Source organism: Saccharibacillus alkalitolerans, from assembly GCF_011090185.1.
Classification (GTDB): Bacteria; Bacillota; Bacilli; order Paenibacillales; family Paenibacillaceae; genus Saccharibacillus; species Saccharibacillus alkalitolerans.
The window spans coordinates 171,254-257,993 of sequence record NZ_JAAFGS010000006.1 but is presented as its reverse complement, the minus strand read 5'-3'; the positions used below and the strand labels follow the sequence as shown (position 1 = coordinate 257,993).

General features: G+C 57.5%; 74 protein-coding genes and 2 pseudogenes (1 of these 76 only partly in view). 31 read left to right on the top strand and 45 right to left on the bottom strand.

Annotated features, from left to right (window positions below; genetic code table 11):
- Positions 1-275: 275 nt before the first annotated feature.
- The 6 genes from GYN08_RS17600 to GYN08_RS17575 form a co-directional block, all read right to left on the bottom strand.
- Entirely contained in the window at positions 276-1,796 is a 1,521-nt protein-coding gene (locus GYN08_RS17600; RefSeq protein WP_166276899.1) for a response regulator transcription factor, read from the bottom strand.
- Positions 1,771-3,630, bottom strand: coding sequence for a cache domain-containing sensor histidine kinase (locus GYN08_RS17595; protein ID WP_166276897.1), 1,860 nt, complete (start codon positions 3,628-3,630; stop codon positions 1,771-1,773). Before GYN08_RS17595 ends, GYN08_RS17600 begins: the two co-directional genes overlap by 26 nt.
- 223 nt (positions 3,631-3,853) lie before the next feature.
- Positions 3,854-4,132 (bottom strand): hypothetical protein, encoded by a 279-nt coding sequence (locus GYN08_RS17590; RefSeq protein WP_166276894.1) that lies wholly within the window; start codon positions 4,130-4,132, stop codon positions 3,854-3,856.
- A gap of 47 nt (positions 4,133-4,179) precedes the next feature.
- Entirely contained in the window at positions 4,180-5,460 is a 1,281-nt protein-coding gene (locus GYN08_RS17585; protein ID WP_166276891.1) for an ArsB/NhaD family transporter, read from the bottom strand.
- A gap of 185 nt (positions 5,461-5,645) precedes the next feature.
- Positions 5,646-6,404, bottom strand: coding sequence for an exodeoxyribonuclease III (locus tag GYN08_RS17580; protein WP_166276888.1), 759 nt, complete (start codon positions 6,402-6,404; stop codon positions 5,646-5,648).
- Entirely contained in the window at positions 6,401-7,954 is a 1,554-nt protein-coding gene (locus GYN08_RS17575) for a hypothetical protein (protein ID WP_166276885.1), read from the bottom strand. Before GYN08_RS17575 ends, GYN08_RS17580 begins: the two co-directional genes overlap by 4 nt.
- Positions 7,955-8,319: 365 nt before the next feature.
- Between GYN08_RS17575 and GYN08_RS17570 the strand changes: the two genes are divergently transcribed.
- The 3 genes from GYN08_RS17570 (at position 8,320) to GYN08_RS17560 (ending at position 13,146) form a co-directional block, all read left to right on the top strand.
- Positions 8,320-9,126, top strand: a complete 807-nt coding sequence (locus GYN08_RS17570) for a coiled-coil domain-containing protein (protein WP_166276882.1) — start codon at positions 8,320-8,322, stop codon at positions 9,124-9,126.
- Positions 9,127-9,359: 233 nt separating this feature from the next.
- Positions 9,360-11,132, top strand: coding sequence for a solute:sodium symporter family transporter (locus GYN08_RS17565; protein WP_166276879.1), 1,773 nt, complete (start codon positions 9,360-9,362; stop codon positions 11,130-11,132).
- A 316-nt stretch (positions 11,133-11,448) separates the two neighbouring features.
- On the top strand, positions 11,449-13,146 hold the full coding sequence (locus GYN08_RS17560) for a methyl-accepting chemotaxis protein (RefSeq protein WP_166276876.1): 1,698 nt from the start codon (positions 11,449-11,451) through the stop codon (positions 13,144-13,146).
- A gap of 90 nt (positions 13,147-13,236) precedes the next feature.
- Here GYN08_RS17560 and GYN08_RS17555 read toward each other — a convergent pair whose 3' ends face one another.
- The 3 genes from GYN08_RS17555 to GYN08_RS17545 all read right to left on the bottom strand — a co-directional run bounded on the left by GYN08_RS17555 (position 13,237) and on the right by GYN08_RS17545 (position 16,198).
- Positions 13,237-14,931 (bottom strand): anti-sigma factor family protein, encoded by a 1,695-nt coding sequence (locus GYN08_RS17555; protein ID WP_166276873.1) that lies wholly within the window; start codon positions 14,929-14,931, stop codon positions 13,237-13,239.
- The gene (locus GYN08_RS17550) at positions 14,918-15,481 is read right to left on the bottom strand and encodes an RNA polymerase sigma factor (protein WP_166276870.1); all 564 of its coding nucleotides are present in this window, start codon (positions 15,479-15,481) and stop codon (positions 14,918-14,920) included. Before GYN08_RS17550 ends, GYN08_RS17555 begins: the two co-directional genes overlap by 14 nt.
- 276 nt (positions 15,482-15,757) lie before the next feature.
- Positions 15,758-16,198 (bottom strand): PRD domain-containing protein, encoded by a 441-nt coding sequence (locus GYN08_RS17545; protein ID WP_166276867.1) that lies wholly within the window; start codon positions 16,196-16,198, stop codon positions 15,758-15,760.
- 142 nt (positions 16,199-16,340) lie between these two features.
- On the opposite strand from GYN08_RS17545, the gene GYN08_RS17540 reads away from it, so the two are divergent.
- Positions 16,341-17,309, top strand: coding sequence for a LacI family DNA-binding transcriptional regulator (locus tag GYN08_RS17540; RefSeq protein WP_166276864.1), 969 nt, complete (start codon positions 16,341-16,343; stop codon positions 17,307-17,309).
- 124 nt (positions 17,310-17,433) lie between these two features.
- Here GYN08_RS17540 and GYN08_RS17535 read toward each other — a convergent pair whose 3' ends face one another.
- The 3 genes from GYN08_RS17535 to GYN08_RS17525 are packed head-to-tail and all read right to left on the bottom strand — an operon-like array spanning position 17,434 to position 20,610.
- A complete protein-coding gene (locus GYN08_RS17535; protein ID WP_166276861.1) occupies positions 17,434-17,763 on the bottom strand; it encodes a DUF3024 domain-containing protein in 330 nt (109 codons plus the stop codon).
- A 46-nt stretch (positions 17,764-17,809) separates the two neighbouring features.
- Complete coding sequence (locus GYN08_RS17530) at positions 17,810-19,480, bottom strand: nucleoside recognition domain-containing protein (RefSeq protein ID WP_166276858.1); 1,671 nt, start codon at positions 19,478-19,480, stop codon at positions 17,810-17,812.
- The gene (locus tag GYN08_RS17525; protein ID WP_166276855.1) at positions 19,474-20,610 is read right to left on the bottom strand and encodes an NAD(P)/FAD-dependent oxidoreductase; all 1,137 of its coding nucleotides are present in this window, start codon (positions 20,608-20,610) and stop codon (positions 19,474-19,476) included. The genes GYN08_RS17530 and GYN08_RS17525 overlap by 7 nt, the downstream gene beginning before the upstream one ends.
- 215 nt (positions 20,611-20,825) lie before the next feature.
- Between GYN08_RS17525 and GYN08_RS17520 the strand changes: the two genes are divergently transcribed.
- Together GYN08_RS17520 and GYN08_RS17515 are read left to right on the top strand one after the other, a co-directional pair.
- Entirely contained in the window at positions 20,826-22,292 is a 1,467-nt protein-coding gene (locus GYN08_RS17520; RefSeq protein ID WP_166276853.1) for an N-acetylmuramoyl-L-alanine amidase family protein, read from the top strand.
- Between the two features lie 381 nt (positions 22,293-22,673).
- Positions 22,674-24,149, top strand: a complete 1,476-nt coding sequence (locus tag GYN08_RS17515) for an N-acetylmuramoyl-L-alanine amidase family protein (protein WP_166276850.1) — start codon at positions 22,674-22,676, stop codon at positions 24,147-24,149.
- 17 nt (positions 24,150-24,166) lie between these two features.
- Here the strand turns inward: GYN08_RS17515 and cntE are convergent, their stop codons facing one another.
- Genes cntE through cntA form a run of 6 tightly spaced genes read right to left on the bottom strand, consistent with a single transcriptional unit; the run spans position 24,167 to position 30,393 of the window.
- Complete coding sequence (gene cntE, locus GYN08_RS17510; RefSeq protein WP_166276847.1) at positions 24,167-25,369, bottom strand: staphylopine family metallophore export MFS transporter CntE; 1,203 nt, start codon at positions 25,367-25,369, stop codon at positions 24,167-24,169.
- An 18-nt stretch (positions 25,370-25,387) separates the two neighbouring features.
- Positions 25,388-26,137 (bottom strand): ABC transporter ATP-binding protein, encoded by a 750-nt coding sequence (locus tag GYN08_RS17505; protein ID WP_166276844.1) that lies wholly within the window; start codon positions 26,135-26,137, stop codon positions 25,388-25,390.
- Entirely contained in the window at positions 26,124-26,948 is an 825-nt protein-coding gene (cntD, locus tag GYN08_RS17500) for a staphylopine uptake ABC transporter ATP-binding protein CntD (RefSeq protein WP_166276842.1), read from the bottom strand. The genes GYN08_RS17505 and cntD overlap by 14 nt, the downstream gene beginning before the upstream one ends.
- Complete coding sequence (gene cntC, locus GYN08_RS17495) at positions 26,929-27,816, bottom strand: staphylopine uptake ABC transporter permease subunit CntC (protein WP_166276840.1); 888 nt, start codon at positions 27,814-27,816, stop codon at positions 26,929-26,931. The genes cntD and cntC overlap by 20 nt, the downstream gene beginning before the upstream one ends.
- A complete protein-coding gene (opp1B, locus tag GYN08_RS17490; RefSeq protein ID WP_166276837.1) occupies positions 27,813-28,748 on the bottom strand; it encodes a nickel/cobalt ABC transporter permease in 936 nt (311 codons plus the stop codon). The genes cntC and opp1B overlap by 4 nt, the downstream gene beginning before the upstream one ends.
- Positions 28,749-28,776: 28 nt before the next feature.
- Complete coding sequence (cntA, locus tag GYN08_RS17485; RefSeq protein WP_166276834.1) at positions 28,777-30,393, bottom strand: staphylopine-dependent metal ABC transporter substrate-binding lipoprotein; 1,617 nt, start codon at positions 30,391-30,393, stop codon at positions 28,777-28,779.
- Between the two features lie 362 nt (positions 30,394-30,755).
- On the opposite strand from cntA, the gene GYN08_RS17480 reads away from it, so the two are divergent.
- The 3 genes from GYN08_RS17480 (at position 30,756) to GYN08_RS17470 (ending at position 33,092) form a co-directional block, all read left to right on the top strand.
- Positions 30,756-31,388 (top strand): bifunctional transcriptional activator/DNA repair enzyme AdaA, encoded by a 633-nt coding sequence (locus GYN08_RS17480; RefSeq protein WP_166276831.1) that lies wholly within the window; start codon positions 30,756-30,758, stop codon positions 31,386-31,388.
- On the top strand, positions 31,385-32,434 hold the full coding sequence (locus tag GYN08_RS17475) for a DNA-3-methyladenine glycosylase 2 (protein WP_166276828.1): 1,050 nt from the start codon (positions 31,385-31,387) through the stop codon (positions 32,432-32,434). Before GYN08_RS17480 ends, GYN08_RS17475 begins: the two co-directional genes overlap by 4 nt.
- A gap of 67 nt (positions 32,435-32,501) precedes the next feature.
- Positions 32,502-33,092: a methylated-DNA--[protein]-cysteine S-methyltransferase gene (locus GYN08_RS17470; RefSeq protein ID WP_166276825.1), complete on the top strand. Its 591-nt coding sequence runs from the start codon at positions 32,502-32,504 to the stop codon at positions 33,090-33,092.
- Positions 33,093-33,166: 74 nt separating this feature from the next.
- Here GYN08_RS17470 and GYN08_RS17465 read toward each other — a convergent pair whose 3' ends face one another.
- Positions 33,167-34,333, bottom strand: coding sequence for a serine hydrolase domain-containing protein (locus GYN08_RS17465; RefSeq protein ID WP_235946359.1), 1,167 nt, complete (start codon positions 34,331-34,333; stop codon positions 33,167-33,169).
- A 215-nt stretch (positions 34,334-34,548) separates the two neighbouring features.
- Between GYN08_RS17465 and GYN08_RS17460 the strand changes: the two genes are divergently transcribed.
- Genes GYN08_RS17460 through GYN08_RS17445 form a run of 4 tightly spaced genes read left to right on the top strand, consistent with a single transcriptional unit; the run spans position 34,549 to position 37,560 of the window.
- Positions 34,549-35,673: a helix-turn-helix domain-containing protein gene (locus tag GYN08_RS17460; protein WP_206023806.1), complete on the top strand. Its 1,125-nt coding sequence runs from the start codon at positions 34,549-34,551 to the stop codon at positions 35,671-35,673.
- Positions 35,670-35,885, top strand: coding sequence for a PLDc N-terminal domain-containing protein (locus GYN08_RS17455; RefSeq protein ID WP_166276822.1), 216 nt, complete (start codon positions 35,670-35,672; stop codon positions 35,883-35,885). Before GYN08_RS17460 ends, GYN08_RS17455 begins: the two co-directional genes overlap by 4 nt.
- On the top strand, positions 35,885-36,793 hold the full coding sequence (locus tag GYN08_RS17450; protein ID WP_166276819.1) for an ABC transporter ATP-binding protein: 909 nt from the start codon (positions 35,885-35,887) through the stop codon (positions 36,791-36,793). Before GYN08_RS17455 ends, GYN08_RS17450 begins: the two co-directional genes overlap by 1 nt.
- Positions 36,790-37,560 (top strand): ABC transporter permease subunit, encoded by a 771-nt coding sequence (locus GYN08_RS17445; protein ID WP_166276816.1) that lies wholly within the window; start codon positions 36,790-36,792, stop codon positions 37,558-37,560. The genes GYN08_RS17450 and GYN08_RS17445 overlap by 4 nt, the downstream gene beginning before the upstream one ends.
- Positions 37,561-37,616: 56 nt before the next feature.
- Here GYN08_RS17445 and GYN08_RS17440 read toward each other — a convergent pair whose 3' ends face one another.
- Both GYN08_RS17440 and GYN08_RS17435 read right to left on the bottom strand, forming a co-directional pair.
- The gene (locus GYN08_RS17440; protein WP_166276813.1) at positions 37,617-38,885 is read right to left on the bottom strand and encodes a M20/M25/M40 family metallo-hydrolase; all 1,269 of its coding nucleotides are present in this window, start codon (positions 38,883-38,885) and stop codon (positions 37,617-37,619) included.
- 192 nt (positions 38,886-39,077) lie between these two features.
- Positions 39,078-39,527: a hypothetical protein gene (locus GYN08_RS17435; RefSeq protein WP_166276810.1), complete on the bottom strand. Its 450-nt coding sequence runs from the start codon at positions 39,525-39,527 to the stop codon at positions 39,078-39,080.
- Between the two features lie 160 nt (positions 39,528-39,687).
- On the opposite strand from GYN08_RS17435, the gene GYN08_RS17430 reads away from it, so the two are divergent.
- Together GYN08_RS17430 and GYN08_RS17425 are read left to right on the top strand one after the other, a co-directional pair.
- Entirely contained in the window at positions 39,688-40,425 is a 738-nt protein-coding gene (locus tag GYN08_RS17430; protein ID WP_166276807.1) for a cyclase family protein, read from the top strand.
- A gap of 6 nt (positions 40,426-40,431) precedes the next feature.
- A pseudogene (locus GYN08_RS17425) lies at positions 40,432-40,668 on the top strand (LysR substrate-binding domain-containing protein); the annotation flags it as partial.
- 131 nt (positions 40,669-40,799) lie between these two features.
- Here the strand turns inward: GYN08_RS17425 and GYN08_RS17420 are convergent.
- Positions 40,800-42,338, bottom strand: coding sequence for an alpha/beta hydrolase family protein (locus GYN08_RS17420; protein ID WP_235946363.1), 1,539 nt, complete (start codon positions 42,336-42,338; stop codon positions 40,800-40,802).
- A 190-nt stretch (positions 42,339-42,528) separates the two neighbouring features.
- Here GYN08_RS17420 and GYN08_RS17415 point away from each other — a divergent pair, with 190 nt between their 5' ends.
- Together GYN08_RS17415 and GYN08_RS17410 are read left to right on the top strand one after the other, a co-directional pair.
- Positions 42,529-43,536 carry an ATP-binding protein gene (locus GYN08_RS17415; RefSeq protein WP_166276802.1) on the top strand — a complete coding sequence of 336 codons (1,008 nt, stop codon included), beginning with the start codon at positions 42,529-42,531 and terminating at the stop codon, positions 43,534-43,536.
- 69 nt (positions 43,537-43,605) lie between these two features.
- Entirely contained in the window at positions 43,606-44,238 is a 633-nt protein-coding gene (locus GYN08_RS17410) for an RNA ligase family protein (protein ID WP_166276799.1), read from the top strand.
- A gap of 200 nt (positions 44,239-44,438) precedes the next feature.
- Here the strand turns inward: GYN08_RS17410 and GYN08_RS17405 are convergent, their stop codons facing one another.
- The 8 genes and pseudogenes from GYN08_RS17405 to GYN08_RS17375 form a co-directional block, all read right to left on the bottom strand.
- Complete coding sequence (locus GYN08_RS17405; protein WP_166276796.1) at positions 44,439-44,813, bottom strand: PilZ domain-containing protein; 375 nt, start codon at positions 44,811-44,813, stop codon at positions 44,439-44,441.
- 249 nt (positions 44,814-45,062) lie between these two features.
- Positions 45,063-47,054, bottom strand: coding sequence for an S-layer homology domain-containing protein (locus GYN08_RS17400; RefSeq protein ID WP_235946358.1), 1,992 nt, complete (start codon positions 47,052-47,054; stop codon positions 45,063-45,065).
- A 24-nt stretch (positions 47,055-47,078) separates the two neighbouring features.
- Positions 47,079-47,858 (bottom strand): annotated as a pseudogene (locus GYN08_RS24140) (cadherin-like beta sandwich domain-containing protein); the annotation flags it as partial.
- 1,076 nt (positions 47,859-48,934) lie between these two features.
- A complete protein-coding gene (locus GYN08_RS17395) occupies positions 48,935-50,107 on the bottom strand; it encodes a response regulator (RefSeq protein WP_166276790.1) in 1,173 nt (390 codons plus the stop codon).
- Entirely contained in the window at positions 50,104-51,918 is a 1,815-nt protein-coding gene (locus GYN08_RS17390; protein WP_166276787.1) for a cache domain-containing sensor histidine kinase, read from the bottom strand. The genes GYN08_RS17395 and GYN08_RS17390 overlap by 4 nt, the downstream gene beginning before the upstream one ends.
- Positions 51,919-51,927: 9 nt before the next feature.
- Complete coding sequence (locus GYN08_RS17385) at positions 51,928-52,809, bottom strand: carbohydrate ABC transporter permease (protein WP_206023804.1); 882 nt, start codon at positions 52,807-52,809, stop codon at positions 51,928-51,930.
- Positions 52,810-52,906: 97 nt separating this feature from the next.
- Positions 52,907-53,800 carry a carbohydrate ABC transporter permease gene (locus GYN08_RS17380; protein ID WP_166276784.1) on the bottom strand — a complete coding sequence of 298 codons (894 nt, stop codon included), beginning with the start codon at positions 53,798-53,800 and terminating at the stop codon, positions 52,907-52,909.
- Between the two features lie 80 nt (positions 53,801-53,880).
- Positions 53,881-55,224 carry an extracellular solute-binding protein gene (locus tag GYN08_RS17375; protein WP_166276937.1) on the bottom strand — a complete coding sequence of 448 codons (1,344 nt, stop codon included), beginning with the start codon at positions 55,222-55,224 and terminating at the stop codon, positions 53,881-53,883.
- A 357-nt stretch (positions 55,225-55,581) separates the two neighbouring features.
- Here GYN08_RS17375 and GYN08_RS17370 point away from each other — a divergent pair, with 357 nt between their 5' ends.
- The gene (locus tag GYN08_RS17370) at positions 55,582-56,916 is read left to right on the top strand and encodes an APC family permease (protein ID WP_206023803.1); all 1,335 of its coding nucleotides are present in this window, start codon (positions 55,582-55,584) and stop codon (positions 56,914-56,916) included.
- 244 nt (positions 56,917-57,160) lie between these two features.
- A complete protein-coding gene (locus GYN08_RS17365; RefSeq protein ID WP_166276778.1) occupies positions 57,161-57,790 on the top strand; it encodes a YfbR-like 5'-deoxynucleotidase in 630 nt (209 codons plus the stop codon).
- Between the two features lie 203 nt (positions 57,791-57,993).
- Here the strand turns inward: GYN08_RS17365 and GYN08_RS17360 are convergent, their stop codons facing one another.
- Positions 57,994-58,728, bottom strand: coding sequence for an MORN repeat-containing protein (locus tag GYN08_RS17360; protein ID WP_166276775.1), 735 nt, complete (start codon positions 58,726-58,728; stop codon positions 57,994-57,996).
- Positions 58,729-58,875: 147 nt separating this feature from the next.
- Positions 58,876-59,685, bottom strand: a complete 810-nt coding sequence (locus GYN08_RS17355; protein WP_166276772.1) for an alpha/beta fold hydrolase — start codon at positions 59,683-59,685, stop codon at positions 58,876-58,878.
- Between the two features lie 264 nt (positions 59,686-59,949).
- Between GYN08_RS17355 and GYN08_RS17350 the strand changes: the two genes are divergently transcribed.
- Positions 59,950-60,705 carry a TerC family protein gene (locus GYN08_RS17350; RefSeq protein ID WP_166276770.1) on the top strand — a complete coding sequence of 252 codons (756 nt, stop codon included), beginning with the start codon at positions 59,950-59,952 and terminating at the stop codon, positions 60,703-60,705.
- A gap of 182 nt (positions 60,706-60,887) precedes the next feature.
- Here the strand turns inward: GYN08_RS17350 and GYN08_RS17345 are convergent, their stop codons facing one another.
- The 5 genes from GYN08_RS17345 to GYN08_RS17325 form a co-directional block, all read right to left on the bottom strand.
- A complete protein-coding gene (locus GYN08_RS17345; protein ID WP_166276767.1) occupies positions 60,888-61,445 on the bottom strand; it encodes an NADPH-dependent FMN reductase in 558 nt (185 codons plus the stop codon).
- Positions 61,446-61,725: 280 nt separating this feature from the next.
- Positions 61,726-63,393, bottom strand: coding sequence for a methyl-accepting chemotaxis protein (locus tag GYN08_RS17340; RefSeq protein ID WP_166276764.1), 1,668 nt, complete (start codon positions 63,391-63,393; stop codon positions 61,726-61,728).
- A 22-nt stretch (positions 63,394-63,415) separates the two neighbouring features.
- Entirely contained in the window at positions 63,416-64,423 is a 1,008-nt protein-coding gene (locus GYN08_RS17335) for a BMP family lipoprotein (protein ID WP_166276761.1), read from the bottom strand.
- 328 nt (positions 64,424-64,751) lie between these two features.
- A complete protein-coding gene (locus GYN08_RS17330; RefSeq protein ID WP_166276198.1) occupies positions 64,752-65,009 on the bottom strand; it encodes a hypothetical protein in 258 nt (85 codons plus the stop codon).
- Between the two features lie 246 nt (positions 65,010-65,255).
- On the bottom strand, positions 65,256-65,948 hold the full coding sequence (locus GYN08_RS17325; protein ID WP_166276758.1) for a TetR/AcrR family transcriptional regulator: 693 nt from the start codon (positions 65,946-65,948) through the stop codon (positions 65,256-65,258).
- Positions 65,949-66,123: 175 nt separating this feature from the next.
- On the opposite strand from GYN08_RS17325, the gene GYN08_RS17320 reads away from it, so the two are divergent.
- Positions 66,124-67,476, top strand: a complete 1,353-nt coding sequence (locus GYN08_RS17320; RefSeq protein WP_166276755.1) for an MATE family efflux transporter — start codon at positions 66,124-66,126, stop codon at positions 67,474-67,476.
- Positions 67,477-67,588: 112 nt separating this feature from the next.
- On the opposite strand, the gene GYN08_RS17315 is transcribed toward GYN08_RS17320, so the two are convergent.
- Positions 67,589-68,323, bottom strand: a complete 735-nt coding sequence (locus GYN08_RS17315) for an MORN repeat-containing protein (protein WP_166276752.1) — start codon at positions 68,321-68,323, stop codon at positions 67,589-67,591.
- Positions 68,324-68,561: 238 nt separating this feature from the next.
- Between GYN08_RS17315 and GYN08_RS17310 the strand changes: the two genes are divergently transcribed.
- Positions 68,562-69,413 carry a carbonic anhydrase gene (locus tag GYN08_RS17310; RefSeq protein WP_166276749.1) on the top strand — a complete coding sequence of 284 codons (852 nt, stop codon included), beginning with the start codon at positions 68,562-68,564 and terminating at the stop codon, positions 69,411-69,413.
- Positions 69,414-69,594: 181 nt separating this feature from the next.
- Here GYN08_RS17310 and GYN08_RS17305 read toward each other — a convergent pair whose 3' ends face one another.
- Positions 69,595-70,563, bottom strand: coding sequence for a formylglycine-generating enzyme family protein (locus GYN08_RS17305; protein ID WP_166276747.1), 969 nt, complete (start codon positions 70,561-70,563; stop codon positions 69,595-69,597).
- Positions 70,564-70,730: 167 nt separating this feature from the next.
- On the opposite strand from GYN08_RS17305, the gene GYN08_RS17300 reads away from it, so the two are divergent.
- Together GYN08_RS17300 and GYN08_RS17295 are read left to right on the top strand one after the other, a co-directional pair.
- Positions 70,731-71,396 (top strand): hypothetical protein, encoded by a 666-nt coding sequence (locus tag GYN08_RS17300; protein WP_166276744.1) that lies wholly within the window; start codon positions 70,731-70,733, stop codon positions 71,394-71,396.
- Between the two features lie 207 nt (positions 71,397-71,603).
- Positions 71,604-72,377 carry an acetoin reductase gene (locus GYN08_RS17295; RefSeq protein WP_166276741.1) on the top strand — a complete coding sequence of 258 codons (774 nt, stop codon included), beginning with the start codon at positions 71,604-71,606 and terminating at the stop codon, positions 72,375-72,377.
- 109 nt (positions 72,378-72,486) lie between these two features.
- Here the strand turns inward: GYN08_RS17295 and GYN08_RS17290 are convergent, their stop codons facing one another.
- The gene (locus GYN08_RS17290; RefSeq protein ID WP_166276738.1) at positions 72,487-73,050 is read right to left on the bottom strand and encodes a DUF1697 domain-containing protein; all 564 of its coding nucleotides are present in this window, start codon (positions 73,048-73,050) and stop codon (positions 72,487-72,489) included.
- Between the two features lie 344 nt (positions 73,051-73,394).
- Here GYN08_RS17290 and GYN08_RS17285 point away from each other — a divergent pair, with 344 nt between their 5' ends.
- A complete protein-coding gene (locus tag GYN08_RS17285) occupies positions 73,395-77,756 on the top strand; it encodes a glycosyl hydrolase (protein ID WP_166276735.1) in 4,362 nt (1,453 codons plus the stop codon).
- Positions 77,757-77,870: 114 nt separating this feature from the next.
- Here the strand turns inward: GYN08_RS17285 and GYN08_RS17280 are convergent, their stop codons facing one another.
- A complete protein-coding gene (locus GYN08_RS17280; RefSeq protein ID WP_166276732.1) occupies positions 77,871-78,221 on the bottom strand; it encodes a winged helix-turn-helix transcriptional regulator in 351 nt (116 codons plus the stop codon).
- Between the two features lie 213 nt (positions 78,222-78,434).
- On the opposite strand from GYN08_RS17280, the gene GYN08_RS17275 reads away from it, so the two are divergent.
- Positions 78,435-78,971 (top strand): NAD(P)H-dependent oxidoreductase, encoded by a 537-nt coding sequence (locus GYN08_RS17275; protein ID WP_166276729.1) that lies wholly within the window; start codon positions 78,435-78,437, stop codon positions 78,969-78,971.
- Between the two features lie 16 nt (positions 78,972-78,987).
- Here GYN08_RS17275 and GYN08_RS17270 read toward each other — a convergent pair whose 3' ends face one another.
- A complete protein-coding gene (locus GYN08_RS17270; protein ID WP_166276726.1) occupies positions 78,988-79,425 on the bottom strand; it encodes a DUF488 domain-containing protein in 438 nt (145 codons plus the stop codon).
- Positions 79,426-79,696: 271 nt separating this feature from the next.
- Between GYN08_RS17270 and GYN08_RS17265 the strand changes: the two genes are divergently transcribed.
- The 5 genes from GYN08_RS17265 to GYN08_RS17240 all read left to right on the top strand — a co-directional run bounded on the left by GYN08_RS17265 (position 79,697) and on the right by GYN08_RS17240 (position 85,099).
- Entirely contained in the window at positions 79,697-80,704 is a 1,008-nt protein-coding gene (locus tag GYN08_RS17265) for an ABC transporter substrate-binding protein (RefSeq protein ID WP_166276934.1), read from the top strand.
- Positions 80,701-82,755 carry an iron ABC transporter permease gene (locus GYN08_RS17260; RefSeq protein WP_166276723.1) on the top strand — a complete coding sequence of 685 codons (2,055 nt, stop codon included), beginning with the start codon at positions 80,701-80,703 and terminating at the stop codon, positions 82,753-82,755. The genes GYN08_RS17265 and GYN08_RS17260 overlap by 4 nt, the downstream gene beginning before the upstream one ends.
- Before the next feature lie 441 nt (positions 82,756-83,196).
- On the top strand, positions 83,197-83,850 hold the full coding sequence (locus GYN08_RS17250; RefSeq protein ID WP_166276717.1) for a hypothetical protein: 654 nt from the start codon (positions 83,197-83,199) through the stop codon (positions 83,848-83,850).
- A 145-nt stretch (positions 83,851-83,995) separates the two neighbouring features.
- On the top strand, positions 83,996-84,394 hold the full coding sequence (locus tag GYN08_RS17245) for a hypothetical protein (protein ID WP_166276714.1): 399 nt from the start codon (positions 83,996-83,998) through the stop codon (positions 84,392-84,394).
- A gap of 153 nt (positions 84,395-84,547) precedes the next feature.
- Positions 84,548-85,099, top strand: coding sequence for a hypothetical protein (locus GYN08_RS17240; RefSeq protein ID WP_166276711.1), 552 nt, complete (start codon positions 84,548-84,550; stop codon positions 85,097-85,099).
- A 125-nt stretch (positions 85,100-85,224) separates the two neighbouring features.
- Here GYN08_RS17240 and GYN08_RS17235 read toward each other — a convergent pair whose 3' ends face one another.
- The 3 genes in view from GYN08_RS17235 to GYN08_RS17225 are tightly spaced (at most 22 nt apart) and all read right to left on the bottom strand, a layout consistent with a single transcriptional unit that may run on beyond the window.
- Positions 85,225-85,659: an OsmC family protein gene (locus GYN08_RS17235; RefSeq protein ID WP_166276708.1), complete on the bottom strand. Its 435-nt coding sequence runs from the start codon at positions 85,657-85,659 to the stop codon at positions 85,225-85,227.
- Between the two features lie 22 nt (positions 85,660-85,681).
- Entirely contained in the window at positions 85,682-86,428 is a 747-nt protein-coding gene (locus GYN08_RS17230) for an amino acid ABC transporter ATP-binding protein (protein WP_166276705.1), read from the bottom strand.
- A 16-nt stretch (positions 86,429-86,444) separates the two neighbouring features.
- Positions 86,445-86,740, bottom strand: the final stretch of a protein-coding gene (locus tag GYN08_RS17225; protein ID WP_166276702.1) for an amino acid ABC transporter permease. Its footprint extends 349 nt past the window's final position; the window shows 296 of its 645 coding nt (coding positions 350-645); its start codon lies beyond the right edge, outside the window; it ends in the stop codon at positions 86,445-86,447.

Below are 86,740 nucleotides of genomic sequence, written 5' to 3'. Positions count from 1 at the left end.
TTATACCCTTTTTTCTCCCAAAAACAAGCTGATCTCCTCTCTAAGCGCCGCCTGGTTCCGTTAGATTTTCCGGGTTCCCGCAAACGGCTTCTAAGCGTCGTGTGAATCCGTTAAAATTCTGCTCGTTCGCCAAAACCCCGCTGAGCGCGCCAAAAGTCGGCTCCCCTTCCGCAAAGACCGAGCGTGCCGAATTCACGTTCCGGCACGGCGCACGGCAGAAATCGTTTTTTTTCGGACCGGGCAGTTCCGCGACATTTGCTGCGGCTCGCCGAAGTTCATTGAAGCGCCTTGTACTCCGTCGGCGAAATGCCCACGTACTTTTTGAACTGCTTGTAGAAATAGCCCGTCTCCCAGTAACCGACGCTGCGCGAAATGTCCTGCACTTTCTGGGTGGTCGTGCGCAGCTTCTCTTTTGCCCGTTCGATTCGGTATTTGTTCAAATAGTCGGTAAACGTCTCGCCCATTTCTTTATGGAACAGCTGTCCCAGGTACACGGGATGGATGTGATACTGCGAACCGAGCATTTTGAGCGACAGTTCTTCGCCGTAATGAGCGGCTATGTAACCGAGCACCTGCTGCACGACAGGGCTGCGGGTATCCCGGTTGAGCAGCCCTACCGTCTCTTCGGCCGCCCTCCGCACCGCTTCGATCAGTTCTTCCATATGCGAGGCCGTCCTTACGCGCTCCAGCACCTGCAGCAGCGGTTCGCCGTCGTCCTCGCGCTTGACCTCGCGCAGCACGGCCCGGAAGTCGGCGCAGACCCCGAGCGCGATATTTTGCAGTTCCTCCGGCGCCATGCCTTCCGTCCTGCTGAGCGCCGCGAAATCTTCGCCGATCCGCCGGGTCAGTTCCTCGCCGTCTCGGGCCAGGACCAACCGGGCATATTCGCGTCCCAGGGTCGCGCGCGCCTGTCCGGCCGCTTCCGGAGCGGAGGAAGTCCCCGCGGACGGCACATATTCGAATATCCGGCGCTCCGGATCGACGAGAGCGTACTCCAGCGCTTTCTCGGCTTCCGTTCTGCTGCACGGACCGTGCTGCGGCAGAGGTCCCGCACTTCCGATGCCGATGCGCAGCGCTTCTCCGCCGATTCGCCGCTCCAGCTTGGCGGCGACATCCAGCATCCGTTCGCGGCCTTCCCCTTCCGCGAGCGGAACGATGACCGCCGCATCCCCGTCCATCTCGCGGAAGACGACGCAGTCCGGCTCGCCTTGCAGCGCTTCCTCCGCGCGCAGGGCAAGCGTCTCGTCGCCGTCCGCCCGCAGAATCAGCACCGCCAGCTTCGGGCAGCGGAAGGAGATTCCCATCAGGCTGAGCCGCTCGTCAAACTCAGCCTGCGAGATCCGTCCCGTCAGCCAGCGGTGCAGCACGTTGTCCCGGATGATTCTTGCGCCGAAAGCCCCGAAGCGCTCTTCGCGCTCCGCGCGCCGCAGCTTTTCCGTCACGTTCGCCAGCGTTGCCTCCAACTCTTCGACATTGATCGGCTTAAGCAGGTAATTTTCGATGCCGAGCTTCATGCCTTCCTTGAGATAGTCGAATTCGTTGAATCCGCTCAAAACGATGACTTTCAGCTCCGGCCTCAGTTCCCGGACGCGGCGAATCAGCTCCAATCCCGTCATCTCCGGCATGGAGATGTCCGTAATGAGCAGATCCGCGGCCGTTTCGCGCAGCGCGTCGAACGCTTCCCGGCCGTCGAGCGCGCTGCCCGCCACCTCGAGCCCGAGCGAAGCCCAGTCGATAATGTCGTACAGCCCTTCGATAATGAACGGTTCGTCATCCACCAGAAACACTTTGTACATGCCGCTCCCCCTCTTCCGAGTTCCGATAACGTATTTCCACCAGCGTTCCCTGTCCGGCCCCTCCGCTGTGCACCTCGATTCCGTAGTCCGCTCCGTACAGCAGCCGAAGACGCTCGTGCACGCTGCGCAGGCCGAAGCCTCCTTCGGCTTCCCCGTTTTCGTCCGTGCGGTGAAGAGCGCATCTTACCTCGCGCAGCTTGTCGGCCGCGATCCCCCGGCCGTTATCCCTTACGCGGACCGCGATATCGCCCTGCTCTCCGTCCGCGAAAATCACGATCCGGTTGTTGTCGTCGCGGCTGCGGATGCCGTGCACGATATAGTTTTCCACGATCGGCTGCACGGAAAGCCTCGGCACCTCCGCCTTGAGCAGTTCCGGGTCGGCCTGGATATCGTAAGCCAGCCGATCCTTGTAGCGGATGCGGAACAGCTCCAGGTACAGCCGGCACGCCTCCAGCTCGTCCCCCAGCGTGTGCCGCTCTTTTTGCTGCACGAAGCTCTTGAACAGCATGGACAAACTGTAGATCATCTCCCCTACGTCGCGCGCGCCCTGCGACACGGCGCGCATCCGGATGACTTCGAGCGTATTGTACAGAAAATGCGGATTGATCCTCGCCTGAAGCGCGGCAAGCTCCGTATGCTTCTGCTTGATATCCGCTTTATACACCCGGTCGATGTACTGATTGAGTTCGTCGAGCATGTCGTCGAAGCTGCTGGCGATCTGTCCGAGTTCGTCTTCTTTCGGGTCGCCGATCCGGGTTGCGAGGTCGCCCCGTTTGACCCGCTGGGTCAGACGGATAATGCGGTTGGTGCGCTTCACGAACCTGAAAATGAACAGCGAAGGCACTAAAATCGCGAACACGATGCACACGGATCCGATCGTCCAAATCGTGTTCTGCAGGCCGCGGTAAGACTCCGCGGCTTCCGCTTGAGTCAGAATGCCCGCGACGGAATAGCCGCCGGAAGTCGAAGCGAGCTTGTTGAAGTACAATCCGCCCTCCGGAGACGGTCCGGAAGAATTGACGTCGTAGACCGACTCCAGACGCTCCGCATACGGAAATTTTCCTCCGTAGTAACGGCCCGACGTATCGAACAGCACCCGCCCGCCCGAAGACAGGACGAAGATGCCTCCGTTGAATTCTTGTTCGTAAGCGGTCAGCGCATTCCATAATCGGCTCGAATCGAACCAGACGGTCAGCTGCCCGAGATTTTTAAGGCTCTGCTTGTCGTTGACCGGCACCGTGACCGAGTACATCGCTTCTCCGGTACTGCCAAGCGCCCGGCTCACCCAGGCGTTGGGAACCGAGACGCTGGCGTTTTCGAGCGCCATCGCGTCGGGCACGTAGGACTGCGAGGCATTGACCGGCACCGTGCGAAACTCTCCGTCACGGCCGAAAGCGTACAGCATCTGCTGCTCGCTGCTGTACAGGACGAGCTTCCGGATATCCGGCCGAGTCTCGAGCACGTTTTCCATATGGGTCCTGGCATTGGCCGAATCGATCCCCGTCTGCGCGTAGCGGTCCAGCCGGTAGCGAACATAGTCCGGATAAGGATTCATCAGGAAATAGGACAGATCGAGCGAAAGGGCATCGTCCCGGTAAATGTCAGGCATGATCGAATCCGCTTCTCCGACTCGCAGTCCGATATAACGGTCGATGGCCGACATTGCGGCTTTTTGGTTATCCAGTTCCCGGCGCACCGCCGATTGGGACATGGATACGAACATGAAATAAGAGAAAGCGATGACCGTCACGATCGTAATGAAAGAGAAAAGGAGAATGGTTTTGGCAAACAGATTGTTTTTGACGCTTTTTCGATAGATGCCCCGAATGTCCATGTTCCGAATCTCCTCCCTCGCTGTCTGTTTTCGATATTTTCGCACTCCCTTTGCCACCTGTCCATCCGCGCCGAACATGATTTTCACCCGAACGTTCGGCTTGATCTTTTTAACCTTACCGAATGAAAACCCTTTCAATAAGAGGCGAAATTAAAGATGCCCCGTTCAAACTAAAGAAAACGGCGGCTCCGCCCGAAACCGGGCGGTCCGCCGCCGCTGCCTTTTACGCCCATTCCACCGCGGTCAGCAGACGGTTCGCCATCAGCGTCAGGATGAATTCGTCGTAGTGATCCTGCCTTACGATCACCCGATAGGTCCGGTCCGGATACGTATAAAAAATGACGTCCGTATAATCACGGTCATTCTCGAAATGGCGTCTTACGTTTTTTGCGTTTTGCGCGTAAGGATGCTGTTCCGACAAATGAATCTTGAACTCGATATCCTCTTCGTTGCGCGTCTCTTCGATCGTGATCAGCCGTTCGTCGTACCGGTATTTCAACATGTCCTTTGCCGCCTCTCCTCTATTTTCGCGTTCTTTCGGCGAATCGGTTACATCAAATAACGCAGGTACACGTACACGCTCGAAATGGCAATCGTCAAAAACATGATCGGAAAACCGTATTTCAGAAATTTGACGAAAGAGATCGGAGCCCCTTCCTTGCCGGCCAGCCCGGCCACGATCAGATTGGCGCTCGCCCCGATCAGCGTGCCGTTGCCGCCCAGGCAGGCGCCCAGCGCCAGGCTCCACCACAGCGGTTCCAAATTCGCGATCCCCATGTCGCCCATGTCCCGAATCAGCGGAATCATCGTGGCGACGAACGGAATATTATCGAGAAAAGCGGAAGCCAGCGCGCTCAGCCACAGAATGAGCATGGAAGCCGCCGTCAGATTGCCGCCCGTCAGATCGACCGCGCGTTCCGCCAGCCGGGAGATCGTTCCCGTCTCTACGAGGCCCGCCACGAGCACGAACAATCCCGCAAAGAAAAAGATGGTCGGCCATTCGACGCGCGTCAGCGCTTTTTCCATCGTGCGCTCGCCCGTCAGCAGCAGAAGCAGGAACGCTCCCGTCAACGCTACCGACGCCGATTCCCAGCCGAGCCCTTGATGCAGGAAGAAGCCCAGCACGGTCAGTCCGAGCACCGCGAGACACTTTTTCAGCATCCTCCGATCTTCCAGCAGCTCCTTCTCGTCCAGCTCCATGATGCCCTGCTTCAGCTCCGGCGTCGTCCGCAGCTGCTTGCGGAACAGCAGGACGAAGATCGGAATCAGCGCCGCGAGAATGATGACGATAACCGGCGCGAGGTTCGCGATAAACGACATAAACGTCAGCTCCGGCACGGCGCTGCCGATCATGATGTTCGGCGGGTCGCCGATCAGCGTCGCCGTACCTCCGATATTCGAACCGATCACCTGCGTCAGCAGATACGGAAATACGGGAACCCGCAGCTGCCGCGTAATGCTGAACGTGACCGGCACGATCAGCAGCACCGTCGTGACGTTATCGAGAAACGCCGAGCATACGGCCGTGATCAGGAAGAGCGCGATCAGGATGGCGACCGGGCTGCCTTTCGCTTTTTTCGCCGCCCAGATCGCCATATAGTTGAACAACCCCGTCTCCGCCGTAACGCCGACCACGATCATCATGCCGATCAATAGCCCCAGCGTGTTGAAGTCGATATGGTGCAGCGCCGTCTCCTGATCCACGATCCCCAGCAGAATCAGCAGCAGTCCTCCCGTCATCGCGATAATGGTCCGGTGAATCTTTTCGGTGATGATCAGGGCGTACACCACAAGGAAAATCACAATTGCCCAAATTGCCTGCTGTTCCATGCCACTCCTTCTTTCTCTGTACTTCCGGCCTCTCCCCGCCTGTCCGGAGCAAAGCGTTCGGACGAAAAAAAGACCTGTCTTCCGACAGGTCTTCGGGTGATGCGCCTTTGGAATCTTTATCCGAATTATAGGCCTGCATTCCCCGGATGTAAAGAGCTCGGCAGGTCTATCGGCTGCAGTATCGGTTAGAGCTCTTCCGTCTCCAGCACGACCGGGCAGTGATCGCTCCCCATAATCAGGCAGTCGATCCGGGCATCCCTCAGCTTCGGCGCCAAACGTTCGGAAGCCAGGAAGTAGTCGATGCGCCAGCCGATGTTGCGGGCTCTGACGTTCGCCATGTAGGACCACCAGCTGTAGACGTCCGTCTTGTCCGGATGGAAGTAACGGAACGTATCGACGAAACCGGCGTTCAGCAGCTCCGTCATCTTGCCCCGTTCCTCATCGGTAAAGCCGGAATTCCCCATGTTCGAGCGAGCGTTTTTGAGATCGATTTCTTGATGCGCCACGTTGAGATCGCCGCAGACGATCACCGGCTTTTCGGCGTCCAGCTTCTTCAGGTACTCGCGGAAGCGGTCTTCCCATTCCAGGCGGTACGGCAGCCGGGCAAGGTCGCGTTTGGCATTCGGCGTATAGACGTTGACCAGGTAAAAACTTTCGAATTCGAGCGTCAAAATCCGGCCTTCGTCCTCGCTGTCGGTTTCCATGCCGTAGCGGACGGACTCCGGACGGATCTTCGTGAACACGGCCGTGCCGGAGTAGCCTTTTTTCAGCGCGTAATTCCAGTACTGATAATATTCTCGGGTCGGTTCGATCGTGATCTGGCCTTCCTGCAGCTTCGTCTCCTGCACGCAGAAGACGTCCGCGTCCTGCTCTTCGAAATACTCGTTGAATCCTTTTTTGACCGCGGCCCGCAGGCCGTTGACGTTCCATGAGATCAATTTCATTGCGGGGCTTTCCTTTCTTTGCGCCGTTCCCGGCTTCGTCTGCTCAAATAACCGGCGGTTCGCATCACGATGAAGACCGGATACAAACCGATCGCCAGCAGGACCGCACTATAAAATAAAATATGTCGTATTTCATCCGCTTCGGCATAGTCCGGCATGCCCAACAGCGTTCCGACGAACTGAACGCCGAAAAGAAAGACGGCTCCGTTCAGCGGGGCCCAGAGCTTCGTGCTTTTCCGCCAATACGCGCCGGTAACCGGAAGCAGCAGGAACGCCGCCAGCAGGAAAGGCGTCGTGATGTCGTAGACGCCGTTCTCGGAATCGAGGGCCGCATTCGGCAGCAGCAGCCAACCCATCAAGAAATTCGCGGCCAGCAGAAGCAGGAACACGATCGAAGATAAGGTGTCGAAACGCCCCGATCCCGGCTGCTCCTCCTTTTCAGACGTACGTACTTCCAGGCCGTTCGCATCGACGGAATCCGGCGAAACGAAGCGCCGCTCCTGCGCGGTGGACAATCTCTCGAACGCAAAAACGCCGATCAAAAAGACGCCCAACGTCAAATCCAGCAGAAGCATATTCATATAGTAATCTCCCTCTACGCTCCGATAAAGTCCGGCACCGGCCAATCCGATCATGTGTACCGCAATAAGCTTCAGTACGTCGAGCGGGACTTTAAGGCCGGCCCTTCCGAGCGATCCGCGCCAATAGCGGCCGGCGACGGCGAACCAGGTCAGGTTGAACAGGGCCAATGCGCCGCTGGCCGAATCGAAATCGTCCGCCCAAAGAAATCCGTTCGTTCCGGGAATCGGCTCCCACAGCGGAATCCACAGCAGGGCGATGAGGAAGTTGACCAAGAAGCCGCCGATGCGAACGGGACGGTAAAAGCGCTTGTCGTTTCGCCGCTCCGCGGCCCGCTCGCGGGCTTCCGCCGAAAGCGACTTCCAGGGCAGAGGGAATTCCTCCCGCCGCACCTTGCGGTGACGCTCGATCGGAATGCCCGGGTCGTAAAGCGACTTGGGCAGCGACGCGTATTCTTCCCGAAAATCTTCCGCTTTCATGCGAATCAGGTTGAGTTCGGTCCGATACAGAGGGATTCCTTCCCTTCGAAGTTGGAACAGAACGTCTTCGAAACCTTCGCGATCCGTCCGAAACGGCAAACTTTTCAAGTACCGGTCCGTTCCTTCCTCGTCTTCGTACTGCAGGATCAGAACCGTATCGGTCCAGTAGATGTAACCGATCCGTTTATGTCTCGACTGCGTCCATGCTTCTCCCGCGATCAGCGCTTCCTTCGCCCTGCCGCCGGGAATCGGGATTTCCGATAGCTGCCGCGCCGCAACGCCGTTCAAATCTTTGGCGGGCCGCCAATCGGGACGCTGCATATCGCGGTAAGCCCGAACGAACAAAAACGCCCATTTATACATCATCCTGGCCAAAGCGGCAAAAGCGATGCCCAGCGCCAGAGTCAAATAAGCCGCGACCCAGACGCCGCGGAATCCGAAATATACGGAAAATCCGAATCCGGCCGCCGAAGCCGCCGCCAGAATAAGCATAAAGATGAAAGAGCCGACTTGGACGGAAGGTTTTTCACCGGGCGTATTCGATTCGGTAAGTTGAGCAGATCGGTTTTCCCCCGTATGCTGTTCGATAAAAATCTCCTCCTTGCTTGCCGTAAATGCCGTGTATCATTGTAACCTTTTCCGCCATGCGAGGAAACCCCGCAGCACGTTTTCTGCGAACAGATGTTTCTTTTATCGTTGACGAACGTTTTTCCCGCATGCTATAGTAGAGCCAATCGCAAACGAACGGCGCAGGGAAGCACCCTGCGGATCGGGCTTAACCGCCTTTTCCGCAGGGTGCTTTTTGTCGTTTTGTTTCTCTGCGTCCATTCAGCCAAATCGACAAAGGAGTTGAACGCATGTCCGCAAGTTCCAAAGTTCCCGCCGAATCCCGCCGTCCCGTCCGTTTTTTCGCCCTGCTGCTGAGTCTGATTCTCGCCGTTTCGCTCGCTCTGCCCCAGGGAAGCACGCATGCCGCCGGCGACGCCTGGGCTTCGGCGCTTTCCGGCATCGAAAGCCTGTATGACGGCTACACCGCGCTGGAAACGGCGAACAAGATCGAAAAGCTGGACATTCAATCGCTGCGCAAAGACAGCGCGGAGCGGCTCAAGGCCGTGAACGCCGCGGTCAAGGGCATCGACAAGAGCAAAATCGACCGGCTCGCCGCCGAAGCGGCAGCGCTGAAGACCAAACACGCCGCCCTGATCGCGCAGTACGGCGACCTCGGCAGGCAGGCCGCCGAAGCCCGCAAACGCAAGGACAAAAAAAACGCCGACCTGCTCGATTTGAAGCGCAACAAGCTCAAGCCGTCCGTCGACGCGGCCAAGCTGGAGATCAAAAGCGCCAAAGAAGCATTGGACGGAGCCAAGAAGCAGGCTGCCGCCAAAGCGAAGACCGTCAAGGACGCGCTCGCGCCCGTCGCGGCGCTCAAAAAGCAGGTGACGGCCGAGAACAAGACGATCGCCGCCTTCAACAAGACGCGCGCCGCTTCCTATAAGCGCTATCGCGCTTCCGTCAAGGCGGGCAACGCCATTACGGCCGCCGCCGAAATTACGCTGATGTACGCGCAGCTCGGCAAAATCCATGCTTCACAACAGAAGATTTACGGCTGGGAAAAACAGATTTCGGCGGCGATCAAGTCGGCGGCGGCCAAACTGCCGGCCTGAACGGGCGACAAGCACGCCGCCCGCACTCGCTTTGCGCCGGGCGCCTTAATCCGGTAATCCCAAGCTTTATCCTCGGTCCCCTCTTTTTCGAATTCCCGTCCGCCTGCGCGAGACTGCCCGCAAAAATTCGCCGTTCATGTTTCACCGTTCTTTCCTTCGGCTATTAATAGGGGGTATGTCGCCTGCTGCCGGAATTCTTTTCCGGGAATAAATTCGATGTTGAGGTGGTCCGTTTGGAAGTATCGAATATCTGGTTCACTTTGCTCTCCTGCTTATTTTTCATGGGACTCGTCGCTTATGTCTCTTACCGCATGACGAAGGGCGAAGTCAACAGCAGCGAGGGATATTTCCTGGCGGGAAAAGGCTTGAGCGGAACGTTTATCGCAGGTTCCCTCCTGCTGACCAACCTGTCCGCGGAGCAGCTGATCGGCCTGAACGGCCAGGGCTATAGGGCCAATCTGTCGAATATGGCCTGGGAAGTCACCGCCGGCATAGCGGTCATCGTGCTCGCCTTGTATCTGCTGCCCAAGTATCTCGGCGCGGGCATCTCCACGATTCCCGAATTCCTCAGCAAGCGGTACGACGAAGGCGTCCGCAGGCTGACGGTGCTGTTGTTCATGTTCGGCTATATTCTCGTGACGATCCCGTCCACGCTGTATTCGGGCGCGCTCGCGGTTATGCAGCTGTTCGACATTCCTTCGCTGTTCGGCATTACATACGGGCAATCGCTCTGGCTGATCGTCTGGGTCATCGGCATTATCGGCGCGATTTACGCGATCTTCGGCGGTCTGCGCGCCGTCGCCGTTTCCGATACGCTCAACGGAATCGGTCTGCTGATCATCGGCATTCTCGTCCCCGTCCTCGGCTTTATCGCTCTGGGCAACGGCAGCATGCTGCAGGGAATGAAAACGATTGCGACGCAGGCGCCCGAGAAGCTTAACGCGATCGGCTCCAGCACCGATTCCGTTCCGTTCGCCGCCATCTTTACGGGCATTCTGTTCGCGAACCTATTCTACTGGTCCTCGAACCAGTACGTCATTCAGCGGACGCTCGGCGCCAAAAATTTGGCGGAAGGACAAAAGGGAGCGCTGCTGTCCGGTTATTTCAAGCTGCTGATTCCTTTTTTCATGATGATTCCCGGCATTATCGCTTTTCATCTATACGGCGGAAATCTGGCGAGCGTCGACCTGGCTTATCCGACGCTGGTCGCCAACGAACTGCCCGTTTATTTAAGCGGGTTTTTCCTGGCCGTCCTGCTTGGAGCCGTATTCAGCTCGTTCAACTCCCTGCTGAACAGCGCCGCGACCATGTTTACGCTGGACATTTACAAGCCGCTGTTCGCGCCGGGCGCGGACGACCGGAAGCTGATTCGGATCAGCAAGGTGTTCGGCACGATCGTGGCGGTCATATCCATGGCGATCTCTCCGCTGCTCGTCAACGCGCCGGATGGATTATGGGACCTGATCCGCAAATTTACGGGTTTCTTCAATATTCCGATCATCGTGATTCTGCTGATGGGTATTTGGACGAAGAAAATACCGGCTCTGGCGGCCAAGGTCGTCATCGTCTTCCATGTCATCGCCTACTATATGCTCGTTTGGGGAACGGATCAGCTGCTGGGTATCGATCTCGGCCTGAATTTCGTCTACGTGTACGGAATCATGTTCTTCGTCGAAGCGGGCATCATGCTGCTGATCGGACGCATGAGCAAATCCGGACAGCTTTATCGCATCCCTTATCGTCCGGGCGGCGATATGACTCCATGGAAATACGCCGTCACGTCTTCCATCCTGCTGGTCTCGGCGATCGTCTGGGTTTACGTTTTATTTTCGCCGATCGGCCTGGCTTACGCGGACGGCATCGTCTCGCCGTGGTTCCTTCCGGCAACGGTCGTCTTGATCGTTCTGGCCGCGCTCATCTCGCTTCAGTCGATTCGCCGATGGAACGGACGCTATGCCGATTATCTGAAGCGGCTGCCGGATGACGCGAAGACCGAAGCTTTGTAGCGGAAGTCGAAACCTTTTAATGGAAAAACGTTCTCCGATCCGGCATACGGATCTTTCCGCAAAAGATACAAAAAGACGGGCTTTCGTCGTTCGCGGCGGAAGCCCGTTTCGGCGCGCGCCAGCTTACAATTTGTTTTTCCTTCTATTTATTTGAAACTTACTATTTAAAATTCGTCATTTTTCGACGATAATAAAATGTCAAATAACATCCGGGAGGAAAACAGCATTGAAAACGCACATACGCAGCTTTTTCGGATTAAGAACAAAACTTTATCTAATCATCCTGGTACCGCTCTTGGTTATCGGGATACTTGTCATGTTAACGATCCGCTCCGCTATTCAGCAGACCGCGCTTAACACGATGCAAAAAGACACGCAGCGGCTGGCCGAGAATACCGCCGCCGTTCTCGGCGAACAATCGGAGGCGATCGAGAACGTTTATAGCGGCGGAGAAAGCACCGAAGCTTATCGCTCGCTCCGCAGCCAGTTGAACAACCTGCGCCTGCAGTCGGGCGTACTCTACGTGTACATGCTCAACAAGACGGATTCCGGCTGGATTTATACGGTGGACGGCGCTCCCTGGGACGATGAAGAATACAGCCAGTTGGGGACGGAAGCCGAATTCGACGCCGATGCCGAAAGCGAGCTGCTGCGGGGCGAGACCGTGAATACGCCTGTGGCTTACAGCGAGGAATGGGGCTCTCTGTTCTCTTCTTTCACCCCGATTCGCGACGCCGAAGGCGCAGCGATCGGCTATTTGGGAATCGACGTCTCCGCCGCGACGCTCGAGCAGGTTACGTCCGCGACCCTTTCCGATACCTATCGGATCGTCATTCCGTTTTTTGCCGCCGTTCTGCTTCTTTCCATGCTTGTTATGCTGCTGGTCATCAACCGGCTGCTGAAACAGGTCGCCGGGATCAAGGCGGGCTTGGAGCAGGCTGCCGAGGGAAATCTGGACGTCTCCGTCCGGCGGATCACCGGAGATCAGCTCGGCGATATCGCCAAACTGACGGAGCACATGACCGCGCGAATGGCCGGCATGATCGAAGAAATCAAGGTTGGAGCGGAAACGCTCGTTCGTTCGTCCGGACGCGTCGAAGAAACGGCGAACACCAATCGCCAGCAGGCCGAAGAAATGGCGCGGGCAATCCATGAGATTGCGGCAGGTTCGATGCAGCAGGCCGAGCAAACGGAACAAGCTTCCCGACTGACGGACGAACTCGGCGGCATGATGGACGAAGTCGGGTCCTATGTGCGGCAGTTCGCCGGCATGTCGGAGCAGCTCGGAACGCTGCAGGCCCAAGTCAGCCGCGAACACGGGACGCTGCTCGAGAAAAGCCGCGGCAACGCGCACCGGGTCGACGATCTGACCTCCATGTCACGCGAACTTAACGAAAAAACGAAGCTGGCCGCCTCGATCAGCGGGCGCCTGAACGCGATCGTCAAGCAGACGCAGATTCTGTCCCTGAACGCCGCTATCGAAGCTTCGCGGGCCGGAGAAGCGGGCAAAGGATTTGCGGTCGTCGCAGGAGAGATGGGCGGACTCGCCCAGCAGTCCAAAGATTCCATTCAGGAAATCGAAAGCATCCTTACCTCCTTCGTCGTGCAGGTCGATCGCATGAACGAACATTTCGAAGCCAATCGGACGGACGTACGCCAACAGGAGCTTCAGATCTCCGAATGTCTCGAAGCCTTCGAAGCGGTTCGCGGCATCTCGATGCAGATCGAAGAACTGGCCGGCCGCCTCGACCGCCGCACCGCCGACATGCAGGACGCTCGCCGGGAGGTGGAGCAGCACATGAACGATATCGCCTCGGCTACCGAGCAGACGTCGGCCATGACCGAGGAAGTATCGGCGAGCGCCGAAGAGCAGCAGCGCTCCGCCGGCGAACTGAGCGGAATTTCCGGCCGCCTCTCGGAACTGGCCGACCGTATGCAGTCCGCGGTCGGACAATTCCGCACGAAGTCTTCCGACGGAAATCGGGCAAGAAAAGACGAAATCGCCGCCGAATAATCGGCAATCGCCAAAAAGCGTCAGGAAGGGCATAAGCCCTCCTGACGCTTTTTCATGCTTTTTGATTGAATGCCGACAAGCACCGTAAAACTATTGCCCATCCTTCTCCGGCACCGAAAGCGCATGATGCGGCAGCTCGAACGACCAGCCGAGATCACCGTAAAGCTTCGGCACCATCGTGCGGCGCAGCGTTAGCTGTTCCGGCAGTTTCTTCATATCCAAAATTTCGAAGCGGGTCTCGCTGTCAGCGGCCGGCTCGGGATAATAAATTTGGCCGTTTTCGTCGACCGCTTCCCATATTCCTTCGCGGGCATTGACGTATTCGGAACGATAATCCAAATACACGGCGTTCATTCCGTCCCGCTCTCCGACTTCCGCTCCCGTCAGCTCGAAGCGGTCGCCCTCGTCCTCCATCACGGCGGGGTTTTCCGCAAGATCGGACGGAGCGAACGTGATTTCTCCCCGGCCTTCCATTTCGGCGCGGTAGCCCTCCAAAATGAACCGGTAGGGTTCCCGTCCATCCTCGGACATTCCTTTCCCTTCAATCAGCGGATAGACGATCTCCCACTCTCCTTCTCCGGAAGACTCGTCATAACGGTTCGAGATTATATCCGGTTTGGAATATCCGCCGGCGCTGCCGAATCGGCCGACGGCGCTGCCTTCTTGATCTTCGATCCGGAATTGAAATTCCATCTGGCCGCCCAGCGCTCCCGGAGTTCGCTCCCTGACTTCGCCGGAAGAGGACGTATGCAGATCGATCCGGATCGCCTCCGGCGTCCGAATCAAACGCCGCACTTCGATACTCAATCCGTCCGGCGACTTGTAGGTCTCGCCGATGTCCGAAGATACGGCATATTTCTTGGCTTTACTTAGATCCAGCGCATAATCGAACGTAAGCGGATCGGTCTGGACGGCCTCTTCCCGTTCCTGCTCCGGATCGATCCGAAAAATCTCCTTGATTTCCCCCCGCAGATTGATCCGGTCGGGAGCCGGCTGATTCAACAGATATACATAAGCTTCCATTCCGTTGACCGGAGACTGATCCGTGAGGGCGTGGACCGCAGCCTCTTTGCCTTCGGAGTCGGTAAGCGCGAACGGAATTTCATACGGGAACGCTCGGCTGACGGGCTGTCCGTCGGCATCGGTCGTGCGGGTCAATATCACGATTCGCGAAGCGTCCGTAAGCACCGCCTTGACTTCAAAGCTGTAGCCGCTCTTCTTGTCGTTCAGCGAAATATCCGGATAGGCGACCAGACCGAACGCATCCAGCAGCGCCGCCTTGTGCGTCCAGCTCCATTCGTAGTCAGGATCGTTCAGCAGTTTCCCGATCCGTTCCCGGTCCGCGTCGTCGGCCTCGGCCTTCGGTCCCGCCGTCACGGAAGTCGGATTGTCCGTCTCTCCCGGCAGTCCGACGTTTCCCTGCAGCAGCGCGTATCCGCCCCCGCCTGCCAGCAGCAGAAGCGCGGATGCGGCGGCAAGCCGCGTTTTTTTCCATTGACCGGCCCTTCTCCCCTGCCGCGCCCCGGGTGCGGCTTTCGAACCGGAACGCTCGATCTCCACACTCTCCAGCGCCTTCATTACCCCGGCCGTAAAGTTGTCGTCCGGACTTTCCGCATAGAACGCGTTCTCCAGCATCCGCTGCTCGGCTCGAATCCGTTCCAGTTCCTTTTTGCAGACGGAGCATTCTTTCAGGTGCGCTTCCATGCCGGCTTTGGACGAACCTGCCGACGGAGCATTCTCTGTCATGGCATAGCGCTCAAGCTCGCTTCGGCTAAAGCATCTCATAACGCACGCCCCCTTCCGCCTGCACTTTTTTGTAAAGACTTTTTTTGGCCCGGTAAATGCGATTTTTGACCTGGTTTTCGCTCAGGCCCGTAATGTCGGCAATCTCGTCGTAGCTAAGTTCGTTCGTATATCGAAGCAGCAGCACGATCCTGTACTTCTCGGGCAGCCGTTCGAGCAGCCGATGCACTTCCCTGCGCATCTCGAGGTTCAGAACCTGTTTCTCGGGCGTATCGTCGCTTCGCGGCTCCGGCACCTGTTCGTCTTCTATGTAGAGCGGCCTTCGCCTTCGGGTAAAATCGCGCATGGCGTTTACCGCGATGCTGTAGATCCAGGCGGAAAATCGCTCGCCTTCGCGTAAACTTTCCAGCTTGCGGTACGCCCGGATAAACGTCTCCTGCGCCAGATCCTGGGCATCCTGATGATTGGCGCCCATCCCTCTGAGCAGCCCGTATACCTTTCCTTTATAACGATCCACAATTTCCGCATATCGCTGTTTGTCGCCTGCGGCGATTCGCCTCAGCAGTTCAGCTTCCGTCAGCAGTTCGCTCATCGGGCTTCCCCCTCTATATATGTATCGCTGTATGTTCGGATGCTCAGGCGGGCCTCCATTCTGCGGGTTTCGCCCGCTCCGCCTTAACTCGTATTGTCCCGCCCCGAAACAATATGTAGATAGACGAGACCCCGCGGAAAAGGTCTCGCTCTCCGCCGAATAAATTTTAACATCCGAAAAACTTTCTATCCGAACAAAAAAAGAGCGCTCTCGCGGAGCGTTCCCGATAAGCGGTTTATCTGTCGCGGCTCTTTCTCTGCCAGCGGCGTATCGTCATCAAGCCCGAGACTTTGCCGTGCCTGATATCACCTTGTGCACATGAAGCATTAAATCGAGGAGTTCGTCCTCGGGCAGCGTCGTCCCGCAGCGGCGCTCCAAATCGCTTCGGATTTCGTCGGCGCACTTGTAGCACTCCGGCATGTGCGTCCGGATCAATTCCCCCAGCGTACCGTCCGTCGCGGTCTCTCTTTCCTCCGCCTTGGCGGCCCGCCGCACCGAAGTGCGCAGGTGTTCCGCGAATCTTCGATAGGTCAGTTCCGACACGTCGCCGCTCTTGATCCCGAATCGGCGCTCGATGGCTCCGAAGGCGTTTTCGAGCACGCCGAACAGCAGCTCCCCTTCTTTGCTTTGTGCCGTCCTGCTTCGGTAACCGGCTTCTCCTGCCTGTTCTTCCTCCGCGACCACCATATGATCGTTAATGATTTGCGTGATTCTCATCGCTGTCGCCTCCATTAATCGGCCTTCCCGTCTTCCGGTGGTTTCAGCATAATTTATGACATCGATTGCAGGTCAACCGCTTTTTTAGCATTCGGTCCAATGTATCGTTTTTTGTTATACTTTGGGCAGAGGAGGCGGCCAATTGACGAACATCAAAGAAATAGCCAGACGCGCCGGCGTGTCGCCGTCTACGGCTTCGCGAGCCTTAAGCGGAAAAGGATACGTCAGCGAGGAAAAAAAACGGAAAGTGCTCGCCGCGGCCGAAGAGTTCGACTATGCTCCCAATCTGAACGCGCTCTCGCTGAAAACGGGCACGACGCGCCGGCTCGGGCTGGTCGCTCCCGAATTTGCGGAATCCGTCAGCTTGTTTACGGGAGGGTTCGTCCGAGCGGCGGAGGAAGCGGGTTATACGGTCACGCTGTTCATAACCGGCTACGACAAGTCGAAAGAGCTGGAAGCGCTCGAGGCGCTGCGCCGCAAGCAGGTCGACGCGCTTGTGTTCGTGCTGTTTCAGAGCGAACTGCCGCTGATCGCCCCGTACGTGAAATACGGCCCTATCGTATCCTGGCAGCGGCTCGTGCACGAGCGGATCCCGTCCGTTTTCATGGATCAGTACGACGGCTATATGCTCGCTCTCGAGCACCTGTATGCTAAAGGTTACCGAAGGATCTGCAATGTCTACGGCGCCTCGACGAGACTGAACACGCAGAGCCGGATCGAAGCCTTCGCCGACTTTTGCCGCAAATACGGCCTCGATCCCGGCGTCTGCCCCTCTTTTCAAAACATGGGCGACACGGAGGACGGAGAACGATTGGTGCATTGGTGGCTGGAAAACGGGCGGATTCCCGATGCGTTCGCCACGACCAACGACCGGGTCGCCGCGGGGATGGTATCCGAAGCGCGGAGACTCGGTTTGCGGATTCCGGAAGACTTCGCCGTCTGCGGCTTCGATAACCTCGATTTTGCCCATATGCTCGACTTGACGACCATTCATTATCCGGTGGACGAGCAGGCGGGCAATGCGTTCGCGATAATCCGCAGCCAGATCGAAGAAACGGACCTGCCGCTCAAGCCCTTAAAATTTCATCTGGTGGAACGTGCGACGACGTGAACCGGGACTGCTGCGTGCCCGCCATCACCACTACCATGACGACATCCGCAATCTGGACGAAGCGTGGTTCCGCGAACGTTTCGCCAAATGCATAATCGAATAGCGGGCTTTCGCCCGCTATTCGTCATTTCCAGAAAAGGCCCTGCGGATCAAGCTCGAATTGTTCGAGCTGATCCTCGAAGTCGGGGCGCGGTTCGATCGCTTCGGCTATCGTCCACTGCCCGTCTTCCTTTTTCGCGTAGAGGCTCCAAGCCCCCTGCTCCAGCCTGAACTGCGCCAGATCGATCCCCGTCCAACCGGATCGGGGCGGCTCGGGTCTTTCCTCGGTCAGCGTGATCCGGTCTTCTTCCATCCGATAGACGAGCCGAACCGCCGTGCGCATGCTCGGCGGAATTTTCTCCTCGATATATCCCCTCAGCAGGGCTTCCAGTCTTTTCGACGTCAGGGCATCCATGTGTCCGATTCCGCCTTTCTTCTATAGTAAAGAGTAAAGGAAAATATCAGCTTAAAGAAAACAGCAGCGCGAGCACAGCGGTTGTCACGATCGAAGTCGCCACCTGCTTGCCCGCGAGAGAACTTGCGAATTTCCAGCCCAGCTCCCGCCGCACGGTCCACAGCGTAACCAGACAGGCGGTCAGCGTAGAAGCCAGATAGACGAGCATGAAGATTTGCCCCGTGCTCATCGTCCGCAGCAGACTGCCTTCTCCCTGATTCGGCATAAGCAGTCCGTCTTTGCGCAGAATCGAAAAGAGCACGCCGCCTGCCGCTTCCGCCGGCAGGTTCAGCAGTTCGAGCAGCGGAGCCGCTGCGCCGGACAGCAGATTCATCAGACCGCTCCACTGCAGCAGGGCCGCCGCCGCGCAAATTCCGAGAAAGATCGGCATGGCCTGGAACAGGAACTGCTTGACGACTCCGCGAATCCGCCAATTCACGGCGCGCAGACCCGGCATCTGCAAAAAAGTTTTCGGCGAATATCCCGCCTGCGGAAGGTATGCCGCCCCCCGGTTCCATAATCGAGTATGCACGGCGCCGACGATAGCCAGCAGCGCGATGTACGGAATGAACAGCCAAGGGTGCCCCGCGGAACCGAAGATCGACAGCGAAGCGCCGATCTGATAGCTGCAGGCGGAGCCGAACGCAATCAGCGATACGCACGATTTGCGCGAGCAAGCGCCGCAGGCTCGGCTCTGAAATACGGCCACCACGTTGCAGCCGAAGCCCGACAGAACGGGAAGCAGGTCCCTTCCGTTCAACCCGATTCGGCGCATCCAGGGATCGAGCGCATCGGTAATCCGGTCCTTGAGCCCGCTCTCTTCCGTCAGCGCGAGACTGATTCCGAGCAGCAGCACGACGGGGAACGCCCACAGGAAAGAGTATAAACCGAGCGTCAGCACGCCGTAGTCCCCTGCAAAGATCGCTTCCGGCAGCGGAGGAAGCCCGGCGAACCACGACTTGACCGGGTCGATCGCGTACCGGTCGGCAAGCGGCTGAAGTCCGTTCGACAGCAGATAAGCCAGCAGCACGGGTACCGCAAACAGCAGAATGGATGCCGCAAGCGCAAGCGGCCTCCCGCCGAAACGATGCTCGAACCACGTTCGAGAAGGCTCGGCGAGACGGTTCGCGACGATCGGCGGCGCGAGCTGTCCCTGAGTCCGACGCAGCGGCCGGGCTTCGCCGAGAGAACGAAGCAGTCTTTTCCGCCGGGCCGGCTCGATGCCGCGCGCATCGACAGAATGCACCGGAATCCCGAGCGAGCGGCCATAATGGCGTTCCAGTTCGGACAGCCCCTCCGGCGCTTTGTCGGCAAAGGTAAGAATCAGCATCGCACGCCGCCCTTCGAGCGGCACCGCCTCGAGCAGCAGCGGCAGTTCAAGCGCCGAATGCGAACCGCGTACGACAAGCACGACCGTGTCGGCCGAGCCCAGCTCGGACAAAGCGTCCCGCGTCGTCCTGCTGTCGTCCCCGCCCTTGATTCCCGGAAGATCTACCAGCTCGCGCTCTTCTTCGAGGAAAGCCCTGCGGGCCGTAACGGTCGATCCGCGGAAGTTCGCTTCTTCTCCGGTATCCCGGCCGGTAAGCCCGCGAAAAAGCGCCGACTTGCCCGACGATTCGAATCCGATCAGTACGACGGAACGCCGACTCTCTTCTTCGATCCGCATCCGGTTCAGCACGTGCAGTCCTCCCCGCAGCAGGACAGATCGGTCAGCAGCATGCCTGCGCGGCGGTATTCATCCAGAGGAGAGGTATCGAGTCCGAGGCGCTTGGCGATCTCTCCGGCAACGACGCCGAAGCGCTGCCGGAATTTATAAATAAAGCAGAAGATCAGATTGCCGTGAACGACGCCGGGTCCGGCCAGAAACAAACCGGGAAAGGCGGTCGACTCGTCATATTCGTTCAAGAGCACCCCTCCGTCCGCTTTGTATCCGAACAAATCTCTGATCATCCGCAGGCTGCCGGAGAAACCGGATGCCAGAATCGGCGGCTGCTTCGTATGTACGAAAGCTTCCTCGCCGTTTGCGTTTTCGGCGTAGATCAAATATCCGCCGCCGTCTTTCGGTTCGATCCAATGGACTTCGTATCCGGCGAGCAGCTTGATTTTGCCGTCTTCGATCTCTCTCAACCGGTCTTTGGTAAACGGTGAGAGCGTCAAGCTCGGGTCGCTGCTTCCTTTCTCCGTCCAGCGCCCGCCGCGGTCGATGATCGTTACTTTCCTGCCCTGCCGAGCCAGATGGATCGCCGCGTCCGCCCCGCTTTCGTATCCTCCCACCACGACGAATTCCTCGCCCGGCAGCTCTTTCCATTCCCGGACCAGACCGCTGTGCACCGCATATTCGGCGCCCGGAAATCCGTCTGTTCTCGGATACTGAAACTCGCCCGCCGCCCAGATCACATGACGGCTGCGCAGCGTCCCTTTGTCCGTCGCAAGCTCGAAACCTCCCTCCTCCAGCGGGCGAACGTCCCTGACGTCGGTCCCGGTACGTACCGGAAGCTTCCGATACGCGGCCAAAGCTTCCAGGTAATCCGCGTATTCCGAACCGGAAGGATGTTCCGTACCGAGCGTAAAAGCAGGAGAAGTCCGCAGCGATACCGAATTTAGATCCAACAAGCCGTAAGCATTCCCGGTAAACGACGGGGTGATCATGCGCGTCTCGCCGGGCCAGAGGCGAAAAGAAGCACCTATCTCATGCCGCTCCAGTATGCAAAAACGGCCGACATTCAAATCCTGCAGCACACATGCTATTCCGATGCCCGCGGCGCCTGCGCCGACGACCAGGCAACCATATTCTTCCGTATCCTTCATTTTAATTCCCCTTAATAGTAATTATTACGATTTAATCAGAGCATACGGCGTTATAGGGATTCTGTCAAATGGACGCCACTTGAATTTTTCGGCGCAATGTTCTATTTTTGTGTAAGGTAATGATTTTTGCGCCAACGAAACTTTTGTCCCATTCGATGCGTCCAATTGTTCAGAGAGCCTAATCGTACCATCATGCATAAAAAGGAGAAGTGAGAATGAATTTCAAGAAAAACGCCTGGAAAAAGACGGCCGTCGCGCTTGCCGCCGTCATGCTGCTGGCCCTTCTCGTCCTCCCGAACGGCGTCCGTCAAGCTTCCGCGGCCCCGGCCGCAGAAGCCAGCATCATGCTGGACGGCCGGGCGATCGACGGAGCCGAGCCGCTTGTCCTCAAAGGGACCACGATGGTGCCGATCCGCGTCGTATCGGAGCAGCTCGGCTACTCGGTCGATTGGAATCAGTCCGCCGGACGCATTACGATCGGCGGCGACCCCGTCCCTCTCGTTCTGACCATCGGCAGTCAAACGGCGGACGCGTTTTCCGGCGCCGTCAAAATGGAGCAGGCGCCGTTCGTCCGTTCGAACACTACATACGTGCCGCTCCGTTTCGTCGGTTCCCAGATGGGGCTCGGCGTCAAATGGGAGCAGTCTTCCCGGACCGTCTATCTCCAGTCGCCGGCCGCAGAGCCTCCGGCTCCGGCGGCCCCTGCCATTCCTGCGGCTCCTGCCGTTCCGTCCGTTCCTTCGACGTCCGGCGGCACGCCCGCGCCGTCCGCGAACAACGTGTCGATCGACGGCATCAGCTTCAGCGACAATCGGCTGACGATCTCCGCGGGCGGCGCCGTCACGCCAAGCAGCTCGGTATTGACCGCTCCCGACCGGATCGTCGTCGACCTGCCGAACACGGCGTTCGGGCCGGCTCTTCAGGCCGGCGGCAATTTGAAACTCGGCCAGGTCGCCAAGCTGCCCGTCGAGACTTCTTCCGCCGTCAAGCAGGTCCGCTATTCGCTCTTCAGCGAAAGCCCGTCGACCGTGCGCGTCGTGATCGACCTCAACCGCAGCGTCGGCTACAATTTGTATACGGAAGGCAATCTGGTCCTCGTCGATCTGAACGATGACGGAGCCGCTCCTCCGATCGGAACGAACGGCAAAAAGATCGTCGTAATCGACCCGGGGCACGGCGATCACGATCCGGGCGGCGTCGGCAACGGCGTGCAGGAAAAAGACGTCGTACTGAACGTCGGGCTGAAAGTGGCCGCCCTGCTCAAGCAGGAGCCGGGCATCGACTTGATCATGACCCGAAGCGACGATACGTTCGTTACGCTGGACGGACGCGCGAAGATCGCGAATGATGCCAATGCCGATGTTTATCTGTCTATCCACTCCAATATCGCGTCTTCGAACAGCGCTTCCGGAACCGAAACGTTTTATGCCGACGCCGCTCGCAGCAAGTCGCTGTCGGATACGATTCAGAAGCATGTGCAGGCCGCGACCGGTTTCAAAGACCGGGGCTCCAAGCAGGCCAATTATCTGGTCATCCGCAAGACGACCATGCCGGCCGCCCTGGTCGAGCTCGGCTTCCTCAGCAACAAGCAGGAAGCCGCGGTGATGGTGCAGGACGATTTCCAGCAGAAGGTCGCGGAAGCGATCGTGGCGGGAATCAAAGAATATTTGGGACTGAACTGACCTTTGCGGCAAATCGGAACGGACGCCCCCCGGCGTCCGTCAGGTCGCCTAGAAAGCCCTATTCGCTGTAGAAGCTCAAGGACTGCGGGAGAAATTCATTCCGGTCGCGTGTTGAAATCGGGAAAAAGAATCGAATTCCAGTGGAATTTTCCCGATTTCAAAGGCGAACGCTGGCGCTCCTTCATTGAATTTCTCCCTCCGCCTTCTCTCTTCACTCGGAATTAGACTTTCAAGGCACGTTAACGGACGCCCCCCGGCGTCCGTTTTTTTTATGCTTCTTGTTCGTTTCAGGGCGCGCCGGGAACCTTTTGCGGGTTCCGGGCATCCTCCTTATAAGCACGCCGAACGCCGAAGCCGTTCGGAAAGCAAAGGAGAAGCGAAATGAAACTCACTCAACAAGTATGGAAAAAAGCGGCTGCGGCTTTCGCCGCGGCCGCGCTGCTGCTCGCTCCGGTACTTCCCGGGCCGGCCGCGCATGCCGCGGGTCCGGAAGCGGGGACCCGCATCGTACTGGACGACCGAACGCTCGAAGGCGCCGAACCGGTCGTCGTCGCGGGAACGACGATGGTGCCCATTCGGGTCGTGTCCGAGCAGCTGGGCTACGCGGTCAATTGGAACAAGTCGGCGGAAAAAGTCACGATCGGCAGCTCGCCTTCCCCGCTCGTGCTGACGCTCGGAAGCGTCAGCGCCGATTCCGGCAGCGGGCCTGTCGCCCTGCAGCAGGCTCCGTTCGTTCGCGCGAACACGACATACGTGCCGCTTCGGTTCGTCGGTTCGCAGATGGGGCTCGGCGTCAAATGGCAGCAGGCGACCGGAACCGTTTATCTTCAAACGCCGGCCGAGAATCCCCGGGACTCCGCCGAACCGGCGATGCCGTCCAATCCGGCTCCTGCGCCGGCTGCGCCTTCGGTTCCCGCTCCGGCTCCGGCGTCGAACGCTGCCGAGACATCGGCCTCGATCGACGCCATCAGTTTCAGCGACAGCCGGCTGACAATCGCAGCCGATTCGCCCGTCGTTCCGCAGGGCACGCTGCTGCGAAATCCCGACCGGATCGTCGTCGACCTGCCCGGCAGCGCGTTCGGACCTGCGCTGCTCCGGAACGGGAATCTGAACCTCGGCCAGATCGCCGCGCTGCCGGTCGAAGGTTCTTCGCTGGTCAAGCAGGTCCGCTATTCTCTGTTCAGCCAGAGCCCTTCCACGGTGCGGGTCGTGCTCGACCTGAATCGAAGCGCGGGCTACAACCTGTACACCCAGGGCAATCTGGTCATCGTCGATCTGAACGACGGCGGAACCGCTCCCCCGGCGGGCGCGAACGGCAAAAAGATCGTCGTGATCGATCCCGGCCACGGCGACCAGGACCCCGGCGGAATCGGCATTACCGGCGTCAAAGAAAAGAACATGGTGCTCCCGCTGAGCCTGAAAGTCGCCGCCCTGCTCAAGCAGGAGCCGGACATCGACCTGATCATGACCCGCAGCGACGATACGTTCGTTACCCGCTCGGGACGGGCCAAAATGGCCAATGACGCCGGAGCCGACCTGTTTCTGTCCATTCACGGCAACAAAGCTTCGTCGAGCAGCGCCGTCGGAACCGAGACCTATTATGCCGACGCCGCCCGCAGCAAATCGCTGGCGGACGTCATTCAAAAACACGTGCAGGCGGCTACGGGCTTTCGGGACCGCGGTTCCAAGCAGGCCAACTTTATCGTGATCCGCCAGACGACCATGCCTGCCGCCCTCGTGGAAATCGGCTTTTTGAGCAACAAGGAAGAAGAAACGCTCATGATGCGCGAAGACTTTCAACAGAAGGTCGCGGAAGCGATCGTAGCGGGAATCAAGGAGTATCTGAAGCTGGATTGACGACGAAAAAGGACCCCCTATGCAGGGAGTCCTTTTTGGTTCGTTTTGCGTCCGTAAGCACCCAGAATCGCGGAGCCCGCCAGGACGGCGCAGGCGGCATACATTCCGGAATACGAAAACAGGTCGGCCAGCGGTCCCATCAACACGCCGCCGAGCGACGTGCCGAGATCCGCCGACGCGATAAACAATCCGATGAGGACGTTGCGGTTCGCCTTGGGCAGCACGGACGACAGGTACGCCATAAGCGTCGGATACAGCAGCGCCTGCGACGTGCCGATCAGAACCGCTCCGGCGTACAAAAACCAAACCCCTCCCGCAAGCGCGGCGCTGACGCCGGCGGCCCCGAAGGTCAGCAGCAGCAGCGTAACGACCATAAACCGCGTATGCCACCGGCCGTCCGACGGCATTCTTTTTCTCCACGCAAAACGCATCCCGACCAACGCCGCCGCCTGAAGCATCAAGTAGATACCGGCATGGCCGCTGCGAACTTCACGCGCGTACAAGGGCATGAACGTCGTGACGGCCCCGAAGACGACCGAAGCCGTCAGCATGAGAAGGCTGCATTTGAGCAGGTGCGGATTGCGGAGCAGCTGTCCGAACGAACGGATTCCGCCCGCTTCCGCCGGCATCTTCTCTTCGCCCTGCCGCTTCGAAGCCGGCTGTTCGACTTCGCTTCCGCGAACGGTGTATCCGAAAACGGCAGTCAACACCGCGATGCCCGTCATCGTCAGCGCAAAACCGCTCGCACCGCCGTTTTGCCAGATGCCGAGCGCAAGAAGGGGACCCGCGATCCCGGGGATGTACGAAAACAGCGAATACATCGAAATGCCCTGCGACCGGTCTTCTTCCGGCAGCGCGTCGAGGATTCCGATCTGCAGCGCCATGGAGAAAAAGGCCGTGCAAATCCCCTGCATGATCCGCGCGACGACGAATACTTCCAGGCCGACCATGGCATAAAGGACCAGCGATATTCCGTTCACGAGCAGAATTGACCTTAGGATCCGAATCGAACCGTATTTTGGGATGAAATGTCCGGCCCACGGGCGGAAAAACATCGTCGTGAACATGTAAGCGCCCATGATGAGTCCGATCGCCGTACTGCTGGCCCCTTCTTCCGCTCCCTTGAGAGGAATGATGACGTTCAAGATGGAGTTTCCGCTGAAATACAGCAGAGCCAGCAGGTACAGGCGCAAAAAAGGCCAGGACATAGCTCCTTTCACAATAGACTTCCTCCTGTTTCAAAAAGTGATCAGCGCGTCCAGAAGCTTACGGGCGTATGCCGATTGGACGTCTTTCAGATGTTCGACGGCCATCGTCTCCTCGATGCGGCCTTCCCTGAAAATAATGATCCGATCGCATAAGTAGGCGGCGGCCTGAATATCGTGCGTAATAAAAATATAACTCATATTCAGGCTGCTTTTAAGCTCTTTCAACAAACGAAGCACTTGAATCTGCACCGATACGTCGAGCGAGCTAACCGCTTCGTCGAGCAGAATGCAGCGGGGACGAGTAGAGACGGCCCTAGCGATGCAGACCCGCTGGGCTTCGCCGCCTGACAGCTCGTGCGGATATTTGCTTCGGTACGAAGCATTCAGTCCGACTTGAAGCAGCAGGCGGTCGATGTCTTCCCTCCGCTTCTTTCCGCCACCGAATCCGCCCCCGGCCATCGGCTCCGCGATCGCTTCTTCCACCGTGAAAAAAGGATTGATGGACGACCCGTAATCCTGAAACACGGCGCTGAGGCTGCCCGCAGTCCGCTTCGGACTTCCGACCGGCTCGCCGCCGAACAGAACCTCGCCGCCATCCGGCTTTTCGAGGCCGAGGATCAGGCGGCCGAGCGTCGACTTTCCGCTGCCGCTCTCCCCGATGATTCCCAGGCATTCTCCCGAAGCGCATTCGAACGAAACGCCTTTGAGAACGGACTGCTTGCGCTCGGAAAACAAACCGCCCCTGCCGTAAGACTTCTCGACGTTTCTAACGCTGAGCATCCGAAACGCCTCCTTTCATAAGCGTCTTGAAGCCGGCGCCGAGTTCCGAACGCGTCGAGATCAAATACTGCGTATACGGATGCCGCGCCTGTTCGAATACGGACGAGACGCCGCCCCGCTCCACGATCTCCCCGTTTTTCATGACGAGCACGTCGTCGGCGATCCGGCGTACGACGCCGAGATCGTGGGACACAAAAATCATGGATCCTCCGAGCCGCTCGCGCAGCCCGATCAGCTGCTCGACGACTTCGAACTGGGACAGCGTATCCAGCGCGGTGGTCGGCTCGTCGGCAATGACAAGATCCGGTTCCAGCGCAAGCGCGAGCGCGATCATGACCCGCTGCAGCATGCCGCCCGACAGCTGATAAGGATAGCTGTTCATGACGTCTAACGGATTTTTGAGCCTTACGCTCTCCATCGCGCTGATCATCCGAGCCTCGATCTCGCCGCGACCCCAGCCGTAATGCCGCTTCAGCGTTTCGCGCAAATGCACGCCGACCGCGCAGGAAGGATCGAAAGCGCTCATGCCGTTTTGCAGGATCATGCAAATCTGCCGGCCTCTTTTGTTCCGCAGAGCTTTGAACGGCAGAGCATTCAGATCTTCGCCTTTGAAACGGATCGCGCCGGATTGGCGAAGAGAAGATTTGTTCAGCCGAACGATCGAACGGCAGGTGACGGACTTGCCGCTGCCGCTCTCCCCTACGATTGCCAGACACCTGCCCGCCCGCACATCGAAGGAACTTTCGTGGACAATGGACTTTCCGCTGCCGGCTTCCCACACCTTCAAATGTTCAACTTCCAATATATTCATAACGAGCCTGTTTCCCCTCCTTATTCCGGCGGCTTTCGGCGGACGCGCCGAGTTTGGGATCGAGAGCGACCTGCAGCGCGTCCGACAAGAAGTTGAACGCCGATACGACTGCCACGATCGCGATTCCCGGCGCCAGCATCAACTGAGGTTTCGAGAACATGACTTCCCGCGCTTCGTTCAGCATCATGCCCCATTCCGGGTTCGGAGCTTGAATGCCCAGCCCGAGAAAAGACAGGCCGGAAATTTGCAGAATCATCGAACAAACAGAACTGCTTGACACGACGGCGATATCGGCAAAAGCCGCCGGCACGATATGCGTGCGAATAATCCGGACGTGGCCGATTCCCGACGCGCGCGCGAATTTGATATAGTCTTTTTCCGCATACTGCATAACGGAAGTCCGAATGACCCGGGCAAACCAGGCCCATTTGGTAGCGATGAAGGCGATCAGAATATTTTCCAGTCCCGGGCCCAAAATCCCAACCACCGCAAGCGTCATCACATAACCGGGAAAAGACAGGAAGACATCGCAGATCCGCATAATGACCGCATCGATTTTTTCCCTGAAATATCCGGCTGCCAATCCCAACAGCGCCCCGACCCCGACCGAAGCCAGCAAAGCGACCAGCACCCACAGCACGCTGGGACGAATGCCGTAGATCAATCGGGACAGGATACAGCGGCCCAGATGATCGTTGCCGAGCCAATAGGCCGAGGACATGCCGGCGTAGCGCAGCCCCATGTTCACCTGCTGCGGATCGTGCGGCGCGACGAACGGCGCGAAAATTCCCGCCGTCAACACTGAGCCGATTACGATCAGCGACAGGACGGCCAGCTTGTCCCTTCCCAGATTAAGCAGTCTTTTCATGACATTCCCTTTCTCAGCCGGGGATTCATGGCCGCGTTGACGATGTCCGACAGCGTATTGAAAACGACAAAAGCTGAAGCCAGCAGCAGCACGTAAGCTTGAATGACCCGGAAATCCCGACCCAGAATCGAACGCACGCTCAGACGGCCCAGTCCTGGCCAGGCAAACACGTTTTCGATTACGACCGTGCTCCCCAGAACGATCGGAATCGCCATTCCGAAGATCGATACGGCCACCTGCAGCGAGTTGCGCAAAATATGCAGCGTAACTCGCTTTTCGCTCAATCCCGAAGCTCTGGCATACAGCACGTAATCTTCGTTCAACTGGCTGAGCATCGAGGTCCGGACGCTGCGGAAATACAGTCCCGCGTAGCTGACCGCAATGACCGACGCCGGCAAAATGTAATGCTTATAGGTGCCCATTCCGCTGGTCGGCAGCAGATTCAACCGAACGGAAAACATCCAGATCATCACGGAAGCCAGCAAATAGGAAGGAATCGCGGTCATCAGAAAAGCAGTTCCCCTGATCGACTTGTCGGGGGCTCTGCCTTCCGTTACCGCGCAGATCACGCCCAGCAGCACCGAGAAAAAAATAATCGCTGCCGAAGCGACAAGCGTCAGTTTCAGCGTATTCAAAAAAGCCGGCCCGAGCAGCGACCAGACCGGCTCTCCCGTAACGTAAGACTTTCCGAAATCCAGCCGCAGGCAGTCCAGCAGCCAATCCGCGTAACGGGTCAGAAAAGGTCGGTTCATCCCCAGCTCTTCCTTCGTCTGCGCAATCAGCGCATCCGTAATCTGCGGCACTTCCTGAGCCTGCAGCACGACCACGGCCGGGTCCATCGGAGACAAATTGATCAGCACGAAAGTCAAAAAGGAAATGGCCAGCAGCAAAGGCAGCGCCAGCAGGAGCCGCCTTGCCGTATAAAGCTTCATTCGGTTTCCTCCTCCCCCGGCGGCCGGCTTATTCGAAGCTCATCCGCTCGAACGGAAGTTCGAACTGGGTTTGTTTGAACGCCACGCCTTGAAGCCCCCGCGGAGCGATGACCGTAACCGAACCGTTCGTCAGCGGAATGAATACCGCTTCGTCATGAACGGTGCGCATAATGTCGGCATACAGCGATTTGCGCCGAGCTTCGTCCATCGACACCATGACTTCGTCGATCATGTCGTACAGTTTGTCCGCGTCCGCGATGCCGCTTGTCGTATGCTTGTATGCGGAATCGGAAGTAAACGCGGCGATGGTGCTCTGCGGATCGTATGCGAGTCCCCACGTCTGATTGAACAGGAGATCGTATTCGCCCGTCGCTCTCCGGTTGGCGATCGACGACGAATCTTCGCCGACCAGTTCCAGCTCGGCCCCGATTTCTTTCAACGAATGCTGAATGAACTCCGCCTGCGTTTTCTGCGAAGAAGAGCTGCTGTCGTAATACAGCTGCATCTTCAGCGGGCGCCCTTCCTTCATGCGGATCTGTCCGCCGCCGTCCGCTTTCCATCCCGCTTCTTCAAGCAGCCGCTTCGACTGCCCGGGATCGTAAGCCATCGGCGTCAGATCGGAAGCCGCGTAATTGACGTTGGCCGAAAACAGCGTCTCCGCCGGCGTCTCCGTTCCGCCCATGATATCGCGCGCGATCGTTTGTCGGTCGATCGCATGCCAGACTGCCCGGCGGACCGCCGTTTCTGCGGCCGGGCTGCCCGATTTGCCGCTGTTCGCCACGATCATCTTCGTATTCATCGGATCGCTGCGAACCAGCTGATATTTGCCGGAATCGACCAGTCCGTTCATCGCTTCGACATCCAGACTGTCCGCGCCTCGGTCGTCGGTAAAGATAAAGTCGACTTCGCCTTTTTGCAGCGCAAGCAGCGTCGTTTCTCCGGCAGGGAGCACGCGTGCCGTAATTTTCTTGATCGCCGGAGCTCCGTTCCAGTACTTTTCGTTCGCCGTGAACGTCGCCGATTCTTCGACTTTGTGTTCCGCCAATACATAAGGCCCCGTTCCGTGATAACCGTTTACGCCGTTCTTGGTCTCTCCGTCCACGAAATCTTTCGGCGAAAGAAACACATAAGGCCGGGTCATCGTCAGCTCCAGCAGCGCCGGATAATAAGGTTCGGACAGCACCAGCCGAAACGTGGAATCGTCGATCACCTTCGTTTCCTTGATTTTGGTGGACAGCTTGATCCACGCGTGCTTCTCCGCGTTGCTCTGCACGGCGTCGATATTCTTCTTGACCGCTTCCGCGTTGAACGGCTCGCCGTCATGAAACGTCACGCCTTTTCTCAAATGAAACGTATATACTTTCCCGTCTTCAGAGACATCCCAGGATTCCGCGAGCAGCGGTTTGATTCCTTCTTCCGTATTTTCCACCAACGATTCGTAGACAATGCCCTGCGCCGGCATGGAGCCGGTGTACAAATGTGGATTCATATCGTTGATATCTTTGGCCGAAGCGTAAACGAGTTCTGTCTTATTTGCGCGTGCCGCAGGCTCGGCGGATTTCGCGGACGGTTCGGAAGAAGTCCCGCATCCGCTGAGCAGGCCGACCGTAATCATTGCGCCGAACATTCCTTTTAAAAGATTCATGTTGAATTGACCTCCGTTTCGTACATTCACTTATTTGTGCAAGATTTTTCGCCGTAAGCTTTTTATGTAAGTTTTCCGGTAGCCCGGGATGCCGAACCGCCTGCCCCGCTCGGCGGAATCTTTTGTCCCTCCTTTTCAAGCTGAGGTAAATTTGTTCTTCGATTTTAATTAATAGTAATGATTACTATTATCAGCTATTGACGATAGCATGCCGTCCGCCTGACGTCAAGAAATTTAGAGCGATCGCATTCGCTCCAAGACCCTAAGCGCAATAATGAGGAGGCCCGGCCTGCGCCATACCTGTTACAATGAGAGCAGAATCGCCGAACCAAAATCCGAAAATGTTACAGGAGGGACATGGAATGAGCAGGAAGATCCAGCTTTCTTTTGAGGAAATGTGGGCACGGATCATGGCCTGCGACGCCCGATACGACGGATTGTTCTTCACGGCGGTGAAGACGACGCGCATTTATTGCCGGCCGTCCTGCCGTTCGCGCAAGCCGAAAAAGGTTAATGTCGAATTTTATGCGCTGCGGTCCGAAGCCGTAAAAGCCGGCTATCGGCCCTGCAAGAGATGCCAGCCGCAGGTCGAGCATTCGCCGTGGAACGAATTCGTTCTTCGGGCGCGGGAATTCATCGTCGCCAATCATCGAAAAAACCTGCTGCTGAAACATATCGCAGATCACGTGCAGCTCAGCGCCTATTATCTTGAACGTCTGTTCAAGCAGGAAACGGGCGAAACCCCTCGGCTGTATCTGGAAAAGGTGCGGGTGGACCGTGCCGCGTACCTGCTCCGGTGCAGCGAACGGGCGAACTTGGACATTTGTTACGAAGCCGGCTTTCATACCCCGTCCAATTTCTACAAAGCGTTCCGCCGCCATCACGGCTGCTCGCCCGGCGAGTACCGCAGTCAAGGCGCTCCGATCGTACGCGAAGCGCTTCGGCGGAGTCCCCCGTCCCGGAGCGTGCAGCCCGAAAGCGAGAAAGGCCGATGAAGCCGTTTCGTCAACACGCCGAACGACCTCTCCGTTCCGGTCCGCTTGAGCTGCTGCCCTTCGGCCCGTTCAGTTGGCCGGAATGCCTGGTTTATCTGGGACGTTCCGAGCTCGAGATCATGCACCGGGTCGAAGACGGACGCGTCTGCAAAGCGGCCGAGCTGAGCGGCATTCCCGTCCTGCTGGAACTGGACGGTTCTTCCCGGCCGGACAAGGGGAAGGCGGCCGGGCCGATCCGCATGCCGGACGCCGATGACGGCAATGCGGCGACCGCCCGCTCCTTCGCCGCGCTGCGCGTCTCCTTTCCTCGCGGCGGCGACACGCCGGAGCTGCGAGCGGCCGCCGCGGACTACGTTCGCGAATGGTTCGGTCTGGACGAAGACTTGGAGCCGTTCTATGCCATGGCCATGCGCGATCCGCTGCTCGGTCCTGTCGTTTCCGAACATGCCGGGCTGCGTCTGATCGGGATTCCCGATCTGTTCGAGTCGCTGGTCTGGGCGGTGATCGGACAGCAGATCAGCCTTCCGTTCGCTTATACGATGAAAAATCGGCTGGTCGAAACGTACGGACAGCGGCTCGACGAACAGGAAGTTTCGGACGCGGAAACGGCTCCTTTTTACCTGTTCCCCCGTCCCGCACGGATTGCGGCGCTGACGCCGGACGACCTGCGCCCCATGCAGTTCTCCGGCCGCAAAGCGGAATATATCATCGGCATCGCGCGGATGATGGAGGAAGGCCGTCTGTCCAAAGCCGCTCTGCTTCGCATGGACGAAATCGAAGCGCGAGAGGCGCTGCTCCGCATCCGCGGCGTCGGCGCCTGGACGGCGGATTACGTCGGCATGAAATGCCTGCGCCGCCCGTCGGCCTTCCCTTCGGCCGACGCCGGACTGCACCAGGCGCTCAAAATCGGCCTGGGTCTGAACCGCAAGCCGCTGCCGGACGAAATCGCCCGGGCGGCCGCAGACTGGAAAAGCTTCGAAGCGTATGCCGTCTTCTACTTATGGCAGTCGCTGCTGCCGGGCGTCCCGGGAGACGGCGGCGCATGATCGGAGGTTTTTTTCCGCCTCGGACGTTTGGCCCGTTCCTTTAAACTCATATACAGGAGGGTTTTCCATGACTATCGAATCCGCAGTTCTTCCTCCGGCTCCGCCGGCCGTTTCCGAACCGGCAGCCGGCCTGCATCGCCTGCTTTACTTCTCGCCGCTGGGCGAGCTGATCATCGAAGGTACGGACGAAGCCGTCCATTCGATCCTGTTCGCCGATACGGCGATGCCGGACGGCTGGCCGGAAGTCAATCCGTTCCCCGATGCGGCCGCGCCCGAAGCCCATGAGAGCGATCCTCCGGCAGACCGTATGCCGAAAGCGCTCGGGCTGTGCCGCCGGCAGCTCGCGGAATATTTCCGCGGACAGCGGCGGACGTTCGACTTCCCGTACGCTTTCGTCGGCACTCCGTTCCAGCGTTCCGTCTGGACGGAGCTGGCCGCCGTCCCGTATGCGGCGTCCCGCTCCTACAAAGATCTCGCCGCCGCGATCGGCAGCGAACGCGCCGTCCGCGCCGTAGGATCGGCCAACGGGCGCAACAAACTCAGCATTGTGCTGCCCTGCCACCGGATTATCGGCAGCGGCGGCAAGCTGACCGGCTACGCCGGCGGCCTCTGGCGCAAAGAATGGCTGCTGCGGCACGAAGCGCGCTTCGGCCTTTGAGTTTTCGATCCGCCGAATAAATGAAAGCCGCTCCCCGGAATTTCCCGAGGAACGGCTTTTTTTGATTCTCAGCTTCATTTTGCAGCTTCATTCGATTCGCCTCTGGGCAAATCACTCCGCTTTTTTCCCGATTCCGGCAGCAGCCTCTCCTCGATCCCGGACGCGATCGGCCAGGCCGCACCGTCGATGTTCGCCAGAACGTGCAGCCGCAGCCCGGATTCCGCATAGACCCGGGACACCATCGATACGCCGGGATCGAAGCCCATGATATGCCGGCAGTCGACTTTTCCCCCGTTCAGCCTGATCCATACTCCGTATCCGTACGCCGATTCTTCGTCTTCGAAGATCTGCGGCGTCAGCAGCTTTTCCGTCATCTCCGAAGACAACAGCCGGTATCCCAGCAGCGCGTTCCAGAACTTGTCCAGGTCCTCCGCCGTCGTAAACGCTCCTCCGTCGGGACCGCCGACGACGGGCAGCGAAAAGATATTCGTTCGCCAGCCGTCTTCTCCGTCGATGTAACCGAGCGCCGTGCGCTCCGGCAGCCGGTCCGTGCGGAAATAGCCGGAGTCCTGCATGTTCGCCGGAGCGAACACATGCTGCTCGACGTATTCGCGAAATTTCATGCCCGAGACTTTTTCAGCGATCAGACCCAGCAGGATGTAACCCGAATTGTTGTAGGAGAAGCGCTCCCCCGGCTTGAACTTCATCGGCTGACCGGCAAACAGCGGCAGAAAATGCTCCGCCTCCGTCATGCCGTACACCGGACGCTCCCGCCACAGCTCTTCGAAGTCGTCCATGACCTCTTCGTCGAAATAATCCGGCACGCCGGAACTGTGGGTGAGCAGATGATGCACCGTGATATTCGGATCGAAATGCGGAAATTCCGCGATCGAGCAGTCCGACAGCTTCGTCCCGAAGCTCAGCTTGCCCTGCTCGATCAGTTGGCAGATCGCCACCGCGGTGAAAATCTTGCAGCCCGAGGCGATACCGAAGCGGGTGTCCGCCGTATTGTCCAGACGCTCGCTGCGATTGGCGAAACCGAACGCGGCTTCGCTCGCTTGATCGCCGCCCGCAGTGACGCGAACAACGCCGGAAAACGGAACTCTTCCCTCTTTGCCGTCGTAGGCCGCAGCGGCCTGCGCGATGGCTTCCACTGCCGTCTCGACCCCCGCCGTCGGCGCAGCCGCAGCCTTCAATCCGTATATAGTGTTTGTTTCATTGCCCGAATTCATATCGTTCATTCCCTCTCTTTCCTCGAAGCGCATTCCGTCCTGTCCGTCCGCCCAACCTATAAAGTCCATTTTACCGAAAACCGGGCCAGGAAAATGAACCGTTCTTGCGGCTCTCGACGTCTCCGCGCAAAAGTTTCCCGGCGGTTGATTTATGCCCGCAAAGTATCGCGACAATCCATTGAGCCGGCACCGGGCGGCAGAGATAATAGACTCAGGAGGCGGTTATGATGAATACATTGAATTTTTCCACCAACGTGATCAGACTCAGACATCAGAAAAAAATTACCCAGGAGCAGTTGGCCGAATTTATCGGCGTGACGAAAGCGTCCGTATCCAAATGGGAAAACAAGCAGAGCATGCCCGATATTTTGATCCTTCCGGTGCTGGCGGCCTTTTTCGACGTGACGATCGACGAACTGCTGGGCTATGAGCCGCAGCTCAGCCGGGAACAGATCCAGAAAATTTACCGCGACCTGGCGGCCGACTTCGCGGAGCGTCCGTTCGAAGACGTCATGACGCATACGCAGGAACTGATCAAAAAATATTATTCCTGCTACCCGTTCCTGTTCCAGATGTGCGTGTTACGGCTCAACCATTTCATGCTGGCCGAAGACCAGGACCGCCAAGCGGAAATCCTGGCTTCGGTGTCCGATCTCTGCGGCCGCATCATCGCGGACTGCCGCGATATCGGCCTGAGCAACGATGCCGTCATCCTGAAAGCTTCCGCCGATATGCAGCTCGGCAAAACGCGGGAAGTCATCGAGACGCTGGAAGAAATGCTGAGTCCGCTGCGTCTGTCCAATCAAAGCGATTCGCTTCTGATTCAAGCCTACCGGATCGCCGGACAAACGGAAAAAGCGGACAGCTTCACGCAGATCGGCATGTTCACGAATCTGCTGTCGCTGATCGGAGGAGCGACCCAGCATCTCGCGATCCACGGCGGCGATCTGGCCGTGTGCGAAGAAACGATGAGCCGCGCGGACCAGGTGCTTGAAGCGTACCGGCTGGAAAGCCTGCATCCGAACGCGGCGGCGCTGCTTCATTTGCAGGGCGCGATCGCTTATGCCATGCATGGCAAAAAGAAAGAGGCGGTCGGCCGTTTAACCCGGTATGCGTCGTGCGCCGCCAGATTGTCGGACCGGGAACCGAAGCTGACGGGCGACCGTTATTTCAACGCCGTCGAGCCATGGTTCGATCAGCTTGATCTGGGCAGCAGCGCGCCGCGGGACAAGAAAGTCATTCTGGAAAGCGCCCTGCAGGCACTGTCCCATCCGGCTTTCGCCGTGCTGCAGGATGACGCGGGCTATCTCGGAATTCGCGCCTCTTTGGCGGAAAGGAGCCGGACATGAACCTGAATCCGCTCGATTTGAACGAAATCCTGCCTTTTCTGATCCCGCTGATTGCGGCGCAGCTGGTCCTGCTTGCGGTCACGCTCCGGCACATCCTGACGCGCAGCACGTATAAGCGAGGCAGCCGCGCTCTCTGGCTGGTCGTCGCGATCGTCGGGATGAACTTTATCGGCCCGATTCTGTATTTTCTGCTGGGAAGGGAGGACGCTTGATGAACATGCTGACCTTGTCCCATGTCTGCAAATCGTTCGGCGGACGGCCGGTCGTGGACGATCTCAGCTTCTCCGTGAAGCCGCACACGATCTTCGGATTTATCGGACAGAACGGGGCAGGCAAAACGACGACGATGAAGATGATTCTGGGGCTGCTGGCCGCGGATCGGGGAAACATCGAGGTGAACGGCGAACAGGTCGCTTTCGGACGGACTCGCACGAATCGGCATATCGGTTATTTATCCGACGTGCCGGAGTTTTACGGATTCATGACGCCTGGGGAATATCTTGAATTATGCGGGAAAATCGCGCGCATGGCGCCGTCGCAGGCTCGCAGCAAGTCGGCCGAGCTGCTGAAGCTTGTCGGCCTTGACGGAGCGGACACGCGCATTCAGGGGTTTTCGCGCGGAATGAAGCAGCGGCTCGGCATGGCGCAGGCGCTGCTGAACGATCCTCCGCTGCTGATTTGCGACGAACCGACTTCCTCTCTCGATCCTTTGGGACGAAAAGAAATTCTGGAATTGATGCTGCTCGCGAAAAACCGGACGACCGTCGTTTTTTCCACGCATATTTTGTCCGACGTGGAACGAATTTGCGACGAAGCGGCTTTCCTGCATCAAGGGCGGATCATCCGCGGCGGCACGCTCGAAGAAATCAGAGCCGCGCGCCGCGAAGACGGTCCGGAGCTGGAAGTCGAATTTTATTCGGCGGCGGACGCGGAACGCTTCAAAGCCCGATTCTCCGCAGCCCGCATGTTCTCTCTGTCCGGCGTCAGGCTTGAAGCGCAGGACGAAGAAGCCGTGCCGGGCATTCTGGAAATGCTGGCGCGGGAACGTTTGCCGGTCCGTCGGTTCGAAAGGCTTGAGCCGACTCTGGAAGACCTGTTTGCGGAGATGGTGCGAGGATGAGACAGCTGACGGCGTTTATGCGCAAAGAATGGCTGGAATCGGTCCGCACGGGCAAAGTCACGATCCTTCTTCTGCTGTTTATCGGGTTCGGAATTCTGAATCCTGCCATCGCCAAGTTAACGCCCCGACTGCTGACGCTGATGTCGGAGAGCTTGTCGGAAACCGGCTTGTCCGTTTCGGCGGTTAAGGTCGACGCGTTGACTTCCTGGGCGCAATTTTACAAAAACGCTCCGCTGGGACTGATCGTTTTCCTTCTGGTCTTCAGCGGAACCTTGACGAACGAATACCTCAAAGGAACGCTGATCAACCTGGTCACGAAAGGTCTGCGCAGATGGAAAATCATCGCTTCGAAAGGGATTGTGCTTGCGGCGTTCTGGACGGCCGGATATTGGCTCTGCTACGTCGTTACCTACGGGTACAACGCGTATTTTTGGGATAACGGCGCGGCGGCTCATCTTTTTTTCTCCGCGTTTTGCTTTTATGCGCTCGGAATCTGGCTGATCTCGTTGATCCTGGCGATGTCGGCGTTCTTCGGCTCCGGTTCGGGGGTCATGCTCGGCGTCGGCGGAAGCTTCCTGATCGTCTACCTGCTGGGCCTGCTGCCCCGAATCGCCGAATACCTGCCCGCCTATCTGCTGAATGCTTCGAATTTGACGACGGGAAACGGACAGCCCGCGGATTATGCGGCGGCGATCGCGGTCACGTCGGTCTGGATCGTTTTGAACGTTGTATTGGCCGTGCTGCGTTTTAACCGTAAACTTCTATGAAAAAGATAGACCGCGGCATCGACTCTGCCGCGGTCTTGTGCATGCCCGGAAAACGTTCAACCGCGTTTGGTCAGCAGCGGCTGCGTCGTTCCTGCCAAGCCGGTCAGCGACAGCACTGTCAGCAGAATCTTCTGCACGCCCAGATGGGCGCCGGTCGGATCGTAATATTCGTTCAGCGTATGCGCGCCTCCGAAATCCCCGCCTCCGCCCAGCGTCACGGCCGGAATTCCGAGGTGGATCGGAATATTGGAATCGGTGCTGCTCGCCCCTTCCAGAATCGGACGGAAGCCCATGGCGAGTCCCGCTCCGGCCGCCGCCTGAACGATCATGCTGCTGGCCTCCTGCGAGCCGGCCGGTCGATCGCCGACCCGTTCCATATGCACCTTGATCGCTCCGGCGCGGCGCCAGCGGTCGTTTTCTTCCTCGGCCGCCTGCCGGAACAGAGTCAGCGCTTCGGTCTCCAGCTTCTCAAGCTCCGCCTGCGAGATGGAGCGCATGTCGATCACCGCTTCCGCCGTCTCGGCGATCGTGTTCACCGACGTTCCGCCGCCGATCATCCCGACGTTGAACGTCGTTTTCGGATCGTGGGGCACCTGAAGATCCGCGAACTTGGCGACGGCGCGGCCCAGCGCGTGAATGGGACTCGGCGTGCCGAAGCTGCCGAAGCTGTGCCCGCCCGGTCCTTCGAACGTAATCTTGTAGCGCTTGCTGCCCGCGGCCAGATAGGTGATCCGGTCGGGCGTGCCCGGCTCGATGGAGATGAAGCCGTCGATATCGCTCCGTCCGGCGAACAGCGCTTTGACCCCGCGCAGATCGCCGAGACCTTCTTCGCCGACGGTCGCGCCGACGATCAGATCTCCTTCGGTCCATAGGTCCGCTTCGTTCAGCGCGCGCAGAATCGTCAGCACCGAAGCCAGGCCCCGGCCGTCGTCGGAAATGCCCGGCGCGTAGACCCGGCTGCCTTCGCGGCGGGCTTTGACGTTCGTGCCGCGCGGGAAAACGGTATCCAAATGCGCGCAAACGACAAGTTTCGGTCCTCCGCCCCGGCCCGGGCGTACGCCGAAAACGTTGCCGACTTCGTCGACGGAGATGTCTTCGACGCCCAGCTCGGCCAGCTTGCGTGCGAACGCCCGGCCTTTCTCTTCTTCCTCGAATGTCGGCGCTTCGATCTCCGTCAATTCGATTTGTTCCTCGGTCGTACGGTCGTTGTCGGCCTCGAGGAAATCGAATGCCCGGCGAACCGCGGCGTTCTCCGTCAATTTATCGAATACGCCTGCCACGGGTTCGGATACGATTACTTTATGTGCTCCGGCTGTTTCGGTCATGTTCAATTTCCTCCTCGGGGTAAGTTGGGACCGCTCGGGCAGAATCGGAGACTCGCCTTAACGCGTTAACGAACGGCTATCTTTCCTCCATCATATCAAGCGAGGGCGCGAAAAGGCAAAACGGCGGCCAAGAACGAATGAAGACAAGCTTAAGAAAAAGACGGCCGGGATTTTGTTCCCGCCGTCTTTGGTCTAACCGCGAAACTGCGCGCGCAGCCGCTCGAACCTGCGATTCTTTTCCTGGAAGTTGCCGAAGCCCAGCACGACGGCGAACGCGATCAGCAGCGCGGCCATGCCGGCGCGCATGCCGGGCGACAGCTCGCTCAGCGTCTGCTCGGGCGAACCGCCCAGCAGCATCAGAGCAAGCGCGACGATCACGGCCAGCAGGATCAGCGATTTGATCGCCTCGGCCAGCACGATGCCCCATTTCCCCGACTGCTTTTTCTTCTCCCATCTGCGGTAGAAACGCTCGTCGCTCCTCCCCTTTTCGGTCAGTTTGAAGCCGGCCGCGATCGCGACCAGAGCCACCGCGGCGTAATAGAAACCGGCGTTTCCGACCGCGATCTTGAGCGGCAGCACCAGCAGAATCGCCACCAGGCCAACGGCCGTGACGATCCGCGTCATTTTGTTGGATTCCATCATTCCTTCTTCCTTCCTCCGGAAAGTATTAATTTCCATATTAGCACACGAAAAGGAAAGGCGGAACCTGGATGCGGACACCGGATTTTCGGGCATTCGCTTGCTTCCCCGAAACGTTTGCCTTTATAATCGACAATCAAAAAGGAAAAAGAGGTGGGGACTCATGACCAACGAACTGCTGAACGCCCTCAAGCTGCTGAAACAAAAGCAATGGATCGACCTGACGCACACGTTCGGACCGGATTCTCCGCATTTCGCCGCATTCGCGCCCGCCGAATTCGAGACGCTGTTCACGCACGACGACGGATTTTTCGCTCAGCGCTTCAGCTTCCCCGGCCAATACGGCACGCACCTGGACGCTCCGATCCACTTCGTGCGCGATGCCCGCTATCTGGAGGAGTTGGAACTGAAAGAACTGGTCCTTCCTCTCGTCGTGATCGACAAGTCGAAGGAAGCGGCAGCCGATGCCGATTATTCGCTGTCCGCCGCCGAGATCGAAGCGTTCGAAGCGGAGCACGGCGAGATCGAAGCGGGCAGCTTCGTCGCGCTGCGCACCGATTGGAGCAAACGCTGGCCGAGTCAGGAACAGTTCGAAAACAAAGACGCGGACGGCCGCAACCATGCGCCGGGTTGGTCGATGGAAGCGCTGGAGCTGCTGTTCCGGAAGCGCCGGATCGCGGCCGTCGGCCACGAGACGTTCGACACCGACTCCGCCGCGGATTATACGAAAAACGGCGCGCTGCTCGGCGAATATTACGTGCTTGAACAGAACGCCTACCAGGTCGAGCTGCTGAAAAACCTCGATCTCCTGCCTCCGAAAGGCGCCGTCATTTTCAACATCGTGCCGAAAGCGGAAAAAGCGTCGGGGTTCCCGGTACGGTCGTTCGCGATTCTGCCTTGAACGGGCTTCAGCGGCCTCCACGAAGCGATCCGGGCTGTCGTCGCCGGTTACGGCGCCAACTTCGTCTCTTCGCTCGTCGTTCGGGAATACGTCGAGCGCGGAGCGCTGTGCCGCGTCCGCGTCGAAGACGCGAAGCTGCAGAACGTCGTCGCGGTGTGCACCCGGCGCGGCGAGCCTCCGTCCCCGGCGGCCGCGCGTTTTCTTGCTCTCATTCGCGAAGCGGGCGGCCGGGGAACGGCCTGAACCGTCCTTCGAACCCGGCCGAAATTCCGCTCCCTGTGCCGGCCGGACGGACTCCCTGGACGTCCGACGCGAAAATCTTCCCGAAACGGCGCGAAGGAAAGGGGGCCTGCCGCCCCCTTTCCTCCGCTTTTTCATTGCCCTTTGATCAGCGTATGATCATTCTCCGTGCCCGCTTCGAGAGCGGACAGGTCCACCCTTTCCCCTTTCAAGTATTTGCCGAAGAACGCCTCCGTATAGGTGCGGATCACGGCATGCGCGCCCCGCGGGTCCAGCCCGGATGCCGCCGACAGCAGCGGCGAATACAGCGGCGCGTCGGAGAAGCTCGTATGGTCCGTATGCGCGAGCGTCAACACGTAATTGCCTCCGTCGGCCGCATGGGCCTGACGCTCCAGCAGTTCGCCGACCGTCTCGTCGTATTCGGACCGGGAAGCGCCGATTTGCGCCAACGCTTCGTCGCTCATCGAATCCGGCCTGAACGTGCTGTCCGCGCTGATCAGCATGAACGGACGGCCGATGCCGTTCGGCGCGCGCAGCGAACCGTAAAACCCTCCGTCCATGTCGATCCCCGCCTTGAGCCGATCGTCGCTCAGCAGCGTCTGCACCGCGGCCGCGCCGCCCATCGAATAGCCGACGATGCCCATCCGCTCCGTATCGATCCGTCCCGCGAATCGCTCGGCCGCCTCGGAAATGCCCGAGCCCGCTTCCGCGCTTCCCGGACTGCCGCTCTGCGCGTCCGATCCGCCGGATTCCGGCCCGCCTCTCCCGCCGCCTCGGTCTGCGATCTCCTCCAGCCGATCCAGCACGAACTTCACATCAGGCACCCAGACGTCGTCGGCCAACCGGTCGAACGCGCCGTTGTCCAGCTCCTGGCCCGCGTCCGCGTAGAACGGCATCACCTCGCCGTCCGGGAAGACGGTCGTATTCGTGCCGCCGGCATGCTCGATACCGACCACGATATAGCCCTCCGAAGCGAGCTGCTCCGTCAGGAATGTGCTCTGCCCGCTCCATCCCCGATTGCCGTGCGAGTAGATCACGACCGGATATTCGCGCTTCGCCGCGGACAACGGCGCCGCCGCCCGCGAATGCGTGCGTACGAGCCGCATGCTGTCGAACAGCAGCGGAGGCACGCCTTCATTGCCCGCGAACGCCTCCGCGAAGACGCGCGGATCGCTCAGATAAGGCGCCGCCGCGCCCGCAGCGTCTTCGTCCGTCGGATACCAGAACTGCACGAGCAGCTCCCTGCGCTTCGCCGGGTTCTGCGCATGCACCTGCGGCCGCGTTTGATCCGTCCAGGCATACGTGACGGTGCCGACCCGGTAAGGGCCTTTCAGCGGTTCGAAAGCGAATACCGGCAGAACGACAGGCAGCAGAATCGCGGCGGTTCCGTAGAGCAGCGCGGCTGTCCCGGCGAGCAGCCGCCGGGACAAGCGCGGCTTTTTCACCTCCCGTTCCTCTCGCGCAAAAATTCTTCGCAGCATCACCGCAGCCGGCAGCAGCAGAATCGCATACAGCGGAATCAATTCCCACCTCGCGCCCTCCAGCCAGACCTGCGTCAGCAGAGCGGCGGCCGATCCGGCCAATCCGGCGGCCGCCCATCCCTTCGTCCGGGTCTTTCTCCGCAGCATAAGCACCAGCACCGCGAGATTCAAGGCCGCCAGCACAATCTCCATACTCCTCAATTCCGTTCCTCTTCTCCGTTTCTTTTTATAACACACGTGTATTATAAACATGAACTTTTAATTAATACAAGTGTATTTTAAAAAGCGACGAAGGTCCCTGCTTCCCTGTTCCCTGACGCTCGGACGGTAAATCGGGTATACTGTTTACGGGTCCCTCCCCCGGAAGGAGGTGAAATCCCTTATGAAACCCGTTCGAACCAACACTATCCATATGCTGATCGGTATCCCCGGCAGCGGCAAAAGCGTCTATGCGCAGAAGCTGGAACAAGAGACCCGCGGCGTTATCGTCTCTACCGACGCCATCCGGTTGAAGCTGTTCGGCGGCGAATCCCGGCAAAAAAACACCTACGTCATTTTCGACGAGGCGTTCAGGGAGATCGGCGCCGCGCTGGAAGCGGGCCGCGACGTGATCTTCGACGCGACCAACGTCGATCGCGACCGACGCGGCAAGTTCGTGAAGCGCTTTGCCGACTGCCGGATCGAAGCGCACGTCTTCGACACGCTGTACGAAACGGCGGTTCGGCGGATCTCTTCGCGCAAGCGCAAGCTGGACGGCAAAATCATGGCCAAATACGCGAAAAATTTGCAATTTCCGCTGCCCGGCGAAGGCTTCGAGGCCGTGCATCCCGTCCACATGCCCGACGAATCCGTGCTCTGCGGCCTCGCAGAACCGCCGCGCGCCGACGAGCTTCGTTCGGAGATCGAGCGGCTGCTTCGTCAGGAAGCCGGACACGACGAGCTGTTCGCCGTTCTGTCGGCCTTCCCCCTTTTCGCGCAGATGCTAGGCTACGATCAGGGCAATCCGTTCCACACCCGCACGCTGTCGCAGCATACGTACGCGGTGCTGGAATATGTGAACGCCTTTTACGAAGAAGACGACCGGCTGGCCATGCAGTGGACGGCGCTGCTGCACGACATCGGCAAGCCGTTCTGCAAAACGTGGAAAGAAGCGCGGGGCTACTATTCGTACTTCGGACACGAACACGTCTCCGCCTCGATCGGCTGCCATCTGCTGAAGGCGCTCGGCTACAGCGACGACTTCGCGCTGGACGTGGCGGGCCGGATCGAATGCCACATGGAGATTCTGCACGGCGGCGACGCGGGCGCGTCTAACATTTATCATCTGCTCGGCGGCGAGAAGCTGGCCAAGATGTACTTTTTCGCGGAAGCCGACACGTATGGAAAGTAGAAAAAAACGAACCGTTCATCGAGGAATTCACGCGGCAAGATTCATAGAAAGAACAAGCGAGGCGAACCCATGAAAATCAAATATCCGAAAACGATGCACCTGCCCTGGTCCAGAAGCTATACGGACGACGACAAGATTTTGCGGGACACGGCGCATTTTGTCGGCAAAGAAGTGGTCGTAACGGAGAAAATGGACGGGGAAAACACGACGATGTACCCGGAGTCCATCCATGCGCGGTCGCTCGACAGCAAAGACCATGTCTCCCGTCACTACGTCAAGACGCTGCATGGCGGCATCCGCTATCTTATTCCGGAAGGCTGGCGGCTGTGCGGGGAAAATCTGTATGCGAAGCATTCGATCAAATACGAGCAGCTTCCCGATTATTTTATGCTGTTCTCGGTCTGGGACGATCATAACGTCTGCCTGTCGTGGGACGACACGGAGCGTCTGGCACGCGAACTTCATATCCCGACCGTTCCGGTGCTGTATCGGGGCGTATGGGACGAAAAAACGATCAAAGCCTGCTACACCCGCATTTCGAACTGCGGCGGGGAACAGGAAGGCTATGTCGTCCGGCTGGCGGACTCTTTCGCCTACGACGACTTCAAGCGCAGCCTGGCCAAATTCGTGCGCAAAAACCATGTCCAGACGGACGAGCACTGGCTCAGCAAACCGGTCGAACCGAACGGATTGAAGCGCTGACGCAGGCGCGGATTCGCTGAATGCCGAATGATTCAAAAAAACGCGAATGACGAGTAAAGGAGGGTTTCCCATGTAATCCGCAGAGCAGTTCGCGGCAGACGGCCGCCATACGTACAGGTGTCTTAATGTTTGGTTTCGTTCGATTGTTTCCCGTCTTCATCCTCGCCATACCAAAAAAGCCGAAATCGCGAAGACCCGGCTTACATAACCCTTATCCGGTCGGCACCGGCCAATTCTCTCATTTCTCTCGACAGCACTTCCTTGTACTCCGGCGCGATATGAAGCTGCACGCCGTAATCGTAGCCGTCTTCCTCCCGACGGTTCCAGCGGAGCGTACCTTCCAGCCGAAGCATGTCCACGTTCAGTACGATGTTCAGTCCGATACGAATTTCGTTCTTGTCCACCGGTATGCCGAGCGGCATCGAAATCCGGCATCCCGAGCGGCTGACATCCCGAAGTTCCGCCCTGATCGGCTTCTCCGGAGCGGCTGCGCCGTTCAAACTGATAATCCACATTTCAAACGCGATCGGTTCCTTCAGCACGTAACGGAACGGATCTTTTCTGCGGTTCTGCATAGTCTTCCCCTTTCCCCTTGATCCAAGCCCAATCGGTTTCTTCATTTCTATCATCGACAAAATCGGGCGGAAACTTTACATTTCGCGAAGGAGAACGAAAACGCGGCCATGTTCTCCTCTCGGCTTCCGCTTTTGGCGCTTGCAGCTGCCCACTTGCGTTTCCGTGCCCGCGCGCGCAAAAAAGCCGCGGCCGATCATCCGCCGGCCGCGGCTTGCTGCTTTACGAATCGTTACAGCTGTTTTTCGTTCTTAATCGATCAGCGCTCCGTGCTGCAGCAGGCGCTGCGCGACAGCTGCCGACTCGGCGCGGGACAGCGTCGCTTCCGGATGCAGCCATCCGCCGCTGCCCTGTACCAGTCCGAGCGAAAGCACGCTCTCCGCGGAGTCTTTCGCCCAACCGGCTACATCTCCGCGGTCGCGGTATCCGCTCAGTTCGCTGCTTCCGTCCACGATCCGGATCGGCACGATCTGCGTGGCGCGGTTCAGAATCGCGAACGCTTCCTGACGGGTAATCGTGGCGTTCGGACGGAACGTGCCGTCCGGATAGCCCGTGATCAGGCCGTAACCGTTGGCTGTGGCCGCGGCTTCCGCGTACCACTCGCCGGACGCCACGTCGCTGAATCCGCCCGCTTGTCCGCTGCTCGGCAGCCCCAGCGCGCGTACCAAGATGGCGGCGAATTCGGCGCGCGTCACTGCGCCTTCCGGATTGAAGCGGTTCTCTCCCACTCCGTTTACGACCAGTCTGGACGCCATGTCGTTAACCGGCGCCTGCGACCATTTGCCCGCCACGTCCGGGAACTCCTTCGGATTCCAGATCAGCGCATAGCTGCTGTTCGTCAAGCTGTTGACCTGCGCATAGTCATTGCTTTGCACCTGCGTCACGGCTGTCGGCACATGGCGCACCGTGCCGTTCGGCTCGATCACGACGGCTGTCGTGACTCGGTTCGGGTCGATTCCGTTCGGAATCGGAAGCTCGCGCTCCACGTATTCCGTAAAGTCGTTGACTTCGGCCGTACGGCCGCCCGCCGAAGCGGTAATCGTGAAGTCGACCGGAGTCGATACGCCCGTGAAGCCTTGAGCCGCGGCGGCTTGCGTCAAGCGGTTCTGCACGTCGCTTCCGCTTTCTTCGATTACGATGTTGACGCTAAGATCGGCGGAACCCGCCTGAACGCCGAGCGTGCTCGCGGCCGTTCCCAGACGCAGCTGCGACGACGGAAGGGTGTAGTTGCCGAGCGTCGTCTCCACGCGAAGCGTGGCATTGTTCGAAGTCAGCAGGGCGGCCGCTTCGCCGGTCATCGTGGCGATGACGCGGTCTGCTTCCGTTCTGACCGGAATGACGACGCTCTGATTGCTGCCGCCCGTAAGCAGCGTCGCCAGACGCGCCGTGTCGATCGTCGCCGTGAACACCGTTTGTCCGCCGACCTGCGACGTTCCCCCGGTCGCGACGATCGTCGTCGGCTGACCGTTCACGATGACTTCCAGACCGTCAGCCGGCGTGGTTGGCGTTGTCGGTGTAGTCGGCGTTGGTGTGGTCGGCGCCGGCGTGCTTGGGACCGGCGTGGTTGGCGCCGGTGCCGGATTTACAGGACCCGGATTCGGATTTGGATTCGGATTTACCGGAGGATCCAGGCGGGTGACGGTGATCTTATAAGACTTTACGGCTTCTTCGCCGGCCGAGACCTGAATGTTGATTTCGTTAGGACCCACATTCAAAGGCACGGTTCGAGAATATTGTTCATCGGCACGCTGTCCTCCGATGGTAACAACCGCATTCGTGTCTACCGGAACCGCCGTAACATCAAGATTGTACACGGCATTCGATACGGTAGCCGTATATTCCTCTTGAGCAGGATCGAAAGGCTCATTCAACGCCCCAGGGTTAATCGTCAAGCTTTGGAGGAACGGATTCGGTTCTTCGCCTGCACGATAGACCGAAATTCTATACTCTTGACGATTGATTTCTGGGGAAACTTGGCTTCCAACGTTGTTGATCAATAACGGAGGCTGGCTTTCGTTTGTAACCACGATATTGATCTCGTTCATTCCTTCTTCAAGCTGGGCCGTGTACACGCTTCCGCTGACCGTTTCTTTGCCGTTCACGGTAATGGTTGCGTTTTCGCTCACCGCGGTCGGCACGACTTCGATTTCGCTTACTTCATTGTCCAGATAAACATTGTATTCTTTTTCAAGCGGATCGAAAGGCGGTTTCAATTCGCCCGGGTCAATTGTCAAACTTTTCAAATAAGCGCTGGATTCTCTAATTACCGAAATTTGGTATATAACCGATTTAGAGTTATAGCTGGATGGCGAAGTAACCCGAATATCGATCAAGTTATATCCTTCGCGAAGCGGAACCGATGCCGCGGATCCCGAAGTGGCAGGTAGCCATGCCGCATCGTTAACGCTAATCTCGATAGTAGATTGACTGTTAACAGCAGTAGCCGTGACATTCAAATTTTCGACGTCTGCTCCTACTTCTTCGGTCCAGTAGTAACGGTTCTCTCTGCTGAACGGTTGGCTAAGTCCGCCCGGACTGACAGCCAAGTTGCTCAGTTCGGCATCGTTTTCCCGTTCGATTATCAAATTGTACAATCGTGGAGAAGCATTTGTGTCTTGAGGCGTAACTTCAATATTTATTTGGGTATTCAAGCTGTTGTTTGACAGCGGAACCGTAAGCGAATCTCCTCTAGACACGATTTGATTATTGACTCTGACAGTCGCATATACGCTCTCCGTTACAGGAGTGACGTCGATTTGAGTCGTATCGGAAGATGCCGTCGCTATAACTTGGGGATTCGTCGGGTCAAATTCACCCTTTAATTGAGCACCTGTAAGAGTAAGGGAAGAAAGCTTGTTTTCGGTGGAAAGCGTTACTCCTCTTGCGAAAAGGGCACCCTCGTTACCGACCGCTACGGCATTCGCTCCGTTAGCGGCAACTCCGTTCAAGGAGTAGAAAGCAGGAGCGATAGTTTCTTCAGTCCAGAAGCCGTTTACAGTTCCGAAATGAGCAGCGATGGAATCAGTATTATTCACTCCTACTAACATAAGATTGTTGTACTGCTTGTTGTAGGCAATGTCGTTCCAGCCTCCAATCGAACTCGTACCTGCCGATTGGGGAGTCCAACTCGTTCCGTTCGAGGAATAATAAATTTCGTTGCTATAGGCGTTAGATACCACAAATTGATTATCAGCAAAGACAATGCCGGAAGATGCGCCGGGCATGCTGCCAAGAGAAGTCCAGTTCGTCCCGTATACCGATTCCGATACGGAAGTCGAAGAACCGGGACCTATTGTTTTTGTAGTAGCAAGAAAGTGCCCATTTCCATAAGCCACATCTAACAACCAATTGGAATTTATATCCACTTCATTGGATGACCAATTTACACCGTCGTTTGATACATAGGAAAGATAGGGTCGACCTACTGCTACATAAGTCGGTTGGTTTTGGGCGTTCAAGCCAACATTAATAGAGGAAAGGTCGGCATTTATATCCGGATTATTCACTATACTCCAATTCACACCGTTATCCGAAGAAGTGTAGATCATGCTGTTTTGTCCGACAGCATACCAATTATTATTCAAGTAGCTAACTCCGTAGAAGTTTCTTGTTTCTGTTACATTCGGACCTTGACTGACTATAATTTTCGTCCAGTTCGCCGTATCGGTCGATCTAAGTATTGTTCCGCCCTGTCCGACTGCGATCCATGCACCGTTTCCGTAAGCTACATCTTGAAGATTTCCGTACGTTTGCGAAGACAAGTTGGTCCATTGTGCCGTAGGTATATCCGCCGATGCCCGCTGCGCTCCCGGCCACACCGCCACCGGCAATAACAGCACCAACCCCAACAAAACCATAGACATACGACGAAGCAGCGAAGTCTGAACTCTCTTTTCCACTCGTTCACTTCCCCTTCCGGTCATAAGGTATTTGTCACCCATTACTTAACTTATCCATTTACGCATCTTTTATAACATAAATATCCAAAATAAATAAAAAAAGAGAAAGCTTGTTAGCTTCCCCTTTGCGCTTATCGTGCTTCTTATTCCGTTCGTTCGATTATCCGCACTGTCAAGGCGGGCAGACCCGGCGGCCCCACCCGTGCCGTGCCGCCCGCCTTTTTTCAGCACCGGGCCTTGAACTGTTCCCGGTACTCCGACGGCGTGCAGCCGATCTTTTTACGGAACACCTGAGAAAAATGCCGCACATCCGGGTAACCGACCCGCTCGGCGATGTCGCCGACTTTCAGTTCCGATTCGCCCAGCATTTCCATCGCGCGGTCCAGCCGGATCTGGGTGACGTAGTCTTTGAATCCCTGGCCCGTCTTCTGCTTGAACAGCTGGCTGAAGTAAGCCGGGTTCAGATAGACGACGGACGCCACCTTTTCCAGCGACAGTTCCGCGCCGTACCGGGCCCTTATGTACTGCAGCGCGACTTCGACCGCCTGTTCGCCGCCGCTGGCGTAATGATCGTACACCTGGTATTCCGACGATTCGCGCATGCGGCGCACTTCATCGGGCACCTGCGACGGGTCTTCGATCCTGCCCGAAACAAGCAGCTGGAACGGCTTTTTCAGGTAGCGCTTGAGACAGCTTCGCAGTTCTTCGTTCAGCGCCGCCGGGCTTCCTCCGCGTTCGATCTTGACCAGTCCCAGCAGGCTTTTGGCGTCGATGCTCGCCACGAAGCCCCGGCCGAAGGAGGCGATCAGCTCGTTCATGACGTTTTCCACGATAAAATGTTCCAGTTTGGTGTCCGTGTCGCTCTCGACATGCACCATCAGCAGGTGGAAGTCGGGGTACGACTCCGTAAACGAAGCCAGATCGATGCCGCCCAGATCGAGGCCGGACGCCCATCTCGCAAACACCGCCTCCCGCAGGAAACGCAGATTCTGCTTCAGCAGCAGGCTCTCTTTGGCCCGTATGTTGCGCTCGGCGATTTCCTCGCCCATCTTTTTAATGAGTTCGACCAGAATGTCCTTGCCGATCGGCTTGAGCAGGTAATCCCGCGCGCCGAGACGCACGGCTTTCTTCGCATACTCGAATTCCGAATAAGCGGAGATGACGACCCACTTGGTATCGGGATGCAGCGTACGGGAGACTTCCATCAGCTCGAGTCCGTTCATGCCCGGCATCAGCACGTCCGTCAGCACCAGATCGATCAGCTCGTTCTTAAGCCGCTGGACCGCATCGGTCGGCCCTTCGGCGAGTATCACTTTGTGCTGGGGGAAAGAGCGCTGAATCGTGCGCTGAATCCCGCTGCGAATAATCGGTTCGTCGTCCACGACAAGTATGTTCACGCCAAGTCCTCCTCGCCCGGAATCGGGAAGGTGACGCGCACCTTCGTCCCGCTCCCCGGTATGCTGTGAATCGTAAGTCCGTAGGCTTCCCCGTACATGAGGCGCAGCCTGCGCTGCACGTTGAGCAGGCCGATTCCGATGCGGCCGCCCTCGATATGACGTTCGGCCGCCGGCGGATAGTCCAGCAGAATCTCCAGCCGTCTGAGCGTCGCCGCATCCATTCCCGCCCCGTTATCTTCCACGATAATGTGCAGCCGGTCCTCTTCCGCTTCGGAGTAGATGCGCAGCGTTCCGCCTTCCCGAAGCGGTTCGAGTCCGTATTTGACGGCGTTCTCGACGATCGGCTGCAGAATCATTTTCGGCACCGGAGCATCCAACCAGCGTTCTTCGACGTCGATCTGCGTCAGCACCCGGCGTCCGAGCCGGGTCTCGATAATGGTCAGGTAGGATTTGAGCTGCTCCAGCTCCAGCCGCAGCCTGACGCGGGCGCCCTCTTCCCAGTCGCTGCTGTAGCGGAACATTTTGGACAGCGCCAGAATGACGCCTTCCAACCGATCGTCCTCGCGCTCGTCGAGCATCCAATAAATCATATCCAGCGTGTTGAACAGGAAATGCGGATTGACCTGCGACTGCAGCGCCTGCAGCTGGGCATTTTTCTCGCTGATCGACGCCTGCCTGATCCCCTCGATCAATCCGTCCATTTCGCGCACCATGCGGTTGAACGAGCCGACCAGCACATTGATCTCTTCATAAGATTGAATGTGCACCTGGCCTTTGAAATTGCCGCTTTCGACCTGCTTCATCTGCTGGACAAGGCGCTTGAACGGCAGCGAAAACGAACGGGAAACGACGGTGGACAGCAGGGTTGCCGCGAAAATGAGCGCGATAATGACCGTCATCAGAAACTGCTGCGTCTCGCGCAGTTCCAGCTTGAGGTCGCTCTGCGGCGCGGCGCGCAGTATAGTCCAGCCGGTCTTCTCCACCTGCGCCGCCGTGAGCAGCCAGTCCCCGCCCTCGTAAGCTCGAATTTCTCCCGCCTTCAGCAGTCCGGGCCAATCTTCCGGAACGGATTGCCAGGCTTCCGCTTCGGAACCGGTGCGTATAATATCGTGCTCGCTGCCGTCCCGGATAGCAACCTGGGTATTCTGTCCGAGGCTGGCGTTCGAGACGGCCGAGGTAATCGCGTCGGCTTCGACCTCGATCAGCACATAGCCGACCGATTTCAACCCTTCAAGCTCGAATACCTGGCGTCCGAACGCAAAAACGGGCCGGTCCGTCCAGCCGCTCATCAGCGATTTCGGATAGACGCCGAGCCAGCGGATGTCGCCTTCGGAACGCTTCAGTTCCGCGAACCACGGCTTGTCCGGGTACGACTGGACCGCCGCGCCCATCGAGCGGGCGAAGCTGTATACCTTGCCTTCGTCGGTCAGCATGTGGATGCCGACGATGTCGCTGCGCGAATAAAAAATCGCGCCCAGGATATCGGTGATCCGCCGCTCGGACTGAATCCGGGCGCTCGAGACGTCAGACGGATACGATCGGCTCAACAGCCGCATCAATTCGCCGTTGCTGCCCAGCGTCTTGGTGACGCTGTCGTATCCGTCCAGCAGCTGCTCGAACAGCGCGACGGTCTGGGACATATTTTTTTCCGCCAGGGCTCCCACTTGTTCCCGAACCTGATCGGTCGCCCGCTGATAATAGACAAGGCTTACGATCAGCAGAAGACCGAGCAGACTGAACAGGAATATCGGGAACAGCCGGCCGTAAATCGTATTTATTTTTTGGGTCAAAGGTTTCGTTAAGCGTCTCATAGCCTCATCTTAACCCTTAACCGCGCCCGCCACCATGCCTTTGGTAATTTTTTCTGCCAGCAGGAAATAGACGACGATGACCGGCAGGGCAGCAAGTACGAGGAAAGCCCCGATTGCTCCGTAATTGACCGAATACTGGCTGACGAAGCTGTATACGCCGAACGGCAGCGTCTTCAGCCGTTCCGACGAAATGAACGTCGCGGCCAGGATATATTCGTTCCAGACATTGATGAAAGTCAGGATGCAGACGGTCATCATCGGCGGGATCGAGACCGGCAGAATGACGCTGCGGAAGATGCGGAACGGGCCTGCTCCGTCCATGATGGCGGACTCTTCGATCTCGTGCGGAATGGTTCGCAGGAATCCGCTGAGGATGAAGACGGCGATCGGCATCTGGAACGCCATGTACGGCAGGATCAGCGCCAAGTGGGTGTTCAGAATGTGAATGTTTTTGAAGATGATCATCAGCGGAAGCAGCGTGCCCTGCATCGGAATCATCATGCCGAGCAGGAACAGAAGCATCACGAGCTGGCCGTACTTCCAGCGGAATCGGGCAATGGCGAACGCCGCCAGCGACGATAACAGAATGACCCCCGCCATCGTCGTGACGGTCACGAACAAGCTGTTGCCGAGATAGCGGAAATAGCTGCCGCCCTCGACGGCTCCCTCGTAGTTGTTCCACTGCCATTGGGCCGGCAGGGCGAAGAAGCTGCCCGAGAGGATCTCCTCGTTCGTTTTGAGCGAATAGATCAGCAGCCACAGCAGCGGATACAGCTGCGTGACGAGGAGGAGTCCGAAGAAGAGATAAGCGATCAAGGCTTTCGGTGAAATGCGCCGGCTGCGGACTTTGAGCGCGGGCTTCGAACCCGCGGAACTGGCGAATTGACTCATGGGCGGAGCCCCCTTTCCTGGATTAATGGGAGAATCGAAAGCAGGCGGATGCGAATCGTCTCCGGCGCACGACGCTCGGCAGACGGCGCGAATCCGTTCAGTTGTACCGCTTTTCCAACCGGGTAAACAGCAGATTGATCAGAACGGTCGCGATCAGGCACATCGTGATCAGCACGTTCGCGATCGCGCTGCCGTATCCGTATTTCATCGTGATGAACGACATATTGTACATATGGCTCGCCAGCACTTCGGTCGCGTGCGCCGGCCCTCCGCCCGTCATAACCATGATCAGATCGAATGACTGGAGCGAGCCGATAAACGACAGGACGATCGAAATCTTGAGAATCGGCAGAACCATCGGCAGCGTAATGTAACGATCCGCCTTGAAGCCGTCGGCTCCGTCGATCTTGGCGGCCTCGTAGATTTCGCTCGGAATGTTCTGAATGCCCGTAAACTGAATCAGGATATGATAGCCGAGATACTGCCACAGCGAGACGAGAATAATCGCGTAGATCGCGATCTTCGGCTCGGTCAGCCAGGAGTGGGTCCACGATTCCAGCCCGAGGCTTGTCAGGATCCCGTTGATCATGCCGCCCATCGAAGCGGGATTGTAGATCGTTTTCCACAGCTGTCCGATGATGGCGACGGACAGGATGACCGGCAGGAAGTAGCTGGACACCAGGAAGTTCGGCCGCCGCACGAATCGGGTGATCAGAATGGCGACCAGCAGCGCGACCGGCACCTGCACCAGCATCGAGAATCCGGCCAGCGTAAACGTCCGGCGCACGGAAGGCCAGAATACCGAATCGTTCGTAAACATTTTGACGTAGTTATCGAGCCCGATAAAAGTCGATTTGCCGATGCCGTTCCAATCCAGCAGGCCGCTGTACAGCGAGACGAGGATCGGGACGAAGACGAGACCGACATACACGATCAGACACGGCAGAATGAATGCCGCGATCGTCCAGCGGGATACTTTTAACACATTCACGCGAAAGCCGCCTCCTTAAGCGGGGCCGACGAAGAGAAGGGGACCGCCGGTCCCCTTCTGTGTCCGTCAGGCTTGCCGTTTTACTTGTTGTCTTCGTAAGCGGCCTGCAGTTCTTTGGCTACCGCCGCCGCGTCTTTCTTCTCTACGAACAGGCTCTGCGTACCCGACAGGTGAGCCTGCGTCGTGCCCGGGTTCATCGTGTTGTCGAACGCCAGGTCGCCGCCTTTGACTTTTTTGAACAGGTCCAGCACGTTCATGGCCATGTCGGAATAACCGGCGGCTTTGAAGTCGCCTTCCACGTTCTGGGCGATGCCGACCGCGCCTTTGACTTCGAACGCTTCTTTAGGGAAGTTCAGCATGAAGTAATTGAGGAAGTCTTTCGTTTCTTCCAGGTGCTTGCTGTTTTTCGAGATCGCGAACGCGCTGCCCGGAGCCAGCATGAACTCGTCCGGATTGCCTTTGCCGCCTACGGTAGGGAACTGGAAGACGCCGACGTTGCCGTCTTTGCTCACTTCGGCCGTCTCGATGCCGCCCGTTGCCCAGCTGCCCATGTAGTACATGGCCGCCGTGCCCGTCTTGAACAGGTTCTCGCCGGAGTTATAGTCGAACGAAGTCGCGCCGTCCTGGAAAGCGCCCGCGTCGACCAGCTGCTGGAACGCCTCGATCGCTTCGACGTAAGCCGGATCTTCGAACGTCTTTTTGCCGTCCAGCACGTCCTGCAGGAAGCCCGGGCCGCCGTTCGTTCTGAGCAGAATGTTCATGAACAGGAACGAGCCCGTCCAGCTGTCCTTTTCGCCGATGACCATCGGTTGGATGCCTTTGGATTTCAGCGTCTTGACGGCTTCGATCATTTCCTCGAACGTCTTCGGCACTTCCACCCCGCCCTGCTCCATCAGCTTCTTGTTGTAGTACACGACGCCGATGTTGTTGCCGTCCGGCAGCGCGTACAGATTGCCGTCGAACGTATAGTAATCGAGGATGCCCGATTGGAACGTGTCTTTCAGTCCGTTTTCTTCCACCATGTCGTTAAGCGGCGCGAAGAGGTCGGCGTCGACGAACGGCTGCATTTGGGCGGCCGGGTTGACGACCGTGATGTCCGGCACTTCTTTCGAAGCGGCCTGCGTTTTCAGCTTAAGCTTCTGCTGGTCGGTATTCAGCGAATCCAGCTCGATCGTGACGTTCGGATGTTCGCTTTCGTACTGCTCGACGATCTTCTTCAGCATTTGATTCTTCGGGTCGCTGGCGTCCGGATAAATGTTTTGGAACGTGATCGTGACGTTTTCCGCCGAAGCGCCGTCTCCGCCGCCGGCCGCCGGTTCGGAAGCTCCTCCTCCGCTGGCGTTAGTCGAATTCGATCCTCCGCCTCCGCAGGCGCTAAGGCTGATCGCCAGCACCCCGGTCATTGCCATGCCGAACCATTTCATTTTTCTCTTTGTCACGGTATTTCCTCCCCTTGGTTCATGGTTTGAATAACCTTGCCTCGTTATTATGGCTTTTTGTGTAAACGCATACAATGGAAATTATTCAGGGGTGATGTTTGTTTTTTCGAGATCGCCCTTTCGAATCGTTTCGTCCAAAACTTACAAAACAAGTCATATTCATGCCCGGAGAAAAATGATAAAATAACCCGGTTGGCCTGCTGCCGGTTTTCGAACCGCCGCATGCCGCTCCCGGATGTTCGCTTCTTCGGCCGGAAAGGCCCGCTCCGAAAGCGGCCCCCGACTCCGCTGGGCGGCGAAGCCGTATCCGTTTATTCGCAATCGAAAGGAAACGTGAATCCCTTGTCCAACCGTCAAACTCCCTCTTCTTCCGAATTAAAAAAGTCGATAACGTTCCTTGAAGCGATGGCGATCGTCGTCGGCATGATTATCGGTTCGGGTATTTTCTTGAAGCCGGGCATCGTGCTGGCCAACGCGGGCTCTCCCTGGCTGAGCATTCTGGCCTGGGTGGCCGGCGGCATCATTACGCTCGCTTCCGCCCTCTCCGTCGCGGAGATCGCCGCGGCCATTCCGAGAGCCGGCGGCCTGTATGCCTATCTCGAAGAACTGTACGGCGAGACCGTCGGTTTTCTGCTCGGCTGGGTGCAGGCGGTCATTTCATATCCCGCTTCCGTCGCGGCGCTGGCTATCGCGTTCGCTTCGTATTCGGGGTATTTTCTGCCGATGAACGGCATGCAGCAGAAGATGCTCGCCGTCGGCATTCTGCTCTTCATCCTGCTCATGAACGTGATTTCGACCAAATACGGCGGCTTTATCCAACTGCTGGCAACGGCGGGCAAGCTGGTTCCGGTCGTAGGCATTGTGGCGTTCGGGCTGCTGGCCGGCAGCCAGCCGGGCTTTGCCGGCGTGACCGGCCTGTCGGCCGGCGCGGCAGGCTTCGGCGCGGCTATCCTCGGTACGCTGTGGGCTTACGACGGCTGGATCGGCGTGACCAATATGGCCGGCGAAATGAAAAATCCGGCCAAGACGCTGCCCAAAGTCATTCTGATCGGCGTATCGTTCGTCATCGTCGTATACGTCCTGTTCAACCTCGCGATTTTCCGGGCGCTGCCGTTCGAGCAGATCGTCTCGTCGCCGACTCCCGGCGCCGATGCGGCCGAAGCGCTGCTCGGCGGCGGAGGCGGCGCGTTTATCACCGCGGGCATCATCGTCTCCGTATTGGGCGCGCTGAACGGCTATCTGATGACCGCAGCGCGCGTGCCTCAAGCCATGGGCGAACGCGGCATCGCGCCGTTCTCGGGCTTCCTGCGGCAGATTCATCCCCGGTTCGGCACCCCCGCGAACGCCCTCATTTTCCAAACGGCTCTGGCGGCGGTGTACATCTTCTCGGGCACGTTCAACACGCTGACCGACCTGCTCGTGTTCGTGCTCTGGATTTTCTTCACGGCGGGCGTGTTCGGCGTCTTCATCCTGCGCCGCAAAGTCGCTTCGGCGGCGGGCCGGTACCGGGTCCCCCTCTATCCGATCACGCCGATTGTCGGCATCGCGGGCGGGCTTTATATTTTGGTCAGCACGCTGCTGGACAGCCCCGTCCGCTCGCTGATCGGCATCGGCATTACGCTGGCGGGACTGCCGGTATTTTATTTGATGAAGAAACGCAGCGGCCGTGCCTCATGAGTTTGTCCCTGACGAAGCCGCGGTAAAAAGATTCGGCGAGTCCTGGAATACCCCTTAACGTTCCCTGAAGGCTGTTCGGCTTTCGGAGAGCGTAAGGGGTTCTTTTTTCAAAAAAGACCGCATTCGCGTCATCTTTGACCGCCGCTTGACCGTCCGTTGACTTTCCCCGAACATGACATGCCTATACTGAAGGTGCCCTACTCTAACTATTCAAATCAAGACATTCGCGAAAGAAGGAAAAGACATGGGAATTCACCGCTATTTCCGCTCGCTCGACGGGCTGGAACGCATCATCCGCTGTCCGGGCAAATTCAAGTTCGAAGAACACAGCGTGGCCGCGCACTCCTGGAAAGTGGTCCAGTACGCCAAGACGCTCGCCGATATCGAAGAAAAACACGGCGCCGTAATCGACTGGAAAAAGCTTTACGAAATTACGAGCAGCCATGATTACGGAGAAATTTTTATCGGGGATATCAAGACGCCGGTCAAGCATTCGTCGCCGGAGCTGCGCCAGCTGATCCAGCAGGTCGAAGAAGGCATGATCGCGCATTTTATTGAAGAAAATATTCCGGAAGAGTTCAAGCCGACTTTCCGCAGACAGCTGCGCGAGGGCAAGGACGAATCGCTCGAAGGGCTTATTCTCGAAGTCGCGGACAAGATGGATCAGGTCTACGAAGCGTTCGCCGAACTGCAAAAAGGCAATACGGAAAAGGAATTCGTGGCGATGTACCGCAATGCGCTCGTCAAGATCAAGCGAATCAAGCTGAACTGCGTCGATTACTTCCTGGAACATATTCTGCCGGAAATGATCAATGAAGAAACGCTGTCGCCGGTCGATCTCAAACTCATTACGAAGGAAGCGCTGGCCCAATAAGGCGCCTGGCGCGGTACCCGGCTTTGGCCGGGGGCCCAACGCGAATATACGGCAGCAAGAAGCATTCCCGGACATGGTCCAGGAATTTTTTTGTTTTTAAGGACTTTTTCGAGCTGTCCGCGCACGGCAAAAAGCCGTTCTTCGCGCGCAAGCGTCGAAAAACGGCTTCAAACGGAGACCCTTCCGGGCATCGCATCCTTCGTTCACTTCAAAGTCAGACGCTCGGACAGTGCCCTGAACCGCCATAGAATAGGCGTAACTTCGTCCGTGACGCCCCGCAAATATTTCAGCGAAGCGAGACGGGCCTTCTCCTCGGCGTCCGTGCTGCCCTGAAACAGCGAATAGCTCCTGCTGATCGAGCCTTTTCGGTACCGGACGTCGAACAGCGTGCCTGTCTTCCAATCCGAAACCAGACTGACGTTGCTGCCCAAAATATCGAGCCGGTAATTTTTCGCGCGGTAAGAGAAGCTGTAATCCGGGTCCGCCATCGCATGAACGACCTTGTAGCCCCGATTCAGTTCATTCGCTCGGAACACGCCGACTTCGATGCCGTCCGAGAACGGACTGCCGTCCGCTTCCTTCACCTGTTCGGTTCGGGTGCCGCTGCCGTTCATGGCGTCTCCGCTCCATGACCCTTGATAGACGACCCGGTGCTGACGCTGCGTGCCGCCGTCGACGTACGCGTTGACGTATTTGCCTCTGCCGCTGCGCTTTCCGTAGGCGAAGCTTCCGGAATAATACTTGTCGTCTCCCCATCTGATCGTGCCCTGCCCGTTCGGCTGCCCGTTCGCCACTTCGCCGTAATACGTCGCGCGGGACGAGAGCTGCAGCCACTGCTTGGCCGAAGCGGCTTCCGCCGAAGGCGATCCTTCTCCCGCCGGAACGGCCGCGCCGAGAGGCAGCGCCAACGCCAAGAGCAGCGCGAGTTTCTTTTTCATGTGCGGAACATTCCTTTCTTCAAGCAGGCCGGCGTTTCTTGACAAAACGAGCCGCCCGCCGAGGCTTTTCGCTTGACTCTTCCCCTTATATCGGCTGCGCGACGCTTAAAATTCACGACGTCGCACACATTCGTTCCTCCGGCTCCCTCAACGCCTTGCAGCCGAAGATTTCAGCGCGCTTATGGCAATCGCCGAAAATTCGAGCGGCTGTTCCAAATGCGGATAATGACCGCAGCCTTCCATCCGGATCAGCGAGGAATGCATGATTTGATTGTGCAAATAGCGGCCCGCCTTCCGGTTGAACGCCGCATCCCACTCGCCCTCCACGATCAGCACGGGACACTCGATCTCCCGCAGCCGTTTGCGCGCAAGCGGAAGCAGCGGGCGCTGCATGCTCAGGCGCGAGCGGTAGTGCACGCCGTTCGCGAGATACATCTCCTTCAGCCGCGCGCGGGCTCTCCGGTCGCGGGGAACGGCATATCTCCAATAACGGCTTCGCACGAACGCTGCCGCTCCGCGCTCGATTCCTTCCCTCCTGACCCGCCAGACGTCGCGAACCCTTTCCGTCATGAGGCGAAGCGGAGGAAGCATGCCGTTCAGGGAAGGCGCGATCAGGATAAGCTGCTCGACATATTCGGGGTAAGCGAGCGCGAAATCAAGCGCGACGGCCCCGCCGCTGCAGGAGCCGATGATCGAAGCGCGGCGCAGGCCGAAGTAATCGAGGATCGCTTTCAAGTCCAGATAGTGGGAAAACGCATGTTTGACCGCGTCGCTTCTGCCGTATCCCCGCTGATCGTAGCGGATCACCGTAAAGCTGCGGGACAGCAGCTCGACGTGTTCGTCCCATACGCCGAGATTGCAGTATGCGCCGTGCAGAAGAATAAGCGGGCTGCCCTGTCCCTGCACCGATACGTTAAAATTTGTGCTGCCGATCGTGTGGATGGCCGTTCGCTTCATGAAATGATCTGCCCCTTCCTCCGCCTGTTCATTGTCTTTCTACCCGTTACCCGTCCCTGCTTACCTGCGAATCGAATCTCCCTCTTCCATTCTTCCGCAATTATGCTAAACTTGCACTTGTACGCTTTGACGGAAAAGGAGTTTAAAGCTCTGCGCGACAGTCGATTTTTTTCGGAAACGGGTTGAAACGCGGCGCCTCTTCGTTCGTAATACAAAGGTGCAAGTGTAATTACCAACATATAACCAGGAAAGGGTTGTAAAAGAATGGAAATGGGCTACAGCCATCTGTTCGAAATGAGCACCTTCCTCGAAGCGTTCGCGACGCCTGCGGGATGGGGATTCATCTTGTCGCTGATCGTAATCGAAGGTTTGTTGTCGGCGGATAACGCGCTCGTTCTTGCCGCGATCGTCAACAAGCTGCCGGAGAAACAGAGAAGAAAAGCGCTGCTTTACGGGTTGTGGGGAGCCTATATTTTCCGGATTATCGCGATCGGGGTCGGCATTTACCTCGTTCAGATCGCCTGGGTCAAATATATCGGCGCCGCCTACCTGCTCTGGATCGCCATCAAGCATTTCTGGGATAAGGCAAGGAGCGGAGGAGACGACGACGAAGAAGGCGAAGAAGAGTCTTCGCTGCAGAAACTGCTGGCCAAGACCGGACTGAGCCTGTTCGTCCGTACGATCATCACGGTCGAACTGATGGACATCGCGTTCTCCATCGACTCGATTCTCGCCGCGTTCGCCATCTCGCCGAACCCGTGGATCTTGATCGCCGGCGGCCTCCTGGGCATCCTGATGATGCGTCTGGTCGCGACGGTCATCCTTAAGCTCATGGAGAAGATTCCGGAGCTCGAAAATGCGGCTTTTGTTCTGATCTTTATCATCGGCGTCAAAATGATTCTCAGTACGGCCGAAGTTTATGAGATGAGCCATGGCATGTTCTTCGTTATTTTGGTCGCCGTTTTTGCGATTACTTTCCTGATCAACCGGATCCGCGTGCGCAAAAACGCCGCACAGTAAGAAACGGCTTATAAGGCAAATACGCAGCATCGTTAAAAAGGTCCGCTTTCCCCTTAGGGAAGCGGACCTTTTTTCGTATGGCGGAAACGGTCGAACAAAAGCCCGATCCGCTGACGGACCGGGCTTTTGCTAACAGAGGGGAAAACCGGGTCATGCTTGCATAGGAACCTTACAGCACCGTCTTACAATACCTCCGCCGGAACGCGCAGCGTCTTAAGCGCTCCGCTCCAGGCCAGCACTTGATCGAGCATGCCGTTCAAGTTGATCAGGTGCAGATCGGCCGGTTTGAACGTCGCGCCGTTCTCGAAGTCGGTGAACAGCGACAGCGCCGGATGAACGCGGACGTCGGCGACGGACAGCTCGCCCAGAATGCCGCGCAGGTGCTCGGCCGCGCGGGCTCCGCCCACCGAACCGTAGCTGACGATGCCGGCCGCCTTGTTGTTCCAGGCTTCGCGGGCGTAATCCAGCGCGTTTTTGAGCGAGGCCGAGATGCTGTGGTTGTATTCCTGCACGATGAAGACGAATCCGTCGAGCTCCGCCAGCTTCGCGTTCCAGGCGGTCGCCTGCTCCGTCGCGTCGGCTTCGCCGAGCAGCGGCAGCTTATAGTCCGCGATATCGACGATCTGATAGTTCGCGTCTCCGCGCTCGTCGGCGATGCGCTTGACCCATTCGCCCACCTGCGGGCTCAGGCGGCCTTCGCGCGTGCTTCCCAGAATGATACCGATGTTCAACTTTTCCATGATTGATTCCTCCAATAGTTTTCGATTTGGGCAGATCGGAAAACGAGTCGGCGGATTTGATTCGCATATCGCATTCCTTTTCTCTTTAAGTTTATTTTTTAAGTTAACTAACTTTTTGTTATGAATAAATCATAGCACAGCTTTTTACGGGGCGCAACAGCTTTTACTTACTTTTTTATAGAAAATGTTTTTACACATAAAAGCCCGATCCCTTCTCCGTGAGAGAGGGACCGGGCTTTCTGGATTGATGAGCGGGTATCGAATACGAACCGGCCGAACGTTACGCGTCGAGACGGAAGCGCGACAGTTCCCGCTGCATTTCCTCGCGGACCTGCAGCAGTTCCTTGACCTTGCCTCCGATTTCTTCGAACGCGCGCTTCTGCTCGTCCGTCGAAGCCGTAATCTCTTCGCTGCCCGCCGCGGACTGCTCGGTCACGGCGCTGATGCTCTCGATCGCCTGCTGAACCTGCACGCTCAAGCGGCGCGATTCTTCCATGTCCTGCGACAGTTTGCCTACGCTGCCCGCGATCTGGCGAACCTGCGCGCTGATCGCGGCGAACGATTCTTCCGTGACCGCCGAAGCTTCTTCCTGCTTGCGGAACAAATCGAGGCTTTGTTCGACCGAGCCTTTGACGCGGATCATCGCCTGGGAGATTTCCTCGACCGTCGCAAAAATTTCTCGCGCGGCGGAATCCGACTGATCCGCGAGCTTGTTCACTTCGCCCGCGACGACGGCAAAGCCTTTGCCCGCTTCTCCCGCACGCGCCGCTTCGATCGAAGCGTTAAGCGAGAGCAGCGTCGTCTGCTTGGCGATCTGCGCGACCTGCTGCGTCATCGTGGCGATCCGGCTCGCGCTGGATTCCAGTTCGCCGACCGTCTGCTCCACTTCCGACATCGCGGAGCGGTTGACGCTCGTGATGCGCAGCTGCTCGCGCATGACGGATTCGCCGTGCTCGACGAAACGAAGCGCTTCTTCCGTAGCCGAAGAAGACTCGGTCGTTTCGGCCAGGTTTACTTCGAAGTTGCGCTGCATGCCGTCGACTGTCTCGACCGTGTCGCCGAGATCTTCCGCGATGCGCTGGCTGCCGATCGCCAGTTCTTCGGTCGAAGTCGCGACCTGGGAGACGATTTCCTGCATTTTGTCGTTCTGGCCGTCCAGCTCGCCGGCGACGCGGTCCAGCACAAGGCCGCTCTCCTCGATCGAACGCACGATGCCCCGAAGGTTATCGACCATGACTCCGAAAGCGTTGTTCAGCTCGTCCAGCTCGTCGCGTCCCTTGGACTTTTCGAGTTGGAGACTGAGGTCGCCGTCCGCAATGCGCACGGCCGCATCCTTCATGGTGCGGGCACGACGGGCAAGCCTGCGCGCGAAGTTTGCGTTGAACCATCCCAGCGCGAGCAGCAGAAGAAGCGCTCCCGCCAAAGCGATCTGCCAGGTCAGAGTGATGCCGGCCGTCAAGTCGGCCGTGTACTGGTCATAGCGTTCTTTGGTCAGGATATCGAGGCGGTAGGCGTCGTTCTGAATGCCCTGAATACGCGCCGCCTGGCGCTTCGCTTCCGGGCTGTCCTGCTTTTCGAGCGCTTGCAGCGATCCTTCGGACAGTTCGGTGAACTTGGTCTGGATAGAAGACAGCCATCCGCGCTGTTCTTCCGAATCCAGACTCGTGTTTTCGTTGTTCGTCAGCAGGGCCAGCGTCGCCTTGACGGTCTCGATTTGTCCCGTCACGTCCGCTTTGTTGCTTTCGGTCATCGAGAACGAATAACCGTCCAGCGATTGGCTCAGTCCGCCCAGATCGGCGTTCAACTGCTGTACGTTCAGCATGTCCGGAACCAGCGTCTGGTTCTGCGAATTGATATGAAGCAGTTGGAAAATGATATAGCCGACCAGCGCCAGCGAAGCCGCCAGCGAGATCATGGCGTTAAGGAGCAGTTTGCCCTGTAGTTTCATAACCTTTTACCTCCGTCCGGTTTTAGGGAAGCTGAATGGTAATCTTGCCCGAGATCAGGTCCTGGGTCAGCTCGTCGATCCGCTTCTGCTGCTCCGGCGTCAAATTCACGACACGGATCGGAGCGAGCCCCACGCCTTCTTCCTTCAACCCGAACACCATATCTTTCTGAGGAAACTTGCCGCCGTTCTCGTTGAACGTTTTGACTGCGCTGTAAATGGCATTGTCCACGTTTTTGACCATGGAGGTAACGACTGCCTTTTCGGCGATAAAGAATTGATCCGTATCGACGCCGATTGCGTACTTGCCCTCTTTTTCCGCTTCCTGCAGCGCCCCTACGCCGGTAAGCCCGGCAGCCGCGTAGACGACGTCGATGTCGTCATTTTGCATCATCGAACCTGCAATCGAAGCGCCCAGATCCGCTTTGCCGAAATCGCCGGCATAAGTCGTTTTGACGTCAGCTTGAGGATTGGCCGCCTTCACGCCCTGCTCGTAGCCGGCCTCGAACTTTTTCAGCAGATCCGATTCGACGCCGCCGAGGAAGCCGACGTGATTGCTTTTCGTCGTCAGGCCTGCTACGGCTCCCGCCAGATAGCTTCCTTCTTCTTCTTTGAAGGTGATGGAAGCGACGTTCGGCAGCTCCGACGTGTCGTCGACGATCAGAAACTGTTTGTCGGGGTATTCTTTGGCGATCTTCTCCAGACTTTCTTTGACCATGTATCCGAGGCCGATGACCAGATCGTTGTCCCCGTCGACCAGCTGTTTGAACGCTTCGTCGTAAGTGCCGGCCTGCTTCATTTCCCGATAATCGAACAATACGCCGTCCGTATCGCGAGCCTTGGCCAGTCCGCGGAATGCCGCGTCGCTGTAAGACTGGTCTCCAAGACCTACATCGGACAGCACGACTCCGACTTCCGGACGCTCTTCGGCACCCGCCGTCGGCGACTGCTGCGAACCGCATGCCGCCAGAAGCAGCAGCGAAGACAATGCGGGAATCCAAATCAGCCGTTTCGTCTTTTTGCCTTTTTGCATGTTTTACCCCCTACTTTTATCTAAACATCCTTTATCTTTATCGCCGGATTTACGTCCGGTTGTTAGAGCAAAAGTACGATTTTGTTCGATGTGTCTGCGTTACGGCGGCCAATCGGGACCGAAAACGTTTAATGTCGCTTTTTTGAAGCAAAAACGGAATTCTTTTCCACTCGGTAGACCCTACGACAATTCGACATTTTTCATTTTGAGCACGAGCCCGATTTCGCGGACGCCAAAAAGCCGCCCGTCTTCGCGCAACGCGAAGTTCGGGCGGCTTTTGCCATGTTTTCTTTGTCGATTGTACTCTGCGCAGCGCCATCTGGCGATCCTAGACGTTTCCGACCGCGGTCCGACGTTCGGATGCTTCCGCCGTCTCGGCGGATTCGGGCTCTTCCTGACGCTTGATGACTTCTTCGTTCTTGACGCCGTTCAATTCTTGTTCGTTCTGATGAAGCTCCTTGAGCATGTTCCGGTAAATATGGGCTTCCTGACGGTTCAGTCCGTCGCGATTCTCTTTCAAAATCCAGTGCTCGACCGTTTTCTTCAGAATTTCGCTTTTACGTTCCAATACTTCCGTATAACTCAATTGTCTTCATCCTTTCTCGCTGCTTGGTTTCCGACGCCGGGAGCGTTCACGGTACGCCTTCATGGTTCAAAGCCGCGTTTGATGTGACACCCGACGTAACGTTTACCATTATACGGGAAAGAATCTTTTCGCCCAACGAGGGTCAGGCAGGCTCAGACTGGCTGGGCTTCTCTGTGCAGGGTACACGAGAACTCACCCGACCGGTTCGCAAAAGTCCGGCCGGATGCTCGATTTTGCTGGTCTATGCTAGACTTCACTCTGTGCTTCCTGCTCCTCGATCACCTGTTCGATGCCGAGCAGAATCAGTTTCACCCCGAAATCGAACGCTTTGTCGGTCCCCATCAGCTCGAACAGACCGTTTTTGAACAATTTCCGGAACAGCCCCGCGTCTTCCTCGCTCATGCCGTCCAGCAGTTCGCTCATTTCCCCGTAAGGCACCGTTTCCTTTTCCTGTACCAGAGCGGATACCGCACGCTGATGCTGCTCGTTGTCCAATACGAAATGGAACACGTAATTGGTCAGCGTCAGAATCGCTTGAAACCGCTGTTCCGGCGCAAGCGGCGTCGGCTCCAAGCAGAGCAGCATCCGGTTCGTAAGCCGAATGTTGTCGGGCTCATGCGGCAGCGTCATCATCATGAGCTGCGTCGCGCAGGGATAACGTTCCAGCACGTTTCTCATCGCCGCCGCAAGCTCCGCAAGCTGCTGCCGCCAGTCCCCTTCGGCACGAAATTCTTCCGTAATCTTTTTCGCGATACGCCCGGCCAGACGCTGATAGAGGTCCTGCTTGCTCTTGAAATGCCAGTACAGGGACGGAGCCTGAATGCCCAGGCGATCCGCCAGCTTTCTCATGCTGAACTTCTCGATCTCTCCTTCTTTTAAAAGTTCCCAGGACGCTTCCACAATTCGATCTTCGGAAATTTGCGGCTGCTGCTTTTTCATCGGTATCCTTCCTTTTCGCGCGCTTTTATCGCATTTTCATCTAACGGTGTAAGTTTGTGCTTTACAGACCTTTCCTACCATGATATCATCTAACACTGTAAGGCACAAACTAACACTGTTAGTCTAAAGTCGGAAAGCCGATTCCTCCAAACCAAACGAGAAAGCTGGGATATCCATGGACGCCGAAAACCTCCACTATTTCGAAAAAGCGCCAATCTCCAAAGCCGTCGCTCATTTTGCCGTACCCATGATGCTGGGCATGGCGATGAGCGTCATCTACTCCATTTTGAACGCCTATTTCCTCGGCACGCTGCATAACACGCCGATGCTGACCGCGCTTGCGCTGACCCTGCCGCTGTATGCGATCATTATGGCGCTGGGCAGCCTGATGGGCATGGGCAGCGGCACCTTTATCTCGCGTCTGCTCGGGGAGAAGAAGTACGACGACGTCAAGCACGTGTCCGCTTTCGCCTTTTACGGCAGCCTGCTGCTCGGCCTGATCGTTATGGCGGTCGGTCTTCCGCTGATCGATCCGATCGTGCGCGCCCTGGGGGCGACGTCCGACTCGTTCGGCTTCACGAAAGATTATGTGCTCGTCATGCTGATCGGCTCGCCCTTTGTCGTCTTGTTTTTCACGCTGGAAAACCTCGTACGCTCGGAAGGGGCGGCCATGACTTCGATGATCGGCATGATTCTCAGCGTAACCGTCAACATCGCGCTCGACGCGCTGGTCATCTTCGTTTTCCATTGGAGCGTCATCGGAGTCGCGTCCGCCACGGTCGTCTCCAACCTGGTCGCGAGCCTCTTCTATGCGTTCCATATCGGGGCCAAAAGCCGATTTTTGACCGTCTCCGTCAAGTGGTTCAAGGCGACAAAAGAGATTTTGAGCAACGTGTTCAAGATCGGCGTCCCCGTATTCGTGATGAGCGTTTTTTTGGGAGCCATGTCGCTGATCCTGAACCATTTTCTGATCGAGTACGGGGACCGGGCCGCGGCGGCTTACGGCCTTTCTTCCCGCCTGCTGCAGTTTCCCGAGTTTATTCTGATGGGGCTCTCCGAAGGGGTCGTCCCGCTGATCGCCTTCTCCTTCACCGCGAATCGGCTGCGCATGAAACGCACGATCGGATTTACCGTTAAAACGATCGCGGTGCTGGCCGCGGCCTTCGGGGTAATCGTGTACCTGACCTCGGATAACCTGATCGGCCTGTTCACGAACGACCCGCGGCTGATCGAAATGGGCAGCTATATCCTGAACGTCACGTTCTTGTCCCTGTTCATCTCCGGAGCGACCGCCTTATTCACGGGAATCTTCCAGGCTACCGGGCAGGGCACCGCCGCATTCGTCATGTCCGTCATTCAGGGCGTTACGCTGATTCCGGTGCTGTATATCGCCAACCATCTGCACGGGTTCCACGGGGTGGTCTGGTCGCTCGTTATCGCGGACGCCGTCGCCTTTGCCGTGGGCGGGATCATGCTTATCGCCCTCAGAGGCAAGCTGCAGCCGGACCTGGAAAATCTCGTGCACTGAACGAAGCTCGGCCCGGCACGCCAAAAAGCAGGATCGGAAAATTCCGATCCTGCTTTTTTTAAAAGGTCGACGTCGGAATGCCTGCGTTCGGCTGCGGGCGTCCGTTACCCTTTTACTTCAGCGGCACCTGCTTCGACAGCTTCTCGAACTGCTGCAGATGCGGCGCGACCTGTCCCGCGATCCCGCGCAGATATTTAAGCGATGCCTGGCGCTGCTTCTCCGCGCTCGCCGAATCTTCCGGGAAAATGGAGTAATTGCGGGAAACGGAGCCTTTTTGATACGTCACGTTGAACAGGCCTCCGCTTTTCCAGAGCGAAACGAGATTCTCGTTGTACCCAAGCACGTTCAGGAGCAGCCCCTGTCCCCGGTAAGTAAAGCTGTACTCCGGATCGGCTTCGGCGTGCACGACTTCGTAACCTGAAGCAAGCACGTTATTTTTAAACGTCCCCGCCTGGATTTCGTTCGACACGACTCGTCCGCCCGCTTCCGAGCGTTTGTCCGTCAAAGTGCCTTTGCCGTTCATCCGATCTCCGCTCCAGGCGCCGTTATATACGGTTTTGTGCCGGTAGCCCGAGCTTGCGTCCGTATATTCGTTTATATATTTGCCGGTTCCAGAGCGCTTCCCGTCCGCGAATGTGCCCGAATAACTCTTGCCGCCGGGCCACTTGATCGTGCCGCGTCCGTCCGGCAGGCCGTTCTCGACCTGTCCGTAGTACGTCGCTCCGCCGGCCAGCTTCAGCGCCTGCTTGGCGTCCGCCGCTTGAGCCGTAGGACTCCCCCAGGCCGCCGCACCGCTTAAAGTGAGCGCAATCGTTAGAATAGCGGGAAAAACAGAACGTTTTTTCATGAGTAAAATCTCCTTTGTCCATTCGTATTTTCGCTGTATGCCAGCGGTCGTATTCACATAGACGAGGCCCCGCATCGTTTTCACTCACTTTTTCAAAATTTTCTTTTTCCATATGAAGCAAACAAAAGTTTATTCGCCGTTTAGTTTTGTGTGATCGGTCACGGCTATTATGGTCCTTGAACGGATAAGATGAATTCTGCTACCCCATTTCCATCACACAGAGAAAGAAGGAGAAACCATGACACGCAAAATTCCAGGATTGACCGCGGCTCTTGCCGTCATGTTCGCTTTGACGGCATGCGGGCAAAATACCGCATCCACCCCCGATTCCAACGCTTCGGCTCCGGCCGAAACGGCCGCTCCCGCGCCGGCTGCCGCGGAGACCTCCCACTCCGACGCTCCCCACTGGTCGTATGAAGGCGAGGCCGGACCTGAACATTGGGGAGAACTGGAAAGCGAGTTCGCCACCTGCGAGACCGGCAAATCCCAATCGCCTATCAACATCGACCATACCAAAATCGTGCGCTCGGGCGAGATCAAGCCGATCGAACCGCATTACGGCAAGCTGACTGACGCGACCGTCATCAACAACGGCCATACGATCCAGGTCAACGTGACCGGCGAAGATAACTATGTCATGCTGGACGGCCAGAAATACACCCTGCTGCAGTTCCACTTCCATCACCCGAGCGAACACCAGATCGACGGCAAAAACGCGGAAATGGAACTCCATTTTGTCCACCAGAACGACAAAGGCGAAAAAGCCGTCGTCGGCGTACTGATCAATCCGGGCAAAGCCAATGCCGTATTCGCCGATCTCTGGAAACATCTGCCCGAAAAAGCGAGCGAAGAAGCGGTGCCGCTGGCTTCGCCGATCGACCTGTCCGTTCTGCTGCCTCAGGATCTGCATTCCGTGCATTACGACGGCTCGCTCACGACGCCTCCCTGCACCGAGCATGTGAATTGGAACGTGCTCGAACAGCCGATCGAACTGTCCCAGGAACAAATCGACCTTTTCGCCAAACTGTTCCCGGATAACCATCGGCCGGTGCAGGAATTGGGAGACCGGACGCTCAGCGAAGGCGAATAACCGGACGGCGCTTAAGCGGCGCGTCAGGTTCCTTTTAAGTACGGGAAAGCCGAGTCGGACAGTCTGAAATCAAAGTTATGGCTTGAAAAAGCCCGCGCCGAAGCGCGGGCTTTTCGAGTTTCGCTGCAGTTCCGCCGGGTTTAACCCGGGCACGGATATGCCGGATCGCGGCGCGTTCGACTTACAGCCGCACGATCCGCCGCGCATGCAGCAGGTCAAGCCATTCGCCCCACTCCTGTTCGTCCTCGTACGGATCGCGGTAAAACGCGGACAAGGACAGCCTCGGCCAGACGTCGTCGGACTGCTCCAGCCATTCCCGGTTGCCGTGTCCGCCTTTGCCCGTCCACTCTTCCCCGCCTTTGCCGTCCCATTCTTCGTCCGTGCGGACCAATTCCTTATCCACGCAGTCCGCGCGGAAGTGAAGGCCGAACCCGTTGGTCCAACCGGAATGATGCGAGGCCGGAGCCTCTTCGCCGGCGCTCAGGCTGTTTCCCCACGGAAAGAGCGTCCGGCGGCCGCCTCCGTACATATATTCCCATTCGTCTTCGGTCGGCAGATCGAAGCCTTCCTGCAGCGCCGACCCCGCCCATTCTTCGAAATCGTCGGTTTCATTCGACAGGCAAACTTCAATTCCCTCGTTTTTTCGCTCGAAGCGATAGGAACGTTCGTAGTATCGGGGCTGCCCTTCTTCGGCGCGAAACGCTTCGAGCTGCTCCAGCAGTTCGGCATAGCGGCCGCGATCAAGCTGTCCGGGCTCGACGACATCCCAGCCCGCATATCGGGCACGGCGTTCGACCAGCATCGGTCCGATGTCCGCGGTGCGCTCCGGCGACAGAATGTGTCGCAGCCGCTCTTCTTCGCCCCGAAAATCGGCCTCGATCGGCGAAGAACCCGACGAACCTCCCTCGCCTTCGGCCGCCGCGTCCGTCCAATCCGCCCAGCCGAGAACCGCCCGGTCGCCCGGCACGAATACAAACTCGCAGCCTTCATATTCGAACAGGCCCGTTTCCGTTTGCCGCCCCGCGGCTTCGAACGTCTCGATTCCTTTGAAAACAAAGCCTTTCGGAAGACTGCCGGACAGTCCCTGAAGCTTTTCCTGCTTGCGAGCCCGGTTCAGCCGGCTCCATTCGTCTCGATTCCATGCTTTCATTTTTATGTACCTCCAAGATCGCCCGCTTTTCCGAGCTGTTTGCCAACCTTTTTAATTTTACCGAGAGATTTTTTTGAATTCAAATTTTTGTATAATAAGAGAATATGGAAAAGCAAGGAACTCCTCCTGCTTTTCCAAGCCTAATTTATAACGAAAAGAGGGATCTGATGTTGAAAGCCGGAAAACGAATAGCAGGATGCGTTCTTGCGCTTGCCCTGCTGGGCCCGCTCGTTTCTATCCAAAATGCGGAAGCGGCAGCGGACAACCGTCAGCCGATCTACAAAGCTCAGGCCGACTTCCTCAAGACCAACAAAATGAAAAAAGAACATATCGGCCAGTCCTACCGCTATGACATCAACAACGACGGCACGAACGAAATCATCATAACGGGTTGGAACCGGGAAATGATCGAATCCGTTTCCGCCATCGGGGTGTATTCCGCTCAAGGTAAACCGATGTTCAACCGGCGCCTGAGCGACGGCATGGGCGGGGACTATTGGCTGGTGCAGACGCGGCGCATACATAACCCTACCTACAAGAACGTATTGGCGGCCGAGTATGTCGGGGGGGCGGTCGGCGGTTCGCGGGCTCAAGTATTCGTTTGGAAAAACGATAAACTCGTTCCGGTGCTGACGACGGAAAGATCGGAGACCGCTCTCGTTTTCAAAGACTTAAACGGCGATAAGAGCGAAGAAATCATCGGAAAAACGCCTTTCGGCGGCAAGCCCTATGAGGGGAGCTACCACCACGCGCCGATGCATAAATTCATTTATAAGTGGAACAAATCCGCGAAAGCGTACGATTATCGCTTATATTTGAACGAAAAGCGCTAGGAAGCCCCGTATACGTTTCCTTCGCGTTTTCTACCTTCAGTGCAGCAGAATTGTCGTTCGACTCAGTTCACCAACTCTTACCCATATTGTCACTAAATCGTACGGTTCGAAACGATTCAATTCTGTCACTATTGGTTGTCTTGACAACGTCTTGAGTAAGGTTCACGATAATAAAGGTAGATTCATTATTTTTGGGGAGGTAATATCATGTCGAAAGTAGCAGTCGTAACGGGTTCGGCGGGCGGTCTGGGCAAAGGAATCGCGCAGCGTCTGGCGAAAGACGGATTCAAGGTCGTGCTCCACGATATCAATGAAGACCTGCTGCAGTCCGCGTTGAAAGAGTTCGAAGCAGACGGTTATGACGTTTTGGCCGTGGCCGGAGACGTGTCCAAGCGCGAAGATCAGTTCAATCTGGTCGCCAAAACGGTGGAAAAGTTCGGGCGCCTGGACGTATTCGTGAACAACGCGGGCATCGACGCGGTATCGCCGTTTATGGAAATCGACGAACGTCAGCTGAACAAACTGTTCTCCATCAACGTCAACGGTCTGGTGTTCGGAACCCAGGCGGCAGCGGAACAATTCATCAAGCAGGGCTCCAAAGGCAAGGTTATCAACGCCTGCAGTATCGCCGGACACGAAGCCTACGAAATGTTAAGCACCTACTCGGCGACCAAACACGCGGTCAAAGCGTTTACTCATGCCGCAGCCAAAGAGCTCGCGAAGCATCAAATCACGGTGAACGCTTACTGCCCGGGCGTCGCCAAAACCCAAATGTGGGACCGGATCGACGAAGAGATGGTCAAGTACGACGACAACCTGCAGCCGGGCGAAGCTTTCGAAAAATTCTCCAGCGCCATCGCCCTCGGCCGCTATCAAACGCCGGAAGACGTCGCCAATCTGGTGTCCTTCCTGGCCTCGGACGATGCGGATTACATTACCGGCCAGGCGATCCTGACGGACGGCGGACTGGTCTATCGCTAAGCGCTGGAACCCGCTCAGGCAGCGGTTCCGCCGAATCGGCTGCGAAGCAAAAGCCCGCGATGCTCGTCGCGGGCTTTTGTCGTCCGTAAAGTCCGGCATTCCGCAGCCTTCAAGCCTCGCCGCTCCTGCCGGCCGCCAGCTCCTTCATCATATGCAGAATCTTCCGGGTCGTATTGACGTTGCGGACGGTCATCTGCGCGTACAGCTTCGACCCGACCAGCTTGTTCATGCCGCTGCGCCCCGCGTCCGCCCGGCTCACCGCATAGAGCACCGCGCGCGGCGCCGTCAGCAGAGTGCCGATGCCCGGCGTCAGCGGAAGCAGGCCCGGAACGGACGTTTCGTCCACTTCGTCCCACAAAAAGAACACGTCGCTCTTCATCTCTTCTCCGTTGCTCCAATGATCCGGCAGCACGGCGGCGATGGCCTCCATCTCCTCTAAGCCCCGAACCAGCACCCGAATGCGCAGCCCGAACTCCGTCTCGATCGCTTCTTCCAGAATCGCGGGCAGTTCCGACCGTGTCCGTTCCTCGTTTACGAATACGATATTGCCTGAGTTGATGTACGTTTTGACGCTCTTCATCCCGGACGACTCGAAAGCCGTCTTGAGCGTCTTCATGTCGATTTTGTTGCTGCCTCCCACGTTGACTCCCCGCAGCAGTGCGACATAGATCATGGCATTCTCTCCTTTAACGTTCGATCGATTCTGTCCCTTTTTAAATTCGGCGGCTGCTCCGCGAATCTCCGACTGTCCGATTTCTCTTCTCCACTTTACCAACTTTTTATGGTCCCGATTTGTTTTTCCTGGTCCCTTTTTTTGCTTTATAGTTCTCATTATATTTTTGTTATTATTTTGTTATTTCATTTATGGATAAAACAAAGGGAATATTCACTGACTTAATAAGATAATTAGCTAGGATATAAAAGTAATCATAAAAATGTTATTGTTTTATACAAAATTAAATGCTAATATTTTCGAGAAATATTATTTGAAAACCCTTACAAATAGGAGGATGACATTTGAACGTTTTCAAAAGATCGTTTGTACTGGCACTGGCGGCGGTCACTCTGCTTGTTACGGCGATGCCGGCTTTCGCGGCGCCGCGGACTCCGGACGTCGGGAAATCGCATTGGGCCGGCGAAAGCATCGACAGGTGGAAAGAGAGCGGAATCGTTCAAGGATACGGAAACGGAAATTTCGGTCCGGACCGACAGATTACGCGCGCCGAAATGGCGAGTATGATTAACCGATTGTTCGGGTTCGCGGAATCTTCGCCCAACCCGTTCTCCGACGTGCCGGAAGGAGCCTGGTACGCCCGGGATTTATCCGCGGCCAGACAGGCCGGGTATTATCAAGGTTTTCCGGGCAACAAAGCGAAAGCGGATACATCCATGAACCGGCAGGATGCCGCCGTTCTGCTCGCTTCCGTCTTTTCGTTGAGTCCGGCCGAAAACGGTACGGTCTCCTTCGCCGACGAGAGCGAGATTTCCGCTTATGCGTCTCGATCGGTGCAGGCCATGAACGGCCTGCTGAACGGTTATCCCGACGGTTCTTTCCGGCCTAAAGCCCCGATCACCCGAGCCGAGACCGTGACCCTTTTCGATCGGCTGGTCAGCCGCTATTACGCGGAAGCCGGCACCGTGACCGGCGGCGCGATCGCGGGGAACGCGCTGGTCAACCGCAGCGGCGTCGTTCTCAAAGATGCGCGGATCGCGGGCAATCTCTACTTGACGCCGGGAATCGGAAACGGCGACGCCGAACTGGACAACGTCATCGTCGACGGAACGGTGTACGTGGCGGGCGGCGGCGAGCAATCGATTCATTTTAAAAATTCCAAGCTGCGCCATGTCATCGTCAATCGCCCCGGCGGGTCCGTTCGGGTCTCGGCGGAAGGCTCCTCCACGATCGAACGGCTATCCGTCGAAACGCCTTCGCAGATCGAAGTGCAGTCCGGCGCGGCCGTCGGTACGGCCGTCATCGGCGGCGGGGCCGTCGGAACGGCGATCACGCTTAAAGGAACGATAGACCGGCTGGAAGTCCGGGCCGCGTCGGTTACCCGAAACGGACAGCCGGTGCCGGAAGGCGTCTTCCAGACAGGAAACGAAACTCCGGCTCCGTCCGTCGTCCCCCCTGTCGTTCCTCCCGTTACCCCTGTTCCTTCCGCGCCAGCAAACGGAGGAAATCCAAATGCGGGCGGCGGCGATACAGGCGGGGGCGCAGGGGGCGGCGGTACGGGAGGAGGCGGTACGGATAACGTCCCGGTCGTACAGCTCGCCGATCCCGAAGCTACGCCGGCCACCCGTTCCTTATTCGCTTATCTGAGCGAAAAAAGCGGAAAACAGATTATGTTCGGCCATCAGCACGATACGACGGTCTCCATTGCCGGCAAAGACGCGTCCGGCAATGTCGTTTCGGACGTGTACCGTTCGACCGGCGACTACCCGGCCGTATTCGGCTGGGACACGCTGTCTCTGGACGGGTACGAAGCGCCTCCCGGCGTGAGCGGCGATTACGAAGCAAGTCGCCTGGGATTGAGCGCGGCGATGAAGCAGGCTCACGAACTGGGCGGAATCGTCACGCTGAGTACCCACCCGTACAATTTCGCCACCGGAGGAAGCTTCAACGATACCGGCAATACCAAAGGCGCGACTTCTTCCGTCGCCGTCCGCATTCTGCCCGGCGGAGACAAGAACGGCGAATTTAACGCCTATCTCGATCGCATCGCGAATTTCGCCAACCATCTTAAGGACGATGCCGGCACACCGATTCCGGTGCTGTTCCGTCCGTTCCACGAGCAGAACGGCGGCTGGTTCTGGTGGGGAGCGGCCACGACGACCCGAAGCGAATACGTCGAGCTGTACCGGTACACGGTCGAATACTTGAGAGACGTTAAAGGCGTGCATAACTTCCTGTACGTATTTTCGCCGAACGGCGCTTTCAACGGAAACGAAAGCGAATATTTGAGAACCTATCCGGGCGATCCGTATGTCGACATTCTCGGCATGGACCAATACGACAACAAGGATAACGCCGGCTCCGAAGCGTTCCTGAAAGGCCTGGTCGCCGATCTGAACATGATTTCGAAATTGGCTCAGGCCAAAGGAAAAATCGTGACCCTTTCCGAATACGGATACAGCGCCGCGGGCATGAAAACGACCGGCAACAACGAGAAGCAGTGGTTCACCAAAGTGCTGAACGCGATCAAAGCCGATCCGGACGCTTCCAAGATCTCGTATATGCTGACCTGGGCGAACTTCGGCGAAGGCAATAACCTGTACGTGCCTTACAAGAACGTTCCGGGCAAAGGCGACCACGAGCTGCTGAACGACTTCATCGATTTTTATCGCGACCCGTATACGGCGTTTGCCGGCGAGATCCAGACGGACAACAAATACGGACAGCAGGTCCGCACCGCTCCTCAAGCGCCGCTGCTGCATATCGTGACTCCGAACGACGTGGGAACCGTAAGCGAAGCGGCGCCGGTTATCCGCGCGAAAGCCGCAAACTTCGCGCCGAGCCGGGTCGTCTATATCGCGGGCGATTCGGACGCGGAAGTTCCGATGACGCTGAGCCCGGACGGTTACTATTCCGCCACCTGGATTCCGGAAGCGGCCTTGAACGGAACCTCGGTTCCGATCACCGTCAAAGCTTACGGAGCCGGTAACGAACCGCTTACGCAAAGTCTTTCGGTCTTCGTAAAAATCGGAGAACTGCCGCTGAAAAAGATTTCGTTCGACGCGGAAACGGACTTGAATTCGATCCGAAACAGCGGAACATGGTCGGGCGCGGCCGGCGACGGCAGTACGATCCGCACCGAGTTGGGCTATGCCGCACCCGGCGGAGACGGAAAACTGGCGATTCGCGTCCTTGAAGGCCTGACGGCGGCAGACACCTGGCAGGAATTGAAGCTTAAGCTGACGCCGGAAGCATTGGCCGGCATCGACCTGTCCCAAGTCGGCCGGGTCAAATTCAGCGCCTGGATTCCCGAAACGGCGCAGAACGAGAACGGAAATGCCGCCGTGCGGGGCATCGTGCAGCTTCCCGAAGATTGGGACACCAAATACGGCATGGATTCCAGCTACCGGGCCTTGTCCGACCTGCCGATCGTCACATTGGACGGCATCCGGTATTATCGATTCGACGCTTCCATCGAACTGAACGATGCCGAAAAATCGGCGGCCGCTTCCGGATTGGCCTTCTCCCTCGTAGGCAGCGGTCTTGCTCAATCGGGTGAACTGCCGATCTATGTGGACGATATCGGTCTATACGGCACGTATGCCGAACCGACGGCGGACGCGGCGCGGGTCGACGACTTCGAATCCTACGGTTCCAGCGACGAAGCGCTCGCCGCCAAATATCCGAAAGCGGGCGGCGACGATATCCGCGTCTCATTGAGCGCGGATCGCAAAGCTTCAGGAAACTACGGCATGAAACTGGACTACTCGTTGAACAGCGCGGGCTATGCCGGCGTAGGCAAAAGCCTCGGCACTCTCGACTGGTCCGAGTACAATGCCGTCAGCATGTGGATCGCATCAGACGGTGAAGAAGCTTACGCCGAAACGGGGCAGCCGCTGAAGCTGGTGGTTCAGCTGATTATCGACGGCGGCTACTTCGAAGCCTATCCGACGATCGTTCCCGGACAGAACGGACAAGTCGTCATCGGTTTGAAAGATCTGACCGAAATGAGCTGGGGCAAAGCAGGTGCATTGACCCCGGAACGACTGCAGCAGGTTCAGAGCTTTAACCTTTATGTGAATGGCATGGACGGCGCTTCACATACCGGAACGCTTTACTTCGACGATATTCGGGCCGTTTACGACCCTTCGCTGCCGGATATGTCAAATGAAACCGGCGGGCCGCCGGAACCCCATGCTCCAGGCGTTCTGCATGCGTTCGCTTCGACTGAAGACATCTCCGGCTGGATGACGGCAAACGGAGATAGCGCCCAGGCTCAAGCCCCGACTTTCGACGAAGCGGAACAAGCGCTGAGCGCGGCTTTCAGCCTGGCCAACACCGGTCAAAATGCGGACGGCAGCTTCAAAGAATCGTTCGAATTGGCCGTGAATCCCGAACGGATGAACGTCAAAGGCTCGGACACGCTGACCGCCGACGTTAAATTGTCCGACGGCAGCGCCAAAGCCAGACTGTTCATCAAGACCGGCGACAGCTGGGCCTGGTCCGACAGCGGCACCCCGGAAGTCGTCGATTCGGAAGGCTATACCCGGCTCATGCTTCATCTGCCGACTGCCGCAGCTTCGGCGGGCGTCGACCTTGCGAACGTCAAGACGATCGGAATCAAAATCGAAGACATGAACGGCACGGGCACCTCCCGGCTGCTGCTCCGAACGATCGAACTGCACGCGGCCGAACCTTCCGCCTGAAGCTTATCGACGGCTTGTGTACGATTCGGCTCCGAAACGGATCCGTTCGGCTGCCGAAGCCGCCAAAAAGCCTGCACTTCGTGCAGGCTTTTTGCTGCGGTTATTTTTACATGCCTAATCGGCTTCCGCCAGCTCGATCTCTTCCCCGCGCCGCTGCCGCATGCGGATATTGTCGGTGCCCCACTGACACATCACTTCGACGATTCGGTTGGCGGTCACGCCGTATTCCGTCAGGCGGTATTCGACCCGGGGCGGCATCTGCTCGTATACTTTGCGCTCGACCAGACCGTCGCGTTTCAATTCGCGCAGCTGCTGGATCAATACCTTTTCCGAGATCCCCGAAATGCCGCGCCGCAGTTCGCCCGTCCGCTTCACGCCGGTCATCAGCAGGCAGATAATCAGCGCCTTCCATTTGCCTCCGATGATTTCGAGCGTGGCTTCGATGCCCATGTTATACTGCTTCATCGTCGTTCTCATCTCCGTTTGTTTTCGCTGAACGTTCCTTAAAAGTCCATTATCCCACCGTTTATGGCCGGGGTCCAGTACGCACTTCAAGGTAAGCTCCTTACTTCATTGTATGTATTTTCTTGCGACCGAATCGGGTGCATAATAAGCCGCATAGCGATCGACAAACAGGCTTTCCGTCCCGACGCGAAGCCCGAAAAAGGAGAAATCGACATGAACCGTACTCTCGTTATTTTGGCCCACCCCAATCTGGAAACTTCCCGCGTCAACCGGCGCTGGCGGGAAGAGCTTCTGCGGCATCCCGAACAAATCGAACTGCACGACTTATATGCCCGGTACCCTGACGGACGGATCGACGTGCGGCGGGAACAGGAGCAGCTGGAGCGTTACGACCGCGTGATTTTGCAGTTCCCCCTGTACTGGTACAGCTACCCGCCTCTTTTGAAAAAGTGGTTCGACGACGTATTCGCCTACGGCTGGGCTTACGGCTCGACCGGCGGCAAACTCAAAGGCAAAGTGCTGGGCACCGCGATTTCGATCGGGGACAAGCGGCTGAATTATTTGCCCGAGGGCGGCGTTGCGTATACCGTCGACGAAATTCTGGCCCCGTTCAAAGCCAGCCTCCGCCACGTCGGCGCGATCGAGCTGCCTTATTTCGCGCTGTTCGGCGCTTCGTTCCAGGCGAGCGACGAAGAAGTGGAACAAAGCGCGAAAGCTTATGTCCGGCATGTGCTCGGCGAAGCCTTGTAATCCGGTTACCGCGGCATCAGAACAAATCGATCTGCTCCACCGTCACCGGATTCAATTCTTCGGCGCGTACGCCGTATTCCGCGAAAAATTCGCCGACCAGTCTGCGGTGGCAGTAGCGATGATCTTTGCAGAAGCAGATCAGCACGACGTCCCGCCCCCGCAGCAGCCTTTTATACACGTCCCGCAAAGCGGTCAGCTTCTCTTCGCTCTCCAAATCCCTCCGGAACCTGCGCTCGTACTCGGGCCACCAGCTTTTGTCCGGCCGATCTTTCCATTCGTCCAAATACATATGGAACAGCTCGGGCGAAGGAGACAGCGCGCGCACGGGTTCGACGTTCGAAATCTCTGCCCCCGCCCGCGTAACGAGCAGCCGGTCGGCCTGCGTTTTCAACCTTTTCAGTCCCGGCAGATTGGACGTATACAGCCTGCCGGACGGTTCGCGCGAAGCGTTCAATGTCCTTCCTCCTTTCTTCTTATCGAACAAGCGCTAACGCCCAAAGCGGCCATGACGCCTTTATTTTCTTACCCGGAAACTTTTTCTTCGCTAACCCGCTCGCTTCGGCGCAAACTCCCCACTCTTCCTGTCCGATCGATCCATTTTCTTTTTAACGGCTCCTCTTCCCGCGATGCATTGACAAAAACTTCAACCTCATGCATAATCACTTATTGATAACGATTATCATTATCTTTTTTTACATTACATATTATAGGGGAGAATACCATTGATTAAAAAAGGTTGGAAACACATGCTGCTCTTGTCCGCTTTCACGATGACGCTCGCGGGGTGCGGTTCGTCCGCAGGTTCGTCTTCCTCTGCCACCGCGCCTTCGACTCAACCCAAAGCGGAAGCGGAAACCCAAGCGGCAGGCCCGGTTACGGTCAATCACGACGGCGAAGACGTGACGCTCGACAAGCCGGCCGAACGCGTCGTGTCGCTCGAATGGACGTATACGGAAGATCTGGTCGCGCTCGGCGTGCAGCCGGTCGGCAACGCCGACAATGTGCAGTACAAGCAGTACATCACTTCCGAAGCGGCGCTGGATGACGGCGTAACCGATGTAGGCACGCGCGGCGAGCCGAACCTGGAAACGATCGCTTCTTTGAAGCCCGATCTGATCATCGCCAACGCGACCGAAGACGGCAAACTCTACAAGCAGCTGCAAAATATCGCGCCGACGATCCAATTCGACCTTTATAACGGCGACGGCTATACTTACGAACGCATGGAAGAAACGTTCAATCGGATCGCGGGCGCCGTAGGCAAAGAAGACGAAGCGAAGAAAGTGCTGTCCGATCTGGACCAGCATTACGCCGACGCCAAAAAGAAGCTGGAAGACGCGGGCAAAGCCGATTTCCATTACGCGCTGACCCAAGCCTTCACTTCGCAAAACGCGGCGACGCTGCGGATGTTCTCGGACAATTCCGTGGTCGCCGGCACGCTCGCCAAAGTCGGCATGATCAACGACTGGCAGCCGGAGAAAATAGAGTCTTACGGGTTCTCGACGGTAGGCATCGAAGCGCTGCAAGAGGTGCAGGACACCAACTTCCTCTACATCACGCAGCCGGACGACGATATTTTCGGAACGGCCATGGCGGACAACAAAGTATGGAACGGTCTGAATTTTGTTAAAGAAAAACGCGTCTTCCCGCTCGACAGCACGCTCTGGACATTCGGCGGTCCGGTATCTTCGAAAGTTCTGGTTGACGGCGTTGTCGGGGCTATCATTCAATGAATACGGCACGGCTCCGGCTTGCCCGTTCGGTTTATAATTGGCGTACATTAAGCATTTATGGGGGCGGCCTGGCCGCTCTCATCGTGCTTTTTTTTGTAAGTTTGTGCTACGGTGAAGCCGACATTCCGCTGCACACGGTGATCGAAGCCCTCAAGTCCAGGCAGGATACGCTGGAACACAATATGATCTGGGATCTGCGCATGCCGCGCACCATGATCGGCCTGTTCGCGGGAGGCGCGCTGGCCGTCGCCGGCGCGCTGCTGCAAACGATTACCCGCAACCCGCTGGCCGCCTCCGATACGCTCGGCATCAATGCCGGTGCTTATTTTGTCGTCGTGCTGGGTTCGGTGCTGTTTCCTGGCATTCTCGCCAAGTCTCCGTTCCTGTTCGCGGCGATCGGCGGCCTGTTCGCGGCAGCGGCCGCTTATTTCATGGGCGGCGGACGCCGTTCCAACCCGGTTCGCCTCGCGCTGTCCGGCCTGATTATCTCGATGGTGCTCGGTTCGTTTACGAGTGCTCTGCATATCTTTTTCTCCATGAAGACCCAGACGCTGTTTCTATGGGGCGCCGGCTCGCTGGTGCAGAACGACTGGAGCGGCGTACAGTACGCCTGGCCCTGGGTCGCGGGCTTGATGCTGGGCGCGCTGCTGCTGTCCCGGCAGTGGGATATGCTGGAACTTGACGAGTCCACCGCGTCTTCGCTCGGTCAGCGCGTAGGCGGCGCCCGGGCCGCCGGTCTGCTGATCTCGGTGCTGCTGGCGGCGATTATCGTCAGCGTGGTCGGTCCGATCGGCTTCGTCGGTCTGGTCGCTCCCCATCTCGTTCGGCTCAGCGGCCTGCGCAAGAACGGCTGGCTGCTTCCGGCCGCCTTTATCTGGGGCGCCGCGCTGCTGATCGGCGCGGACGTGCTGGCCAAGATGGTCCATAATTCCAGCATGCAGCTGCCGACCGGTGCCGTCATGGCGATCATCGGCGCTCCGTGGCTGATCTGGCTCGTGCTTACCCGAATGAAAATGAGCGGCGCGGGCGCCTCTTCCTCCATGAGCACGGGCGCGCGGACACAGCGCTGGCCTTACCGCCGTCTGGCGGTTCTGTTCAGCGTGCTGACCGTCCTGCTTCTGCTGCTGAGCACGATGTTCGGCGGCCTGCGCATTCCGCTGCCGGACCTGCTGCCCAGCTTGTTTACGCCGGACGGCGCCTACTCGGCGATGATCGAACTGCGCATTCCTCGCACGCTTGTCGCGGCCGGCGCCGGCATGGCGATGGCGATCAGCGGAGTGCTGATCCAGATGGCGGTACGCAATCCGCTGGCCGACGCGTCGATCGTCGGCGTGTCTTCGGGCGCGGGATTCGGCGCCATGCTGGTGCTGATCGCCTGGCCGGGGCAGCCGGTCTATATGCTGCCGCTTGCCGCGATCGTAGGCGCCGGGCTGGCCGCCGTGATCGTCTTCTCCCTGGCCTGGCGCAAAGGACTGAATCCGTCCGTCGTGATCCTGCTCGGCATCGCCGTATCCGCAGCGGCAGGCGCGGGCATTCAGGTCCTGATCGTTCGCGGCGCGATCTACGGCAGCAGCGGTTATATCTGGCTGACGGGCAGCACTTACGCCCGCAGCTGGGACGATGTGAAGATCATCGCCGTGTTCCTGCTCCTGCTGCTGCCGCTGGCCTGGCGGCTGGCCCGGCGTTTCGAACTGCTCGTGTTCGACGACCAGAGCGCGTCGGGGCTCGGCCTGTCGGTACGCCGTACCCGGCTGCTGGCGATGACGGCCGGCGTCCTGCTGGCAGCCGGAGCGGTCGCCTGCGTCGGCACGGTCGGCTTCATCGGCTTGATCGCGCCGCATATGGTCCGCATTCTGACCGGTCCGCATCTGCGCCGCTCGATGTTCCTGTCGGGGCTGGCCGGCGCCGTCATGCTCGTTCTGGCCGATACGATCGGCCGAACGGTCATGGCCCCGACCGAGATTCCGTCGGGCCTGCTGATCGCGCTGATCGGCACGCCGTATTTCCTGTATCTCATGTACCGATCCAACTGGCGGGGGCCGGCGAAGTAGAGCTCAGCCGATGAATAACAGGAAAAAGCCTGCGAAAACCGCAGGCTTTTTCCTGTTTGCTAACTCCGCATCGGACAGTGCTCTTAGGCGATTAGGCCGTCTTAAGCGATTTTTCCGTATCCTCATTGTCGGAATCGCCCACAAGCTCGCTCAATCCGACGATCAGACTTTCGAGTTCGCGGAAGCTTGCCACCATCTGTTCGGTCAAATTGCGCTGCTCTTCCATCGCCATTTTGCATGCTTATATTTAGGATTTATGACTGTTCAAAAAGATATAACGCGGGCCGCTTTCTCCTAAATGACACCGAATTTTTCCAAAATCTTGAGCCTTGGGCCTTGCTTCCTCAGTTCTATTGCTCTCGCTTATTCCTCCTTCTATAATAAAAGGAATTATATTGAATAGACATTTGTTATATTAATCAATCTTAATTTTAAAAGGAGATGAAAAATATTCCTATTGTCGACTTTTTTCTTCGAGCTGGAATTTGTGGAACTTTAATTTTCAGTTTATTGACTTTCACTCAATTTTTAGGCAGAAATGCTTTTGCGGCCAAAATCAATTTTAAATATGCCCTTATATCAATTATCTTAACCTTTTCCTCAGGAATGATTATCATGTTTTCTTCAGCATTCTCTTGGTCATTCGATGTTGATTCTTTCTTATTGAGTTTATTCCTTCCTGTTTTACTCGCTATCGTAATTAATAGCAAGCGAGGCGCCGCGGACCCGTTGAATCCAAAAGTTCTGAAACCCATATTCGCCGAATGGAAAAAGCCCGACCCAACAAAACATCCTTGTGAACTCCGAAGAGATCGGACAGAGTCTTTTATCAACGCCGGCATTTATGTATTGATTCTGTTTTTCCTAAGCAGAACGGACTTTGTCGGTCATGACGCGTTAATGTGGGGTCTTGCCATGATCGGCATTGTTCATCTTTTATTTTACGGAAAATATGGTGCGGATTGCCCTTACTGTGACTATTCTTTGCAAAATGTACCTATTCATATCTCGGCTTTCAATTGCCCGGTATGCCGTCAGCGTATTATTCAAAACGGAAATAGACTCGATAGGCCAAGAGGCAGACGAGCAGGCTAACGAATAGCTTGGAGTAATCGTGGCTTTCATGGATGTGAACCTTTTAGAGTATGGATAAGCTTTTAACCCCTTTGCTCCAGGAAATACTCCGTTTCGCGGCTGACTTCCTCTTCAAGCCATCCGCGGAATTCGGGGCTCCGTCAATTTGAAAAAAAGGCAGGCGAACGGCATGAAGCGCGTGATGAAACTGCGTGATGCCGCATCGGCGCACGGCATAGGCTTCGAGTTCTATCCGGCGCGCGGCGGCGATCCTGTACCCGGGTTCCAGTCTGTTTTCCTGTATGAGACCGACGCCGAATTCGTGATCTCCCGTATCCGGAGCCGTTATCCGCTCGTCGATCCCGAAAACGGCGAATCGGTCGAAGCGTTCGATCCCTGCTGGGACAACCCTGTTCCGGCAAAAATCTGGGAGGAGATCGTCCGCGAACTGGAGGCGCTGCGGCCGGTCGATCCGGCCGAGGCGGCTTTCGTACGCGAGTTCGCGCGTTGGGCGCGCGAAGCGCTGGAAGCGGGAGAATACGTGACGATAGTCGGCAACTTATAACGTTCGCTCCCTGCGAAAAAGCGCCGGCTTAGACTTTTCCATTCTGAAAAAACTTGTTTACAGCTTGGATACAATTCGGCTCTAAAATCGATACATTCCTTGGTTAAGATAAGACCGTAGAAGAAAACCAGACACGAAGGAGATGGATGAATCATGCGTTACCCGCAATGGATCGCGGCTTCTCTCGCCGCAGGCGTACTTTTGACAGGAACAGGATTGGGATCGGCACAAGCGGCTCCGGCGGCAGGCGGCGCCGTCAGCTCCGCAGCGGCTCCCGCTGCCGCCAAAGCTTCCCAAAAAGCGAACTTCACGGTAAGCGACGTTCCGTATACAGCCGCTCAGTATAAACAAATCGTAAAAGCTTTCGCCGCGTTCGACGATTTCGAAACGCCTTACGTACCGAGCCGCATGATCACGGGCGACGCCTTTAAAAAGGTGGCCGCCGGCAGCGACAGCGTGACCTTTTCTTTCAAATACATGAAAGTTTCCGTGTCTCCGCGCGACGATTCCTACAGCTACAAAGGTACGATCGTCACCCTGCCCAACTCGAACAACGTCAAAGGAAAATGGTACAAAGTCGGCAAAACCGACATGCTGACGTTCCCGCTGGAAGACCGGTTCGTTACGATTTACGCGCCTTACCATTCGCTCAGCAAAACGAAGCTGGAGCATGTGGCGGTGGACGTGACGCGGTATCAGCCTTAACGTCTAACCGCATCGCGAAACGGAATCGGGTGATCGCAGCGCCGGGTTGCCGCCCATGCCCGCCGCAAAATAAAAATGCCGTCAGCGTTATTGAACGCCGACGCATTTTTTATTAAGCAGGCTCCTCAGACGGACTTTTCCGGTTTCTGCACTTCTACCCCGTTAAGGATCAAACGCAGGTTAATATCCGCTTTGAGCGAGTCGGAGACCGCGCAGTATTTCTCTTCGGCCATCAGCAGCGCTTTCCAGATCCGGTAGTCGGGAACAGTTCCGTCGATATGGAAAAAGAGATCGATCGACGTAAAGCCCGACGGATTGGTTTCTTTCCGCGTTCCGTCCGCTTCGATCTCGATGCGCGTAATGTCGGACAAAAACCGATCCAAAATCATGGTGATATCGATCCCCATGCAGCCCCCGAGTCCGGCCAGCAGCAGTTCCATCGGAGTCATGCCTTCGCCGCTGCCGCCGTATTTCGGCGTGGCGTCCATGCCTACGGAATAACCGGACGGCCCGGTCGAATCGAACTTGCGGTTGCCTCTCCAGATTGTCGATACTTTCATGATTTAACCTTCTTCCTTAATCTTAAATTTCATTGATCTGCCGCAAAAACTTCCGTGTCCGTTCCTGCTGCGGATCTTCGAAAAAGCGCTGCGGAGCCGCTTCCTCGACGATGTTCCCTTCCGCCATCAGCACGACTTTGGTGGCCACTTCGCGGGCGAACTTCATTTCGTGCGACACGACCAGCATCGTCATGCCTTCTTGAGCCAGCTCCCGCATGACGCTCAGCACTTCGCCGACCAGCTCGGGATCCAAAGCGGAAGTCGGTTCGTCGAACAGCATGACGGCCGGTTCCATCGCCAGCGAACGGGCGATCGCGACCCGCTGCTGCTGTCCGCCCGAAAGGCGGGACGGATAGTAGTCTTCCCGGTCCGCAAGCCCGACGCGGCCCAGAAGCTTGCGGCCGATCGCTACGGCCTGCTCTTTGGGCAGCTTTTTCACCGTAATCAAACCTTCGGTCACGTTGCCGAGCGCGGTCATGTGCGGATACAGATTGAACTGCTGAAACACCATGCCGCTCTGTCTCCGAATCTCCCGCGTGGCCAGCTGACGCGCACGCTTGGAAGCCGCCGCGTCCACCCGAATGCCGTTGACTTCGAAGCTGCCGCCCGAGATGTCTTCCAGGCCGTTCAGACAGCGCAGAAGCGTGCTTTTGCCCGAACCGCTCGGCCCCAGCACGACCACGATATCCTGCGCGGCGACCTGAAGATTGATATTTTTCAGCACCTCAAGATCCTGAAAATGTTTGGATAAACCTGTCGTCGTGATCATCGCGTCATCTCCATGTTCAGTAAGCTTTGGCCAACCTGCGTTCGAAGCGTTCCAAGATGAAAGACAGCCCGGTGCTCATGACCCAATACATCACGCCGATCGCCAGATAAAAAGGCATATATTGATAATATTGAGCAATCAGCAGCTGCGCTTGACGAAGCAGTTCGCTGACCGTAATGACCGAAACGAGCGACGTTTCTTTGAGCATGCCGATAAAGGTATTGCCCATAGGCGGTATCGCGATGCGCATCGCTTGAGGCAGCACGACCCGGCGCATCGCCTGCCAGGGCGTCATGCCGGTCGAGTAAGCGG

Coding starts and splice junctions, on each gene's coding strand:
- GYN08_RS17600 (WP_166276899.1), bottom strand. CDS start 1,796: ATGTACAAAGTGTTTCTGGTGGATGACGAACCGTTCATTATCGAAGGG.
- GYN08_RS17595 (WP_166276897.1), bottom strand. CDS start 3,630: ATGGACATTCGGGGCATCTATCGAAAAAGCGTCAAAAACAATCTGTTT.
- GYN08_RS17590 (WP_166276894.1), bottom strand. CDS start 4,132: ATGTTGAAATACCGGTACGACGAACGGCTGATCACGATCGAAGAGACG.
- GYN08_RS17585 (WP_166276891.1), bottom strand. CDS start 5,460: ATGGAACAGCAGGCAATTTGGGCAATTGTGATTTTCCTTGTGGTGTAC.
- GYN08_RS17580 (WP_166276888.1), bottom strand. CDS start 6,404: ATGAAATTGATCTCATGGAACGTCAACGGCCTGCGGGCCGCGGTCAAA.
- GYN08_RS17575 (WP_166276885.1), bottom strand. CDS start 7,954: ATGCTTATTCTGGCGGCGGCTTCGGCGGCCGGATTCGGATTTTCCGTA.
- GYN08_RS17570 (WP_166276882.1), top strand. CDS start 8,320: ATGTCCGCAAGTTCCAAAGTTCCCGCCGAATCCCGCCGTCCCGTCCGT.
- GYN08_RS17560 (WP_166276876.1), top strand. CDS start 11,449: ATGTTAACGATCCGCTCCGCTATTCAGCAGACCGCGCTTAACACGATG.
- GYN08_RS17555 (WP_166276873.1), bottom strand. CDS start 14,931: ATGAGATGCTTTAGCCGAAGCGAGCTTGAGCGCTATGCCATGACAGAG.
- GYN08_RS17550 (WP_166276870.1), bottom strand. CDS start 15,481: ATGAGCGAACTGCTGACGGAAGCTGAACTGCTGAGGCGAATCGCCGCA.
- GYN08_RS17545 (WP_166276867.1), bottom strand. CDS start 16,198: ATGAGAATCACGCAAATCATTAACGATCATATGGTGGTCGCGGAGGAA.
- GYN08_RS17535 (WP_166276861.1), bottom strand. CDS start 17,763: ATGGATGCCCTGACGTCGAAAAGACTGGAAGCCCTGCTGAGGGGATAT.
- GYN08_RS17525 (WP_166276855.1), bottom strand. CDS start 20,610: ATGAAGGATACGGAAGAATATGGTTGCCTGGTCGTCGGCGCAGGCGCC.
- GYN08_RS17520 (WP_166276853.1), top strand. CDS start 20,826: ATGAATTTCAAGAAAAACGCCTGGAAAAAGACGGCCGTCGCGCTTGCC.
- GYN08_RS17515 (WP_166276850.1), top strand. CDS start 22,674: ATGAAACTCACTCAACAAGTATGGAAAAAAGCGGCTGCGGCTTTCGCC.
- GYN08_RS17505 (WP_166276844.1), bottom strand. CDS start 26,137: ATGCTCAGCGTTAGAAACGTCGAGAAGTCTTACGGCAGGGGCGGTTTG.
- cntD (WP_166276842.1), bottom strand. CDS start 26,948: ATGAATATATTGGAAGTTGAACATTTGAAGGTGTGGGAAGCCGGCAGC.
- cntC (WP_166276840.1), bottom strand. CDS start 27,816: ATGAAAAGACTGCTTAATCTGGGAAGGGACAAGCTGGCCGTCCTGTCG.
- opp1B (WP_166276837.1), bottom strand. CDS start 28,748: ATGAAGCTTTATACGGCAAGGCGGCTCCTGCTGGCGCTGCCTTTGCTG.
- cntA (WP_166276834.1), bottom strand. CDS start 30,393: ATGAATCTTTTAAAAGGAATGTTCGGCGCAATGATTACGGTCGGCCTG.
- GYN08_RS17480 (WP_166276831.1), top strand. CDS start 30,756: ATGAGCAGGAAGATCCAGCTTTCTTTTGAGGAAATGTGGGCACGGATC.
- GYN08_RS17475 (WP_166276828.1), top strand. CDS start 31,385: ATGAAGCCGTTTCGTCAACACGCCGAACGACCTCTCCGTTCCGGTCCG.
- GYN08_RS17470 (WP_166276825.1), top strand. CDS start 32,502: ATGACTATCGAATCCGCAGTTCTTCCTCCGGCTCCGCCGGCCGTTTCC.
- GYN08_RS17465 (WP_235946359.1), bottom strand. CDS start 34,333: ATGAACGATATGAATTCGGGCAATGAAACAAACACTATATACGGATTG.
- GYN08_RS17460 (WP_206023806.1), top strand. CDS start 34,549: ATGATGAATACATTGAATTTTTCCACCAACGTGATCAGACTCAGACAT.
- GYN08_RS17455 (WP_166276822.1), top strand. CDS start 35,670: ATGAACCTGAATCCGCTCGATTTGAACGAAATCCTGCCTTTTCTGATC.
- GYN08_RS17450 (WP_166276819.1), top strand. CDS start 35,885: ATGAACATGCTGACCTTGTCCCATGTCTGCAAATCGTTCGGCGGACGG.
- GYN08_RS17445 (WP_166276816.1), top strand. CDS start 36,790: ATGAGACAGCTGACGGCGTTTATGCGCAAAGAATGGCTGGAATCGGTC.
- GYN08_RS17440 (WP_166276813.1), bottom strand. CDS start 38,885: ATGACCGAAACAGCCGGAGCACATAAAGTAATCGTATCCGAACCCGTG.
- GYN08_RS17435 (WP_166276810.1), bottom strand. CDS start 39,527: ATGATGGAATCCAACAAAATGACGCGGATCGTCACGGCCGTTGGCCTG.
- GYN08_RS17430 (WP_166276807.1), top strand. CDS start 39,688: ATGACCAACGAACTGCTGAACGCCCTCAAGCTGCTGAAACAAAAGCAA.
- GYN08_RS17420 (WP_235946363.1), bottom strand. CDS start 42,338: ATGGAGATTGTGCTGGCGGCCTTGAATCTCGCGGTGCTGGTGCTTATG.
- GYN08_RS17415 (WP_166276802.1), top strand. CDS start 42,529: ATGAAACCCGTTCGAACCAACACTATCCATATGCTGATCGGTATCCCC.
- GYN08_RS17410 (WP_166276799.1), top strand. CDS start 43,606: ATGAAAATCAAATATCCGAAAACGATGCACCTGCCCTGGTCCAGAAGC.
- GYN08_RS17405 (WP_166276796.1), bottom strand. CDS start 44,813: ATGCAGAACCGCAGAAAAGATCCGTTCCGTTACGTGCTGAAGGAACCG.
- GYN08_RS17390 (WP_166276787.1), bottom strand. CDS start 51,918: ATGAGACGCTTAACGAAACCTTTGACCCAAAAAATAAATACGATTTAC.
- GYN08_RS17385 (WP_206023804.1), bottom strand. CDS start 52,809: ATGAGTCAATTCGCCAGTTCCGCGGGTTCGAAGCCCGCGCTCAAAGTC.
- GYN08_RS17375 (WP_166276937.1), bottom strand. CDS start 55,224: ATGAAATGGTTCGGCATGGCAATGACCGGGGTGCTGGCGATCAGCCTT.
- GYN08_RS17365 (WP_166276778.1), top strand. CDS start 57,161: ATGGGAATTCACCGCTATTTCCGCTCGCTCGACGGGCTGGAACGCATC.
- GYN08_RS17360 (WP_166276775.1), bottom strand. CDS start 58,728: ATGAAAAAGAAACTCGCGCTGCTCTTGGCGTTGGCGCTGCCTCTCGGC.
- GYN08_RS17355 (WP_166276772.1), bottom strand. CDS start 59,685: ATGAAGCGAACGGCCATCCACACGATCGGCAGCACAAATTTTAACGTA.
- GYN08_RS17350 (WP_166276770.1), top strand. CDS start 59,950: ATGGAAATGGGCTACAGCCATCTGTTCGAAATGAGCACCTTCCTCGAA.
- GYN08_RS17345 (WP_166276767.1), bottom strand. CDS start 61,445: ATGGAAAAGTTGAACATCGGTATCATTCTGGGAAGCACGCGCGAAGGC.
- GYN08_RS17340 (WP_166276764.1), bottom strand. CDS start 63,393: ATGAAACTACAGGGCAAACTGCTCCTTAACGCCATGATCTCGCTGGCG.
- GYN08_RS17335 (WP_166276761.1), bottom strand. CDS start 64,423: ATGCAAAAAGGCAAAAAGACGAAACGGCTGATTTGGATTCCCGCATTG.
- GYN08_RS17325 (WP_166276758.1), bottom strand. CDS start 65,948: ATGAAAAAGCAGCAGCCGCAAATTTCCGAAGATCGAATTGTGGAAGCG.
- GYN08_RS17320 (WP_166276755.1), top strand. CDS start 66,124: ATGGACGCCGAAAACCTCCACTATTTCGAAAAAGCGCCAATCTCCAAA.
- GYN08_RS17315 (WP_166276752.1), bottom strand. CDS start 68,323: ATGAAAAAACGTTCTGTTTTTCCCGCTATTCTAACGATTGCGCTCACT.
- GYN08_RS17310 (WP_166276749.1), top strand. CDS start 68,562: ATGACACGCAAAATTCCAGGATTGACCGCGGCTCTTGCCGTCATGTTC.
- GYN08_RS17305 (WP_166276747.1), bottom strand. CDS start 70,563: ATGAAAGCATGGAATCGAGACGAATGGAGCCGGCTGAACCGGGCTCGC.
- GYN08_RS17300 (WP_166276744.1), top strand. CDS start 70,731: ATGTTGAAAGCCGGAAAACGAATAGCAGGATGCGTTCTTGCGCTTGCC.
- GYN08_RS17295 (WP_166276741.1), top strand. CDS start 71,604: ATGTCGAAAGTAGCAGTCGTAACGGGTTCGGCGGGCGGTCTGGGCAAA.
- GYN08_RS17290 (WP_166276738.1), bottom strand. CDS start 73,050: ATGATCTATGTCGCACTGCTGCGGGGAGTCAACGTGGGAGGCAGCAAC.
- GYN08_RS17280 (WP_166276732.1), bottom strand. CDS start 78,221: ATGAAGCAGTATAACATGGGCATCGAAGCCACGCTCGAAATCATCGGA.
- GYN08_RS17275 (WP_166276729.1), top strand. CDS start 78,435: ATGAACCGTACTCTCGTTATTTTGGCCCACCCCAATCTGGAAACTTCC.
- GYN08_RS17260 (WP_166276723.1), top strand. CDS start 80,701: ATGAATACGGCACGGCTCCGGCTTGCCCGTTCGGTTTATAATTGGCGT.
- GYN08_RS17250 (WP_166276717.1), top strand. CDS start 83,197: ATGAAAAATATTCCTATTGTCGACTTTTTTCTTCGAGCTGGAATTTGT.
- GYN08_RS17240 (WP_166276711.1), top strand. CDS start 84,548: ATGCGTTACCCGCAATGGATCGCGGCTTCTCTCGCCGCAGGCGTACTT.
- GYN08_RS17235 (WP_166276708.1), bottom strand. CDS start 85,659: ATGAAAGTATCGACAATCTGGAGAGGCAACCGCAAGTTCGATTCGACC.
- GYN08_RS17230 (WP_166276705.1), bottom strand. CDS start 86,428: ATGATCACGACGACAGGTTTATCCAAACATTTTCAGGATCTTGAGGTG.